This window comes from Streptomyces sp. NPDC051740 (assembly GCF_044453165.1).
In the GTDB taxonomy this organism is placed as follows: domain Bacteria; phylum Actinomycetota; class Actinomycetes; order Streptomycetales; family Streptomycetaceae; genus Streptomyces; species Streptomyces atrovirens.
Map to the genome: position 1 here is coordinate 56,525 of NZ_JBITCL010000009.1, position 113,148 is coordinate 169,672.

Annotated in this window: 99 protein-coding genes and 2 pseudogenes (2 of these 101 only partly in view); 42 read left to right on the forward strand and 59 right to left on the reverse strand. The window is 72.0% G+C overall.

All coding sequences use genetic code 11. The features are described from left to right. On the forward strand, nt 1-1,106 hold the 3' portion of the coding sequence (locus ACIA6T_RS17120; protein WP_399447288.1) for a D-arabinono-1,4-lactone oxidase. It extends 214 nt beyond the left edge of the window; 1,106 of the gene's 1,320 nt are visible here — the last part of the coding sequence; its start codon lies off the left edge, out of view; its stop codon occupies nt 1,104-1,106. Between the two features lie 314 nt (nt 1,107-1,420). After that, the gene (gene sepH / locus ACIA6T_RS17125; RefSeq protein ID WP_399447289.1) at nt 1,421-2,470 is read left to right on the forward strand and encodes a septation protein SepH; all 1,050 of its coding nucleotides are present in this window, start codon (nt 1,421-1,423) and stop codon (nt 2,468-2,470) included. Between the two features lie 217 nt (nt 2,471-2,687). Here sepH and ACIA6T_RS17130 read toward each other — a convergent pair whose 3' ends face one another. After that, complete coding sequence (locus ACIA6T_RS17130; protein WP_399447290.1) at nt 2,688-3,539, reverse strand: sulfurtransferase; 852 nt, start codon at nt 3,537-3,539, stop codon at nt 2,688-2,690. Between the two features lie 182 nt (nt 3,540-3,721). Between ACIA6T_RS17130 and ACIA6T_RS17135 the strand changes: the two genes are divergently transcribed. Both ACIA6T_RS17135 and ACIA6T_RS17140 read left to right on the forward strand, forming a co-directional pair. Then, on the forward strand, nt 3,722-4,525 hold the full coding sequence (locus ACIA6T_RS17135) for a VOC family protein (protein WP_399447291.1): 804 nt from the start codon (nt 3,722-3,724) through the stop codon (nt 4,523-4,525). A gap of 294 nt (nt 4,526-4,819) precedes the next feature. Continuing rightward, a complete protein-coding gene (locus ACIA6T_RS17140) occupies nt 4,820-5,926 on the forward strand; it encodes a helix-turn-helix domain-containing protein (RefSeq protein WP_399447292.1) in 1,107 nt (368 codons plus the stop codon). 38 nt (nt 5,927-5,964) lie between these two features. Here ACIA6T_RS17140 and ACIA6T_RS17145 read toward each other — a convergent pair whose 3' ends face one another. Further along, nucleotides 5,965-7,098, reverse strand: coding sequence for an FAD-dependent oxidoreductase (locus ACIA6T_RS17145; RefSeq protein ID WP_399447293.1), 1,134 nt, complete (start codon nt 7,096-7,098; stop codon nt 5,965-5,967). 149 nt (nt 7,099-7,247) lie between these two features. Here ACIA6T_RS17145 and ACIA6T_RS17150 point away from each other — a divergent pair, with 149 nt between their 5' ends. Further along, the gene (locus ACIA6T_RS17150) at nt 7,248-7,874 is read left to right on the forward strand and encodes a TetR/AcrR family transcriptional regulator (protein WP_399447294.1); all 627 of its coding nucleotides are present in this window, start codon (nt 7,248-7,250) and stop codon (nt 7,872-7,874) included. A 217-nt stretch (nt 7,875-8,091) separates the two neighbouring features. Here the strand turns inward: ACIA6T_RS17150 and ACIA6T_RS17155 are convergent, their stop codons facing one another. Continuing rightward, nucleotides 8,092-10,239, reverse strand: a complete 2,148-nt coding sequence (locus tag ACIA6T_RS17155) for a tetratricopeptide repeat protein (RefSeq protein WP_399447477.1) — start codon at nt 10,237-10,239, stop codon at nt 8,092-8,094. A 473-nt stretch (nt 10,240-10,712) separates the two neighbouring features. On the opposite strand from ACIA6T_RS17155, the gene ACIA6T_RS17160 reads away from it, so the two are divergent. Together ACIA6T_RS17160 and ACIA6T_RS17165 are read left to right on the forward strand one after the other, a co-directional pair. After that, nucleotides 10,713-10,982, forward strand: coding sequence for a hypothetical protein (locus ACIA6T_RS17160; RefSeq protein WP_030826280.1), 270 nt, complete (start codon nt 10,713-10,715; stop codon nt 10,980-10,982). Further along, on the forward strand, nt 10,975-11,586 hold the full coding sequence (locus ACIA6T_RS17165; RefSeq protein WP_399447295.1) for a DUF6879 family protein: 612 nt from the start codon (nt 10,975-10,977) through the stop codon (nt 11,584-11,586). Before ACIA6T_RS17160 ends, ACIA6T_RS17165 begins: the two co-directional genes overlap by 8 nt. Nucleotides 11,587-11,605: 19 nt before the next feature. On the opposite strand, the gene ACIA6T_RS17170 is transcribed toward ACIA6T_RS17165, so the two are convergent. The 4 genes from ACIA6T_RS17170 to ACIA6T_RS17185 form a co-directional block, all read right to left on the reverse strand. After that, entirely contained in the window at nt 11,606-15,028 is a 3,423-nt protein-coding gene (locus tag ACIA6T_RS17170; RefSeq protein ID WP_399447296.1) for an ATP-binding domain-containing protein, read from the reverse strand. Between the two features lie 132 nt (nt 15,029-15,160). Continuing rightward, nucleotides 15,161-15,613, reverse strand: a complete 453-nt coding sequence (locus tag ACIA6T_RS17175) for a hypothetical protein (RefSeq protein ID WP_399447297.1) — start codon at nt 15,611-15,613, stop codon at nt 15,161-15,163. Continuing rightward, entirely contained in the window at nt 15,613-18,060 is a 2,448-nt protein-coding gene (locus ACIA6T_RS17180) for an AAA family ATPase (RefSeq protein WP_399447298.1), read from the reverse strand. The genes ACIA6T_RS17175 and ACIA6T_RS17180 overlap by 1 nt, the downstream gene beginning before the upstream one ends. A gap of 220 nt (nt 18,061-18,280) precedes the next feature. After that, a complete protein-coding gene (locus ACIA6T_RS17185) occupies nt 18,281-18,790 on the reverse strand; it encodes an ATP-binding protein (protein WP_399447478.1) in 510 nt (169 codons plus the stop codon). 246 nt (nt 18,791-19,036) lie between these two features. Between ACIA6T_RS17185 and ACIA6T_RS17190 the strand changes: the two genes are divergently transcribed. Together ACIA6T_RS17190 and ACIA6T_RS17195 are read left to right on the forward strand one after the other, a co-directional pair. After that, a complete protein-coding gene (locus tag ACIA6T_RS17190) occupies nt 19,037-19,993 on the forward strand; it encodes a helix-turn-helix domain-containing protein (protein ID WP_399447299.1) in 957 nt (318 codons plus the stop codon). Next, nucleotides 19,990-20,205, forward strand: coding sequence for a DUF397 domain-containing protein (locus ACIA6T_RS17195; protein WP_399447300.1), 216 nt, complete (start codon nt 19,990-19,992; stop codon nt 20,203-20,205). Before ACIA6T_RS17190 ends, ACIA6T_RS17195 begins: the two co-directional genes overlap by 4 nt. A gap of 62 nt (nt 20,206-20,267) precedes the next feature. Here ACIA6T_RS17195 and ACIA6T_RS17200 read toward each other — a convergent pair whose 3' ends face one another. The 5 genes from ACIA6T_RS17200 to ACIA6T_RS17220 all read right to left on the reverse strand — a co-directional run bounded on the left by ACIA6T_RS17200 (nt 20,268) and on the right by ACIA6T_RS17220 (nt 29,446). Next, entirely contained in the window at nt 20,268-21,107 is an 840-nt protein-coding gene (locus ACIA6T_RS17200; RefSeq protein ID WP_399447301.1) for a hypothetical protein, read from the reverse strand. 108 nt (nt 21,108-21,215) lie between these two features. Then, a complete protein-coding gene (locus ACIA6T_RS17205) occupies nt 21,216-24,491 on the reverse strand; it encodes a type I restriction endonuclease subunit R (protein WP_399447302.1) in 3,276 nt (1,091 codons plus the stop codon). Further along, complete coding sequence (locus tag ACIA6T_RS17210) at nt 24,488-25,672, reverse strand: restriction endonuclease subunit S (protein WP_399447303.1); 1,185 nt, start codon at nt 25,670-25,672, stop codon at nt 24,488-24,490. Before ACIA6T_RS17210 ends, ACIA6T_RS17205 begins: the two co-directional genes overlap by 4 nt. Then, nucleotides 25,665-27,287 (reverse strand): type I restriction-modification system subunit M, encoded by a 1,623-nt coding sequence (locus tag ACIA6T_RS17215; protein WP_399447304.1) that lies wholly within the window; start codon nt 27,285-27,287, stop codon nt 25,665-25,667. The genes ACIA6T_RS17210 and ACIA6T_RS17215 overlap by 8 nt, the downstream gene beginning before the upstream one ends. A 17-nt stretch (nt 27,288-27,304) precedes the next feature. Next, nucleotides 27,305-29,446: a hypothetical protein gene (locus tag ACIA6T_RS17220; protein ID WP_399447305.1), complete on the reverse strand. Its 2,142-nt coding sequence runs from the start codon at nt 29,444-29,446 to the stop codon at nt 27,305-27,307. 224 nt (nt 29,447-29,670) lie between these two features. Here ACIA6T_RS17220 and ACIA6T_RS17225 point away from each other — a divergent pair, with 224 nt between their 5' ends. Beyond that, nucleotides 29,671-30,303, forward strand: coding sequence for a hypothetical protein (locus tag ACIA6T_RS17225; RefSeq protein WP_399447306.1), 633 nt, complete (start codon nt 29,671-29,673; stop codon nt 30,301-30,303). Nucleotides 30,304-30,424: 121 nt separating this feature from the next. Here ACIA6T_RS17225 and ACIA6T_RS17230 read toward each other — a convergent pair whose 3' ends face one another. Next, complete coding sequence (locus ACIA6T_RS17230) at nt 30,425-32,140, reverse strand: glycoside hydrolase family 6 protein (RefSeq protein ID WP_399447307.1); 1,716 nt, start codon at nt 32,138-32,140, stop codon at nt 30,425-30,427. Between the two features lie 495 nt (nt 32,141-32,635). On the opposite strand from ACIA6T_RS17230, the gene ACIA6T_RS17235 reads away from it, so the two are divergent. Continuing rightward, nucleotides 32,636-35,551, forward strand: a complete 2,916-nt coding sequence (locus ACIA6T_RS17235; protein WP_399447308.1) for a glycoside hydrolase family 48 protein — start codon at nt 32,636-32,638, stop codon at nt 35,549-35,551. 143 nt (nt 35,552-35,694) lie between these two features. After that, nucleotides 35,695-38,358, forward strand: coding sequence for a cellulose binding domain-containing protein (locus ACIA6T_RS17240; RefSeq protein ID WP_399447309.1), 2,664 nt, complete (start codon nt 35,695-35,697; stop codon nt 38,356-38,358). A 70-nt stretch (nt 38,359-38,428) separates the two neighbouring features. Here the strand turns inward: ACIA6T_RS17240 and ACIA6T_RS17245 are convergent, their stop codons facing one another. Genes ACIA6T_RS17245 through ACIA6T_RS17255 form a run of 3 tightly spaced genes read right to left on the reverse strand, consistent with a single transcriptional unit; the run spans nt 38,429 to nt 41,423 of the window. Further along, nucleotides 38,429-40,300 (reverse strand): rhamnogalacturonan lyase, encoded by a 1,872-nt coding sequence (locus ACIA6T_RS17245; RefSeq protein ID WP_399447310.1) that lies wholly within the window; start codon nt 40,298-40,300, stop codon nt 38,429-38,431. Between the two features lie 38 nt (nt 40,301-40,338). Beyond that, nucleotides 40,339-41,112 carry a class I SAM-dependent methyltransferase gene (locus tag ACIA6T_RS17250; RefSeq protein WP_399447311.1) on the reverse strand — a complete coding sequence of 258 codons (774 nt, stop codon included), beginning with the start codon at nt 41,110-41,112 and terminating at the stop codon, nt 40,339-40,341. A 5-nt stretch (nt 41,113-41,117) separates the two neighbouring features. Further along, nucleotides 41,118-41,423 carry a 4a-hydroxytetrahydrobiopterin dehydratase gene (locus ACIA6T_RS17255; RefSeq protein ID WP_399447312.1) on the reverse strand — a complete coding sequence of 102 codons (306 nt, stop codon included), beginning with the start codon at nt 41,421-41,423 and terminating at the stop codon, nt 41,118-41,120. 150 nt (nt 41,424-41,573) lie between these two features. Between ACIA6T_RS17255 and ACIA6T_RS17260 the strand changes: the two genes are divergently transcribed. Further along, a complete protein-coding gene (locus tag ACIA6T_RS17260) occupies nt 41,574-42,395 on the forward strand; it encodes a helix-turn-helix domain-containing protein (protein WP_399447313.1) in 822 nt (273 codons plus the stop codon). Here the strand turns inward: ACIA6T_RS17260 and ACIA6T_RS17265 are convergent. Continuing rightward, nucleotides 42,377-42,802, reverse strand: a complete 426-nt coding sequence (locus ACIA6T_RS17265; RefSeq protein WP_399447314.1) for a hypothetical protein — start codon at nt 42,800-42,802, stop codon at nt 42,377-42,379. The genes ACIA6T_RS17260 and ACIA6T_RS17265 overlap by 19 nt on opposite strands. A 230-nt stretch (nt 42,803-43,032) precedes the next feature. Here ACIA6T_RS17265 and ACIA6T_RS17270 point away from each other — a divergent pair, with 230 nt between their 5' ends. Continuing rightward, nucleotides 43,033-43,896, forward strand: coding sequence for a helix-turn-helix domain-containing protein (locus ACIA6T_RS17270; RefSeq protein WP_399447315.1), 864 nt, complete (start codon nt 43,033-43,035; stop codon nt 43,894-43,896). Nucleotides 43,897-43,952: 56 nt separating this feature from the next. Continuing rightward, the gene (locus tag ACIA6T_RS17275) at nt 43,953-44,768 is read left to right on the forward strand and encodes an SAM-dependent methyltransferase (protein ID WP_399447316.1); all 816 of its coding nucleotides are present in this window, start codon (nt 43,953-43,955) and stop codon (nt 44,766-44,768) included. A gap of 12 nt (nt 44,769-44,780) precedes the next feature. On the opposite strand, the gene dnaK is transcribed toward ACIA6T_RS17275, so the two are convergent. The 6 genes and pseudogenes from dnaK to ACIA6T_RS17305 form a co-directional block, all read right to left on the reverse strand. Next, the gene (gene dnaK, locus ACIA6T_RS17280; protein WP_399447317.1) at nt 44,781-46,655 is read right to left on the reverse strand and encodes a molecular chaperone DnaK; all 1,875 of its coding nucleotides are present in this window, start codon (nt 46,653-46,655) and stop codon (nt 44,781-44,783) included. A gap of 93 nt (nt 46,656-46,748) precedes the next feature. Further along, complete coding sequence (locus ACIA6T_RS17285; RefSeq protein ID WP_399447318.1) at nt 46,749-47,480, reverse strand: glycerophosphodiester phosphodiesterase family protein; 732 nt, start codon at nt 47,478-47,480, stop codon at nt 46,749-46,751. 81 nt (nt 47,481-47,561) lie between these two features. Next, nucleotides 47,562-47,990: an OsmC family protein gene (locus ACIA6T_RS17290; protein WP_399447319.1), complete on the reverse strand. Its 429-nt coding sequence runs from the start codon at nt 47,988-47,990 to the stop codon at nt 47,562-47,564. A 98-nt stretch (nt 47,991-48,088) separates the two neighbouring features. Next, nucleotides 48,089-48,676 (reverse strand): annotated as a pseudogene (locus tag ACIA6T_RS17295) (hypothetical protein); the annotation flags it as partial. Nucleotides 48,677-48,766: 90 nt separating this feature from the next. After that, a complete protein-coding gene (locus ACIA6T_RS17300) occupies nt 48,767-50,851 on the reverse strand; it encodes a phage holin family protein (protein WP_399447320.1) in 2,085 nt (694 codons plus the stop codon). Nucleotides 50,852-50,942: 91 nt separating this feature from the next. Next, nucleotides 50,943-51,344: a hypothetical protein gene (locus ACIA6T_RS17305; RefSeq protein WP_399447321.1), complete on the reverse strand. Its 402-nt coding sequence runs from the start codon at nt 51,342-51,344 to the stop codon at nt 50,943-50,945. Nucleotides 51,345-51,428: 84 nt separating this feature from the next. Between ACIA6T_RS17305 and ACIA6T_RS17310 the strand changes: the two genes are divergently transcribed. Continuing rightward, on the forward strand, nt 51,429-52,202 hold the full coding sequence (locus ACIA6T_RS17310) for an MBL fold metallo-hydrolase (protein ID WP_399447322.1): 774 nt from the start codon (nt 51,429-51,431) through the stop codon (nt 52,200-52,202). Between the two features lie 47 nt (nt 52,203-52,249). After that, nucleotides 52,250-52,873: a DedA family protein gene (locus ACIA6T_RS17315; RefSeq protein ID WP_399447479.1), complete on the forward strand. Its 624-nt coding sequence runs from the start codon at nt 52,250-52,252 to the stop codon at nt 52,871-52,873. Nucleotides 52,874-52,952: 79 nt separating this feature from the next. On the opposite strand, the gene ACIA6T_RS17320 is transcribed toward ACIA6T_RS17315, so the two are convergent. From ACIA6T_RS17320 to ACIA6T_RS17335, 4 genes are all read right to left on the reverse strand, one after another. Continuing rightward, entirely contained in the window at nt 52,953-54,200 is a 1,248-nt protein-coding gene (locus ACIA6T_RS17320; protein WP_399447323.1) for an aminotransferase class I/II-fold pyridoxal phosphate-dependent enzyme, read from the reverse strand. 250 nt (nt 54,201-54,450) lie between these two features. Beyond that, nucleotides 54,451-55,248, reverse strand: coding sequence for a hypothetical protein (locus tag ACIA6T_RS17325; protein ID WP_399447324.1), 798 nt, complete (start codon nt 55,246-55,248; stop codon nt 54,451-54,453). A gap of 141 nt (nt 55,249-55,389) precedes the next feature. Further along, nucleotides 55,390-56,184 carry an RNA polymerase sigma factor SigF gene (locus ACIA6T_RS17330; protein ID WP_399447325.1) on the reverse strand — a complete coding sequence of 265 codons (795 nt, stop codon included), beginning with the start codon at nt 56,182-56,184 and terminating at the stop codon, nt 55,390-55,392. A gap of 297 nt (nt 56,185-56,481) precedes the next feature. Next, on the reverse strand, nt 56,482-56,622 hold the full coding sequence (locus ACIA6T_RS17335) for a hypothetical protein (protein WP_399447326.1): 141 nt from the start codon (nt 56,620-56,622) through the stop codon (nt 56,482-56,484). Between the two features lie 160 nt (nt 56,623-56,782). Here ACIA6T_RS17335 and ACIA6T_RS17340 point away from each other — a divergent pair, with 160 nt between their 5' ends. The 3 genes from ACIA6T_RS17340 (at nt 56,783) to ACIA6T_RS17350 (ending at nt 58,249) form a co-directional block, all read left to right on the forward strand. Then, the gene (locus ACIA6T_RS17340) at nt 56,783-57,175 is read left to right on the forward strand and encodes a DUF2795 domain-containing protein (RefSeq protein WP_399447327.1); all 393 of its coding nucleotides are present in this window, start codon (nt 56,783-56,785) and stop codon (nt 57,173-57,175) included. 72 nt (nt 57,176-57,247) lie between these two features. Beyond that, nucleotides 57,248-57,673, forward strand: a complete 426-nt coding sequence (locus ACIA6T_RS17345; RefSeq protein ID WP_399447328.1) for a CBS domain-containing protein — start codon at nt 57,248-57,250, stop codon at nt 57,671-57,673. Nucleotides 57,674-57,703: 30 nt separating this feature from the next. Continuing rightward, the gene (locus tag ACIA6T_RS17350; protein WP_399447329.1) at nt 57,704-58,249 is read left to right on the forward strand and encodes a type 1 glutamine amidotransferase domain-containing protein; all 546 of its coding nucleotides are present in this window, start codon (nt 57,704-57,706) and stop codon (nt 58,247-58,249) included. Between the two features lie 63 nt (nt 58,250-58,312). Here the strand turns inward: ACIA6T_RS17350 and ACIA6T_RS17355 are convergent, their stop codons facing one another. After that, entirely contained in the window at nt 58,313-58,600 is a 288-nt protein-coding gene (locus ACIA6T_RS17355) for a DUF6158 family protein (RefSeq protein WP_344558225.1), read from the reverse strand. Between the two features lie 62 nt (nt 58,601-58,662). Here ACIA6T_RS17355 and ACIA6T_RS17360 point away from each other — a divergent pair, with 62 nt between their 5' ends. Then, nucleotides 58,663-59,775: a Vms1/Ankzf1 family peptidyl-tRNA hydrolase gene (locus ACIA6T_RS17360; protein ID WP_399447330.1), complete on the forward strand. Its 1,113-nt coding sequence runs from the start codon at nt 58,663-58,665 to the stop codon at nt 59,773-59,775. A 163-nt stretch (nt 59,776-59,938) separates the two neighbouring features. Here ACIA6T_RS17360 and ACIA6T_RS17365 read toward each other — a convergent pair whose 3' ends face one another. Further along, a complete protein-coding gene (locus ACIA6T_RS17365) occupies nt 59,939-61,558 on the reverse strand; it encodes an ABC-F family ATP-binding cassette domain-containing protein (RefSeq protein ID WP_399447331.1) in 1,620 nt (539 codons plus the stop codon). Between the two features lie 146 nt (nt 61,559-61,704). Between ACIA6T_RS17365 and ACIA6T_RS17370 the strand changes: the two genes are divergently transcribed. Both ACIA6T_RS17370 and ACIA6T_RS17375 read left to right on the forward strand, forming a co-directional pair. After that, nucleotides 61,705-62,526, forward strand: a complete 822-nt coding sequence (locus ACIA6T_RS17370) for a methyltransferase domain-containing protein (protein ID WP_399447332.1) — start codon at nt 61,705-61,707, stop codon at nt 62,524-62,526. A 42-nt stretch (nt 62,527-62,568) separates the two neighbouring features. Continuing rightward, entirely contained in the window at nt 62,569-62,739 is a 171-nt protein-coding gene (locus tag ACIA6T_RS17375) for a hydrophobic protein (protein ID WP_073931265.1), read from the forward strand. Nucleotides 62,740-62,851: 112 nt separating this feature from the next. Here the strand turns inward: ACIA6T_RS17375 and ACIA6T_RS17380 are convergent, their stop codons facing one another. From ACIA6T_RS17380 to ACIA6T_RS17440, 13 genes are all read right to left on the reverse strand, one after another. Continuing rightward, nucleotides 62,852-63,145 (reverse strand): gas vesicle protein K, encoded by a 294-nt coding sequence (locus tag ACIA6T_RS17380; protein ID WP_085573748.1) that lies wholly within the window; start codon nt 63,143-63,145, stop codon nt 62,852-62,854. Nucleotides 63,146-63,183: 38 nt separating this feature from the next. After that, nucleotides 63,184-63,372 (reverse strand): gas vesicle protein, encoded by a 189-nt coding sequence (locus tag ACIA6T_RS17385; RefSeq protein ID WP_085573742.1) that lies wholly within the window; start codon nt 63,370-63,372, stop codon nt 63,184-63,186. Beyond that, nucleotides 63,369-64,148 carry a GvpL/GvpF family gas vesicle protein gene (locus tag ACIA6T_RS17390; RefSeq protein WP_399447333.1) on the reverse strand — a complete coding sequence of 260 codons (780 nt, stop codon included), beginning with the start codon at nt 64,146-64,148 and terminating at the stop codon, nt 63,369-63,371. Before ACIA6T_RS17390 ends, ACIA6T_RS17385 begins: the two co-directional genes overlap by 4 nt. Next, complete coding sequence (locus ACIA6T_RS17395) at nt 64,145-64,486, reverse strand: gas vesicle protein (protein ID WP_217135918.1); 342 nt, start codon at nt 64,484-64,486, stop codon at nt 64,145-64,147. The genes ACIA6T_RS17390 and ACIA6T_RS17395 overlap by 4 nt, the downstream gene beginning before the upstream one ends. Then, the gene (locus ACIA6T_RS17400) at nt 64,483-65,619 is read right to left on the reverse strand and encodes an SRPBCC family protein (RefSeq protein ID WP_399447334.1); all 1,137 of its coding nucleotides are present in this window, start codon (nt 65,617-65,619) and stop codon (nt 64,483-64,485) included. Before ACIA6T_RS17400 ends, ACIA6T_RS17395 begins: the two co-directional genes overlap by 4 nt. Continuing rightward, the gene (locus tag ACIA6T_RS17405; RefSeq protein WP_399447335.1) at nt 65,616-66,308 is read right to left on the reverse strand and encodes a DNA primase; all 693 of its coding nucleotides are present in this window, start codon (nt 66,306-66,308) and stop codon (nt 65,616-65,618) included. Before ACIA6T_RS17405 ends, ACIA6T_RS17400 begins: the two co-directional genes overlap by 4 nt. Further along, the gene (locus tag ACIA6T_RS17410) at nt 66,305-66,565 is read right to left on the reverse strand and encodes a gas vesicle protein GvpG (RefSeq protein ID WP_385044798.1); all 261 of its coding nucleotides are present in this window, start codon (nt 66,563-66,565) and stop codon (nt 66,305-66,307) included. Before ACIA6T_RS17410 ends, ACIA6T_RS17405 begins: the two co-directional genes overlap by 4 nt. Before the next feature lie 4 nt (nt 66,566-66,569). Further along, nucleotides 66,570-67,343 carry a GvpL/GvpF family gas vesicle protein gene (locus ACIA6T_RS17415; protein WP_399447336.1) on the reverse strand — a complete coding sequence of 258 codons (774 nt, stop codon included), beginning with the start codon at nt 67,341-67,343 and terminating at the stop codon, nt 66,570-66,572. Next, nucleotides 67,340-67,774, reverse strand: coding sequence for a gas vesicle structural protein GvpA (locus ACIA6T_RS17420; RefSeq protein ID WP_399447337.1), 435 nt, complete (start codon nt 67,772-67,774; stop codon nt 67,340-67,342). Before ACIA6T_RS17420 ends, ACIA6T_RS17415 begins: the two co-directional genes overlap by 4 nt. A gap of 46 nt (nt 67,775-67,820) precedes the next feature. Further along, nucleotides 67,821-68,192 (reverse strand): gas vesicle protein, encoded by a 372-nt coding sequence (locus ACIA6T_RS17425; RefSeq protein WP_385197305.1) that lies wholly within the window; start codon nt 68,190-68,192, stop codon nt 67,821-67,823. 108 nt (nt 68,193-68,300) lie between these two features. Continuing rightward, nucleotides 68,301-69,227: a non-homologous end-joining DNA ligase gene (gene ligD / locus ACIA6T_RS17430; RefSeq protein ID WP_399447338.1), complete on the reverse strand. Its 927-nt coding sequence runs from the start codon at nt 69,225-69,227 to the stop codon at nt 68,301-68,303. Beyond that, a complete protein-coding gene (locus ACIA6T_RS17435; RefSeq protein ID WP_399447339.1) occupies nt 69,224-71,071 on the reverse strand; it encodes a transketolase in 1,848 nt (615 codons plus the stop codon). Before ACIA6T_RS17435 ends, ligD begins: the two co-directional genes overlap by 4 nt. Beyond that, nucleotides 71,068-72,822, reverse strand: a complete 1,755-nt coding sequence (locus tag ACIA6T_RS17440; protein ID WP_399447340.1) for an FAD-dependent oxidoreductase — start codon at nt 72,820-72,822, stop codon at nt 71,068-71,070. The genes ACIA6T_RS17435 and ACIA6T_RS17440 overlap by 4 nt, the downstream gene beginning before the upstream one ends. A 143-nt stretch (nt 72,823-72,965) precedes the next feature. Here ACIA6T_RS17440 and ACIA6T_RS17445 point away from each other — a divergent pair, with 143 nt between their 5' ends. Together ACIA6T_RS17445 and ACIA6T_RS17450 are read left to right on the forward strand one after the other, a co-directional pair. Next, the gene (locus tag ACIA6T_RS17445) at nt 72,966-73,928 is read left to right on the forward strand and encodes an LLM class F420-dependent oxidoreductase (protein ID WP_399447341.1); all 963 of its coding nucleotides are present in this window, start codon (nt 72,966-72,968) and stop codon (nt 73,926-73,928) included. A 21-nt stretch (nt 73,929-73,949) separates the two neighbouring features. Next, the gene (locus ACIA6T_RS17450; RefSeq protein ID WP_399447342.1) at nt 73,950-74,339 is read left to right on the forward strand and encodes a hypothetical protein; all 390 of its coding nucleotides are present in this window, start codon (nt 73,950-73,952) and stop codon (nt 74,337-74,339) included. Nucleotides 74,340-74,351: 12 nt separating this feature from the next. Here ACIA6T_RS17450 and ACIA6T_RS17455 read toward each other — a convergent pair. Together ACIA6T_RS17455 and ACIA6T_RS17460 are read right to left on the reverse strand one after the other, a co-directional pair. After that, nucleotides 74,352-74,850: pseudogene (locus ACIA6T_RS17455) on the reverse strand (SDR family NAD(P)-dependent oxidoreductase); the annotation flags it as partial. A gap of 29 nt (nt 74,851-74,879) precedes the next feature. Continuing rightward, complete coding sequence (locus tag ACIA6T_RS17460) at nt 74,880-75,314, reverse strand: phage holin family protein (protein WP_399447343.1); 435 nt, start codon at nt 75,312-75,314, stop codon at nt 74,880-74,882. Nucleotides 75,315-75,422: 108 nt separating this feature from the next. On the opposite strand from ACIA6T_RS17460, the gene ACIA6T_RS17465 reads away from it, so the two are divergent. After that, nucleotides 75,423-75,770 (forward strand): VOC family protein, encoded by a 348-nt coding sequence (locus ACIA6T_RS17465; RefSeq protein WP_399447344.1) that lies wholly within the window; start codon nt 75,423-75,425, stop codon nt 75,768-75,770. Between the two features lie 238 nt (nt 75,771-76,008). Here the strand turns inward: ACIA6T_RS17465 and ACIA6T_RS17470 are convergent, their stop codons facing one another. The 9 genes from ACIA6T_RS17470 to ACIA6T_RS17510 all read right to left on the reverse strand — a co-directional run bounded on the left by ACIA6T_RS17470 (nt 76,009) and on the right by ACIA6T_RS17510 (nt 88,244). Continuing rightward, nucleotides 76,009-76,563, reverse strand: coding sequence for a GNAT family N-acetyltransferase (locus tag ACIA6T_RS17470; RefSeq protein WP_399447345.1), 555 nt, complete (start codon nt 76,561-76,563; stop codon nt 76,009-76,011). Between the two features lie 40 nt (nt 76,564-76,603). Next, entirely contained in the window at nt 76,604-77,536 is a 933-nt protein-coding gene (locus ACIA6T_RS17475; RefSeq protein WP_399447346.1) for an LD-carboxypeptidase, read from the reverse strand. Continuing rightward, the gene (locus ACIA6T_RS17480) at nt 77,533-79,497 is read right to left on the reverse strand and encodes a prolyl oligopeptidase family serine peptidase (protein WP_399447347.1); all 1,965 of its coding nucleotides are present in this window, start codon (nt 79,495-79,497) and stop codon (nt 77,533-77,535) included. The genes ACIA6T_RS17475 and ACIA6T_RS17480 overlap by 4 nt, the downstream gene beginning before the upstream one ends. Before the next feature lie 4 nt (nt 79,498-79,501). Continuing rightward, nucleotides 79,502-80,806: a M20/M25/M40 family metallo-hydrolase gene (locus tag ACIA6T_RS17485; RefSeq protein WP_399447348.1), complete on the reverse strand. Its 1,305-nt coding sequence runs from the start codon at nt 80,804-80,806 to the stop codon at nt 79,502-79,504. Further along, on the reverse strand, nt 80,799-81,632 hold the full coding sequence (locus tag ACIA6T_RS17490; protein ID WP_399447349.1) for a M55 family metallopeptidase: 834 nt from the start codon (nt 81,630-81,632) through the stop codon (nt 80,799-80,801). Before ACIA6T_RS17490 ends, ACIA6T_RS17485 begins: the two co-directional genes overlap by 8 nt. A gap of 97 nt (nt 81,633-81,729) precedes the next feature. Continuing rightward, the gene (locus tag ACIA6T_RS17495; RefSeq protein ID WP_399447350.1) at nt 81,730-82,458 is read right to left on the reverse strand and encodes a methyltransferase domain-containing protein; all 729 of its coding nucleotides are present in this window, start codon (nt 82,456-82,458) and stop codon (nt 81,730-81,732) included. Nucleotides 82,459-82,599: 141 nt separating this feature from the next. Then, on the reverse strand, nt 82,600-85,071 hold the full coding sequence (locus ACIA6T_RS17500; protein ID WP_399447351.1) for a SpoIIE family protein phosphatase: 2,472 nt from the start codon (nt 85,069-85,071) through the stop codon (nt 82,600-82,602). Between the two features lie 144 nt (nt 85,072-85,215). Further along, nucleotides 85,216-87,645 carry an MFS transporter gene (locus ACIA6T_RS17505; protein WP_399447352.1) on the reverse strand — a complete coding sequence of 810 codons (2,430 nt, stop codon included), beginning with the start codon at nt 87,643-87,645 and terminating at the stop codon, nt 85,216-85,218. A 155-nt stretch (nt 87,646-87,800) separates the two neighbouring features. Continuing rightward, complete coding sequence (locus ACIA6T_RS17510) at nt 87,801-88,244, reverse strand: SRPBCC family protein (RefSeq protein ID WP_399447353.1); 444 nt, start codon at nt 88,242-88,244, stop codon at nt 87,801-87,803. 171 nt (nt 88,245-88,415) lie between these two features. Here ACIA6T_RS17510 and ACIA6T_RS17515 point away from each other — a divergent pair, with 171 nt between their 5' ends. From ACIA6T_RS17515 to ACIA6T_RS17525, 3 genes are all read left to right on the forward strand, one after another. Then, a complete protein-coding gene (locus ACIA6T_RS17515; protein WP_399447354.1) occupies nt 88,416-89,453 on the forward strand; it encodes an Rv2578c family radical SAM protein in 1,038 nt (345 codons plus the stop codon). A gap of 139 nt (nt 89,454-89,592) precedes the next feature. After that, the gene (locus ACIA6T_RS17520; RefSeq protein WP_399447355.1) at nt 89,593-91,173 is read left to right on the forward strand and encodes an alpha/beta hydrolase; all 1,581 of its coding nucleotides are present in this window, start codon (nt 89,593-89,595) and stop codon (nt 91,171-91,173) included. Nucleotides 91,174-91,252: 79 nt separating this feature from the next. Next, on the forward strand, nt 91,253-91,756 hold the full coding sequence (locus ACIA6T_RS17525) for a GNAT family N-acetyltransferase (protein WP_399447480.1): 504 nt from the start codon (nt 91,253-91,255) through the stop codon (nt 91,754-91,756). Between the two features lie 6 nt (nt 91,757-91,762). Here ACIA6T_RS17525 and ACIA6T_RS17530 read toward each other — a convergent pair whose 3' ends face one another. Then, complete coding sequence (locus ACIA6T_RS17530; protein WP_399447356.1) at nt 91,763-92,338, reverse strand: adenylosuccinate lyase; 576 nt, start codon at nt 92,336-92,338, stop codon at nt 91,763-91,765. A gap of 353 nt (nt 92,339-92,691) precedes the next feature. Between ACIA6T_RS17530 and ACIA6T_RS17535 the strand changes: the two genes are divergently transcribed. The 9 genes from ACIA6T_RS17535 (at nt 92,692) to pssA (ending at nt 103,606) form a co-directional block, all read left to right on the forward strand. Next, nucleotides 92,692-94,497 carry a 3-hydroxyacyl-CoA dehydrogenase family protein gene (locus ACIA6T_RS17535; RefSeq protein WP_399447357.1) on the forward strand — a complete coding sequence of 602 codons (1,806 nt, stop codon included), beginning with the start codon at nt 92,692-92,694 and terminating at the stop codon, nt 94,495-94,497. A 163-nt stretch (nt 94,498-94,660) separates the two neighbouring features. Beyond that, nucleotides 94,661-95,473 (forward strand): TetR family transcriptional regulator, encoded by an 813-nt coding sequence (locus tag ACIA6T_RS17540; RefSeq protein ID WP_399447358.1) that lies wholly within the window; start codon nt 94,661-94,663, stop codon nt 95,471-95,473. Between the two features lie 401 nt (nt 95,474-95,874). After that, nucleotides 95,875-97,218: a crotonyl-CoA carboxylase/reductase gene (gene ccrA / locus ACIA6T_RS17545; RefSeq protein ID WP_399447359.1), complete on the forward strand. Its 1,344-nt coding sequence runs from the start codon at nt 95,875-95,877 to the stop codon at nt 97,216-97,218. A 10-nt stretch (nt 97,219-97,228) separates the two neighbouring features. Further along, nucleotides 97,229-99,256, forward strand: coding sequence for a protein meaA (locus ACIA6T_RS17550; protein ID WP_399447360.1), 2,028 nt, complete (start codon nt 97,229-97,231; stop codon nt 99,254-99,256). Next, nucleotides 99,253-100,215: an HpcH/HpaI aldolase/citrate lyase family protein gene (locus tag ACIA6T_RS17555; protein WP_399447361.1), complete on the forward strand. Its 963-nt coding sequence runs from the start codon at nt 99,253-99,255 to the stop codon at nt 100,213-100,215. Before ACIA6T_RS17550 ends, ACIA6T_RS17555 begins: the two co-directional genes overlap by 4 nt. Before the next feature lie 5 nt (nt 100,216-100,220). Then, nucleotides 100,221-100,733 (forward strand): MaoC family dehydratase, encoded by a 513-nt coding sequence (locus tag ACIA6T_RS17560; protein ID WP_399447362.1) that lies wholly within the window; start codon nt 100,221-100,223, stop codon nt 100,731-100,733. Beyond that, a complete protein-coding gene (locus ACIA6T_RS17565; protein WP_399447363.1) occupies nt 100,733-101,938 on the forward strand; it encodes an acyl-CoA dehydrogenase family protein in 1,206 nt (401 codons plus the stop codon). The genes ACIA6T_RS17560 and ACIA6T_RS17565 overlap by 1 nt, the downstream gene beginning before the upstream one ends. Before the next feature lie 170 nt (nt 101,939-102,108). Then, nucleotides 102,109-102,765: a phosphatidylserine decarboxylase gene (locus tag ACIA6T_RS17570; protein WP_073931230.1), complete on the forward strand. Its 657-nt coding sequence runs from the start codon at nt 102,109-102,111 to the stop codon at nt 102,763-102,765. A 22-nt stretch (nt 102,766-102,787) separates the two neighbouring features. Continuing rightward, complete coding sequence (pssA, locus tag ACIA6T_RS17575) at nt 102,788-103,606, forward strand: CDP-diacylglycerol--serine O-phosphatidyltransferase (protein WP_399447481.1); 819 nt, start codon at nt 102,788-102,790, stop codon at nt 103,604-103,606. A gap of 206 nt (nt 103,607-103,812) precedes the next feature. On the opposite strand, the gene ACIA6T_RS17580 is transcribed toward pssA, so the two are convergent. Further along, a complete protein-coding gene (locus ACIA6T_RS17580; RefSeq protein WP_399447482.1) occupies nt 103,813-104,931 on the reverse strand; it encodes a glycerate kinase in 1,119 nt (372 codons plus the stop codon). 206 nt (nt 104,932-105,137) lie between these two features. On the opposite strand from ACIA6T_RS17580, the gene ACIA6T_RS17585 reads away from it, so the two are divergent. The 3 genes from ACIA6T_RS17585 (at nt 105,138) to ACIA6T_RS17595 (ending at nt 108,045) form a co-directional block, all read left to right on the forward strand. Beyond that, complete coding sequence (locus tag ACIA6T_RS17585; protein WP_399447483.1) at nt 105,138-106,208, forward strand: ADP-ribosylglycohydrolase family protein; 1,071 nt, start codon at nt 105,138-105,140, stop codon at nt 106,206-106,208. Nucleotides 106,209-106,754: 546 nt separating this feature from the next. Then, nucleotides 106,755-107,258, forward strand: coding sequence for an NUDIX domain-containing protein (locus tag ACIA6T_RS17590; RefSeq protein WP_399447364.1), 504 nt, complete (start codon nt 106,755-106,757; stop codon nt 107,256-107,258). Nucleotides 107,259-107,319: 61 nt separating this feature from the next. Then, nucleotides 107,320-108,045 (forward strand): SIR2 family NAD-dependent protein deacylase, encoded by a 726-nt coding sequence (locus tag ACIA6T_RS17595; RefSeq protein ID WP_399447365.1) that lies wholly within the window; start codon nt 107,320-107,322, stop codon nt 108,043-108,045. Here the strand turns inward: ACIA6T_RS17595 and ACIA6T_RS17600 are convergent. From ACIA6T_RS17600 to ACIA6T_RS17610, 3 genes are read right to left on the reverse strand one after another with little or no spacing between them, the layout of a single operon-like run. Then, complete coding sequence (locus tag ACIA6T_RS17600; RefSeq protein WP_399447366.1) at nt 108,042-108,524, reverse strand: methylated-DNA--[protein]-cysteine S-methyltransferase; 483 nt, start codon at nt 108,522-108,524, stop codon at nt 108,042-108,044. The two genes, ACIA6T_RS17595 and ACIA6T_RS17600, sit on opposite strands and share 4 nt — an antisense overlap. A 22-nt stretch (nt 108,525-108,546) precedes the next feature. Continuing rightward, nucleotides 108,547-110,061: an AlkA N-terminal domain-containing protein gene (locus ACIA6T_RS17605; protein ID WP_399447367.1), complete on the reverse strand. Its 1,515-nt coding sequence runs from the start codon at nt 110,059-110,061 to the stop codon at nt 108,547-108,549. 56 nt (nt 110,062-110,117) lie between these two features. Continuing rightward, nucleotides 110,118-112,037, reverse strand: a complete 1,920-nt coding sequence (locus ACIA6T_RS17610) for a heavy metal translocating P-type ATPase (protein WP_399447368.1) — start codon at nt 112,035-112,037, stop codon at nt 110,118-110,120. 67 nt (nt 112,038-112,104) lie between these two features. Between ACIA6T_RS17610 and ACIA6T_RS17615 the strand changes: the two genes are divergently transcribed. Beyond that, nucleotides 112,105-112,467 carry an ArsR/SmtB family transcription factor gene (locus ACIA6T_RS17615; protein WP_385044899.1) on the forward strand — a complete coding sequence of 121 codons (363 nt, stop codon included), beginning with the start codon at nt 112,105-112,107 and terminating at the stop codon, nt 112,465-112,467. On the opposite strand, the gene ACIA6T_RS17620 is transcribed toward ACIA6T_RS17615, so the two are convergent. After that, on the reverse strand, nt 112,448-113,148 hold the 3' portion of the coding sequence (locus tag ACIA6T_RS17620; RefSeq protein WP_399447369.1) for a DUF72 domain-containing protein. The gene runs 154 nt beyond the window's last position; only the last 701 of its 855 coding nucleotides appear in the window; the start codon falls outside the window, past its right edge — the gene reads right to left on this strand; its stop codon occupies nt 112,448-112,450. The genes ACIA6T_RS17615 and ACIA6T_RS17620 overlap by 20 nt on opposite strands.

A 113,148-nucleotide genomic window follows, 5' to 3' on the forward strand; every position in this document is an offset into this window, starting at 1 on the left:
AGCTGCTGACGGGCATACGCCACATCGACCGCGCGGCCGGTACGGTCACCGTGGAGGCCGGCACCCCGCTCAAACGGCTGAACACGGCCCTCGCGCGGGAGGGTCTGTCGCTGACCAACATGGGCGACATCATGGAGCAGACGGTCTCCGGGGCCACCAGTACGGGCACCCACGGCACGGGCCGCGACTCCGCCTCCATCGCCGCCCAGATCCGGGGCCTGGAACTGGTCACCGCCGACGGTTCGGTGCTCACCTGCTCCGCGAAGGAGAACCCGGACGTCTTCGCCGCCGCCCGGATCGGGCTCGGCGCCCTCGGCATCGTCACCGCGATCACCTTCGCCGTGGAACCGGTCTTCCTGCTCACGGCCCGCGAGGAGCCGATGCCCTTCGACCGGGTCTGCGCCGAGTTCGACCAGCTGCACGCCGAGAACGAGCACTTCGAGTTCTACTGGTTCCCGCACACCGGCAACACCAACGCCAAGCGCAACAACCGCAGCGCGGGCCCGGAGCGGCCGGTGCCGCGGCTCAAGGGCTGGTTCGAGGACGAGTTCCTCTCCAACGGGGTCTTCCAGGCGGCCAACTGGGTCGGCCGCGCGGCGCCCGCGAGCATTCCGGCCATCGCGCGGATCTCCAGCAGGGCGCTCTCCGCGCGGACGTACACCGACATCCCGTACAAGGTGTTCACCTCGCCGCGCCGGGTGCGCTTCGTGGAGATGGAGTACGCCGTCCCGCGCGCGGCCCTGGTGGAGACGCTGCGGGAACTGAAGGCGATGGTCGACCGCTCTCCGCTGCGGGTCAGCTTCCCCGTCGAGGTGCGCACCGCGCCGGCCGACGACATCACGCTGTCCACCGCGTCCGGCAGGGACAGCGCCTACATCGCCGTCCACATGTTCAAAGGCATTCCCTATCAGGGGTATTTCACCGCGGCCGAACGCGTCTTCACCGCCCATGAGGGGCGGCCCCACTGGGGGAAGATCCACACGCGCGACGCCGATTACCTCTCACGGGTGTATCCGCGCTTCGAGGAGTTCACGGCGCTACGGGACCGGCTCGACCCGGAACGCCGCTTCCGGAACGACCACTTGCGGAGGGTCCTGGGGTCGTAGAGGATGCGTTGCGCGGCGCGCCAATCCACGCAGGTGGCCCAAATGGAGTACTCTTGCGAGCCTTGGGCCCGGTCTCCCGTCAGGGTGCCCGGAACCGCGAAGGACCGCCGGGAGGGGGCTAGTTGCGCAGGGTGACGCAGTTGGTCACTTATCGTTGCGAATAGGTAACCGTGCCATAACGGCGATCCGGGGCCCGCGCCCGACACGCCGGGCAAAGAGGCAAGGTTGTGGCAGGCTGCACCCGGGCAGGCCACACTCGACTAGCGGAAGCAGCGACGCACGTGACGTCGGCAGGCACCACCCGGGAGGTCCCCATGCCGGAACTGCGTGTCGTGGCCGTCTCGAATGACGGCACACGGCTGGTGCTGAAGGCTGCGGACAGCACGGAGTACACGCTTCCGATCGATGAGCGGCTCCGGGCCGCCGTGCGCGGCGACCGTCCCCGCCTCGGCCAGATCGAGATCGAGGTGGAGAGCCATCTCCGCCCCCGCGACATTCAGGCGCGTATAAGAGCCGGCGCGACCGCGGAAGAGGTCGCGCAGATGGCCGGCATCCCCGTGGACCGCGTACGCCGCTTCGAGGGCCCCGTCCTCGCCGAGCGCGCGTTCATGGCCGAGCGCGCCCGCAAGACCCCTGTCCGCCGCCCCGGCGAGAACTCCGGTCCCCCGCTGGGCGAGGCGGTGCAGGAGCGGCTGCTGCTGCGCGGCGCCGAGAAGGACACCGTCCAGTGGGACTCCTGGCGCCGCGACGACGGCACCTGGGAGGTGCTGCTGGTCTACCGGGTCGCGGGCGAGCCGCACTCGGCGAGCTGGACGTACGACCCACCCCGGCGGCTCGTCCAGGCCGTCGACGACGAGGCGCGCTCGCTGATCGGCGAGTCCGACGACCTCGCCGCGCCCGAGCCCAGCTTCCCCTTCGTGCCGCGCATCGCCCGGCTGCCGCGGGACCGCCCGCTCGACCGTCCCGGCGACCGCGAGCGCCCGAGTCTGCCCGCGCAGGCGTCCGAGCCCGAGGAGGAGTCCCTGACGGCCACGGCATCGGGCGAACGGGACTCGCTGACCAGCCTGCTGGAGGCGGTCCCGAGCTTCCGGGGCGACCTGGTGGTGCCGGAGCGCGCGCCCGAGACCGTTCCCGAGGAGTCGGACCCCGAGCCCGAGGCGGAGGAGCCGCCGGCCCCCGCGGCCTCGGCCGGGGCCGCGTACGCGGATGTCCTCATGCCGCGTTCCGTCAGCAGTCACCGGGACCGGCTCATCGGCTCGACCGACCGTCAGGCCGAGGCGGACGGCGTCCGTCCGGGCCGCCGCGCGGCGGTGCCGAGCTGGGACGAGATCGTGTTCGGGACGCGGCGGAAGAAACAGGAGTAACTCGTTCGGGCGGTCCGTGTCAGCGACCGATTGACGCCATGAGGGCGCTCACCACATGGACACCGCCGGCTGATCCGGCGGCAAGGCGCCGAGGGGAGCGGATCTCCCGGCAGAACGGCCCGCCGACGGCGTGTCGCCGGGAGATCCGCTCCCCTCACGGCCCGAGGCCCGAGGACCCGCGTCCGGAATCCGGACTCCGGTCTCCTGCTCTACTGCTCTACTGCGGATCCGGGCCCACCGCGACCGGCCGCTCCGGGTCGGAGGACCACTCCGACCAGGAACCGACGTACAGCGCCGCCGGGACGCCCGCGACCGCCAGCGCCAGCACCTCGTGCGCGCCGGAGACACCCGAGCCGCAGTACACGCCGACCGGTGCCCCCTGGGAGACGCCCAGTTCCTTGAAGCGGGCGCCCAGTTCTCCGGCGGGCAGGAAACGGCCGTCGGCGCCGACGTTCTCCGTCGTGGGCGCCGAGACCGCGCCGGGAATGTGCCCGCCCACCCGGTCGATCGGCTCCACCTCACCGCGGTACCGCTCCCCCGCGCGGGCGTCCAGCAGCACCCCCGAACGCGCCAGCGCCGCCGCGCCGTCGGCGTCGAGCAGCCCGTCCGCCCCCGGCACCGGTACGAAGTCGCCCTCGGCCGGCTGCGGCACCGACGTCTCCAACGGGCCCTCCCAGGACGGCAACCCGCCGTCGAGGACTCGCACGTCCGGGTGACCCGTCCAGCGCAACAGCCACCACGCGCGGGCGGCGCCCCAGCCCAGGCCCCCGTCGTACACGACCACCGGCGTCCCGGACGACACGCCCGCCCGCCGCATCGCGGCGCCGAACACCGCGAGGTCCGGCAGCGGATGGCGGCCGTGCCCGCCCGGAGCGGAAGCCAGCTCCTGGTCCAGGTCGACGAAGACGGCTCCGGGAAGATGACCGGCCCCGTACGCGGCCCGTCCGTCGAACGGCGGCTCACCGGCCGCCGTGGCCAGGCTGAGCTGCCAGCGGACGTCGAGCAGTACCGGCGGGTTGGCGCCCGCGAGCGCGCCCGCGAGGTCGGACGCGGAGATGATGGCGTTCATGGCCCCCATCCTCGCGCACGGGGTGGCCGAGCCGCCCGCGTCCGGCTACTCTGCTCGGCCGGACAGGACCGGTCACGAGGCGTACCGGATCGGGCACATACTGTGTCGACCGCGGCACGGGAACGATCCGTCGGGACGCGAGAGGACAACGGCCGGTATACGCGGCCGAGAAGAGAGTGACGATGACCGACGCACGGGGGAACGCCCGCCCGAACGGCGGGGCGCCCGCTCGGCACGCACCCGGCACACCCTGCTGGGTGAGCCTGATGGTGCACGGCCTGGATGCGACCGAGGAGTTCTACGGGGCGCTGTTCGGCTGGGAGTTCCACCCCGGCCCCCAGCAGCTCGGCCCGTATGTGCGTGCCCTGCTCGACGGCCGTGAGGTGGCCGGCATGGGGGTGCTGCCGCCGGACCGTGAGCTGCCGGTCGCCTGGACGCCGTACTTCGCCTCGGACGACGTGGATCTGACGGCGGACGTGGTGCGGTCGCGCGGCGGCACCATCGGGGTGGGCCCGCTGGACGCCGCCGACGCCGGCCGGCTGGCGATCGGCTCCGACCCCGGCGGTGCCGTCTTCGGCGTCTGGCAGGCGGCCACGAGTCCGGGCACCGCCGTCTCCGGCGTGCCCGGCACCCCCGCCTGGAACGAGCTGACGACCTTCGAGTCGGCCCGTACCGCCAAGTTCTACGAGACCGTGTTCGGTTACGACGAGGAGCCGGCGGTCTCCGCCGGCCCCGACCACGTCACCCTGCGCCTGAACGGCCGCCCGGTGGCCGGCGTCCACGGCGTGGGCAGGGCCCTCCCCCGGGACCGGGGCCCGCACTGGACGACGTACTTCACCGTCGCCGGCACCGACGACGCGGTGGGGCAGGTCCTCCGCCTGGGCGGCCGGCTCCTCGTCCCGCCCCACGAGGGCCCCCACGGCCGCGTCGCCACGGTGACGGATCCGGAGGGGGCACGGTTCGCGGTGGTGGAGGACCCGCGCTGACGCGCGGCCGCTTGACGGCGTGCGGCGTCTTCGGACGCCCGGGGCGGCCCGGCCGGACCGCCGACCGGAGCGGTGGGGACGGCGCCGCGTTCCGGTCCACCCCCGTGGGCCCGGAACGCGGCGGCATCACCGGAGTCCGGGCGGGCGGGTCCTGTCCGGCAAGGACGTGCGGTGTCCGGGACGGAACGAGACCGTCCGGCCTGGTCAACGGCTTGCCCTGACCGTGCGCCCGGGCTGTCCGATAACCGCCGGACACCGGTTGCCCGTTGTGGCGGGTGTGATGAGAATGACCGCATGGTGGTCTCGGGGGGCGTGAACCCCGCAGAGGCGCGGACGGTGCGCGAGTACGTCGCCCTGCTGCGGAAACTCAAGGAACACAGCGGGCTGACCTTCCGTCAACTGGAGCGGCGGGCCGCCGAACGCGACGAGGTGCTGGCCCGCAGCACCCTGGCGGACACCCTGCGGCGGGACGCGCTGCCGCGCGCGGAGGTGGTCGCGGCGCTGGTCCGGGCGTGTGGTGCCGGGGAGGACGTACCGGAGTGGCTCGCGGCCAGGAAACGGCTCGCGGCCGGGGAGGCCCCTGCGGCCGGCGGTACGGATCAGGAGCCGGAGCCCCCGGACGGGCCGGCGGATCAGGAGCCGGAGCCCCCGGACGGACCGGCGGATCAGGAGCCGGAGCCCCCGGACGGACCGGCGGATCAGGAGCCGGGGCCCCCGGACGGGCCGGCGGATCAGGAGCCGGGGCCCCCGGACGGACCGGCGGATCAGGAGCCGGGGCCCTCGGGCGGATCACCGGAACCGTCGGGTCCCCGCCGCGGCAGGACCGCCACGACCGCCACGCTGGCCTCACTCGGCACGGTCGTCCTGCTCGCCGTCGGCGCGGTGGTGCTGCTGCCGCAGGACGACGGGGCCGAGAACACGAAGTCGGCCGCCACCCCTACGACTTCGGGCTACTCACGCATCCGCCCGGCGCGCGCACCCGAGTTGTGCCTGACCGACGGGGACGTCCGCGTGGACGGCGAGTCCAAACTCCTCGCGGTGCAGCGGCCTTGCGCGGAGGCCGTTCCGCCGCGCGTGTACCTCCAGCGGGCGGACGAGGGCCGTTACCAGATCCAGTTCCGCCACCCGGAGCACGGCACCGGCTGCCTCACCGTCCTGGGCGACGGGGTGTTCAAGGGCACGCTCGAACCCTGGGAGGACTGCCGGGCGGGCGGGAACTCCCAGTGGTTCCGCGCCGAACGGGCCGACGGCAGCGACCGGTGGCGGTTGCGGTCGGCGCAGGACGACGCGCTGTGCGTCGGCGTCCGCGGGGACGCGGAGGAGGCGGGCGCGGCGTTCGTGGCGGAGCACTGCGCGGAGCGCGGTGGTGACGATCAGGTGTTCCTGATCGGGCGGGAGTGACGGGGCCCGGCCGCCCCCTCGGCCCGCCACGGGGTGTGTCAGTGGTGGTCGGCGGTGGCGAAGTCGGGCAGTTCGGTGGAGAGCAGTTCGGTGGCGGCACCGTCGAGGAGCCGGGCCGTCTCCGTGGAGCGGGGAAGCATGGTCGCCTCGTAGGCGCGGACGGCTTCGCCGACGGTGTCGTGGCGGACGAGGGCGAGGGCGAGTTCGCAGGCGTCCAGCATGGCGAGGTTGACGCCGACGCCGAGCGGGGGCATCAGGTGGGCGGCGTCGCCGAGCAGGGTCACCGTGGGGTTGTGCTCCCAGGTGTGCGGGACGGGAAGGGCGTGGATCGGGCGGTCGACGTAGGGGCCGTCGTTGTCGGTGATCAGCCGGCGCAGGCGGGGTGACCAGTCGCGGTAGCGCTCCAGGAGGTGGGCGCGGATGCCGTCGGTGTCCTGGAGGGAGAGGCCGCCGGCGGTGATCCAGTCGGCCGGGACGCGCTGGATGAGGTGGACGCGGATGTGGTCGCCGCTGTTGCGCTGGGCGAACAGGCCGCGGTCACCGTCGGCCGCGGCGGCGCCGCCCTGGCCGACGAGTTCGGCGATGTCGGGGTGCCGGGTCGTGACGTCGTGGAACCAGGCCTCCAGGAAACTCACGCCGCTGTACCGGGGAGTGGCCGGGGAGACGGCCCGGCGGACCTTGGACCAGGCGCCGTCGGCGCCGATGACGAGGTCCGCCTCGACGATGGTGCCGTCGGTGAAGTGCAGTTGCCGGGGGCCTTCGGCGGGGCCGCCGACGGAGCGCAGGGTGTGGTTCCAGCACACGGTGCCGGGCCGGAGCGAGCCGAGCAGCAGGTCGCGCAGTCGGCCGCGGTCGATTTCCGGCTTGAACCGCTCGTCCGGCTCGGGGACGTGGTGGAAGAGGACCGTGCCGGCCGGGTCCAGCTGGCGCATCTCCTGCCCCTCGGGGCGGGCCAGCCGGAAGAACTCCTCCAGGAGACCGGCTTCGCGCAGGGCGATCTGGCCGTTGTCGGCGTGCAGGTCGAGGGTGCCGCCCTGGTCCCGGGCGTCGGGGCCGGCGTCACGGTCGTGGACGGTGACGGCGATGCCGTGCCGCTGGAGGATGCGGGCGCAGGTCAGACCGCCGGGGCCGGCGCCGATGACGGCGATACGGGGTGCGGGAGGGGTGTTCACGGAGTACTCCGTTCGTTCGGTGCGGTCCCGAGAGGGAAGAGAGCGGCCGGACAGTGCCTCGCAGCCGCCGCTCCAGAAAAACACACCGACTCAATAAGTGCAACGACTCAACTTTTGAAGCGAGTCAACCGGAGAGGTAGGGTGCCGGTATGCCCAGAACGACGACCGACACCGCGACAGGCCCCTCCCCCGCACCCGTGGGGCGCCGCGAGCGCAAGAAGGCCGCCACCCGCCGGGCCATCGCCGACGCCGCGCTGCGCCTGTTCCTGGAGCGCGGCTACGACGAGGTCGGCATCCGCGAGATCGCGGACGCCGCCGACGTGTCCACCACCACCCTGTTCAAGCACTTCCCGGTCAAGGAGGCCCTCGTCTTCGACGAGGACGCCGACCAGGAGACCCACCTGCTCGCGGCCGTCCGCGAGCGCCCCGAGGGCCGGTCGATCCCCGCCGCCCTGCGCGAACACGCCCTGACCGCCCGGCTGGTCTCCGCCGACGGCGACGCCCGCTTCACCGCCTTCGCCGACCTGGTGACCGGCACCCCCGCACTGCGTGACTATGCCCAGAAGATGTGGCTGCGCCACACCACCGCGCTCGCCCGGGTCATCGCCGAGGAGAGCGGCCTCCCCGCGGACGACCCCGCCTGCACCGCCCTGGCCCACTTCGCCCTCGAAGCCCCTCGCGCGGCCTACCCCCACGACACCCCCCGCGAGGTCGTCGACCGGGCCTTCGACCTCCTGGAACGGGGCTGGGGAGCGCTTGCCCGGAGCGAGGCGTGAGCGGGCGCGACGGCCCGCGTTCCGGGCGGCCCGGACGGGTCATGTCCTCATCGCGGACGCGGACGCCGCCGGAACGAAAGCGTGGACAGGGGCGGCCGTACGCACACGGTCCGCGCGAGCAGGCGCTACGCGCCGTGACGGCATCCCACGTGGGGTGTTGACCGGAGGAGGCGGTGGTGACACCGCTGAGCCAGGGCGTCACCGGGCTCCTTGACATTCACCCGCGCCTCTCCGGCGGGCGCCACTGCCCCGAGGTGAAGTCGTCGAGGAGTCGTCGGCCGGCGACGGTGAACGGGTGATCGGCTCCCAGGCCGCGTTCCCGCCGGGTCACGACATCCGTCATGATCTCGACGGCGGCCTCCACATGGCCCCGCGCGGCCCGGGTCCGGGACAGGAGCTGCTGCGCCGAGAGCGCGATCGGATGGTCAGGTCCGAAGCGCCGCCGGTATGCCTCGGTGACGAGCCGGATCTCCTGGTCGGCCTCGTCGAAGCGGCCCAACAGGTACAGCGCCCAGGCGTGGTTGTGATGGGCGCCCAGGGTCACCGTGTGGTCGGGGCCGAGGAACCGTACGCATTCCGCGGGCAGGGAGAGCAGGGCGCCGTCTTCTTCGGCGACGGTCTCGGACGCGGACAGCAGGACCAGCAGACTGGAGCGGGAGCGCAATGTCAGCGGATGGGCGGGGCCCAGCGCTCTTCGCCTGCCGACGACCGTGGAGCGGAGGAGCGAAATGGCCTCATCGCGTTCTCCGAGGTTTCCGAGCACGAGCTGAAGGCCGTGGCGACTGTCCAAGGTGTCGGGGTCGTCGGCCCCGAACAGCCGCTCCTGCGCCGCGTGGACGCGTTGGAGCAGTGCTTCGGACTCGGTGTACTCGCCCAGCCGGAAGAGCGCCCGTCCGGCCCTGGAGCCGGCGGCCAGGACGAGCCGGTGCTCCGCACCGAGCCGCCGCTCGCCGAGGTCCGCGGCGGCTCGGGCGGTCTCCCAGGCGGACAGGTAGTCCCCCGTACGATGGAGGGCGGCGGACAGTCTGGTCACCACGGCCAGTGCGTCGGCCGATGTCGACGGATCGCCGGCACGCCGCAGCAGGGCCAGCCCGTGCGGTACCAGCAGTCGGAGCAGCGGATCGTACGGACCGGCGTCGGGCACAGCGGGCACGGCCGCGTCGAGCAGTCGGACCGCTGTGGTGTGGAGAACCGGCACCGTGTCCGCCGGGGTCGCCGCGACGACGCTGTCGAGCAGCACCGCGTGGCTCCGTACGCACCGCTCACCGACGTCGACCAGTTCGGTCAGCGACTGGTCGAGCAGTGCCCTCAGGGCCGTTTCACAGCGGGCCCGCGGAAGGGCACCGCTGATCTCGGCACGGTTGAGCAGGGACAGCGGCAGCGGCTCGGGGGCGAATCTCGACAGGAGCCTCAGCAGCGCGGTCGCTTCGGACAGGCCGCGGCTCTCGAACGCGTCGAGCGTCAGTTGCCACGTCAGGCCCACCAGGTGCCGGGGGTCCGTCTCCGACAGGACATCAGCCCCCTGGTCGATGAGCTCGACTCCTTCTCCTTCCTCCAGGCGGCGCCCGTAGGTCTCCATCGTCCAGGGATCGAGCACTTGCTGGGAGAGAAAGCCGCCTGCCAGCGTGAGGGCGAGCGGTAACCGGCCGAGCCGGTCCGCGATCCGGGCCGCCTCCTGCTGTGTACCACTGTGCGGGGCGAGATCCCGCAGCACTTGCGCGGCGTCCTCACGCGGCAGTACACCGATGTGCTGCAACTCCGCCCCCGGCCACCAGCGGGCGGCCGGCCGGCGCGTGGTCACCACGACCGTGCCCCGTGGACTGGTGCGCAGCCAGCTGCCGTCCCGGAGGATCTCAGGATGGTCTGCGTTGTCGAGCACCAGCAACCAGGGCTCGGCGGAGCGGTCGAGATACTGCCAGACCAGATCGGCGGCGGGACGCAGTCCGTTGCGGGCCGCCAGCAACTCGGCGTCGCCGGCCCCCCGGTCGGCGGCCACGGCGAGCATGCCCGCACGCAGGCTCGCGCGGTCGGAGGCGCTGACCCACAGTCCCACCCTGCCGTGTTCACCAGTGGCCAGCTGGAAGAACGTGTAGGCGACCGCGGTCTTGCCGCAGCCGCCCATGCCGTACAGCACATAGACCTCGCCACCGTGCTCTTCCCGTACGCTCGCCCGCAGCCGGTCCAGCGCCTCGGTGCGGTCGCGCAGGACGACCGGGGGCCGGCCGACCGCCGGGCGGCGAACCGAGTCGGGGCCCTGGGGCTCGGCCGCCTCGTCGCCGCGTTCGCCGTAGTGGTGGTGCTCGCTGATGTGCTGGTCGCCCGACGACTGGTAGACCCGGCCACGGTCCCCGGCGTGGCCGTCCATCCCAGCCGTCACCGCTGTGCGTGGTGCTGGTCTCGTCCGGCCTGACGGATGCGGGCGTGGCCGGACGCACCGGCGTGCCGGGCGGCCGCCCGTGCGGCAGTGATGCCCTCGGCGCGGTGCGGCTGCGTTCGGCGCCACGATCGGGTGACGCTCTCCCGGGTGCGTTTCCAGGCGTCGGTCGTCATCAATGTGGCCAGTGTGACTTCCGCGCTCTGCGCGAGTAATGCCGCCTGCGGGTCCACAGTTCCCCCTGCCCGATACACTCGAATTTTCAGATTATACGCCACATGGCACACATCTGCCTTGATTCGACAAGGCACCTTTCAGGATCGTTCATCCTCGCACCCCCGTACCGGACGGGACAACAAGAGCACAGTCGCGACTTTCTCAGCGTGTCCACTTTTCGCGCGGTCAAGCCGTTATGTTCACTGCTAAAGTAGCGGGAATCCGATCCATCCGAGGGGGCGATGGCCATGAGCAGGCCATGGGAAGCGGATCCCGCCACGACATTCAAGCGGCGCCTGGGGAAATCGCCGCAGGAACTGGGGCACACGACCGACAACCCCGACTGCCCCGACATCTGGGAGCTCGAGAACGGCGACATCGCCGTCATAGGCCGTGACCTCACGGAACCGCTCGGCGGGAAACTGCCTGCCGGGGTCTCCGTCGGAGCGGACGAACGGATCGTGGTCGTCCCCAGGAACATGTTGATCGCAGCGAAACCGGACATCCCGAATGTTTGACTCCTTCCCGCACGGAACTTCGGAACGCATGGACCGCCCCGCATACCATGCGGACTTCCGTCGCGTCTACGAGAGCGGAATTCGCCACCTGAACAAGCTCGAACGGGGGCAGAATTTCAAGGAACGCGGGTTCACCAGCTGGGAGGCCTTCGCCGCCGGGGAATGGGACCGCGCCTTATCCCTCATCGAGGAGAAACGCGACGTCTACGCCCGGCAGTTCCGCACCGCCGCACGGCTGGGAATTCTTGAGCGCCGCCTTCGCGTCGTGGAGTTCCCGGTGACCCCGTACGTGCAATGGGAGCTCTTCGTCCTGCGCCTGCGCGTGGAACTGGGCGACCACATCAGGGTGCTCGACGCCCGCGACATCACGGACATCGAGCAGAGCCGTCCGGTTCCCGAAGTGGTGATCCTCGGGGACGCCGCCCTGTACGAGGTGCTCTACGACGAGGACGGGAACGCGGCGGGAGCGAACCGCTTCACCGACCGGGCGCTGATCCGGGAGACGTCGGCCGACTTCGACGCGCTGTACGAGCGGGGGGACGACTTCCACGCCTTCTTCGACAGGGAGATCACCCCGCTCGCCCCGCCCGTGGTGGTCCACTGAGGGCCGGCCGACACCCTCCTCAGCCCGTCCCCAGGGCCGTACCGGCTTCGCCGCCCTCCCAGCCGTCAGTGGTGCGCCAGATGACCTCGACCGTGAAGACGTCACGGATGGAGCCGGCGGACCACGGCTCGGCAGGCGGTTCGGAGAGGACGAGGTAGAGACGGTCGGCCTTGCTCGGCAGGGCGTGGTCGACTTCCAGAAGCCGGGCCGCCCCCGCGCGGAGGTCGGAGTGGGACGTCCGGCCGGCGCCGAGGACCTCGTAGAGGTTCAGACCCGTGTCGGTGACGCAGCTGACGTCGACGACCGCGGAGTTCTCGGGCTGTCGGTCCGCGCGCAGGAGCGCCGCCATCAGTTCGAACCGCACGGCTTCGTGCGTCTTGCAGGTGCGGTCGGTGGCGACAGCCGCTTCCAGGTGCTGGAGCAGGGCCGTGGCCGGATCGGCTGTCCGCGAGGTGGTGGTGGTCATGGTGCCGGACTCCTTCGGCGCGTTCTGCCGGGGCTGCTCGGGGGGTTCGGGGGTGTCGGTGGGGCTCTGCGGCTCGGGCTCGTGCCGGGGGTCCGCTTCCTCGGCGGCGGCGAGCCGCTGCCGCAGGGTCTCCCGCGCTGTGGCGAGCGCCTCCGACCAGCCGCTCTTCGCCAGCTCCGACCGGAACGCCTCGGGCGTGAAGGTGCCCGACTTCAGCGCGTGGTTGGTGCTCACGCAGAGGTTCAGCAACCGGTTCAGCCCCGGCTTGTCGGGACGACCGAGGACACGCCACACGTCCAGCCAGTCGGGCTGGTTGAGTTTGACGCAGCGGTTGGCCATGCCCTTGAGCTCCGAGAGGCGGGAGCGGACGTCGTCCGGGACCCCACCCGCCGTCAGTTCGTCAACGACCGCCACCGCGTCGAGGTAGCGCTCCAGCATGGTGGGCGAGACGGCGCGGCGGCCGGAATCGTCCGTCGTGACGAACGTGGCGTTCGCGGAGTGGCGCAGGACCCACGTGTCCAACTCCGTTCCAACGGCGGGCGGCGCGGCGCCGTCCCGTACGGCCAGGAAGAGCGGGCGGTCCACGGTGACGTCGACGGGTTCGACCCGGTACATGCCGCCTCTGAGGGAGACCACCCGCACACGCAGGTCGGTTCCGACGTGCGGGATGTCCTCCCCTGCCGTCTCCGTGCCGGGGCGGGGCCCGCTCTCGGCCGGCCGGTGGTCGTCGGTACCCGTCAGCGCCGATGGAAGAGGAGCGGAGTGCAGGATCGTCAGGCTCTGGGTGCTACGGGTCAGGGCGATGTAGAGCAGGCGCAGACCGGCCGGTTCCCGGCCGGCGACGGCGGACGGTTCGACGACGAGGACATGGTCGAACTCCATCCCCTTGGCCTGCGACGCAGGGAGTACGGAGACTGCTTGGCGTTCCTCGGCGGTGATGCCGTCCGCCTCGGCCAGCCGGTGGTCGATCTCGGCGGCCCAGACGGAGTCGTCGGGGACGATGACCGCCACGGAGCGCAGGCTGCGACCGTCGGTGGTGCCGATCAGGCGGCGTACGTGCGTCGTCGTCTCGGTGACGAGCGCGTCCGGCTCGGTTTCCACCACGCGGACGGCGTCGTCCCCGGCGTCGCGCACGGCTCGGGGGTAGGGCAGCGCGGGCGCGATCACACGAGCGAGCGGGGCGGCGAAATCCATGATCTCGGCCGGCACGCGGTAGCTGGTGTTCAACTCGGCCAGCGTGCAGTCCCCGTGGTCGGACAGCAGCGTGCCGAGGCGGTCCCAGTCGGCGTAGGTGTGGGGGCCGGTGGCCTGGGCCAGGTCGCCGAGCACGGTCATGGAACCGTTGACCGCGAGACGGCGGCGCAGCGAACGAGCCTGCATGGGCGTGAGGTCCTGGGCCTCGTCGACGATGACGTGCCCGTAGTGGCGCGGGGTCTCACCGGTGATGAGGTGGCGGAGTTCCTCGAGGCAGACCCGGTCGTCCAGCGTCCACGGTTCCTCGTCGGCCCTTGCCGTGCGGGGGCGGTGCAGGGCCTCCTGCTCGGCCTCGTCGAGGATGCCCTCGGCGCAGGCCCGGAGCAGTGGGGGTGAGTCGTAGAGGGTGCGGAGGGCCTCCGCCGGGCCCGGGGACGGCCAGACGCGTTCGACGAGGCGCTCGACCTGCCGGTTGCGCTCCAGGTCACGGCGGATCGTGGGGTCTCCGCTGCGGCGCGGGGCGACCGCGACGAGTTCACGCAGCAGAAGGTCGACGAGCAGGCCGCGGAACCGGTCACGGCGTTCGCGGTAGGAGCCGCCGCCCGGCTGCACCGCGTCCAGGGCGGCGAGGATCTCCGGGCGGGCCACACGCAGGGTCGTACTGCCCACGGTGACGACGAACGCGGGTTCGTCCCCCTCGTAGGAGGGCGCTGTGACGAGGTCGTCCAGGGCCGCCGGGCGGTACTCGCCCTCGACGCGCCGCCGCAGTACGGCGGCCATGCGCTCGTCGGACTTCACCAGCCGGGTACGGGCGCTGTCGGTGCCCCGGATGTCACCGTCCCACAGGCGTGAGAGCTGCACGGCGTTGACGTCGCGGGTGCCGAGGGTGGGCAGGACCTGGCCGACGTAGTCGAGGAAGCGCTGGTGGGGGCCGATGACCAGGATGTCCCGCGCCTTGAAGTGGTCGTTGTTCACCAGCCACGTCACACGGTGCAGGCCGACCGCGGACTTTCCGGTTCCCGGGCCGCCCTGGACGACCAGGATCTCGGAGGGTGTCCCGGTGACGAGGGCCATCTGGTCGCGCCGGATGGTCTCGACGATGTCCCGCATGCGTCCGCTGCGCGAGCGCTGCAGGTCGCGCAGGAGGAAGTCGTCGGGCTGCTGGGGCTTGCGGCGCTGGATGCGGGCGATGTCGCCGGGGGTGAGGACCGGGCGTCCCGGGGTGTCCTGTCCGGCTTTCTCGCCCTGGGCCGCCGGCCGTCGAGGGGGCGACGGCTGCCCGGCCGTCTCCGGCGCGGTGCGCGGCCGGGGCACGGCGCTGCCCGGAGCGGGCCTGGAAGGGACGGCCGGCGCGATGTCGTCGGTGTAGTCGTCGACGGTCCGCTGGGAGCAGATGAGGCGTCGTCGCAGCACCACCTCCCCCGGGGATTCCGGCGACGCGTCGAACCACTTCTTCGCGAGGTCGCTGGTCCAGTTCATCACCACCTGGTTGTGGTCGTCGTCCCAGACGCCTCGCCGTCCGACGTACCGGGTCTCGGTCCCCTCGGCCGGGTCACTGGCGTCCACCCGGCCGATGACCAGGTTCTCTCCGCCCAGCCCTCCGTAGGCCTCGGCCTGTTCGTCGGCCTTCTGCCGGTTGGCGATGCCGTCCTTCCCGGTGGCCGACGCCTTGGCGACGGACTCGCCGTTCATCCGGGCCAGCCGGGCCTCGTAGCAGTCGTAGGCGAAGTCCACCTTCGTCTGCTCGAAGGCGATGACTTCCGCGTGCGCGGGCACGCTCATGGTTCCCTCCCTCACGGTCCCTGGACCGCGTCGGGCGCATCGCGCCCGATCCCCTTCACAGGACTATCACGTCGTACGAGGTGTCAGCAGGTCAGGCCTGGTGGTCACCGTTCCCGTGGTATGCGCGTCCGCTCAGCACGCCGGCGCCTCTTCGGGGAGCGGGATCCCGCCGTCCTTCTGCCGCGGGAACTCCACGGGCGCTCCGGACACGGCGAGTTCCATGACGAGGGATCCGACGGCTGCCCGCCAGGTGCGTACCTGGGCGTGGGTCGGGCCGAGTTCGTCGTGGTGGTACTTGCAGGCCCCGCTGAGGCGGTTCCAGAGGGCATGGGCGCGGCAGGCCCGGGCGGGGCCGGCGTAGTGGTGCAGGCAGAGCAGTTTCGCGCGCATGCTGCGGAGTCCGCCGAGTCCGGTCTCCTCGGCCGCGAGGGCCGCGTCGACGGCTGCTTCCAGGGCGATGCGGAGGGCGTAGGCCGCGCCTCGGGCACGACCCGCCGGGGTCAGCGGGCCGGCGCCGTCCGGGCTTTCGGCGAGGAGGTCGTTGGCGGTCGCGAGGAGTGCGGCGATGGTGGGGGCAGCGGGCATCAGGCGTTCACCTCCGGGGTGCGGATCCTGTCGGCGAGGTCCTCGACCTTCCTGACGAAGGCGATCGGGTCCTGCGGGAGGAATCCGCCGGGGTGAGCACCCTGCTGGCACTGGTGGATCAGGACCGTGCTCTCACGGCCGTACAAGGAGCGGAGCGTGTCCTTGACGTCCTCGTCGGGGTGGACGAGGCCGTCGTCGAAGAGGGCGAACGACGCGAGCGGGAGGAGCCGTTCGGTCGTGTCGATGGCGGACTGGAGGTGTTCGGCGGGGAGGCCGGTGCGGTTGCGGCGGAGCCAGGCCGCCTCGACGAGCGCCGTCGCCAGGGCCTCGCGGCACAGGGACGGCAGGACGTGGCGCAGGGCCGTCTCGGAGCAGTTCTCGGTGTGGGCGAGGGCCATGGCGTTGTCGACGGCCTCCTTGACCGGGTCGGTGTCGCAGGTGACGTGCACCTTGGACTTCTCCCGGCGCTCCACCTTCAGCACGGTCACCGGCAGGCCCTGGCTGCGGAAGGCGTGCGGGAGCCGGGTGTCGTGGGTGAAGACGACGACCTGCCGGTCGCGGCCGAGTTCGTCGAGCACCTGGGCCAGGCCGTCGACCTTCGCCGGGTCCATGGACTGCACGGGGTCGTCGATGACGACGAAGCCGAAGGGGCTGTCGGCGGTGGCGGTGCGGGGCAGGAACAGGGAGAGGGCGAGGGAGTGCAGTTCGCCCTGGCTCATGACGCCGAGGGCGGAAGCCGCCTCGGTGTCGTCGACGGTGACGTCCATGAGCAGCTTGCGGACGGCCGCCCTCTCGCTGCCGTGCAGGCCCACGCGGGTCAGGTCGACGCTGCTCTGCCGGCGGAGCTTCTCCCAGATCCGCTGCGTGTGACCGGCGAAGGTGTCGACGCGCAGGTCGCGGATCTCGGTCGTGAGCTTCTTGATCCAGTTGAGGGCGGCGCTGGTCTCCGTACGGCGGGGCCCTGCGGCCTCGGCTTCCCGGGAGAGGTTCGTCCACTCGGCGAGCAGGCCGACGACGGCGTGCCAGCGCTCGTCCATGGCCGCCAGTTCCTCGCGCGCCGCACCGGCCACGATCGCGCACGCGTCCGTCAGCGTCACCGCCGCCTTCAGCGCGCGCTCGGCGAGTTCGGCGGGGTCGGTGATCCGCCGGCAGTCACCCCAGGCCCTCCACGGCTCGGCGAGCGCGGCCGGGATCTCCCGGGGCGGGGCGACCAGGTCGTGCAGGGCGCGCGTCGCGGTCCGCAGGCGGGCCTCGGCCTCGCGTACGGCCTCGGCCTCACGGAGGAGGGCGGCGATCTGGGCCTCGGCGCGCGCGGCCCACTCCCGGTCCAGGACCTGTTCCGTGCCGCAGACCGGGCAGGCCGTGTCGTCGGCGTGGCGGTCGCTGTGGCGGAGCGCCGCCCGGAGCAGTTCGGCCCTGCTGTGGGCGTCGGCGGCCGCGGTGCCCTTCAGGTCGTCGACGTCGGCTACGGCACTCCGCAGCGCGTCGACGGCGGCGCCGACCCGGTCCAGGTCGGGGCTCTCGGTCTCGGCGGCGGCCTCCAGCCGTGCCTCCCGCAGCCGGCCCTCGTCGGCCGTGGGCGCGCCGGCGATCAGCGCGTCGAGCACGGCGTGGTCGGGCCCGCCCTTCTCCTCCATCGCCATGAGGGCCCTGAGCGCCCGGTCGTCGTGTCCGACCTCCTCCAGGGCCGCGTGCAGGAGCGGCTTCTTCTCCTTCTCGGCGTTCACGACGGCGTCGAGTTCCTTCTTCGCGGCCGTCAGCCGTCGCGCGGCGGCGTTGAGGGCGTCGAGGCCGAGGATCGCGGCGATGTTGTCGTACATCTCGGACGGCTTGCCGTTGATCAGGTTGTCCAGGTCGGCGTAGGACAGGAAGGGGCGGTGGGCGCGGGTGGCCTGCTCCCAGCCGGCCTGCTCCAGCGGCACGGTGCCGTGGCCCGGCCGTCTGAGCACGGCCTCGGAGTCGGTGAAGGCGTCGCCGGTCCAGGTGCGGGTGAGGGTGCTCGGCGACGGGTCGCCCTCGACGGTCAGCCTGGCCTCGACGACGGTCCGTTCGCCCTGGTGCAGGTTGCGCCAGCGGACGGCGTGGCTCGGGTGCCGGCCGGCGCAGTGGGCGTTGGCGCCGGTGAACAGGGTCTCGATCGCCTCGGCGATGCTCGACTTGCCGGAGCCGTTGCGGCCGACGACGAGGGTGACGCCGGGCTTGGGCTTCAGCTTGAGCAGTGCCTTCGAGCCGACGCCGCGGAAGCCGGTGACCTCGATGTTCCCCAGGTAGACGGGGCCTGCGGAGGGCCGGGGGCCGCCTTCGGCGTCCTCGGAGTCCCCGAGCGCCTCGCGGACGAGGGCCTTCGCCGGGGCGGACAGCTTGCGGTCACCGGCCAGGCGGGCCTCGACGAGGTCGGGCAGGGGCAGTGCACTGTCGGGGATCTGATCCGTCGTCGCGTCGTCCATGGGGTGTCTCCCGTGATTCCCGTACTGACGTGGAAGGGGCGAGCACCGACAGGCGCCGGGGCGGCGGAGCCGTTGGGGGCACCTGTCGACGGACGGAACCGTAGGCGTGGAAGGGAGCGGTGTGATGTCTCCTTCCTGATAACAGTGGTTATCAGGTCAGTTGACGATAGCGAAGTGATCATTCGAGGCGGGGGGAGTGCAGGTTCACCCGCCTCGATGATCAGTTGGTTCGCTCCCTCGCCTCACCGGTCCGTCTGTCCAATTCGGCGTCCAGCGCGGCCTGCTCGCGCACACCGGGGTCGTAGCCGTTCCACTCCCGCAGAGCGGCGCGTACCTGCTCGTACTCCGCCCAGACGGTCTTGCCCGGGCCGTCCGGGCGCGGGTGCCAGCCCCAGCGGGTCGCGAGCTGCGACACGAGGAGCAGTCCGCGGCCGCTCTCCTCGACGCCGGCGGCGCTCTCCGGGAGGGCGGGGCGGCGGGGGTGGCGTTCGGTGCGGGTGTCGGTGACCTCGACGCGTACGGCGCGGCCGTCGGGGGTTGTGTGGAGGCGGAGGTGGAAGTCCCGGCCGGGGACGTGGCCGTGGCTCACGGCGTTCGCGGCGAGTTCGGCGACGATCAGCACGATCGCGTCGTGCGGGTCGGTGCCGTACGGGATGCCCCACGCGTCCAGGCGGACGGCCACGAGGCGGCGGGCGAGACGGGCGCCGCGCGGTGTGGAGGTGAAGCGCATCTCGAAGGCGGGGCCCGGTGGCGAGGACGTCTTCAAGGGGGTGCAGGGGGTGGCGGGTTGGGTGATGTCGGTGGGATTGATGGGTTTCGTCGTCACGCCCCTCACGGTCCCGCCGGTCGCGTAGCGTGACCAGTGGTGACGCAGCGACAGGGGGCGGCTGTACCCGTGTTGTACGCGCGTGTCGGAGCTGCGCGCCGTGACGGCGTCCCTTGCGGGGGCGTTGAGCGAGAGAAGGCGGTGGTGGACATGGCGGAGCGCACGGGTGCGGAGGCCGGGGCCGAGGTGGTTCCCGGGGAGCGTGAGCACGGCGAGGGCGACGGCGGCGGTGCGGGTGCGGCGCCAGTCGTGAGTCTCGGGGACGGGTGGGAGAGTGACGGCGGGGCCGGGCGGCGGCCGGAGGACGAGGCCGGGCGGGGTGTCGTGGTCGCGTTCGGGCAGACCATGAAGACGCTGCGGGTGCGGGAGGGGCTGGAGCGCGAGGAGTTCGGCCGGCGGCTCGGGTACTCGGCGTCCACCATCGCGTCGTTCGAGCAGGGGCGGAGGATTCCGACGCCCCGGACGATCGAGCGGGCGGATGAGGTGCTGGGGGCGGGCGGGTTGCTGTGCCTGTGGAAGGAGCAGGTGGAGCGGGCTCAGTATCCGGGGTTCTTCCAGGGGATGGCGGTGCTGGAGAAGGAGGCCGTTGAGCTGGTCTCGTACGACACCCTCGTGGTCAAGGGCCTGCTTCAGACTGAGGAGTACATGAGAGCGCTGCTGGGAATGCGGCGACCGGTCCTGGACCCGGAGACCATCGAGCAGCGAGTGGCGGCACGACTGGTTCGGCAAGAGATCTTCGACCGCTGGCCTGCGCCGTTGCTGAGCTTCGTGATGGACGAGTCGGTGTTGCGGCGTCCGTACGGGGGAAGAGACGTGCTGCGCGGGCAGTTGGAGCACCTGCTCCTGATGGGCCAGAAACCGAACGTCGTCATCCAGATCATGCCCCTCTCCTGCGAGGAAAGTGCTGGCGTCGATGGGCCGTTCACGATCGTCACACGCAAGGACGGCAAAAAGTTCGTGTACGCCGAGGCCCAGGGAACCAGCGCTCTGCAGACGGACCCGGAACAGACGACCCTCACCGCCGCCCGCTATGGGATCATCCGATCACAGGCTCTCACTGCGCGAGAGTCACTGAAGTTCATCGAAGGGGTGCTGGGATCGCTATGAACAACGCTGAGTCCTCGACCGCCGCGTCCGGCCTCGCCTGGTTCAAGAGCAGTTACAGCGGAGCCGAGGGCGGCGATTGCGTAGAGGTCGCGGCTGCTGCGGCAGTTGTGCACGTCCGGGACTCGAAGGCTGAGGCCGGCCCCGTACTCACCGTCTCCCGTGAGGCATGGGCAAGCCTCATCGGGTTGGCCTTGTCGGAACGGCACGTCTGAGGCTGGGCCGCAGCTGACGCATCCGGGCTCACGATGGCCCGGATGCGCCAGCTGAGGGTTCCCTACTTGGAGGCAGCGTCGTCCCCATCGGACCGTTCGACGTAGTCCGTGGCGGAGGGCTCGCGCTCCAGCACGACCTCGAAGTCGTCGACCCGCGGGGCGGGTTTCGACATGTCCAGCCCGGCGAGGTGGTTCTTCAGCTTCTTCGCCATGGGGCGGAAGGTCGCGAACGTGAGACCGCCGGAAACGACGGCGCCGACGACGGGGACCGCCTTGGAGACGGCCCTTGCGAAGGTCTGCTTCGTCATCTCCTTACCGAGGTGACCCGCGACCTTCTTCACGAGGGGGTAGATGAAGCCCTTCGTGAGCGCCTTCTGGGGAAGCTTCTTGGCGACCTGCTTCGACATCGCCTCCGCGACCTTCCCGACAGCGGTGTTCGCCGAATGGGCACCGAACATCACGCCGACGAAGAGTGTGAGCACTCCCTCGGTCGCGTCGTCCATGTCGTCGCCGTCTCCGGAGAACAGGTCGGGCCAGCTGTAGAGGTAGGCGAGCTTCTGCGCGGTGCGCAGCATGTGGCCCAGGTACTGCGCCAGGTCGGCGGGGACCGTGACGGGAAGGAAGACCAGGCCGGGCAGTCCGGCAGCCGCGGAAGCTGCGCTGACCTTGGCGGTCTCGTACTTGATGGAGTCGTTGGCAGCCTTCTCCAGAATGTCGAGGGGGATACCCGCCGCTGCCGGGGTCTCTTTGATCGCTTCTTTGATCTGCTCTTCGGAGCAATGGCGGGACAACGCCTTCCGAAGGTACGCCTCCCTGTCGATACGCACACCCGGAAGTTTCGCCGCAGCGATCAGCACTGAGGAGAAGTACGACCCCGGGTCTTCGATCTCTTTACCCGCCATGAAATGAACCTGTCCTTCCGGGAGGGACTACCTCCCTGCATGTCTTCAAAGTTCCGGTGAGTCGGTGAGCAGCCCTCGCTCAGGCGCGAGGGGTTGTGGGCGGAGAGCTCAGCCGCCGGCCTCTCCGCTGGTGGACCACTCGTTGGCGAAGTGCTCCATCTGGCGGAGGACCAGGTCGATGGCCTCCTTCTGCTGGTCCGGCGGGTACTTGTTGCGGGCCAGGAGGCGCTTGATGGTGCTGCGCAGGCGGGCGCGGACGGACTCGCGGGCGATCCAGTCGGGCTTGAGCTGGCGGCGGACCTCGGCGACCAGTTCGCGGGCGATGCCCGCCAGGACCTCGTCGCCCATCAGGGAGCGGGCCGTGCCGTGGTCGGCGACGGCGTCGTAGAAGGCGAGTTCGCGCCAGTCCAGGGGCGGAGCGAACTTCTCCCCCCGGTTCGCGTCGGCCATGACGTCCTTGGCCATCTCGACGAGCTTGGCGATGAGTTCGGCGCTGGTGTACTGCTGGCGCATGTAGCGCACCATCAGGTCCTGGAGACGCTCGGAGAACGTGGTCTGCCGGACGATGTTGTGCCGGGTGACCTCGCGCATCTTCCGCTCGACGAGGCGCCGCAGCGCCTCGGCCGCCAGGTGCGGGGTGTCGCTCTGCTGGAGCTGGGCGACGAGCGCGTCGGTGAGGTGGGTGAGGTCGGCGGTCTCCAGTCCGGCCTCGGCGAACAGGTCCGTCACTCCGCCCGTCTCCACGACGGACGACGTGAGCTGGGAGAGGTACAGCTCGACGTCGCGGGCCACCGGGAGACCGCGTGCCTCGCGCTCCATGGCGTCCAGCTTGGCCATGTAGGCGCGGACCTCGACGAAGAACTGGATGTGCCGCTTCCAGGCCGGCGTGTCCGCGAACCGCTCCCCCACCTCCTTCGAGCTGCCCGCCAGCGCCCAGAAGCGCTCCAGCCGGTAGGCGTGGTCGCGGAAGCGGCGGCCCAAGGTCTGGCGCGGGTCGTCGAGCTGGTCGGGGTCATTGCCCTTTGTGCGGGGGTCGCGCAGGTGGTTGGCGGTCTTCAGAGCCGCGTCGACGAAGGCACGGGGGCCGGGGCGGTCTAGCAGGGTTTCCCACTCGAAGCCGCGCAGGATGCCGGTGAGGATGTCGTACTCGTTGCGCAGCTCGTCCAGCGCGCGTTCGACGTCCTGGCCGAGGGTGCGGTCGCGCTGGTCGGCTTCGGTGTACTCGGCGATGGCCCGCTGGAGGTTCTCCGTCAGCGGGGCGTAGCCGACGAGGAGGCCGTCCTCCTTGCCGCGGAAGCGACGGTTGACGCGGGCCAGGGCCTGCATCAGGTTGGCGCCCTTGAGCGGTCGGTCCAGGTACATGGTGTGGATCGGCGGGGCGTCGAAGCCGGTCAGCAGCATGTTGTTGACGATGAGCAGTTCCAGCTCGTCGTCGGGGTCCTTGGCACGGTTGATGACGGCCTTGCGGCGGCTGTCGGTCAGGGCGTGGGCGAGCAGCGCGTCCGAGTCCTTGCGGGAGTTCGAGGAGAAGACGATCTTCATCGTGCCCTTCTCGAACTCGTCGCTGTGCCACTCGGGGCGCAGTTCGCGCAGTGCGTCGTAGACGCGGACGCAGATCTCGCGGGTCGCGCACACCACCATCGCCTTGCCGGGCGCCCCGCCCGACTCGGAGGCACCGACGAACGGCTTCATCCGCTCCCGGCGGGCCTCCCAGTGCTCCACCAGGTCGGCCGCGAGGTCGCGTATGCGGGCCGGCGCGCCGTACATGGCGTTCATCGTCGCCACGGCCTGTTCGACGCGGCGGCGCTCGGTGTCGTCGAGGCCGTCGGTGATCCGGTCGGCCTCCTCGTCGATGGTGGTCGGGTCGACGTCACGGTCCAGGACGAGCTGGATCACGCGGCTCTCGTGGTAGACCTTCACGGTCGCGCCGTCGTCGGCGGCCCGCTTGAGGTCGTAGACGTCGATGTAGTCGCCGAACACCTCGCGGGTGTTGCGGTCGGCCTCCGAGATCGGCGTGCCGGTGAAGGCGAGCAGCGTGGCGTGCGGGAGCGCGTCGCGCAGGTGACGGGCGAGACCGTTGAGGTCGTCGTAGTGGCTGCGGTGCGCCTCGTCGACGATCACGACGATGTTCCGGCGGTCGGAGAGCATCGGGTGGTCGGTGCCCGACTCCCGTTCCTCCTTGGTCTTGCCGAACTTCTGGAGCGTGGTGAAGAGGATCCCTCCCGTCCTCTTCGCCGCGAGCTCCTCTCGCAGTTCGGCACGGGTGACGACCTGCTTGGGCGTCTCCGGGAGGATCTCGCTCTCCTGGAACGTCGAGTAGAGCTGGTCGTCGAGGTCGGTGCGGTCGGTGACGACCACGACGGTGGGGTTCAGCAGGGCCGGGTCCCGCATCACCATGGTCGTGGTGAGGACCATCTCCTCCGACTTGCCGGACCCTTGGGTGTGCCAGACGACGCCGGCCTTGCCGTCGCTCGCCGATGCGGTGCGGACGGCGTCGGCGGCGCGGGTGACCGCGTGGTATTGGTGCGGCTTCGCGATCCGCTTCATCCGCTTCGACGGGATGAAGTTGATGAAGGAGTGGATCAGTTCGAGGAAGCGGGACTGGGTGAACAGGCCGTGCAGCGCCAGGTTCTGCCCCGACTCCGAGAAACCGTCGGCGGTCAGCGGGTCGACGCGGGCACCGAACTCGTCCGTGTTCCACGGGGCGAAGTGCTCGTACGGCGTGAACGGCGTGCCGTACTTCGCGGTGATGCCGTCGGAGAGCAGGACGACCGCGTTGTAGCGGAAGGCGGTCGGGAACTCCTGGACGTACCGTGCCACCTGGGCGTGGGCGGTCTGGAGCGTCGCGTCCTCGTCGCCGGCGCGCTTCAGCTCGATGGCGGCGAGGGGCAGGCCGTTGACGTACAGGATGACGTCGAAGCGGCGGTTCCTGTCGCCGTCGATCACCGTGACCTGGTTCAGGGCGCGGTAGGTGTTCGCGTCCGGGTCGTCCAGGTCGAGGAGGCGGATGGTGGGGTTGTGCTCGGCGCCGTGGGAGTCGGTGTAGGTGACCGAGCGTATGCCGGTGGTGAGGTGGCGGTGGGCGGCCCGGTTCTCCTCGTAGGTGTCCTGGGAGCCGGGGGTGGCGGCGGTCGCCACAGCATCGTGGACGGCGTCCGGGGGCAGGTCCGGGTTCAGACGCTCGATGGCCTCCTGGAGGTCCGGGTAGAGGATCAGGTCGTCCCAGGACTTCCGGTGGTCGGAGCCGGGCGCGAACGCGTTACCGGAGGCCGGTTGCCAGGCCAACTCAGCTAGCTCGTCGAGAGCGAGGATCTCCCAGTCGGCCTCGGTGGGGCGACGGTGGGTTCTGTCGTCGGGCTCGTTTCCGTCGTGGGGCGTCGTCATGTGGCGTCCTCGACAATCTTCTCGGCGTCCTTGACGCGGAGGCGGCCGGACATGAGTTGGGGGATGAGGGTGTCCCGGAGGGCCGTGAGAGCGCGGTTCTCGTCCTGCCGAAATCGCACGGTCTCCCACAGCGGATCGACCAAGGCCTCGAGACGGTGGAGAGCCGCTTCGGAGGGGATTCGCAACCGAAGCTGCTGAAGATTGCGCATGTTGAGCTTGGGCTGTACCGCACCGGTCACGAGAGAGGTCACGTTCGGAATCCGCAACGTGACAGCGAGCAACTCCGTGGAAATCCGCGTGCCGGTGAGGACGTGAGCATGATTGTTGACCCAGAAATCACCCCAGACGTACTGCACTACGGGGCGACCGTCGTCCGTCGCCACGGTGCCGTCCTCCCCGACCAGAACGTGCGGACCGCTGAACAGGAAGTCCTTGACATGGTCAACTACCCCGGCGGCCCCGTAGTAGGGATAGGGACCCGGAATTTCGGATCTTTCACGTGACGAAAGAGGAACCCTCTTCTTGTTATGGAAGAGAGCGACGTCCGACAGAGGCACTTCGGTAGCCTCCAGTGAGGTCGCACCTTCGAGGTGCGCCAGCATCAGGCCCTGCGCCGTATCCACGATGCGCTCGTTGACGGCAATCTTGTCATCCAGCGCCCCGAGCAGAGCGACCACACCGCGCTGCTCGTCAAGTGGCGGGTGGGGGACCTTGAAGGACTTGACGGTTGCTACCGGCTGAACCAGACCGGGCACCCCAACAGTGGATACATGCTGCAAGATCTCCCGTTGCCCGGATGGGGAAGTAAGCCAGTAGTAGTAAAATTCAGGAACAGCCTTACTGGGATTCAGTCGCGCTTTCACCTGGCTCGTCGAAAGTACATACCGATCATATCGCGGGGATCGTGGGATCATCGAGACTTGACCAATAGTTCCGCGATGAGTGATAACCAGGTCACCCGGAGCCAGGTTTGCCCCAGGAAGGCTGTCGGCCTTCGCTTGTGTAATAAACACGAAGTCGTCATCGTGAAATCGACCCGCCCCAAGGTTCACCCCGCGCACCAGCGGGACACCGTTGGCAACGTAGTCATTCTTGGTATAGGCCGACCCATACGGCTTTGAAATGGAACTTTTCTCGTCAGCGGAAATTTCCTCAAGCCGAACCGTGCCCCACTCAGACATAAAGCCTCCCCAACTGCTCCCGCACCGTCTTCTCCAGCTCCGCCGACTTGTTGAACAGCTCGTACAGCTCCTCCGTCAGCTTGCTGATCCGCTCGGCAACAACCTCGGCGTCCTCTTCCTCCGCCTCAATGGCCCCCACGTACCGCCCCGGCGTCAGCACGTACCCGTGCTCCCGCACCTTCTCCAGGTCCGCCGAGTAGCAGAAGCCCGGAACGTCCTCGTACGTCAGCCCAGTCTCACGCGCCGACGCTGTACCCCGCCAAGCGTGATACGCGTCGGCGATCCTCTTGAGGTCGGCCTCCGCGAACACACGCTCCGTGCGGTCGGCCATCTCGCCCATCCCCCGGGCGTCGATGAAGAGGATCTCGCCCCGCCGATCGTCCAACCGCCTTGCGCCCTGCGGCGACTTGTCCTTAGACAGGAACCACAGGCACGCCGGGATCTGCGTCGTCCGGAAAAGTTGCGAAGGCAGCGCGACCATGCAGGCCACCAGGTCGGCCTCGATCAGGGCCTGCCTGATCTCGCCCTCGCCGCTGGACTGAGAGCTCATCGAGCCGTTGGCCAACACGATGCCAGCTGTGCCCCTCTCCCCCAGCTTGGAGATCATGTGCTGGAGCCACGCATAGTTGGCGTTGTTCTTCGGCGGAACCCCGTACTTCCACCTCGGGTCGGTCTCGTCCCTCGCCCAGTCCTTGATGTTGAAGGGCGGGTTGGCCATCACGAAGTCGGCCTTGAGGTCCGCGTGCTTGTCGTCGGCGAAGGTGTCGCCCCAACGGGAGGCGAGGTTGCCGTCGATGCCGTGGATGGCCAGGTTCATCTTTGCAAGGCGCCAGGTGCGCTCGTTCAGTTCCTGGCCGTAGACGGAGATGTCGGCCTTGTGGCCACGCCCCCGGTGCGCCTCGACGAACTTTGCGGCCTGCACGAACATGCCGCCCGAGCCGCACGCCGGGTCGTACACCCGCCCTTCGTACGGCTCCAGGATCTCGACGATGAGCCGGACGACGGAGCTCGGCGTGTAGAACTCACCGCCCCGCTTGCCCTCGGCCCGCGCGAAGTTGCCGAGGAAGTACTCGTACACCTCACCCAGCAGGTCCTGGGCCGGCCTGTCTCCGCTGCCACCGAAGCGCGCGTCGCTGATCAGGTCGACGAGTTCACCCAGCCGCTTCTGGTCGACGCGGTCCTGGTTGAAGATCTTGGGGAGGACGCCGGTGAGGGCGGCGTTCTCCCGCATGATCGCGTCCATCGCCTCGTCCAGGAGCTTGCCGACGCCCTGTGCCTTGGCATGGGTGGCGATCCAGGACCAGCGGGCCGTCTCCGGGACCCAGAAGACATGGGCGCCGGTGTACTCGTCGCGGTCCTCCAGGAAGTCGCCGATCTGGTCCTCGGAGATGCCGTCCTCGGCAAGTTCCTTGGCGAGCTCGGTGCGGCGCTCCTCGAAGGCGTCCGAGACGTACTTCAGGAAGATCAGACCGAGCACGAACTCCTTGTACTGCGCGGCGTCGATGGAGCCGCGCAGCTTGTCGGCCGCCTTCCAGAGGATGTCCTGGATCTCCTTGGCGGTGGAGGCGCTGAACAGCTCCGCCTGGTCGGCGGGCTTGCCTTTGCTTGCAACCATCGAGTGGGCCGTCTCCTTCAGTGGGTGTCGGTGTGCGGAAGTGGCTGGATGGTGAGCGTGCCGTCGGTCATGCCGGCCGCCATCACGCGGGTCAGGTCGTCGAGCACGGCCGTCTGTTCGCGCAGTAACGCCGCCCGGCTCTCGATCTCGGCGAGGACGGCCTCGTACAGGTCGGCCTCGGCGCTGCTCAGGTCGGGGACGACCAGGTCCTCGATGCTGCGGGACGCGCGCACGGCGCCGCTGGTGCGGGCGTGCTCCCCCGCCGCCGCGCGCAGCAGCGCGGCCAGCGCCCGGGGTCGTACCGGCGGGTCCGCGTCAGGGTGGACGCGCAGGATGCGGGCCGGGGCCGCGACCAGCGAGAGGCCCTCCACGTCGACGTACACGCCGAAGTGCGGGTGGGCGGTGACCACAAGATCCCCGGGCTCGGTGAACTGGGCGTGCTCGTAGGCCGTGAGGAGGATGCCCCGGTCGATGCGGCGGTCGCCGATGCGGGCGGTGCCGAGGATCTCCTCGGGGGTGAGGACCGTGTAGTGGCCCTCGGGGGTGAGGTGTTCGGGGGCGAAGCGGTGGCCGGGGCGGCGGCGCAGGCGGCGGGCGCGCAGGAGGCGGCCGACGGTCGTACGGCGGACCGGCTGGTTCTCGGGGCGCAGTTCCGCCTGGGCGTGCAGCCGGAGCTCGCCGGCCCGCGCACGTTCGTGGAGCTCACCCAGGCGACGCTCCAGGTCCGCGATGACCGCCGGGCGTTCCACCACCGTCCGCAGGTGCCGGGAGGCGGGCGTGCGGTGCTGCGGGGTGAACGCGGCACCGGGGCTGCCGTCCAGGTCGGTGCCGTGGACGATGGCGGCGTGGCGCGGTTCGTGGCGCCGGTCGGAGGTCCATCCCGAGGCACGCCAGATGGCGATGTCCTCGGCGAGTGCGTCGAGGACGGGCTCGGTCAGCGGCCGGGCGGAGTAGTCCGCGAGGAGAACGAGACCCGTGCGCTGTTCCTCGGGGACGCGGGCGAGGATCCAGACCGCCGTGCGGTAGCCGGGGCGGTAGGCGTAGGCGCCGTCGGGGAGGCTGATCGCCGCCTTGAGTAAACCGGGCTTGAGGAAGGAACGGCGCAGGCGGTCGGCGTCGCCGTGCCGGGCGAGGGGGCCGGTGAGGACGTCGGCGGGGCCGAGGACGACGGCGGTGGCTCCGGTGTCGAGGTAGTCGGTGAGGGCGGCGATCTGGTCCAGGACCGCCTTCGCGTCGCGGGTCTCGGCGGCCTCGTAGGGCAGGGCGCAGACGAGGAGGTGCGGGTAGCCCCACTCGTCGGCGGTCAGTTCCTCGCCCTCGACGACGTCGAGCCGGAACTCGTACACCCCGCGCACCAGCATCCGCCGGCGGATCAGGCGCACGCGGGCCGGGTCGGGGTCGGCGGCGAGGTAGACGTGGCCGGAGTCCTCGGCGGCACGGTCGTGGAGGGCTGCCGGGAGGTCACCGGAGCAGGCGTGCGGGACGGCGATCACCGCGCCCTCGTCGAGGGTGTCGACCCCGGAGAGGGAGGCGAGGGCGCGGACCACGGCGGGGGTGGGCCCGTCGGCGGCCGGGTCGTGGGAGCCGAGGCGGGGGCGGGCCTGGAGGATCCAGTCGAAGGCCTCGGCGGGGTTGTAGGCGGCGTCGATCAGTTCGTCGGCGAGGTGGGCGAGGGCCGGGCCGGTGCGGTCGGGGTCGGGCAGGGACCGCAGCTCGGAGAGGAGGAAGCGGTCGTCGGGGTCGAGGTCGGCGGCCCGCTCCAGGAGCGTGTGCCAGGGGCGGCCGTCGGCGACGGGGGCGTCGAGCTGCTGGTGCAGGCAGACCAGGGAGGTCAGCGCGCCGAGCAGGACGGACGCGGACAGGGCCGGGGTGCGCCAGGCGGCCAGGGTGTGCAGGGCGAGCTCGGCGCGGAGCCGGCGGGCGTCGGTGTTGCCGCGGCCGGTGGAGGCGAGCCAGTCGACGACGGCGCGGGCGTCGAAGAGCGGACGTCCGTCCTCGTGGGTCACGGGCGCGGGGAAGTCGGGGTGGCGGCGGGCCCAGGTGGTGGGGACCGGGCGCTTGACCTGGGCGAGGGCGGCGATCTCGGCGTAGGTGATCCGCCAGGCCGGGGTTTCGGGCAGGATGGCGGAGGGCGTCCGCGCGGTCGTGTGCGTCGTCATCGGACGTGTCCCCCCTCTCCCCCGGGTCACCGAGGCCGGCTTCCCCGCCTCGCGGTCCACCCCTCTTCGGTGGGGCGGACGTCAGCAATCTACAGCGAGGCCGGAACCCAGAGGAAAACCCACCTGATAATACGGGTTATCAGTGATCTCCTCACCGCATCACCGGAACGGCGGGCACCTTGTGACCACCAAGCGCCACGACGCCGAACCGGAGGACCACCGCGATGAGCCACCCGCCCTCGACCCCGCCCAGCACCCCGGGGCCCGCCGGTTCCGGGAACGCGCCGAGCTGGGGCGCCGTACCGCCGATGCCGGTCCCGCCGGCCGGTGCCGGGCTGCCTCCGACGGGCGTACCGACGGGGCCGAAGCCGTCGCGCCGCAAGGCCTGGCTCACCCACGGCGCGACCGCACTCGTCGCCCTCGTGATCGGCGCGGGCATCGGCGGCGACGGGGAGTCCGGCGGCAAGGACGACTCCGCCGCTCCCGCCCCGGCCGTCACCGTCACCGAGACCGCGGCCGCGCCCGCCGAGGCCGGTGAACCGGAGCCGGCCGTCACGGTCACCGAGGAGGTCACCGTCACGCCGAAGCCGGCCAAGAAGCCCGGAGCGGCCACCACGGTCGAGGGCGACGGCCAGTACCTCGTCGGCGAGGACATGCAGGCCGGCACCTACAAGACCGCCGGGCCCGACAAGGGCGGCGTCATCGAGAACTGCTACTGGGCGCGCACCAAGAACGCCTCCGGGGAGTTCGACGCGATCATCGCCAACGCGAACCTCCAGGGCCAGGGCCGGGTGACGGTCAACAAGGGCGAGTACTTCGAGACCAACGGCTGCCAGGAGTGGACCAAGGTCGGCTGACCGGCCGCCGCACACGCCGCCGCGCTCGTGGGGGGACGCGGCGGACCCGGGGGGGGGGGGGGGGGGGGGGGGGGGGGGGGCGCGGGCCCCCCCCCCCCCCCCCCCCCGGTGGTTCAGCCCGTCACGACAGCGGCGGGTACGCGTTCTTCATCAGCTCCTGGAACTGGGCGGAGAACCAGTGCCCGGAGATCGGGGCGTTGTCCAGCGCTCCCGACATGTTGTTGTCGTTGCGCGGGTTGCCGGTGTACGTCGGGTCGCACATCCGGTCGAAGCCCTTGCCCTCGTCGTTGTCGATGACCTCGCTGGCCCCGTCGGACTCACCCGGGGGCTTCATCCACACGTAGGCGTCGATCCCGGCCTCCGGGGAGGCCTGCGGCCGCTCACCGAGGCCGGCTCCCGACTGGTTGCACCAGTTGCCCGTGTTGAACCGGCGGTCGTAGCGGCCGCCGTCGACGTAGGTGTCCACGCTGGTCGTGGCGCCGGGTCCGGTGGGCCGGTTCGCGCCGCCCCAGCCGTTGCGCGAGGTGTCGATCAGCATGCCGATGCCCGAGTCGAAGCCGATCGAGACCAACTGGTCGCGCAGTGCCTGGGCGTACGACAGCTCGTCGACGTAGCGGTTCCAGCTGACCCACTTCGACTCGCGCACCGACTTGCCGGCCACGTTGTCGCCGATGGAGAAGTGGTCCTCCTTCAGCGCGCTGTAGTTGGCCGTGTTGGCGATGAAGCCGTGCACGTCGGCGACGGTCGCCCCCTCGGCGGTCGCGGCCTGCTTGAACATGTCGGCGGAGGCGCCGAAGTTGTCGTCCCAGCCCAGCCAGCCGTGGTGACCGGCGTCCACGTAGTTGTAGACGTTGGGCACGTCGCCGAGCTTGTTCAGGGCGTAGCCGACGCCCTTCACGTAGTTGCCGTTGGCCTTCATCACGTCGCAGTTGGGCGTGGCGGTGGGCCGCGGGGAGACGTTGGTGACCAGGTTCGGCAGGGAGTCGATCTCGACCGTGGTGACGATCCGCAGGTCGGCGTACTTCGAGTCGGCGAGGATGTCCTTGATCGGGTCGATGTACTGCGTCTTGTACTTGTCGATCTCCGTCGGGCCGAGCTCGCCGTTGGAGGCGAGGGCGGCGCAGTCACGGCCGGGCAGGTTGTAGATGACCAGCTGGATGACGAGCTCGCCGGAACCCTTCTGCCGCAGGGCCTCGTCGAGGTGGTCGCGCAGGCCCATGCCGCCGTTGACGCCGTTGATGGCGGCGGTGCGGTCCAGCCAGACACCGGTGGGCTGGTTCGCGATGCGGCTGCCGCCGGGCTCGGCGGCGGCCTTCTCGGACCACTCGGGGTTCACGTACACCTTGGCGCCGTCGTAGGGGTTGTTCACCCGGTTGCCGGGCGGGTCCGGCGGCGGGTCGGTGGGGCCGCCGCCGGAGTCGACGTTGCAGGTCACGCCGTCGAGGGTGAAGGTGGCGGGGACGGCGTTGCTGCCGCTGTAGGTGCCCTGGAAGCCGAAGGAGGTCGAACCCCCGGTGGCGAGGGTGCCGTTGTAGGACTCGTTGGCGGCGGTGACGTTCGCGCCGGACTGGCTCACCTTGGCGTTCCAGCCGCTGGTGACCTTCTGGTTTCCGGCGTAGGACCACTTCAGCGACCACGACGACTTGGCGGCGCTGTTGTTGGTGATCGTCACGGACGCGGTGAAGCCGGAGCCCCAGTCGTTCTGCACCTTGTAGTCCACGGTGCAGGGGACGGCGGCTGCCGCGCCGGCGGCGCCGGGGACTGCGGCGATCGCCGTCCCGGTGGCGCCGGCGACCAGCGCCATGGCGGCGAGAAGCGCGGTTCTGGTGCGACTCATCGTGCGGGTTTCCTATCCGTAGGGGGCTGTCCTTCTTGGGCGCGCGCAGACGATCGCGCGGCCTGGTGCCTCACGGGTGGGGATGCCGTCCGGACCTGATGGGGGGCAGGCCCGCGGTGCCGGCCGGGAGTCTCCGGGCGGCAGGGACGGCACATGGATCCCACGGGAACGAGCGACCCCGCGTCAGGTGCTCCACACGTGCACGGGGGTGGCTAAAAGTACTGAACGCGGGGGGTGGCGCATCGAGCGACTCCTTGCAGCTCGGACGCGTCGTGACGGACGCGTCGACTGATGGAACCGCTCCCACTGGTGCACATGAAGCTAGCGCCAAGTGACGGTAAAGAACAGAGGGTCAACCGACTTTCACGCAAGTTCAACCGTCGAATGTTTTCGATTCGCCACAAGGCTTGACCGCCCCCCACCCCATCCTCACTATGGGAGCGCTCCCACTGGTTCAAGGCTTGACATGTCCGAGTCGCAGGAGGAACCAGCACCATGCATCCCCCACCCAGGAGACGCAGAGGCTTACGGCGGTTGCTGACGGCCGTCGCCGCTGCTCTCGCGCTTCCGCTGACGATGCTCTCGACCGGCTCGGCTCCCGCTCAGGCGGCGGCCGTCCAGTGCAGCGTCGACTACAAGACGAACGACTGGGGTTCCGGATTCACCGTGGATCTGACCCTCACCAACCGCGGTTCGGACGCCATCGACGGCTGGACCCTGACGTACGACTACGCGGGCAACCAGAAACTCTCGAACGGTTGGAACGGCAGCTGGTCGCAGTCCGGCAAGACCGTCACCGTGAAGGACGCCGGGTACAACGCCAAGATCGCCGCCGGCGCCGCCGTCACGACCGGCGGCCAGTTCACCTACAGCGGCAGCAACGCCGCTCCCACGTCGTTCGCCATCAACGGCACCCCCTGCGTCGGGGCACACCAGCCGCCGATCACCGTGCTGACCAGCCCGGAGGCCGGCGCCGTCTACACGCAGGGCGAGACGATCCCGCTCGCCGCCACCGCGGCGGCGGCCGACCAGGCCACCATCACCAAGGTGGAGTTCTACGACGACACCGAGCTGCTGGGCTCCGACACCAGCGCGCCCTTCGCGCTCTCCGTCGGTGGTTTGACCGTGGGCAGTCATTCGCTGGTGGCGAAGGCGTACGACAGCATGGGCGCCTCCGCCGACTCGACCCCGGTCGGCATCACGGTCGCCTCGGGTCCCGCCGTGGTGGCCACGCCGTCCCAGCTCGGCGTCCAGCAGGGCGAGTCGGGCTCGTACGAGGTGAAGCTGTCCAAGCAGCCGGCCTCGAACGTGACCGTCACGACGAGCCGGGCGAGCGGCAACTCGGGACTGTCGGTCTCCGCCGGCGGGTCGCTCACCTTCACGCCGTCGAACTGGAACACCGCGCAGGAGGTGACGATCGCCGCCGACTCCTCGGGCAGTGGCTCGGCGGTCTTCGAGTCCTCGGCACCGGGCCACGCCAAGGCGGCGGTCACGGTGACGCAGCTGGGCGCCCAGAAGACGTACGACGCGCGCTTCCTGGAGCTGTACGGGAAGATCACCGACCCGGCGAACGGCTACTTCTCGCCGGAGGGCATCCCGTACCACTCGGTCGAGACGCTGATCGTCGAGGCGCCTGACCACGGTCACGAGACCACCTCGGAGGCGTACAGCTACCTGCTGTGGCTCCAGGCGACGTACGGCAGGGTGACCGGTGACTGGTCCAAGTTCAACGAGGCCTGGGAGATCATGGAGAAGTACATGATCCCGACCCACGCCGACCAGTCGACCAGCTCCTTCTACAACGCCTCGAAGCCGGCGACGTACGCACCCGAGCACGACACCCCCAACGAGTACCCGTCACAGCTCGACTCCAACGTCTCGGTCGGTCCCGACCCGATCGCGTCCGAGCTGAAATCCGCCTACGGCACGGACGACGTCTACGGCATGCACTGGCTCCAGGACGTCGACAACGTGTACGGCTACGGCAACTCGCCCGGCAAGTGCGAGGCGGGCCCGTCGGACACCGGACCGTCGTACATCAACACCTTCCAGCGCGGCCCGCAGGAGTCGGTCTGGGAGACCGTCCCGCAGCCCACCTGCGACGCCTTCAAGTACGGCGGCAAGAACGGCTACCTGGACCTGTTCACCAAGGACGCGTCCTACGCCAAGCAGTGGAAGTTCACCAACGCCCCGGACGCCGACGCGCGTGCCGTGCAGGCCGCGTACTGGGCGGACCTGTGGGCGAAGGACCAGGGCAAGGGCTCCCAGGTCTCCGCGACGGTCGCCAAGGCCGCGAAGATGGGTGACTACCTGCGCTACGCCATGTACGACAAGTACTTCAAGAAGATCGGCAACTGCACCAGCCCGTCCTGCCCGGCCGGCACCGGCAAGGACGCCTCGCACTACCTGCTCTCCTGGTACTACGCCTGGGGCGGCGCCACCGACTCCTCCGCGGGCTGGGCCTGGCGCATCGGCTCCAGCCACGCGCACGGCGGCTACCAGAACCCGTTCGCCGCGTACGCGCTGAGCGAGTACGCGCCGATGAAGCCGAAGTCGGCGACGGGCGCGGACGACTGGGGCAAGTCGATGCAGCGGCAGCTGGAGTTCTACCGCTGGCTGCAGTCCGACGAAGGAGCCATCGCGGGCGGCGCGACCAACAGCTGGGCAGGCCGGTACGCCACCCCGCCGTCCGGCACACCGACCTTCTACGGCATGCACTACGACGAGAAGCCGGTCTACCACGACCCGCCGTCGAACCAGTGGTTCGGCTTCCAGGCGTGGTCGATGGAGCGGGTGGCCGAGCTGTACCAGCAGACCGGCAACGCGCTCGCCAAGTCCGTACTCGACAAGTGGGTGGACTGGGCGCTGTCCGAGACCACGGTCAACCCCGACGGCTCCTTCCGGATCCCCGCCACGCTGCAGTGGTCGGGCAAGCCCGACACCTGGAACGCGTCGTCGCCCGGCGCCAACAGCGGGCTGCGCGTCAGTGTCACCGACTACTCCAACGACGTGGGTGTGGCCGGAGCCTACGCCAGGACGCTGACGTACTACGCCGACCGCTCGGGCGACGCGGAGGCCGCGTCCACGGCCAAGGCGCTGCTGGACGGCATGTGGGAGAACAACCAGGACGCGCTCGGCATCGCCGTCCCGGAGACCCGCGCCGACTACAACCGCTTCGACGACCCGGTCCACGTCCCGAACGGCTGGACCGGCACCATGCCCAACGGCGACACGATCGACTCGTCGTCGACGTTCGAGTCGATCCGCTCCTTCTACCAGGACGACCCGGCGTGGTCGAAGATCGAGTCCTACCTGGCGGGCGGCGCCGCGCCCACCTTCACGTACCACCGGTTCTGGGCCCAGGCCGACATCGCCCTGGCCATGGGCTCGTACGCGGAGCTTCTCGAATAGCCCCCGCCGACGCTCCGCGTACCGGTCCCGGCACCTGACGCCGGGGCCACAAACGGCCGGGCGGTCCCACGCGCACACGGTGGGGCCGCCCGGCCCTCGCACGCTCTCCCCACTCCACCTCCCCCCAAGAGGAAGGAACCCCCGTGCGAAGAACCCGTGTCCTCACGACCGTGCTCGCGCTGGCGGCCGGTCTGCTCGCGGGCGGCCCGCCCGCCCTGGCCGCCGGCGCCCCCGATCCGGCCACCACGCTCGCCGCCGACACCTACACCTGGAAGAACGCGCGCATCGACGGCGGCGGCTTCGTGCCCGGCATCGTCTTCAACCGCAGTGAGAAGGACCTGGCCTACGCCCGTACCGACATCGGCGGCGCCTACCGCTGGCAGGAGTCCACGAAGACCTGGACCCCGCTGCTCGACTCGGTCGGCTGGGACGACTGGGGGCACACCGGCGTGGTGAGCCTCGCCTCCGACTCCGCCGACCCCGACCGGGTGTACGCGGCGGTCGGCACGTACACCAACGACTGGGACCCGACGAACGGCGCCGTGCTGCGCTCCACCGACCGGGGCGCGAGCTGGAAGAAGGCCGATCTGCCGTTCAAGCTGGGCGGGAACATGCCGGGGCGGGGCATGGGGGAACGGCTGGCGGTCGACCCCCATGACAACGACGTGCTGTACCTGGGCGCGCCCAGCGGCCACGGGCTCTGGCGGTCGACCGACGCGGGCGCCACCTGGTCGGAGGTGACGGCGTTCCCCAACCCGGGGAACTACGCGCAGGATCCGAGTGACACCTCCGGGTACGCGTCCGACAACCAGGGCATCACCTGGGTCACCTTCGACGAGTCGACGGGCAGCGCGGGGTCGGCGACGAAGACGGTCTACGTCGGGGTCGCCGACAAGGAGAACGCGGTCTACCGGTCGACGGACGCGGGCGCGACCTGGCAGCGGATCGCCGGGCAGCCCACCGGACACCTGGCGCACAAGGGTGTCCTGGACGCCGAGAACGGCTATCTGTACCTCGCGTACAGCGACACGGGCGGCCCGTACGACGGCGGCAAGGGCCGGCTGTACCGGTACGCGACGGCGACCGGCACCTGGACGGACATCAGCCCGGTGGCGGAGGCCGACACCTACTACGGCTTCAGCGGCCTGACCGTGGACCGGCAGAACCCGGGCACGGTGATGGCGACGGCGTACAGCTCCTGGTGGCCGGACACGCAGATCTTCCGCTCGACGGACAGCGGCGGCACCTGGACGCAGGCGTGGAGCTACACGTCGTACCCCGACCGCGAGAACCGCTACACGATGGACGTCTCGTCCTCCCCCTGGCTGACCTGGGGCGCGAACCCGTCGCCGCCGGAACAGACGCCGAAGCTGGGCTGGATGACGGAGGCGCTGGAGATCGACCCGTTCGACTCCGACCGGATGATGTACGGGACGGGTGCGACGGTCTACGGCACCCAGAACCTGACGAACTGGGACGACGACACGTCGTTCACCATCACCCCGATGGTGCGGGGCCTGGAGGAGACGGCCGTCAACGACCTGATCTCTCCCCCGTCGGGCGCCCCGCTGATCAGCGCGCTCGGTGACATCGGCGGCTTCCGGCACACGGACCTGACCAAGGTGCCGTCGATGATGTTCACCCAGCCGAACTTCACCTCGACGACCAGTCTCGACTTCGCCGAGTCCGACCCGAACACGGTGGTACGGGCCGGCAACCTGGACTCCGGGCCGCACATCGCGTTCTCGACCGACAACGGCGCCAACTGGTTCGCGGGAACGGACCCTTCGGGCGTGAGCGGAGGCGGGACGGTCGCGGCGGCGGCCGACGGCAGCCGGTTCGTGTGGAGCCCGCAGGGCGCGGGCGTGCATCACGCGACCGGGTTCGGCACGTCCTGGTCGGCGTCGAGCGGCATCCCGGCGGGGGCGGTCGTGGAATCCGACCGGGTGGACCCGAAGACGTTCTACGGGTTCAAGTCCGGGAAGTTCTACGTCAGTACGGACGGCGGCGCGACGTTCACTGCCTCGTCCGCGACGGGGCTTCCGGCCGGTGACAGCGTGCGCTTCAAGGCACTCCCGGGTGTGAAGGGCGACGTGTGGCTGGCCGGCGGGGCGAGCGACGGGGCGTACGGCCTGTGGCACTCCACGGACTCGGGCGCGACCTTCACCAAGCTGTCGAACGTCGACGAGGCCGACACCGTCGGCTTCGGCAAGGCGGCGCCGGGCGCCTCGTACCAGACCCTCTTCACCAGCGCGGAGATCGGCGGTGTACGCGGCGTCTTCCGCTCCACGGACCGGGGCGCGACCTGGACCCGGGTCAACGACGACGCCCACCAGTGGGGCTGGACGGGCGCGGCCATCACCGGTGACCCGCGGGTCTACGGCCGGGTCTACGTGGCGACCAACGGCCGAGGTGTCGTCTACGGCGACACCTCGGACACCGGCGGCGGCACGGACCCGGAAGAGCCCGAGGAGCCCGATCCGTCGGGCGCCTGCGCGGTGACCTACAGGATCACCAACCAGTGGACCGACGGCTTCCAGGCCGACGTCCAGCTCACCAACACGGGCTCGGCCACCTGGAACGGCTGGTCCCTGAACTGGTCCTTCGCCAACGGCCAGAAGATCTCCCAGCTCTGGAACGGGTCACCCACCCAGTCCGGTCCGTCGGTGACGGTACGCAACACCGACTGGAACGGCACGGTGGCGGCGGGCTCGTCGGTCGCCTTCGGCTTCACGGCGACCCGGTCCGCGACGAACACGGCACCGACCGTCTTCGAACTGGGCGGACAGGCCTGCGCGGTTCGCTGAACACGTGGAAAGCCCCCGGCCCGCCCGTACACCGGTACGGGCGGGCCGGGGTCGTGCTCAGGAGGTCCGCTCAGGGGGTGAAGACCGAGGGCCTGGGCGGGGTGGGCATGCCGGCGCCGATGAAGAAGCCGGTGTGCGGGGGCTGGTTGTAGGCGGTGTTCTGCCAGGCCAGGGACGTGCGGTACAGGGTGTCGTGGAGGAGGGTGGTGACGCGGCGGTCCGTGTCGTGGGGGGTGGAGTAGATGCGCAGGTTCTTGTTGTCGCTGGTGCGCCAGACGACCTCCTCGCGCCAGTCGCCCAGGATGTCACCGGACAGGACCGGGGTGGCCTTGGTGCCGTTGTTCGAGGAGACGCCCGAGCCGGTCAGCAGGCGGGTGTCGGAGGACGTGCCGTACTTGTCGATGTGGGTGCCGTCGAGGAGTTCGCGGACCGGGTCGCCGTCCCACCAGGAGAGGAAGTTGGTGGAGGAGGGCTTGCGGCCCTTGGTGCCGCCGCCCTCGTCACGGATGCTGCCGTCGGAGGAGGACCACATCTCCGGGCCGGAGTTGCCCGAGTAGATGTCCCCCGCGACTCCGCGTCCGTTGTCGCAGCAGGCGGAGAGCTTCCAGCGGACCGCGCCGTTCGAGGGGTTGATGTACAGCGCGGCGGGCTGGCTCGTGGACTCGGAGACCTTGTAGTACTCCAGGCCGGACGTCGACGGGTCGAGGTCACCGAGGTGCTGGGCGTCGCCGTGGCCGGTCCTGGTGGTCCACAGGCCGTTGCCGTTGTCGTCGACGGCCATCGCGCCGTAGACGATCTCGTCCCGGCCGTCGTTGTCGACGTCGCCGACGGAGAGGGCGTGGGAGCCCTGACCGTCGTACCCCTTGCCGCTGTTGCTGGAGGAGTTGGTGTCGAAGGTCCAGCGGCGGGTGAACTGGCCGCCCCGCCAGTCCCAGGCCGCGATCACCGTGCGCGTGTAGTAGCCGCGGGCCATGATCAGGGAGGGGCGGGCGCCGTCCAGGTACGCGGTGCCGGCGAGGAAGCGGTCGACGCGGTTGCCGTAGGAGTCGCCCCAGGAGGAGACCGTGCCGCGGGCCGGGACGTAGTCGACGGTGCCCATCGCCTTGCCGGTCTGCCCGTTGAACATCGTCAGGTACTCGGGGCCGGACAGGATGTACCCGCTGGAGTTGCGGTAATCGGCCGAGGAGCTGCCGATGACCGCTCCGGTGCCGTCCTTCGTGCCGTCGGCGGTCTTCATGGCGACCTCGGCCTTGCCGTCGCCGTCGTAGTCGTACACCTGGAACTGCGTGTAGTGGGCGCCGGAACGGATGTTGCGGCCCAGGTCGACGCGCCACAGCCGGGTGCCGTCCAGCTTGATCCCGTCGACGACGGTGTTGCCGGTGTAGCCGGACTGGGAGTTGTCCTTGGCGTTGGTGGGCTGCCACTTGAGCACGATGTCGAGGGCGCCGTCACCGTCGAGGTCGCCGACGGAGGCGTCGTTGGCCTCGTAGGTGTACGAGACGCCGTCGGGGGTGGTGCCGCCGGACGGAGCGCTGATCGGTACGTCCTTGTAGCCGGCGCGGAACTGGATCGCGTGGACCGAGTCGCCCTGCTCGGTGCCGTTCACCACCGCGCGGACGGTGTAGTCGGCGTGCGAGGGCGCGCCGGAGTGGAAGTAGGTGGTGGATCCGGTGATCGGGCTGGAGTTGACCTTGGTGCCGGCCCGGTAGACGTTGAACGCGACGTCGTCCGGGTCGGTGCCGAGCCAGCGCCAGCTGACCAGGTTGCCGCTGCCGGTGTACACGCTGACGACGCCGCGGTCCAGCTTCTCGACCTGCCGTGCGGTGGCGGCCTCGGCGGGCGCCTCCGACAGCGCGGTCAGACCGGCGCCGGTCAGCGCCGCCACGGCGAGTGCCGCGGGCAGGACGAGACGGCGTCTGCGGTGCCTGTGGGGGTGGGTCACGGGACGGACCTCCTGGGAGGACGGATGGGTTCCGCCCCTCAGTCGCCGCCGGAGCGCCCCAGGTTGCCGTCCTTCCGCTTCCGGTACGCCCGGAGAGTGAACACGGGGTCGGGGCGGGGCCGGTCCTGGTCGGGGAGCTCGGCCAGCCGGGCGGCGAACTCCTCGGCGACCGGTTCGCCCGGCGGCAGGGTGACGAACCAGCCGCGTCGCAGGTCGTCGATGGTGCGGCGGGGGCTGCGGCCCTGCCCGTGCCCCCGGAAGCGGGCCTCCCCCGCGGGCAGCAGACCGTGGGCCGCGGCGCAGGCGTCGACGGCGTCGGGGGCATCGGGGACCGGGCTGCGCGGGCGGGCGGCGAGGACCGCGTCGATGTCGCTGCCGACGTTGTGCGAGGCACCCTTGTGGACGGTGGTGACGTACACCCCGCCGGGCCGCAGCACGCGGGCGCACTCGGCGACGACCGCCCGTACGTCCTCGGGCCCCGGCATCAGGTGCAGCAGCCACACACTGGCCACGGCGTCGAACCGGGCGTCCCCGAAGGGCAGCCGGCGGCTGTCGGCGCGGACCACCGCGCCCGGCAGACGGGCGACGGCCATCCGGGTCATCGACGGGGAGAGATCGGCACCCGTCACCCGCAGCCCGGCGCGGGCGGCGGCCAGCCGCCGGGTCACGATGCCGGTGCCGCACGCCACGTCCAGCAGCTCCCGCGCCGGCTCCGGTACGAGGCTCAGCACGGCCTCCGCGGCGGCCGCCGCGCGGGGTTCCCCGCCGCGCAGGACGTCGTACCGTTCCGCTTCCTCGTCGTAGTCCAGCACGCGCCTCAGTGTGCACCGTGGCCGGGGGCCAGGTCCTCCACCCTGCGGGCGAGCTCGAAATCCTTCTCGGTGACGGCGCCACCCGCACTGTGGGTGTGCACGGACAGGGCCACGGTGTCGTAGCCGAGGGTGAGGTCGGAGTGGTGGTCGAGCTCCTCCTGCACCTGGGCGATGTGGACGACCATCGCCGTGGCCGCGAAGTGCGAGCCGAGCCGGTAGGAGCGGGTGAGCCGGTCGCCGTCGAGCGACCAGCCCGGCAGTCCGGCCAGCCGGTCCTCGGTCTCCTCCTGCGACAGCGGTTCGACGGGCATGGGCTGCGCTCCTTCGCCGGTTCGGATCCCGTGATCCCGTGATCCCGTGATCTCGTGCAGGACTCCCAGGCTGCCACAGAAGACCCCCCGGGGCCCTGGCCGGAAGCGGGCGGCTCCCCGGTACGGCCGTTTCTCGATTACCGTCCTGGCATGACCACTGTCACGTCCGGTACCGCTTCCCGCACCGGGGGCGTGGGCCCGCTGCTGCGCGCCTGGCGGGAGCAGCGGCGGGTCAGCCAGCTGGAGCTGGCCCTGCGCGCCGATTCCTCCGCCCGGCACATCAGCTTCATCGAGACCGGCCGCTCCCGGCCCAGCGAGGAGATGGTGCTGCGGCTGGCCGAGCACCTGGACGTGCCGATGCGGGAGCGCAACGCGCTGCTGCTGGCGGCCGGTTACGCGCCGCACTACCCGGAGACCCCGCTGGACGATCCCGCGCTGGAGGTGGTGCGCGACGGCATCGAGCGGCTGATCAGCGGGTTCGAGCCGTATCCGGCGCTGGTGGTGGACGCGATGTACGACGTCGTGGCGGCCAACCGGGGGGTCATGGCGCTGTTCGACGGCGTCCCCCAGGCGCTGCTGACGCCGCCGCTGAACGCGGTGCGGCTCACCCTGCACCCGCAGGGGCTGGCGCCACGGATCCGGAATCTGCGGGAGTGGCGCGGGCACCTGCTGGAGCAGATGCGGCGGCACATCGCCCTGCACCGCTCGGAGCGGCTGCGGGCGCTGTACGACGAGGTGGCGGCGTTCCCCGTACCGGAGGACCCCGCCGGCCGGCCGGCGGAACCGGCCGAGCCGGTGGCGTACTTCGCGCTGCCGATGGTGATCGAGCACGAGGGGCGGACGCTGTCGTTCGTGTCGTCGATCTCCACGTTCAACACGCCCATGGACGTGACCGTCGCCGAGCTGGCCGTGGAGACCCTGCTCCCGGCGGACCCGGCGACGGCCAAGTACCTTCAGACGTGGCTGAGCTGACGCTCTCTCAGCGCCATGTGCTGGAGCAGGGCGAAGCCCGCCACGGTGAGCGCCTGGAGGACCGTCCACACCGCGCCCGCCGCGGTCGGGGTGAGCCACAGCGCGAGGGCGGCGAGACTCACCGCCGTCCAGGCGAGGTTGGCCTCGACGACGATCCGCACGCCGGGGGCGGGCGGGTGCGGGCGGGCGGCCAGCAGGCCCACGCCGGCCGCGTACACGGCGAGGAACGCGCCGAGCCCCAGCAGCAGACCGGAACCGGCCCCGAGGAACCGGCCGAGCGGCCCGGAGAGGGCGAGGTAGGCGACGGCGTTGGCACCGGTCACCACGGCGTCGAGGGCCAGGAAACGGCGCAGCATCCGCTGCGGCTCCACGGTCCGGGCGAGCACGGCGAGCTGGGTCGCGGACATGACGCATCATCCTCCGTCGGGGTCGGTTGCCGGGTCCCGGGCCGGAGTGCGCCGGCCCGGAACCCGTTGCGTCCACGATCCCGTGCGGGCGGGGCCGGGTCGATTACCTCTCAGGTCATGCGGCGAGGCCCTGAGGACCAGTGGAACAGGGCGGTCACCTGCGACTCGTGAGAGTGTCGGAAGAACATGACAGACTGAGCGCATGCCCGGGCGCGTTGGGGAGGCGTGGCGTGAGTGAGCGGCGGGCCGCACCCACCGTGGGCCAGGTGGTTCTGGGAAGGCGGCTGCAGGAACTGAGGGAGGCGGCGGGCCTCTCACGGGAGGAGGCCGCCCGCATCCTGCGGGTGGCGCCCGCGACCGTACGGCGGATGGAGACCGCCGAGGTCGCGCTGAAGATCCCGTACGTCCAGCTGCTGCTGAGCGCCTACGGGGTGCCCGAGGGCGAGTCCGCCGCGTTCGTCGAGCTCGCCGAGGAGGCGAACCGGCCGGGCTGGTGGCAGCGGTACGGCGACGTGCTGCCCGAGTGGTTCAGCATGTACGTGAGCCTGGAGGGCGCCGCCCGTATCATCCGCTCCTACGAGCCGCACTTCGTGCCGGGGCTGCTGCAGACCGAGGGGTACGCGCGTGCCGTGCTGGAGGCCGGGACGATCGGGAACATCGGGCCCGAAGTGGTCGAGCGGCACGTGGCGCTGCGCCTGGAGCGCCAGCGGCTGCTGGAGCGCCCCGATCCGCCGCACCTGTGGGTGCTGATGGAGGAGACGGTGCTGCGGCGTCCGGTGAGCGTCGACGGCCGGGTGATGCGCGACCAGCTCGACAAGCTCCTGGAGTGGTCCGCGCGGGACCGGATCACGTTGCAGATCGCCGAGTTCGCGGACGGTCCGCACCCGGGGACGTACGCGCCGTTCTCGCTGTTCCGGTTCGCCGAGCCGGAGCTGCCGGACATGGTGTTCACCGAGTATCTGACCGGTGCCCTGTACCTGGACTCCCGCAAGGAGGTGTCGGCGCATCTGGAGGTCCTGGACCACATGACGGCGCGGGCGGCCTCGACACAGCGCACCGAGAAACTGCTGCGGGAGTGCCGCGAGCACTACTGAGCCGCGCGCCCGAGCAGGCCTTCGCACCTTTTCGACCCACGAGGAGAAGACCGCCCATGACCGGATCCGACACCGCGCCCGTCCGCATCGACACCAGCCGGCCGCATCCGGCCCGGGTCTACGACTGGTGGCTCGGCGGCAAGGACAACTACCCGGTCGACGAGGAGCTGGCGCGGAGGATCCTCGCGGCGGACGGCACGGTGTTACGCGGGGCGCGGGCCAACCGCCGGTTCATGCACCGGGCCGTGCGCACCGTCGCCGAGGCGGGGACACGCCAGTTCCTGGACATCGGCACGGGCATCCCCACGGAGCCCAATCTGCACCAGGTGGCGCAGGGCGTCGCCGCGGAGTCCCGCGTGGTGTACGCGGACAACGACCCGATCGTGCTGCGGCACGCCGAGGCGCTGCTGCACGGCACCGCCGAGGGCAGCACGCGGTACGTGCACGCCGATGTGCGGGACGCGGACACGCTGCTGCGCCGGGCCGCCGAGTCGCTGGACCTCGGCCGGCCCGTGGCGCTGTCGCTGGTCGCACTGACCCACTACCTGGACGACGATCCGGACGGCGACGACGTGTACGGCCTGCTGGAGCGGTACACGGCCGCGCTCGCGCCGGGCAGCTACCTGATCCTCTCCCAGGTCACGCCCGATCTGAGCCCCGAGGCCGTCGGGCAGGCCGCCGAGCACTTCCGGCGCGGCGGTACGCCCTTCCACCCGCGCTCGCTGGCCGCGTTCTCCCGCTTCTTCACCGGGCTCGAGCTGCTGGGCCCGGGGGTGATCCCGGTGCACGGGTGGCGTCCGGAGGCGGAGGACGTGGCGGCGCAGGCGGAGGGCATCGTGCCGGTGTACGCGGGGGTCGCCCGCAAGCCCTGACCCGTACGGCGGTCAGGCCGCGCCGTTCTCCCGCCGGCCGGTGTCCTTGTCGTCGTCGACGATCTCCGCGTCGACGACGCCGTCGTCGTCCTGCGGCGAGGTGTGCTGCTCGGTGCCCTCCGAGGGGGTCTGCTGGGCCTGCGCGTACATCGCCTGGCCCATCTTCTGGCTGACGGAGGCGAGTTTCTCGACGGCGGCGCGCAGTCCGGCGGTGTCGGAGGACTGCTGCTCCAGCAGCCGCTTCACCTCCGTGACGGCCGACTCGACCTCGGACCTGGTCTCGCCGGGCACCTTGTCGCTGTTGTCCCGCAGGAACCGTTCGGTCTGGTAGACGAGTTGTTCGGCCTGGTTGCGGGTCTCGGCGGCCTCGCGGCGGTTGTGGTCCTCCTCGGCGTACTGCTCGGCCTCGCGCATCATGCGGTCGATGTCGTCCTTGGGGAGGGCCGATCCGCCGGTGACGGTCATCTTCTGTTCGCGTCCGGTGGCGAGGTCCTTGGCGGAGACGTGCATGATCCCGTTGGCGTCGATGTCGAAGGCCACCTCGATCTGCGGGACGCCGCGCGGGGCCGGGGGCAGACCGGTGAGGTCGAAGACGCCGAGCTTCTTGTTGTAGGCGGCGATCTCGCGTTCGCCCTGGTAGACCTGGATGCCGACCGAGGGCTGGTTGTCGGTGGCGGTGGTGAAGATCTCCGAACGCCGGGTGGGGATCGTGGTGTTGCGTTCGATCAGCCTGGTCATGATGCCGCCCTTGGTCTCGATGCCCAGGGACAGCGGGGTGACGTCGAGGAGGAGCACGTCCTTGACGTCGCCGCGCAGGACACCCGCCTGGAGGGCGGCGCCGAGGGCCACGACCTCGTCGGGGTTGACGCCCTTGTGCGGCTCCTTGCCGGTGAGTTCGCGGACCAGGTCGGTGACGGCGGGCATCCGGGTGGAGCCGCCGACCAGGATGACGTGGTCGATCGCGGAGAGCTGCACGCCGGCGTCCTTGACGGCCTGGTGGAAGGGCTTCTTGCAGCGCTCCAGGAGGTCCTCGGTGAGTTCCTGGAACTGGGCGCGGGTGAGCTTCTCGTCGAGGTGCAGGGGGCCTTCGGCGGAGGCGGTGATGTAGGGCAGGTTGACGGTGGTCTCCGACGCGGAGGACAGTTCGATCTTCGCCTTCTCGGCGGCCTCCCGCAGCCGCTGCACCGCCATCTTGTCCTGCGCCAGGTCGACGCCGTACTGCCCCTTGAAGCGTTTGGCGAGGTACTCCACGACGCGCTGGTCCCAGTCGTCGCCGCCGAGGTGGGTGTCGCCGTTGGTGGCCTTGACCTCGATGACGCCCTCGCCCATGTCGAGCAGCGAGACGTCGAAGGTGCCGCCGCCCAGGTCGAAGACGAGGACGGTCTGGTCGTTCTCCTTGTCCAGGCCGTACGCGAGGGCCGCCGCCGTGGGCTCGTTGATGATCCTGAGCACCTTCAGGCCGGCGATCTCCCCGGCCTCCTTGGTGGCCTGCCGCTGGGTGTCGTCGAAGTACGCCGGTACGGTGATGACCGCGTCGGTGACGTCCTCGCCGAGGTAGGACTCGGCGTCCCGGCGCAGCTTCTGCAGCACCCGGGCGGACAGTTCCTGCGCCGTGTAGCGGGTGCCGTCGACGGAGCCCTGCTCGGGGAACCGCCAGTGCGCGTCGCCCATGTACCGCTTGACCGAGCGGGCGGTGCGTTCGACGTTCGTCACGGCCTGCCGTTTGGCGACCTCGCCGACCAGCACCTCGCCGTTCTTGGCGAAGGCCACCACCGAGGGGGTGGTCCGGGCGCCCTCCGCGTTGGCGATGACGGTGGGCTCACCGCCCTCCAGCACGGCCACCACCGAGTTCGTGGTTCCCAGGTCGATTCCGACCGCACGTCCCATCGCTGTCCCCTTCCGCCAGGGCACCTCTCCGGACTTCCAGCACAAAACTTGAGCGGCCCGTTGTCAATAGTTTGAGCGGATGGTTGTCAACGGTCAACGGGAGGAGTGATCCCGCAGGGCCACGGCACGGCGGGGCCGGTCGGTGATCAGCACGTCCACGCGCGGATCACCGAGGAAGCCGCGCAGCGCCGTGTCCTCGTTGACCGTCCACACCATGGTGAACAGTCTGTTGCGCGCCGCCTCGCGCAGCACGCCGGCGCGGGCCAGGCGCCAGTGCACGGCGACGCCGTGGGCGCCGCAGGCGCGGACGCGGCGCATGGGCAGCAGCTCGCCGATCCGGGTCCGCACCAGCCGGCCGCGGGCGATGTCCTTGCCGTCCCGGCCGAGGGACAGCACGGTGCGCACCCGCGGGCGGGCGGCGGTGAGGGCGGCGACGGAGCGGTCCTCGAGGGTGGTGGCGACGAGTCCGTCCTCGCCGAGCAGGGCGACCGCGCGGTCGATCAGCTCCCGTTCGTGGCCGGTCTCCTTGAGGTCCAGATGGGCGACGAGTTTCCCGGCGACCAGCGCCATCACCTCGTCCACGACGGGCACGGGGTGTCCGGCGCGGTCGTTCAGCTCGGCGTGGGTGAGCGTGGACAGCGGCGGGCCGGTGCCGCGTACGCGGGGGTCGTGGTGGACGACGAAGACCCCGTCCGCCGTGCGCCGTACGTCGAACTCGGCGTACTCCGCGCCGGACGCGAGCGCGTCCTCGTACGCCTCGAGGGTCGCCGGGGCGGCGCGCTCGGAGCCTCCCCGGTGGGCGGAGACGGCGGGACGTGGCGTCATGGTGGTGCGGCTCCGGGAGGGGACGTGCCGCAGGCCGCCCCGGAAGGGAGCGGCCTGCGGTGGTGCGGCGCGGCGAGCGGGTCAGGCGAGCTTCGCCGTCAGGGTGATGTTCGTGCCCTTCAGCGCCTGGCTGACGGGGCAGTTCACCTTGGCGTCCTCGGCGGCGGCGACGAACCCGGCCTCGTCCAGGCCGGGGACGGTGCCCTCGACGGTGAGGTGGATGCCGGTGATGCCCTCACCGGGCACGAAGGTGACGTCGGCGGAGGTCGTCAGCTTGGTCGGCGGGGTGCCGGCCTTGTCGAGACCGTTGGACAGGGCCATCGAGAAGCAGCTGGAGTGCGCGGCGGCGATCAGCTCCTCGGGACTGGTCTTCCCGTTCGCCTCCTCGGCCCGCGACGCCCAGGTGACCGGCTGCTCGGCGATGCTGCCGGAGGAGTCGAAGGCGACGACCCCGCTGCCCTTGAACAGGTTGCCTTCCCAAACGGTGTGTGCGGAGCGCGTGGCTGCCATGACGCATCCTTTCGAAAATGTCCGGCCGTGTGTCCGGCGGTGCTCGGTCCGGGCGCCCGGATCACCGGGTGCCCGCCCCCATCCGATCACATCACGGCTCAACTCACCCGGAAGACGGGCCCCCTCGCGGTGAACGGCGGTCGCGCGCCCCGCGGGATGAGGTAGGCGTGCTCGCGCCGGACCCGCGGCACGTCGCACCAGCCGTCGGTGATGACGAGGACCGGCGCGGTGGGCGGGAAGTCGTCGGCGCGCTGGAGGAGGTCGATGCCGGGCTGCGGGACGGTGCCGCCCCGGCCGCGCGCCCGCGCCCTCCCCCAGAGCCCGAAGGGTCTGGGAGGTGCCCCCATGGCGATCCCGGTGACCGGTACGTACCCCGCGTCGTGCGGTGCCGCGTCGCAGAACACCACGCGGGCGGCCGGTACGTCGCGGGCCCCGGCGCAGGAGGCGATGGCGCCGAGCGCCTTGCCGAGCAGGACCCGGTTCATGGAGCCGGAGGTGTCCAGGACGACGCCGAAGGTGCGGCGGGCGATCTCCTCGGGCGGGAAACGGCGTCCCGCGCGGGGGATGTCGGGGGTGGACGCCTGGCGCCGGGAGGGACGCGCGTACGGCCGGAGCGGTTCGGGGCGGGGCACGAACTCGTCGAACCAGCGGGCGAGCCGGGCGTCCCAGGGCACCGGCGGATGGCTGGTCGGCCCCGCCGGGCGCGGGCGAGGGTCTCGACGACCCGGTGGCCCGGCGGTGGAACCCGTCGGGAGACCCGTGCCGGGCCGGCTCGCTCAGGCCGCGCGCTCCTGGTCCGGGACCGCGGGCGATTCCGCCTCGTCCGACTCGGTCAGCCAGCGGCGCAGCACCCGGTGGATCTGCTCGGCGCCGGTGAGGTCCGCTCCGTCGTGGACCGGTGCGGACAGGGTGAGCGGGGACAGCAGGAACGGGCGGGACTGGGCGCCGCCGAGGCCGCCGTGGGAGCCGATCTGCTCCTCGAAGGCGAGGACCTCTCCGTCGGCGGGGTCGTGGAAGGAGTTGACCATGATGTCGGCGGTGTGCGGGAAGGTGTGGGTGCGGCGCACGACGTCGGCGGCGCCGGGGCCGAACGCGGCCAGCGGGCCGGGGTCGTCGTCCAGCTCGTCCAGCGGTATCTCCGCGCCGTACGCGCCGAGGACGACCCCGCCGTGGCGTTCGCTGCGGACGAGGAGGAAGCCGATGCCGGGGTGGTTGGCGAGGGTCGCAAGCAGCGCGGGGTGGCGGGCGTCGATCTCCTCCTTGGTCATCCGGTGCGGCACGTCCGGGAAGGAGACCAGGCCCAGGTTGCCGGAGGCGAGCACGACGGGTTCGGAGCCACGCGAGGGGCGGTAGTGCTCGGTGCCCTCCTCGACGGGGCGGCGCAGCGCCGCCCGGACGGCCGCGCGGGCCTCGGCGCCGCTGTGGGTGCGCCGGGCGCGACGCGGCACGGGCAGTCCGCAGCCGGCCCGCACCAGGTCGCCGAGGGGGAGGCCGTAGCGGGAGCGGAAGGTCTCGCCGGGGCTCTGCCCGTGGTCGGAGAGGACGACGATCCGGTAGGGGCGGGGGGCGTGCTCGGCGACGTTCTCGATCAGGGCGAGGGCGCGGTCGAGGCGCTGGAGGACCTTGTCGGTGTCCCGGCTGGTGGGCCCGGAGTGGTGGGCGACCTCGTCGTAGGCGACCAGGTCGGCGTAGACGGCGGTGCGGCCGGCCAGCAGGTCGCCCGTCACGGCGGCGACGACGACGTCCCGTTCGACGACGGTCGCGAAGGCCCGTACGAACGGGTAGAGCCCGCCGCGCGAGACGCGCGGGCGCTGCTCCCGGAACCGGGCCCGGGTGGACTGGCCGATCTCCCGGCCCACCTCGGCGACGAAGGACAGCGCGGTGCGCACGGCGTTGGCGGGGTCGGAGAAGTAGGCGAAGTAGCCCGCGCGGGAGCGGGCCGCCGGGCCGCGGCGGCGGGTGGCGATGGAGAGCACCAGGGCCTGTTCGTCGGCGCCGCCGCTGAAGAGGTTGCCGCGGCTGGCGCCGTCGGTGGCGAGCAGTCCCGCGTGGCCGGAGTACTCGATGGCGCGGGCCTGGAGTTCGGCGGCGCTGGTGGGCCGGTTGCAGACCATGACCTCGCGGCGGGCCTTCTCGTACCAGCGGAAGGCGGGCACGTCGTGGTTGCTGCCGTGCAGGATGCCGAGCTGGCTGGCGCCGGTCTGGCTGGACCAGTCGGTGCGCCAGGGCGTGAGGCGGTGGGAGGGGCGGTCGCCGCCGGTGCCGGTGCCGAGCCAGCGGGCGACGGTGGGCATGAGTCCCTTGTCGACGGCGGCCAGCAGCACGTCGTGGCCGACTCCGTCGAGTTGCAGGAACACGGTGCCGGGGGTGGCCGGGCAGGGCGGGGCGGAGCCCCGTCTGCGGTCGGCGAGGCGGTAGAGGCGGCGGCGGTAGGCGTCGTCGTCGCGTACGGCCAGGGCGGCGCCCGTGGCGGAGGCGACGGCGGACATCACGGCGGCGACCACGACCGCCGTCTCCGGTGCGGCGGCGCCGCGCTCGACCGGTGTGACGTGCAGCGCCAGCCACAGCAGGGCGCCGTTGAGGAAGAACACCAGCAGGCCCAGGACGAGCGCCGGCACGAGCAGCAGCAGACGCACCAGCAGCGGCCAGACCAGGGCGGACATCAGACCGAAGGCGCCGGCGCCGAAGGCGGCGGTGACCGCGATGTCGGTGGCGCTGTCACCGTCGGCCGAGCGCAGCCGGAAGTCGGGCAGGATGCCCGCGAGCAGCAGCATGGTGAGCGTGGAGACCGCCCACACCGCGACACTCCGCCCGATCTGACTGGCGACCCGTCGCCACCGCCCGCCACCCACGCCCCGCACACCTCACGTCCCGGCCGACCTGGCCCGTCTCCACCCTGTCACAACGGCCGGACGGGACGTTTCGTCCCCGGTCGTACGGACCGTCCGCGGCTCAGCGGCCGTCGTACCCGGCCGTCGGCAGCGACAGCCGCCGGTGCACGCGGGCCTTCATCTCCGCGTCGTACGGCGGTTCCGCGCGGCCGACCGTCTCCACGCGCACCCCGCGCCGCGCGCACTCCTGCCTGAACTCCTCCACGGAGGACAGCGCGCGTTCCAGTACCCGCGGACTGGGCGCCACGAACAGATCGGCCCCGGGCCGCACTCCGTCCCACAGCGCGCCGTGATCGGGCCGCAGTCCCCGTACGAGGAGTTCCCGGACCACCACGTAGCCGTGCTCGGCGGCCCAGCGGGCGCACATGGCGTGCTGACCGCGGGAGTCCACCAGGAAGGGATCGGCGTCCAGCTCCTCCAGCGGTGTCAGACTCGCGATCGCCGTCACCCGCACCGGCCCCATGGTGTCCCCCTCACCTCAGGTTTTCGCCGCCGACCCTACTCCTGCGCGTAGGCTTCGGGGAGTCGCGCGAAGGGGGCGGAAGAGGTGCCGGTGGAGGTCACCTGGTGGGGTCACGCCACCTGCACGGTCGAGGACTCGCACACCCGTGTGCTCACCGACCCCCTGTTCGCCCGCCGGCTCGCGCATCTGCGGCGCCGGCGCGGTGCGGTGCCGCCGGCCGAGGCCCGGCAGGCGGACGTGGCCCTGGTCTCCCATCTGCACGCCGACCATCTGCACATACCGTCGCTGGCCCGGCTCGCCCCGGGTACGCGCCTGCTCGTGCCCCGGGGCGCGCCACGCGCGGTGCCGGGGCTGCGCCGGCTCACGCATCTGTGCGTGAGCGAGGTGGCGCCCGGCGATGTGGCGAGGGTCGGCGGCCTGGTCGTACGGGCCGTGCCCGCGCGGCACGACGGGCGGCGACTGCCGGTCGGGCCGCACCGCTCCCCCGCCCTCGGCTATGTCCTGGAGGGCGAGGCGCGGACGTACTTCGCCGGGGACACCGGTCTGTTCGACGAGATGGCCAAGGAGGTCGGGCCGGTCGACGTGGCGCTGCTCCCGGTGGGCGGCTGGGGTCCGTACCTGGGCGAGCACCATCTGGACGCGGGGCGCGCGGCCGAGGCGCTGGCCCGGCTGGGGGCGTCCAGCGCGGTGCCGGTGCACTACGGCACGTACTGGCCGATCGGGATGGACGCCGTGCGCCCGCACGAGTTCCACGCGCCGGGGCACGAGTTCGAGCGGCAGGCGGCCCGGCACGCGCCCGGCGCGTCGGTGCACCGGCTGGAGCACGGGGAGCGCGTGCGCCTGGAAGTCGCGCGGTGATCCTTCCCGCCGCCCTGGGCCGGGCGGCCGGCGCGTCCCTGTCGTCGGTGGCCGCGTCGGCCTCCGTACCGGCCGTGGCACCCGGGTTCACCCAGCAGGCCGTCGGCTACCCCTCGCTGTTCCTGCTGGTGCTGATCGGCGCGCTGGTGCCGGTGGTGCCGACGGGCGCGCTGGTCAGTTCGGCGGCCGTGGTCGCCTTCCACCGGGCGGCGCCGTTCTCGATGGCGCTGGTGTTCGTGACGGCGTCCCTGGCGGCGTTCCTCGGGGACATCGCGCTGTACTGGCTGGGGCGGCGCGGGATGAAGTCGAAGAACGGCTCCCGCTGGCTGGAGGCGATCCGGGAGCGCGCCCCGGAGGACCGGCTGGCGCAGGCGCAGCGGAAGCTCGCCGGCCACGGGGTGGCGGTGCTGGTGCTGTCCCGGCTGATCCCGGCCGGGCGGCTGCCGGTGATGCTGGCCTGTCTGGTCGCGAAGTGGCCGATGCGGCGCTTCGTGCGGGGCAATCTGCCGGCCTGTCTGGCCTGGGCGGCGACGTACCAGCTGATCGGGGTGCTCGGCGGTTCGCTGTTCGACCAGCCGTGGCAGGGCGTGCTGGCGGCGGTCGTGCTGACGGTGCTGATCAGTGTGGCCCCGGGTCTGTGGCGGCGGATGCGGGGGACGGCGGCGGGGTGAGCCGGTCCCGGTGACGTCAGGATCCGGTGACATCAGGATCCGGGGGTGGCCGTCCTCACGGTCGTTCCGGGGTGCGGCGTCATCGGGGGGACTCCCGTCGCCGGGCGCCGTCGCGGAGTTCGTCGAAGACCGTTGTCAGCCGGGTCAACGCGCTTCGCACCTGCGGCAGTTCCAGGGGCGCGGGTGAACCCAGGCCTTCCGCGCGCAGTTCGGCGGTGTCACCCAGCAGGGGGGCGGTGGACAGCCGTACGCGCGGTGCTTCGAGGTCGTCGCCGAAGCGGTGGCCGCCCGGTGCGGGCATGCCGAGCCGGGTGGTGAGGAAGTCCTCCAGTTCCTGGGCGTCACCGACGCCGTGCGCGTGGAGCGCGGGGGCCAGGGGGGTGAGGTCGACGTACAGGTGCCGGCCGCAGCGGGGTGGCCGGGCGAGGGCGCCCGCGGCGACGACGGCGTGGTGCGCGGCGGCGGCCACGCGCGCGTGCAGGCGTACGGTGTCGGCGACGCGCGCGGTGACCGGTTCGGGTTCGGACAGCGCGTACACCGCCGCGGCGGCGACGGGGGAGGCGACGCGCGCGTCGAGCGCGGTGAGCACGTCGAGCACGCGCGCGTGGAGCGCGTTCCCGTCCTCGCCGGCCGGGAAGCGGGCCACCGCCGCCGGCCAGCCCGGCGGGAGCAGGGCGCCGGCCAGGTCGGTGACGACGGTGACCCGGTCGGGCAGCATCTCGGCGGGGCTGAGCAGCACGGTGTCGTGCGGGTCGTGCAGGGTGTCGCGCCAGGTCTCGTCGCTGACCAGGTGCAGCCCCTCGCCGGCGGCGGCCTCCAGGGTCTCGTGCAGCAGCTCGGGCGGGGTGACGCCGGCGGTGGGGTCGTCGGCGACGGAGAGCACCAGCAGGCGCGGGTCGCCGCCCTCGGCCCGCAGCCGCCGCACGGTCTCCAGCAGGGCGTACGGGTCGGGGACGCCGCCGCTCTCGGCGGGGGCCGGCACATGGAAGGCGGGGCGGCCGAGCAGGCGGGCGTAGGGAGCCCACCAGGCGGCGCAGGGCCGGGGCACCAGGACGTCGCCGCCGAGGGCGGCGGTCAGCGCCACCAGCAGGGCGGGGGCGCCGGGGGCGACGGCCACCCGGTCGGGGGCGGCGGGCAGTCCGCGTCGGTCGCCGTGGCCGCAGGCCGCGTCCAGCAGGGCGGGCCCGCCGCCGACCGGTTCGGCGCCGGCGCGGGAGGCCGCGGCGGCGAGTACGGCGGACAGCTCGGGCAGGACGGGCAGCCCGTCCTCGGGGAGCGCCGGCCCGAACCGGACGGGGCCGTGGCCTTCCGGGTCCGTCCGCCGCATCCCTACCTCCGCGCGGTTCCCCGGCGCCGTGCCCGGCGCCGGCTCGTGTTCCAGGGCCTGTCGTCACATCCCCGCCGTCCGCCCGGAGGGCGGGCCCGGCGGCGTCCGGTGCGCGTATGGAGAGAGCGCGTGCCGGGCGTCGCCGGGCGGGCGGGGACTTGACGACGGGCCCAAGCCAGTCAGTACCCAGCGTGCCGCGTGCCATGGGTGCCGGGTGGATCGCGCCGTTCACACGAGGGGGCGGCCGGTGTCAGCCGTCCGCGCGGGTGGTGCGGGCGCGGTACACGCGGTGCGCGGCGGCGCCGAACGCGCCCGCGATCAGCAGCCCGCCCGCGGCCAGCGCGGGCACGGAGTCGGTGAAGGCACCGCCCGCGCCGGCGTGGACGCCCTGGTGCGCGGGGGCGGTGGGGCAGGGGGTGCCTTCCGACCCGGTGGGCTTGGGCTCGGGGGGCTTGGACGCGGTGGGCCTGGGCCTCAGGGCCTCCGGGTCGGCGGGTCCGCTCTCCTGGGGAGCGGGAATCTCCGCCCCGAAACCGGGTCCGGCGTCGGCATCGGTGCCGAACTCGGCATCGAGCCCGGCATCGAACTCGGCGTCCGGTCCGGCATCGGCCTCGGCGTCGGCATCGGTGCCGAACTCGGCGTCCGGTCCGGCGTCGAGCTCGGCTTCGGATTCGTCCAGCACCGTGCTCCTCGGTACGACCGCCTCGGACCCGGCAGATCCGCTCTCCTGCGGAGCGGGAATCTCCGCCCCGAAACCGGATCCGGCATCGGCATCGGTGCCGAACTCGGCGTCCGGTCCGGCGTCGAACTCCGCTTCGGGCTCGTCCGGCGCCGTGCTCCTCGGTACGACCGCCTCGGGCCCGGCGGGTCCGAGGGCGGCGTCCGGTTCCCACGCGTGCCCCTCCGGCCGCGGGCAGGGCGAGGGGGAGGTGGTGCCCCAGGAGGCCCGGTCGTCCAGAACGGTGCCCGCCGACGCGGCCGGTGCGAGCGCCGCGAGGGCGGCACCGGCGGCGGCGGCGAGGGACAGGGCACGGGCGGTGCGGCGCATGGTGCGGGCTCCTTCGAGCGACGGCGGGGGCACGGCGTCCGGTCACGCCCCACAGCCATCACAGCCCCATCTCCGCCGTACCGCTCGCCGCCGGACACCATTGGCGGGACCGGGCGCACCCGAGCGGGTGAAGGACCCGCGCTACTCCTCCCCGTCCCCCATGACCTGTTCCCGTACCCGGCCGCAGCAGCGGCTGATCAGGCGGGAGACGTGCATCTGCGAGATGCCCAGCTCCTCGGCGATGCTGCTCTGCGTCATGTCGCCGAAGAACCTCATGTAGAGGATGGCCCGCTCCCGCTCGGGCAGCGCGGCCAGCCGTTCCTTGACGGCCTCGCGGTCGACCACGGTGTCCAGCGCCGGGTCGGGCGCGCCGAGTGCGTCGCCGAGCGAGTAGCCGTCGTCGCTGCCGGGCAGCTCGGCGTCGAGGGACAGCGCGGAGAAGCTCTCCAGCGCCTCCTGTCCGGTACGGACGTCCTCCTCGCTCAGATCGGCGTGCTCGGCGATCTCGGCCACGGTCGGCCGGCGGCCGGAGGTGGTCTGGGACAGGTCCTGGGAGGCGTGCCGGACGCGGTTGCGCAGGTCCTGGACCCGACGCGGTACGTGCAGGGTCCACATGTGGTCGCGGAAGTGCCGTTTGATCTCGCCGGTGACGGTCGGCACGGCGTAGCTCTCGAACGCGTTGCCGAGCTCGGGATCGTACCGGTCGACGGCCTTGACCAGGCCGAGCGCGGCGACCTGGCGCAGGTCGTCGAAGCTCTCGCCGCGGCTGCGGAAGCGTCCGGCGAGGCGGTCGGCCATGGGCAGCCACGCCTCGACGATCTCGTCACGGAGCGCGTCCCGCTCCGGCCCCGGGGGCAGTGCGGCGAGCCTGTGGAAGGCGGCCGCGGTGTCGGGGGCGTCGTCGTGCGGGTGTTTCGCGGTCGCTCGGGTCGGCATGGTGCGTCGCAGCTCCCTCGGGGGCCGGGTCCTGTCGTCACGTTCCCGCCGCCCGCACGAAGGGCGGGTCCGGCGGCCTGCGATCGCAGGGCGCCGGAGTGCCCTCGACGGGCTCCTCGTGGCGGAATGGGTGCCGGACGCCGCCGGGCGGACGGGAATGCGACGACAAGACCTGGGGGACGGACGGTCACCGTGGCGAGCGCGCCGGTCGGGGAACAGGTGCGCCCGGAGCGGCGCGACACCGCCTCCACGGGCGTGCCTCCTGTCCGAAGCACTGGGGGTGCGCCTGCCCCCGCTTCACCGTCCCAAACCCCCCAACCGGGTTTCGGGCGGATCGGCCTCGGGCGGTGCGGGCGGGAGCACGAAATCCTCGTAGCGGCCCAGCATCAGGATCACGCCGAGCATGAGTGGCGGGATGAGCACGGCGAGCACCGCCATGGCCTGTCCTTTCCGGGAGGCACGTGGGGGGCGTCGGGATGCGGGTCTCCCGCCCTCCGGCGGCCAAACCCCGGCCCGCGACGATCCGGCACCCGAACTCCCGTGTCGCCCTCCGCTCCCCGGGTACGCGGTGCGCACCCCGAAGGATCTGGAGGGAGACATGCAGCGAGGCAGCGACCGGCTCAACGTCCACCGCGACGACGAGATGAAGCACGAACTGCAGGGTCTGCTGCGGTCCGGGCACCCCACCCGCACCGAGGAGTGGCACGACCCGGAGCCGTTCGCCGACGACGACCCCGAGGTCGCGCGCGGCCCGGTGACACCGGGCCGCGGCCCGACGTCACTGGAGTCGGTGCGGCTGGAACTGGCCAGGATCCTGGGCCGCGGGGCGTTCCCCGCGGGCCCGCGCGAGCTGATGCGCGCCCTGGACCGGCGGTACGCGCCCGACGTCCTCATCGAGGCGTTGGAGCGGCTGCCGCGCCAGGCCCGCTACAACAGCGTCCAGGAGCTGGCCGAGGCGCTGACCCGGTCCCGGGAGACGGAGACCGCGTAACCGGCCCGTCCGGGGCACCGCGGCCGGTCCGCGGTGCCCCGGCGGCCGGGACCGACAGGGAGGGCCTCGGTCATGGCCGAGTTCGTCAAGGACGTGATGGCTCCGGGCGTGGTCGCCGTACGCCCGGACGCCTCGATCGTCGAGGCGGCGCGGCTGATGCGCACCCAGAACATCGGCGACGTGGTGGTGGCGGACGGGCAGCGGGTCGTCGGCGTGCTCACCGACCGCGACATCACGGTCCGCGCGGTCGCCCGGGGCGCGGATCCGCTCGGGACGAGCGCGGGGTCGGTGTGCACGCCGGACCCGTTGACGCTCGCCCCGGACGATCCGGTGTCCTCGGCCGTCGCCCTGATGCGGGAGCACGCGATACGCCGGATCCCGGTGGTCGAGGGCGGACTGCCGGTCGGGCTGGTGAGTCTCGGCGATCTGGCCGAGGCGCGGGAGCCCGGCTCGGCGCCGGCCGACATCAGCCGCGCGGAACCGGACGGGAAGAACTGAACGAGCGGAACGAAGGGACGTAGTGCCATCATGCGAATCGCATTCCTGACCGCGCCCGAGGGCGTCGAGCAGGTGGAGCTGACCGAGCCGTGGCAGGCGGCCGTGGACGCCGGTCACGAAGCCGTGCTCGTGTCGACGGGCCCCGGGAAGATCCAGGCGTTCAACCATCTCGACAAGGCGGACACCTTCCCCGTGCAGGAGGTCGTCGGCGAGACGTCGGCGGACTCCTTCGGCGGGCTGGTGCTGCCGGGCGGGGTGGCCAACCCGGACTTCCTGCGCATGGACGACAAGGCCGTCGCGTTCGTGCGGGACTTCTTCGAACAGGGCCGGCCGGTCGCCGCGATCTGTCACGCCCCCTGGACCCTCGTCGAGGCCGACGTCGTCCGGGGCCGGGTGCTGACCAGCTGGCCCAGCCTGCGGACGGACCTCCGCAACGCCGGCGCCACCTGGGTCGACGAGCAGGTGAAGGTCTGCGACCACGGACCGAACAAACTGGTCACCAGCCGCAAGCCGGACGATCTGAAGGCCTTCTGCCAGACGTACCTCGAGGTGTTCGGGGCCGAGCAGACCTCGTAAGGGGCCGAGGAGGCCCCGTAAGCGGTCCGAGGAGGCCCCCCGTAAGCGGTCCGAGGCCCGGGATCAGGTGCCCGGAGTCGTGGGTGTCGTGGTGTCCGCGGCGCCCCGCTCCCGGGCACCTTCGCGTGTGCGGCCCGCGGCCACCGGGCGGCGCGGGTTGCGGCGCAGGTACTCGCCCTCCAGCTGCGCCATCCGCTCGTTGTGGACGCGCAGCGCGTCGTTGGAGCCGTACAGCAGTGTGTCGTGGCGCGTGCGGTGGATGGTCTCCAGCTCCTTCATGAGCTGCTGGTCGTCCAGGCGGTCAGGCTCGACTCCGGTCATCGTGGTGCCCCGCTCGTCGTGTGTGTCCATGCGGTCCGGGTACCCGCCCGACCGGTACAGGCACTACCCCGAACGGCAACCGGGAGGGAGCCATGGAACTCGCTTTCCTGCATCCACTCTACGAACGTCCCGGCCCCTGGGCCTCCGTCTACGTCGACACCTCCCGGCACACGGAGCACACCCCTCAGGAACGGCAGCTGACGGCCCAGGCGATGGCCCGGGAGCTGGCCGGCCAGGGCGCGGACGAGGCGACCTGCCGGGCGGTGCGCCGCGCGCTGGAGGATCTGCGGCACTCCACCGAACCGCACGGCCGCGCGCTGTTCGCCCGGGACGGCGAGGTGGTGCTCGACCCGCCGCTGGCCCGGTCCCCACAGCGCGACTGGGCCCAGTGGGCGCCGCTGCCCCGGGTCGCGCCGCTGCTGGAGCTGGCCGGCGAGGACCCCGTGTGCATCGTCGCGTACGTCGACCGCAGGGGCGCGGACTTCGAACTGCGCAGCGCGCTCGGCCGGGACGACGCCGGCGGTGTCACCGGGCGGCAGTGGCCGCTGCACCGGACCGGTTCCGTCGACTGGTCGGAGCGCCACTTCCAGCTGCGGGTGGAGAACACCTGGGAGCACAACGCCGCGGAGATCGCCGACGCGCTCGCCGTCTGCCACGAGGAGACGGGCGCCGATCTGCTGATCCTGGTCGGTGACGACCGTGAGCAGCGTTCCGTGCGCGAACGGCTGCCGCAGCGGCTGCACGACCTGGTGGTCGAGGCGTCGCGCGGGGCCGGCAGCAGGCTGCTCGACGAGGACGTGGAGCGGATCCGCGCGGAGCACGTCCACGACCGGGCCGCGGCGGAACTGGAGCGGTTCCTCGCCGCCCGCAGTCCCGACGACGAGGGACGCGCGAGTGCCGTGGAGGGTGTGCCGGCGCTGGTCGAGGCCGCGCGCGAGCACCGGATCGACGAGCTGCTGATCCGGCCGGACTCCGCCGACGCGCACCGTGAGGTGTGGATCGGTGAGGATCCGGACCAGCTGGCGGTGCGGCGTACGGAGCTGAAGGTGCTCGGTGAGCAGAACTCCTGGTCGGCGCGGGCGGACGACGCGCTGATCCGGTCGGCGGTCGCGACGGACGCGCCCGCGCTGTCGGTGGCCGCGGCGCCGGGGGTGGGTGACGACGCGCCGGTCGGCGGGCTGGGGGCGTTGCTGCGCTGGAAGTGATCCGGGGGTGCGCGAGTTCTTTCTTCGCCCCCGCCGCCCCTTCCCTTCCCTTCCCTTCCCTTCCCTGGGGGCTCCGCCCCAGACCCCCTTCGCGCCCGCGCGGCGGAGCCGCATGTCGGTACAGCCCCGCGCCCCTCACAGTGCGGCCCCGTGCCCCTTCGGGTCAGCGCGCCCGCTCCACCCGGCGTTCGTCCCACACCGGTTCGGGGGTCTCCCGGACCCTGCCGTCGCTGCCGAAGACCAGGAAGCGGTCGAAGGAGCGGGCGAACCAGCGGTCGTGGGTGACGGCGAGGACCGTTCCCTCGAAGCCCTCCAGGCCCTCCTGGAGGGCTTCGGCCGATTCCAGGTCGAGGTTGTCGGTCGGCTCGTCGAGGAGCAGGGCCGTGACGCCCTGGAGTTCCAGCAGCAGGATCTGGAAGCGGGCCTGCTGACCGCCGGAGAGCCGGTCGAAGGTCTGCTCGGCCTGCTGGGTCAGTTCGTACCGGCGCAGCCGTGACATGGCGGCGCCCCGGTCCTGGGAGTGTTCGCTCCACAGGATGTCCAGCAGGGTGCGGCCCAGCAGTTCGGGGTGGGCGTGGGTCTGCGCGAAGTGTCCGGGCAGCACGCGCGCGCCGAGTCTCCAGTTCCCGGTGTGGGCCACGCCGTCGCCGGCGAGCAGGCGCAGGAAGTGCGACTTGCCGGAGCCGTTGGAGCCGAGCACGGCGACCCGTTCGCCGTAGAAGACCTCCAGGTCGAAGGGTTTCATCAGGCCGGTGAGTTCGAGCCCCTCGCAGGTGACGGCGCGCACACCGGTACGGCCGCCCTTCAGACGCATCCTGATGTCCTGCTCGCGCGGGGGCTCCGGCGGGGGTCCGGCCTCCTCGAACTTGCGCAGCCTGGTCTGGGCGGCGCGGTAGCGGGACGCCATGTCGGGGCTGTTCTCGGCGGCCTGGCGCAGCGTCAGGACCAGCTTCTTCAACTGGGCGTGCTTCTCGTCCCAGCGGCGGCGCAGTTCCTCGAAGCGGGCGAAGCGTTCCCGGCGGGCCTGGTGGAAGGTGGCGAAGCCGCCGCCGTGCACCCACGCGTCGGCGCCCGCGGGGCCCGGTTCCAGGGAGACGATCTTCCGGGCGGCGCGGGCGAGGAGTTCGCGGTCGTGGGAGACGAAGAGGACGGTCTTGCGGGTCTCGGCGAGCCGTTCCTCCAGCCAGCGCTTGCCGGGTACGTCGAGGTAGTTGTCCGGCTCGTCGAGCAGCAGCACCTCGTCGGTGCCGCGCAGCAGCGCCTCGAGGACCAGTCGCTTCTGTTCGCCCCCGGAGAGGGTGCGGACCTCGCGCCACTGCGCCTTCTCGTACGACACGCCCAGCGCGGCCGTGGTGCAGATGTCCCACAGCGTCTCGGCCTCGTACCCGCGCGCCTCGGCCCAGTCGGCGAGGGCCTGCGCGTACGCCAGCTGGGCGGCCTCGTCGTCGACCGTCATGATCGCGTGTTCGGCGGCGTCGACGGCGCGGGCGGCCTCGCGGATCCTGGGCTGCGCCACGGACACCAGCAGGTCCCGTACGGTCGTGGCGTCCCGTACGGAGCCGACGAACTGGCGCATGACGCCGAGGCCGCCGGTGACGGTGACGGAGCCGCCGTGCGGCTTCAGCTCGCCGTCGAGGAGGCGCAGCAGGGTGGTCTTGCCCGCGCCGTTGGGTCCGACGAGGGCCACCACGGCCCCCTCCCCCACCCGGAAGGAGACATCGCCCAGCAGCGCCCTCCCGTCGGGGAGGTAGTACTCGAGGTGCGCGGCTTCCAGATGACCCATGGTGGGGATTGTGCGGGGTCGTCGGCGCAGGTGGCAAACGGGTTTCGACCGGAATGGCGTCCACGATGTGAAACGCGGGTCTCATCATGCGGTTGGCGGGCGTAGCGTGAGGGACCTCCTACGAGAGTGGAAGGGGTGGGTTCGTCATGCCGGAAGCGCGGGAGACCGCCGTCTACACGCATGGCCACCACGAGTCGGTGCTGCGGTCGCACACCTGGCGGACCGCCGAGAACTCGGCGGCGTATCTCCTCGGGGTGCTCAAGCCCCATACGCGGATCCTGGACATCGGGTGCGGGCCCGGCACCATCACCGCGGATCTGGCGGGGCTCGTTCCCGACGGGCACGTCACCGGTCTCGACCGGGAGCCGGGGGTCCTGGAGCAGGCCCGGGCGGTGGCCGGCGAACGGGGGCTGACGAACACGGGCTTCACGGTGGGGGACGTGCACGCGCTGGACTTCCCGGACGACACGTTCTGTGTGGTCCACGCCCATCAGGTGCTCCAGCACGTGGGTGACCCGGTGGGGGCGCTGCGCGAGATGCGGCGGGTGACCAGGCCGGGCGGGTTCGTCGCCGTCCGGGACTCGGACTACGCGGCGATGACCTGGTATCCCCTGTCGGCGGGCATGGACGACTGGCTGGACCTCTACCGACGGGTGGCCCGGGCCAACGGGGGCGAGCCGGACGCCGGGCGGCGGCTGAAGTCCTGGGCGCTCGCCGCGGGTTTCACGGACGTCACCGCGACCTCCGGCACCTGGACCTTCTCGACTCCCGGGGAGCGGGCCTGGTGGAGCGGACTGTGGGCGGACCGCACCGTGGCGTCGGCCTATGCCGAGCGGGCGGTCGACGGCGGCCACGCCACCCGGCAGCAGTTGCGGGAAGTGGCCGGGGCGTGGCGGGAATGGGGCGAACGGGACGACGGCTGGTTCAGCGTGCTGCACGGTGAAATCCTCTGCCGCAAGGAAGCCTGAACCGCGTTTTCCGGGACATCAGGATGCCAGGAGGTTGACATTATGGTTCCCATTCTTCTGGTCCTGCTGCTGGCGCTGATCCTTTTCGGCGCCGGATTCGCGGTAAAGGTTCTCTGGTGGATCGCCCTGGCGGTTCTGATCGTATGGCTCCTGGGATTCTTCATGCGCAGTACGTCGGCGGGCGGGGGCAGGGGCCGCTGGTACCGGTGGTGAGATGACGGGAAATCCCCGGGACCCCTCGGTCCCGGGGATCTTTCGTGCCGGAACCCGGTCCCGGGGATCTTTCGTGCCGGAACCCGGTCCCGGGGATTTCCCGTGCCGGGGCTCAGTCCCGGGGAAGCAGCGGTCCGAGCGGTCCGAGGTCCAGATTCAGGTCCTCGGGCCGCAGTCCGTAGCGGTTCCGCAGTTCCGCCATGCGGTCCTCGAGCAGCATGAGGGTGAGTCCGACCCGCTCCTCCTGCTCCTCGGTCAGGTCCCCCTCGTCGAACCGGCGCACCGCCTGCCGCTCCATGAGCTGGCGCAGCAGTTCCACGACGGTGAGCACCAGCTTGATCAGGTCGCGTTCGACCGTGTCCGGCTCCAGGTCCAGGCTCCTGTGCCGGCTGCCGTGCGGCTCGATGCGCGCCTCGACGTGCCGGTCGTGGTCGGGGGCGGCCGTCACGGCGACTCCTCGAAGGGGGACGGGACCCGCGCGTTCACCGAGCTGATGAGCGCGTTGAGGTCGATACGGACCAGGTCGACGTCCGCGATGCGCAGCGTGATGTCCCCCTTGATGACGACCCCGCCGGCCAGGAGCCGGTCGAGCAGGTCCACCAGGGCTATCTCGCGGCGTTCGACGACGGTCACGGACCCTCCTTCTCGGCGGTCTCCTCACCGGCGAACGAATAGGCCGCCCAGGGGCCGGTGAGTTCGACACGTATTCCGGGCACGCCGTCCTTGGTCCGGTCCACCTTTTCCACGAATTCCTCGGAATTCACACGGGGGACGAGGTAGGCGGCATTGAGTACATTGCGCCCGGAGGCGCCGGAGAGCGTGGGATTCTGCGGTGCGTGCAGCCGGGAGTCCTCGGCGGCCCCGGAAAGGGTCTCGTGCAGCCGGGTCGCGAACGTCTCGGCGTGCTGCCACAGATCGTCCTGCGATTTCGTCCGCTCCCGGCGCTGCCGCAGATAGTCCCGGCCGGACACCGGTTTCGGCGCGGGCGCGGCGGGAGCATCCGGTGTCCGGTCCGACTCGACGTAGACCTTGACGCCCCACTCGACCCGGCCCTCCAGCCGGTCCAGGGTGCGCAGGAAGCTCTCCTCGCGCGCCTCCATCATGGTCCGTACGCCGCTGTCGTCGCGGAACACGGTGCCCAGCCGCAGCGGCAGCGGGGTCGTGACGGTGGTGAGCGCGTCGATCACGCCCTGGTGGGCGCGGGCGACCGCGGTCAGCCAGTCGAGGTCCTCCAGATGCGCGCGCAGTGGTTCCTCCGCGAAGTCCGCCTCGGGCACGTGGCTGACGACGGCCACCAGGCCGTGGTGGGACAGGAGCCGGGGCGGATCGCCTCCGACTCCGGTCAGCTGCGCCTGGAGCGGCGTGCCGTAGGGGCGGCAGACCGCGTAGACGTACCGCAGTCCGGTCACGGGCTCTCCTCCTGTGCGCGGCGGGGCTCCAGCCCCAGTTCCTCCAGCCGGGCCAGCCGTTCGCGCAGCTCCGCGTTCTCCCTGGCCAGTTCGTCGCGCCGGGCGCGCGAGGAGAGCGCCGGGTCGGACTCCCACCAGTCGATCCCCATCTCCTTCGCCTTGTCGACGGAGGCGACGACGAGGCGCAGCTTGATGGTGAGGAGTTCGATGTCCAGCAGGTTGATGCGGATGTCACCCGCGATCACGACACCCTTGTCGAGCACCCTTTCCAGGATGTCGGCGAGATTGGCGCCGCTGCCCTGGCCGTACGGCTCGGGAAGCCGGCTGGGGGTCGTCATCGGCGGCTCCGGCTCTCGGGCTGCTCGTCCTCGTCCTCAGCCTCGTCCTCGTACGTGTACTCGTCCTCCGGGTACTCGTCCTCCTCGGACTCCTCGGCCGCCTCCGGTTCCTCTTCCTCTTCTTCCTCGTCCTCGGCCTCCGGCTCGTACTCCTCCTCGGCCTCCGGCTCGTACTCCTCCTCGGACTCGTCCTCGTACTCGCCCTCGGGTTCCTCTTCACGGTCGTCGGCGGAGGTCTCGTCCTCCTCCTCGGCGAGGGCGTCCTCGTGGCTGCGGACGACCTCGCCGTCGCGGATCTCGCCCCGCCAGCTGTCCTCGGCCTCGCCCTTGAGGGTGATGAAGCGGGCGAAGTTCTTCAGGTCGAGCCGGGCGCGACGGCCCTGGGCGCGCCAGATGTTGCCCGTCTTCTCGAAGAAGCCCGAAGGGTAGTACTCGATGACCAGCAGGACGCGGGTGAGGTTGTCGGCGAGGCGGTGGAAGGAGACGACGCCCCTCGTCGTGCCCTTGGCGCCCTCCGAGGACCAGGCGATCCGGTCGTCGGGGACCTGCTCGGTGGTCTTCGCCTTCCAGCTGCGGTTGGACCACCAGATCTTCGCCTGCCAGTCCGACGTGGTGTCGTCGGCCTTGTTGGCGCTCTTGACGCCCTTGGCGAAGGTGCTGAAGTCCTGGTACTGGGTCCACTGGTCGTACGCCGTGCGCAGCGGGACGCCGACATCGATGTACTCCATGATGACGGTGGGCTTCTGGCCGGCGGACTTCTTGCGCTTGCCCTTGCCGCCGCCTAGGCCCTTGAGCTTGCCCATCACGTTGTCCTTGGCCCGTGAGGCGCCGAGTTCGATGGCGCTGCGCAGGGGGCTCTTGCCCTCCGCGAGCTTGCGGCCGCCGTCGAGGGCGAGCTTGGCGAAGCCCGGACTGTTGCCCTCGGCGATGTCGTTGAGCTTGTTCGTGGTCTCGCCGAGCTTGTGGCCGAGGCCGGTCAGCAGCCGGGTGGCCTGGGCCGCGAGGTAGTCCTGCAGTTCGGCCTTGAGCCGGTCGGCGGCCTCGCTGTGGGCCACGTCGGCGAGCGGGTTCTTCGCCGCCCCGTTCGCGCTGTCACGCGCGGCGGAGCCGGCCCGTCCGAGGGTCTCGGTCATCGCTCACCGCCTCCCTTCGCCGTGCGGGAGCGGGCGCCGCGGCCCGCGGCCGCGGTCTTCTTGGCGGCCGTCTTCTTCGCCGGAGCCGTCTTCTTCGCCGCCGCCTTCTTCGCGGGGGCGGTCTTCTTCGCCGGGGCCTTCCTGGCCGGCCGCTCGGAGGCCGGCTCGTCCGGCGGTTCCCGGTCCTCCGCCTGCGCGTCCTCGCGTTCCTCGTCCTCGTGTTCCTCGTCCTCGTGTTCCTCGTCCTCGTGTTCCGCGTCCTCGTGTTCCGCGTCCTCGCGTTCCTCGTCCTCGTGTTCCGCGTCCTCGCGTTCCTCGTCCTCGCGTTCCTCGTCCTCGGCGTGTTCCGCGTCGGCGTCGTCCCGCGGGCCGGCGCCCGTCAGCCGGTCCCGCATGTCGGCGGTACGGCCGTGCAGCCGGTCGGCGAGGGAGTCGAGCTGCCGCTCGACCAGCGCGCCGGAGGCCGCCTTGCCGACGCCCCGCAGATCACCGCGCAGCTGGTCGCCGATCTCCTTGAACTGCGGGTTGTCCCGCAGTTGCTGGGACATCAGGTCGGCGACCATGCGCGGGCTGAGGTTCAGCTTCTTGCCCGCCACCAAGCCGCCGACGGCGAGTGCCATCTTCAGCTTCTTGGTCCGTCCGAGGAGATATCCGGCCCCGATCGCGAGGCCCAGTCCCGTTCGATTCACTGTCCTGCCGTCCCATCCCCCGCGCCCGTACGCGTCGCGGTCTCCAGCCGGTCGAGGAGTTCGTCCTCCTGACGGTCGAACTCCTCCTCGCTGATCTCTCCGGCTTCCAGCTGTTCCTCCAGCCGGGCCAGTTCGGCACGTATCGTGGCGGGGTCGTAGTAGATGCGCTCCGCTTCCCTGAGCACCTGCCGGATGGCCCAGCCGCTGCCGCGCACCGGGGCGAACGGCAGCAGCAGGACCTCCGAGATCAGACCCATGTCGTCACCCCGCTCCGGCGTCCGCCCCGCCGGCCACGGTGCCCGCCGGCTCGGCCGGGCCGGGCTCGACGAAGCTGTACGGCGGCAACGGGCCGTTCAGACGCACTTCGAGGTGGGGCAGGTCCTTGCGGGCCTGTTCCACCGCTTCCAGGAACTCCGCCGCCGTGTCCCGCTTCACCAGGTACGACACATTGGCGAGCCAGCCCGTGGACTCGGGGCCGACGCTCACCGCGTCGGCGACCGGTTCCAGGACGCGCTCCAGCGCGATGGCGTCCTCGGCCTCCTTGGCCTTGACGGCGGCGGCGACCATCTCGCCGAGCTGGATCTTCTGCTCGTAACTTCCGCCACCGGACTGTCTGTTGGCCTCCGCGAGGGCACGGATCTCCGGGTTGCCGGCCATCACGTGGTGCAGGACGGCGTCCTCCACGTGGTTGGCCTTGACGTTGTACTCGACCCGGCCGTCCAGGGCCCGCAGCCGCTCCGCGTAGTGCTCGGCGCGCTCGGCGAGGACGCCGGTGACGGCGTCGTCGTCCGGGGCGACGCTGCCGAAGCGCATGGGCAGCACACAGCCGACCGCGCCGGCCTCGCTGAGCACGTTCTGGTGCGCGAGCAGTTCCCTGCGCTTGGGGCGCAGGCCCTCGGGGGCGTCACTGACCAGGGCCGCCAGTTCGCCCTCGCGCAGGACACGCACCGGCAGTTGCGGGTCGCCGACGCCGTCCACGCCCTCGGGGAGGCCGGGGTGCGAGGTCGCCGTGATGCCGTAGACGTACGTGCTCACTCCTGCTCCTCCTTCCGGCGGGCCGAGGTGCTCCTGCGGGCCCGCGGACGCGACTCGGTCTCGCGCTCGGACCCGTCCTCACGCGCCTGCTTGAAGGCGTCGGATATGGTCTCGGCGGCGCCGGACAGGGCCCCCTTGGACTTGCCGCGGGCGCCGGACTCGGTGACCTCCCCGACGATCTCCGGCAGGCCCGGGCTCTTGCGGGGCCCGGCCTCCAGGTCGAGGCGGTTGCACGCCTCGGCGAAGCGGAGATAGGTGTCGACGCTGGCGACGACGACGCGTACGTCGATCTTGAGGATCTCGATGCCGACCAGGGACACGCGCACGAAGGCGTCGATGACGAGCCCCCTGTCCAGGACGAGCTCAAGCACGTCGTAGAGGCCGCTGCTGCCGCCTCCACCGCCGGTCTGCTGTGCCGGTACGACTGTCATTCCGACTGTCCCTCCTTGTCTGTGGGTGTGGGTCCGGTCGGGCGGCCTACCGGCCGCCGGGCCTGTGCGAGTCGGACCGCCCGCGCTCGTAGCGGCGGACGCGGCGGTACCCGGTGAGCTCGCCGTCGGGGTCCAGCTCGACCTGGTAACTCGCCATCAGGCTCATCGTGTCGGGCACCCGCTCGAGTTCGAGGACCTCGACCTCCAGCGCCCAGCCCTCCTCCGTCTGCTCGAAGGACGACACGGACTCGGCTTCCATCCCGGTGAGCTCCGCTAGCTGGCCGCGCGCCCGGCGCAGCAGCTCCATCGGACTCGGCCGTTTGGTGCTTCTGTTGTTCTTCGTTGACTTGTGGGATTCCTGTGAGTCCTGGGTTTCCTGTGAACCCTGTGGCTCTTCGGTGTTCTTCGTGTTCGACATGGCCACCTCCCCCTCCGTGTGGCCGCAAGCGTGTTCGCCAAACCTCCGTGCGCTCGGCCGTTCCCCGCGGCCGGGCATCGTGCCCGGTCGGAGGGGTGCCGGCGCCGCTCAGTCCCGCAGTGCGGCCAGCCGGCGGCGGGCCGGCCCGAGGGAACGGCCCCGGCTCGGCAGGCCGGCCCACGGGTCGGTGCGGGCCTGCTCGACGGCGTCGGCGACGGTCCAGCGGCGGGCGTGCAGGTCCGGGTCGTCGAGCTGGTCCCAGGAAACGGGCACGGCGACGGGGGCGCCGGGCAGGGCGCGGACCGTGTAGGGCGCGACGGCGGTCTGTGCGTAGGCGTTGCGCTGCACGTCGAGGTAGAGCCGGTCGCCGCGGTCCTTCTTGCGGGCGGCGGTGGTGAGCCGGTCGGGGTGGGCGGCGGCGAGGGTGTCGGCGGCCTCGCGGGCGAAGGCGCGTACGTCGTCGAAGTCCTGGGCCGCGCTCAGCGGCACGACGACGTGCAGGCCCCGGGAGCCGGTGGTCATCAGGGCGGACGGCAGATCCAGCTCGTCCAGCAGCTCCCTCAGCAGCCGCGCGGCCTCCCGCACCGTCTCGAAGTCGTCACCGGAGGGGTCCAGGTCGAACACCAGCCGGTCCGGGCGGTCGATCCGGGCGGTGCGGGACAGCCAGCGGTGCAGGGTGATGCTCGCCTGGTCGACGAGGTGGAGGAGGGTGGCGGTGTCGTCGCACACGGTGTGCGTGACGGTGCCGCCCTCCTTGGCGACCTCGGCGCGGGTGATCCAGTCCGGGTAGCCGTCCGGGGTGTTCTTCTGCATGAACGTGGGGCCGTCGATGCCGTCCGGGCGCCGGTCCAGCATCAGCGGGCGGCCCCGCAGGTGCGGCAGCATGAACGGGGCGACGGCCCGGTGGTAGTCGACGAGGTCGCCCTTGGTGTACTCCTTCGCGTCCCCGCCGCCGGGGAAGAGCACCTTCCCCGGCCGGTGGATCTCCAGCGAGCGACGGCCGGCCCGTACGGTGCGCGCACCGTCGTCGCTCACGACACGATCGCCTCCCCCACCAGCAGCCGGCCGGCCGCCGCGATCGACTCGGCGTCGATGCCTGCGGCGTGCAGCTGCTCCTCGGGGGAGGCCGAGCCCGGCATGTCGCGCACGCCCAGCCGCACCAGGCGCGGCATGGGACGCCCGTCGGCGAAGGCCTCCGCGACCGCGTCCCCGAGGCCGCCCTCCGGGTGGTGGTCCTCCACCGTCATCAGGCAGCCGGTCTCCTCGGCGGCCGTGCGCAGGGTCTCACGGTCGACCGGCTTCACCGAGTACAGGTCGATCACCCGTACGGCGATGCCCTCCCCCTCCAGGGCCTTGGCGGCGGCCAGCGCCTCGGGCACGGTGACGCCCGCCGCGACGAGGGTGAGCCGGTCGCGGCCGGAGGAGCGCAGCACCTTGCTGCCGCCGACGGGGAACTCCTCGTCGGGGCCGTAGATCACCTCGCTCGCTCCTCGCGAGGTGCGCAGATAGCGGATGCCGTCCAGGCCGGCCATCGCGGCGACCAGCCGCGCGGTCTGGTTGGCGTCGCACGGGTACAGCACGGTCGAGCCGTGCACCGCCCGCATCATCGCCAGGTCCTCCAGGCCCATCTGGCTGGGGCCGTCCTGACCGATGGCGACGCCCGCGTGGGAGCCGACGAGGTTGATCCCGGAACCGCTGACCGACGCCATGCGGATGAAGTCGTGGGCGCGGGTGAGGAAGGCCGCGAAGGTCGCGGCGTACGGAGTCCAGCCGCGCGCGGCCATGCCGACCGCCGCGGCGACCATCTGCTGCTCGGCGATGTAGCACTCGAAGTAGCGCTCGGGGTGTTCCTTGGCGAAGGCCTCCGCGCGGGTGGAGTCGCCGACCTCCCCGTCGAGGGCGACGACGTCGCCGCGCGCGGTGCCGAGGGCGGTCAGCGCCTCACCGAAGGCGTTACGGGTGGCCACCTCCTCGCCCTTGTCCCAGCGGGGCAGGTCGGGCCGGCCGGTGTGTCCGGCGGGCGGTGCCCCGTCGGCGGACGGGGCCTCCACCCGGATGCGCAGGTCGCGGGGGCCGCCGAGCTCGGCGATGGCCTCCTCGGCCTCGGGCAGCGGTTTGCCGTGCAGGCCCTCGCGGTCCTGGACCGCCTCGACGCCCTTGCCCTTGAGGGTGCGGGCGAGGACCGCGGTGGGCTGGCCCTTGGTGGACAGGGCCTCCCCGTAGGCGCGGTCGACGGCGTCCACGTCGTGGCCGTCCACTTCGACGGTGTGCCAGCCGAAGGCCTGGAAGCGGCGGGCGTAGGCGTCCAGGTCGTGACCGTGCCGGGTGGGACCGCGCTGCCCGAGCCGGTTGACGTCCACGATCAGCGTGAGGTTGTCCAGGTGCTCGTACGCGGCGTGCTCGGCGGCCTCCCAGACCGAACCCTCGGCCAGTTCGCTGTCGCCGCACAGCACCCACACCCGGTAGTCGGCGTGGTCCAACCGCTTCCCGGCCAGCGCGATGCCGACGCCGACGGGGAGCCCCTGGCCGAGCGAGCCGGTGGCCGTCTCGGTCCAGGGCAGCCGCCGGGGGGTGGGGTGCCCTTCGAGGCGGCTGCCGTTCTCGCGGAAGGTGAGCAGTTCCTCGTCGTCGATGGCGCCGGTCGCCTTGTAGGTGGCGTACATCAGGGGCGAGGCGTGGCCCTTGGAGAGGACGAAGCGGTCGTTGCCCGGGTGGTCGGGACGCTCGAAGTCGTAGCGGAGGTGGCGGGCGAACAGCACGGCCATCAGGTCCGCCGCGGACATCGACGACGTGGGGTGCCCGGAGCCCGCGGCAGCCGCGGCGCGGACACTGTCCACCCTCAACTGCTGCCCCAGCTCGACGAGTTCACCGGTGTTCATGAGTCTCCTTCGGTGGTGCGGTCGGTGCGCTTGACGGGTCCGGGCGCGACATCGGGACCGGGCGGCGGCTGATCGGGGGGCGGGGTGACGGCGGGCCGGCTCTTGACGGGTTCACCGCCGGGCTGCTTCTTGGCCGGCTCACCGCCGGGCTGCTTCTTCGCGGGCTCACCGCCGGGCTGGTTCTTCGCCGGCTCACCCCCGGGCTGGTTCTTCGCCGGCTCACCCCCGGGCTGCTTCTTCGCGGGCTCACCCCCGGGCTGCTTCTTCGCCGGCTCACCACCGGACCGACCCGCGGCGGGCTCGCCACCCGGCCGGTTCTTCGCCGATGCGCCACCCGGCCGGTCCTCGGCGGACCCTCCGCCGGCCCGGTCCCCCGCCGGCTCCGAGCCACGCCGGGCAGCCGCCGGCTGCTGTGTCCCGCCCCCGGACGACGACCCCCGCCCCGGCTCGCCCGGCACCCGCGCCAGTTCCGGCGACGCCGTGTCCAGCGGCACCGACCAGGACCGTACGAGCCCCAACTGGACGGCCTGGCGCGGCAGTACGGCGTCGAGGAGCCAGTCGGCGGCGACGCGCACCCGGTTGCCCGGCATCGCCGCGAGGTGGTAGCCGCGGGTGACCGCCCCCGCCGCCACCCCGGACAGGTTCACGCCGAGCGGGTTGGCGGCGGCCTTGACGCCGCCCAGGTCCACCACGAACCCCATGTCCTTGTGCCGGTAGGCGCGCCGCTCACCGTCACCGAACGACGCGGCGACGTTGTGCGCGCACACCTTGCCCTGCCGCCAGGCGTGCTGCGCGGTCATCGGGGTGTACGAGCCGGGCTTCTCCAGATCGGGCACCGCTGCGGCGTCCCCGCAGGCGAACACCTCGGGCCGGCCCGGCACCTGCAGGTGCGGGTCGACGAGCAGCCGGCCGCGTTCCATGGGCAGTCCGAGGGACTCGACGAGCGGGTCGGGGCGTACGCCCACGCACCACACCAGGGTGTGGGTGTCGACGAACTCCCCGTCGGTCAGCAGCACTCCGTCGTGCGTGGCCTCCTTCACTGAGGTGCCCATCCGTACGTCCACGCACCGTTCCCGCAGCACGGTGTCGGCGGTGCGGGAGAGGCGTTCGTCCAGCTCGGGCAGGACCCGGTCGGCGATGTCGAGGAGCAGCCAGCGTGGCCGCATCCCGGTCCGCATCGGGTGCCTGGCGACCTGCGCGTCGGTGAACAGCTGCCCGTGCGCGGCGACTTCGGTGCCGGTGTAGCCGGCGCCGACCACGACGAACGTACAGCGGGCGGCGCACCGCCCGGGGTCGTCGGTGGCGGCGGCGAGCTCCACCTGCCGGGTCACGTGGTCGCGCAGGTACAGCGCCTCGGGCAGGCCGCGGAAGCCGTGGGCGTGTTCGGCGACACCGGGGATCGGCAGCAGCTTGTTGACGCTGCCGGCCGCGAGGACCAGCCGGTCGTAGTCGAGGGTGCCGACCTCGCCCTCGGGGCCGGTGTAGTGGACCTGCCGCGCGTCGAGGTCGATGCGGTCGGACTCCCCCAGCACCAGCTTCACGTGCGGCAATGTGCCGGAGAGGGAGACGGTGACCCGGCGGGGTTCCAGGATGCCTGCGGCGACCTGGGGCAGCAGGGGCAGGTACAGGAAGTAGTCGGTGGGGTTGAGCAGGACGATCTCGGCGCGGCCACGGGCCAGCCGGGAGAGCGTCCGGGCCGTGCGGTACCCGGCGAAGCCGGCACCGACGATCACAATGCGGGGTCGACTCACGGTTCGCCTCCGGCGCTGTCGCGGACGTCGGGAGACTTCCGCGTCCCCCTGGTGGGGGCGGCCAAACGTCCGCCGGTTTCCGCCGGGCCCCCCGGGTACCCGGTCCGGGACCCGAACCGCCCACGTCGCGGAGGCAACCCCCCATGCCCGAGTACGGTTATTTCCTCTCGTGCGAGCAGTACGGTCCCGCCGAGCTGATCGAACAGGCCCGGATGGCCGAGCAGGCCGGGTTCCAGGCCCTGTGGATCTCGGACCACTACCACCCGTGGAACGACGAACAGGGGCAGAGTCCGTTCGTGTGGTCGGTGATCGGCGCGCTGTCCGAGGCGGTGTCGCTGCCGGTGGGGACGGCGGTGACCTGCCCGACCGTGCGGACGCACCCGGCGGTGGTGGCGCAGGCGGCGGCCACGGCCGCGGTGATGTCGCCGGGGGAGTTCCGGCTGGGCGTGGGCACGGGCGAGGCCCTGAACGAGCACATCCTCGGAGACCACTGGCCGCCCGCGCACGTACGGCTCGAGATGCTGGAGGAGTCGATCCAGGTGATGCGCCGGCTGTTCTCCGGCGAGGAGGTCAACCACCACGGCACGCACTACACGGTGGAGAACGCCCGCCTGTACACCGTGCCGGACGAGCCCGTCCCGATCGACATCTCGGGCTTCGGTCCGGCGGCGACCAAGCTCGCCGCCCGGGTCGGCGACGGCTACATCACGATGATGCCGGACGCCTCGATGGTGGAGCAGTACCGCAAGGGCGGGGGCGGCGGCAAGCCGGTCAGCGGCGGCACCAAGGTCTGCTACGGCACCGACCGCGACGAGTGCGTGCGTACCGTGCACCGGCTGTGGGCGAACGAGCAGCTGCCCGGTGAACTGGGCCAGGTGCTGCCCTCACCCAAGCACTTCGAGCAGGCGCAGACCCTGGTCACCGAGGACATGGTGCGGGAGAACCGGGTGTGCGGCGACGACGTGGACGAGCACGTCGCCGAGCTCCGGCAGTTCGCCGACGCGGGTTTCGACCGGATCTACGTGAACCAGATCGGCCCCGACCTGCGCGGTTTCTTCGACTTCTACCGCACCAAGGTGCTGCCGCAGCTCCAGCAGGCCGGCTGACCACGGGAGGACGGACCGACGATGGGACTGCACCGACCCGGCGTCTCCGTCTCCACCGTGCCGGCCGACGCCCCGGAGGCCGACTCCACGCCGGCCTGGGAGTCCACGACGGTGGTGATCGTCGAGGTGTCGGCGGGCAACGCGACCGGCACCGGGTGGACGTGCGGTCCGCCTGCGGTCGGCGACTTCCTGGGCGGGCATCTCGCGCCGCTCGTGGAGGGCATGAGCGCGCTGGACGTCCCGGCCGTGCACGAGGCGATGTGCCGCTCGGTGCGCAACGCCGGCCGGCCGGGCATCGCGGCCTGCGCGATCTCGGCGCTGGACATCGCGCTGTGGGACCTCAAGGCCCGGCTGCTGGAGCTTCCGCTGGTACGGCTGCTGGGTGCGTGCCGGGAGCGGGTGCCGGTGTAAGGGCGCGGGAGGTGCCCCCAAACCCCTGGATCGCGTGCTTGGCGCCGCAGTACGCGAACTGCGGCGGGATGCCCCGGTGGGCGAGGGCCGAGCCGACCCGCACGATCGTGCCGCGGTCGCGCGGCGGCATGTGCCGCAGGGCGGCCCGGGTGCCGAACGCATGACCCAGGTACGTCACTTCGGTGACCCGGCGGAACTCATCGGCTTCGACGTCCTTGAACCGGGCGAACACGCCCGTGAAGGCGCAGTCGACCCAGACGTCGATGGTGCCGAAGGCGTCGGCGACCCGCTGTGCGGCGTCGTCCACGGCCTGGGCGTCGGAGACGTCGACGGGGACGACGAGCGCCGTGCCGCCGGCCTCCCGTACGTCGTCGGCCGCGGCGGCGAGTCCCTCACGGCCGCGGGCCAGCGGGGCGACCCGGTCGCCCTACGCGGCGAAGGCGCGGGCCGTCGCCCGGCCCACGCCGCCGCTCGCCCCGGTCACCACGACGGTCCTGGGGTCCCGTGACAGGAGCTGTGCCACCGGCTTCCTCCGGCCGGTCAGTCCCGGTGGCGGGGTGCGTCGGGGTCGGAGTCCGGCCGCGGCGGTACGACGCCGGCGGTGGGCGGTGCGGACGGCACCGGCGGGACGGGTGCCGACCGGCCGCCGGGGGCGGGGGCCTGCGCGGGCACGGTCCCGGACGCCTTGGGCCGGGCCGCGCCGCGCAGGACGTGGGCGAGCGCGCCCAGGATCACGGCCGTGATCAGCGCGGCGGCCCAGCCCGGCAGGACCAGGGCGAGGGCGAGGCCCACGGCCAGCGCGACGGCCGCGCCCGCGTACAGGGCGGCGGCGCCGGATCCGGCGTACAGGGCGGCCCTGCGGCGCTGTCCCCGCGCCTGTTCGCGCAGTTCGTCGCGCACGGTCTCACGGGCCACCTGTGCCAGCTCGTCGACCAGGTGCTTGTCCAGATGCTCCAAGTGCTCCAAGCGCTGCATGGCCGCCGGGTACCCGCGCCCGGGGCCGCGTAACGCCCGCGGGCACGAGGTGTGGAGATCGTCCGCGCCGGGACCCCGGCCACGGCCGCCCCAACTAGGCTCGTCCCCATGGAGATTCTGGGTGCCACACTGCGTGTCTGCGTCGACGACATCGAGACCGCCATCCCCTTCTACGAGCGGCTGGCGGGCGGCAGGGCCCTCCGGTTCGAGCGGGCCGGCGTCCAGGTCGCCGCGGTCGGCTGTTTCCTGCTGATGAGTGGTCCCGCGGCCGAACTGGACGTGCTGCGCAGGGTCGCCGCGACCATCGCGGTCAAGGACGTCGAGGAGACCGGCCGGGTGCTCGCGGAGCTGGGCGCCGACATCCTCGCGGGCCCGCTCCCCACCCCCGTGGGCCGCAACCTCATCGCCCGGCACCCGGACGGGGCGGTCTACGAGTACGCGGACCGCCACGCCTGACACACCCGGTCCCGGCGCGGACCTCCACGCGCTGCCCCTCGGCGGGCGGCAGCCCCACCTCGACCAGCCGGAACCGCCCACGGGCCCGGGTCGCGGGGGCCGGCCGCCACGCTCCCGGCGGAGGCTGTTCGGAGGCCTCCGCACGGCGTTCGGCGGCCCGCTCGGGGTGGCGGTCCGCCTGGTCGGCGCCAGCGAGGCAGGGACAGCCGGTGGTCGCGGCCCACGGGGAGTGCGGGCGTCAACGGCCCGCTGTCATCTCGCTGGTGATCGCCCAGCGTTGGTGGTCGCGCCAGGCGCCGTCGATGAAGAGCATCTTCGGCGAGAAGCCCTCCAGGCGGAAACCGCAGGCGCGGGCGAGGGCGATGGAGGCGGCGTTGCCGGGCTGTACGTTGATCTCCAGGCGGTGCAGCCGCATCGGGCCGAAGGCGTACCGCACCACGAGGTCCAGGCCCTCGCTCATCAGCCCGCGCCCTGCCGCGTGCGCGAAGGCGCCGTAGCCCAGCGCACCGCACAGGAAGCCGCCCTCGACGATGTTGTTGATGTTGATGAACCCGGCGAGGGCGCCGTCCGTCTCCTTCTCGCAGACCAGGAACCCCGCCTTGGTGCGGTCCGCGATCAGCCGTCCCGCGTACGCGGCGTACGCGCCCTGGCTGTCCGGCGGGAACAGCCAGGGGTGGTGGAGGTCCTTGCTCTCCCGGGCGCGGGCGGTGAACTCGGCGCCGTCCGCGTGAGTGAAGTGACGGAGCCCCACGCGGCGGCCTTCGGCGAGGTAGCGGGAAACGGTGTGCGGCACCCTGTCACCCTACGACGGGCCCGCGCGCGACGCGGGCCGGTCAGCTCAGCGCCGGTTCGTCCAGGGTCAGGGTGCCCGCGCCGGCGTCGAGTTCGGCCGTGACACCGAAGGGGACGGTGAGCGCGTCGGCGCAGTGCCCGAACCCGAACTGCTCGGCCACCGGCACACCGAGGCCGCCGAGCCGGTCGGCGAGCAGCGCCCGCACCCCGTCGTACGGCCCGCACCGGTCCCAGGATCCGAGCAGCAGCCCGGACACCCCGTCGAGCCAGCCGGACCGCAGGAGCTGGGTGAGGCAGCGGTCGAGCCGGTAGGTCTCCTCCCCCACGTCCTCCAGGCAGAGCAGTCCGCCGCGCGCGGAGGGTCTGGCGTGCGGGGTGCCGAGGTCGGCGGCGAGCAGGGAGAGACAGCCGCCGAGGGTGATCCCGCGCGCCCGGCCGGGGACGAGCGCGGTGCCGTCGGAATGGACGGTGCGGACCGTATCGGGGGCGAGGAGGGTCGCCTTGAGGTGGTCCTGCGCCCGCACGCTCTTCACGAAGTCGATGCCCGCGGCCATCGGCCCGTGCAGGGTGACGAGGCCGAGCCGGACGGCGAACGCCTCGTGCAGCGCGGTGATGTCGCTGAACCCGACGAACACCTTCGGCCCGGCGGCCCGCATCGCCTCCCAGTCGAGCAGGTCGACCATGCGCTGTACGCCGTAGCCGCCGCGGGCGCAGATCACCGCGTCGACGGCCGGGTCGCACCAGGCGGACTGCAGATCGGCGGCCCGGTCGGCGTCGCCACCCGCGAGGTAGCCGAACTCGCCGTGCCGGTCCAGGACATGGGGGCCCACCACGGGGTCGAGGTCCCAGCCGCGCAGCACGTCGAGTCCTGCCTGGAGCCGTTCCTCGGGCACCGGACCGCTGGGTGCGACCACGGCCACCCGGGCACCGGGGGCGAGCCGGGCCGGCCGCCGCAGTGCTCGGACCCGGCTCACGTGTCCAGCTCCAGGGCCGGCACGCCGGGCGGCTTCATCCCGAACACCTGGGCGTACAGGGACAGTTCGGCCTCCAGGGCGCGCACCATGGTCTCCGCCCGCCGGAAGCCGTGCCCCTCGCCCTCGAAGGTGAGGTAGGCGTGCGGCACGCCCCGGCCGGCCAGCCGGGCCAGGAAGCGCTCGCACTGCGCGGGCGGACAGATCACGTCGTCCAGTCCCTGGAGCATCAGGAACGGCACGGTGAGCCGGTCGGCGTGCGCGGCGGGCGAACGTTCCGCGTACCGCTCGGGCACCTCGGCGCGCGGGCCGATCAGGCTCTCCAGGTACTGGGACTCGAAGTCGTGGGTCTCCCCCGTGCCCCAGCCGGTGAGGTCGAGCACCGGATAGATGATGGTGCCGCAGGCGTAGACGTCGGTCGTGGTGAGCGAGGCGGCGGTGGTCCAGCCGCCGGCGCTGCCGCCGCGGACGGCGAGCCGGTCGCGGTCGGCGGTGCCCTCGTCCGCGAGGGCCAGCGCGACGGCGGCGCAGTCCTCGACGTCGACCACACCCCACTGTTCGCGCAGCCGGTCGCGGTACTCCCGCCCGTATCCGGTGGAGCCGCCGTAGTTGACCTCGGCCACGCCGATGCCGCGCGAGGTGAAGTAGGCGATCTCCAGGTCCAGCACGAGCGGCGCCCGGCCGGTGGGACCGCCGTGCGCCCAGATCACGTACGGGGGACGCTCGTCCGCGGGGCCGGCGCACCCGGGGTGGTGCGGGGGGTACAGCTGGGCGTGGATCTCCCGGCCGTCCGGTCCGGTGAACGTGCGGACCCGCGGCTCGGGGTAGTACGCCGGGTCCACCGCGTCCTCGTGGCGGGCGCCGATCACCCGGGCGTGGCCCGTCCGGGTGTCCAGCTCCACCACCTCGTGGGCGCTGCGCGGTCCGGCCCCGACGGCGACGACCCGCTCGCCGTGCGCCGCGAGGGTGGGCGTGAACTCGCTCCACGGGCCGGCGGCGTCGACGACCTCGCAGGTCTCGGGGTCGAGGATGCCGAGCGCGGGCGCGCCCCGGCCGTGCAGGACGGCGATCAGGCCGCTGTCCAGGGGGGCGAACCAGCGCAGGCCCAGCTTCCACAGCGGTCCGCCGAACTCCTCCTCGCGCGGGCAGACCGGCTCCCCGTCCCGGTAGAGGTTCCACCAGCCGGTGCGGTCGCTCGCGTACAGCAGCCGGCCGTCGGGGGTCCAGTCGGCCTGGGCGACGGACTCCTCGGGTCCGCCGGCCACCGTACGGGCGTCGCGCAGGGTGCCGTCGGCGGCGACGTCGGCGACGAGCAGTTCGGTGCCGTCCCACGGCATGCGCGGGTGGTCCCAGCCGAGCCAGGCGGCGCGCCGCCCGTCCGGTGAGAGGCGCGGCCCGGTGACGAAGCGGTGCCGGCCGTCGCTCAGTTCCCGCACGGCGCCGCGGTCACCGGCGGCGGAGCCGTCCAGCGGTACGGCGGCCAGGACCCGGCGTACGTCGCCGGGGCCGTCGCCGGTGAACTCCTCCAGGACACACCACACCTCGCCGCGCTCCGGCAGCAGCACCGGATCGGCCCAGCGCAGCCCCTGCCCGACCGCGGACACGGGGGTGAGCGGACGGGGCTCGGCGTCCGGCTCGTACCGGTGGAGGCGCTGGTCGGCGAAGTTCACGAACACCACGTGCGGGACACCGTCGCGCACGGTTCCGGCCCAGGGCCGGCCGCCGTACTCGATGACCCGGCTCCGCACGTTCCACGGCGCGGGCAGGACCGGCTCCTCGGTACCGTCGGCGTGCCGCCGCACCAGGGTGCGCCGGCCGGCCTCGGTGGGCCGGGGCTCGGTCCACCACACCTCGTCGCCGACGAAGCCCACGGACTCGGGGCTGCCGTCGTGGGCCGCGGCCGTGGCCGCGTCGATGGGCGAGGGCCACTCGCCGTACGCCAGGTTCCGCACTGTCTCCCCCACTCGCTCAGGCCGTCCGCAGGAACCGGTCGAGGACCCGGACACCGAACCGGAGCGCCTCGACCGGGACGCGCTCGTCGACGCCGTGGAAGAGTGCCTGGTAGTCGAAGCCCTCCGGCAGCTTCAGCGGCGCGAATCCGTAGCCGGTGATGCCCAGCCGGGAGAACTGCTTGGCGTCCGTGCCGCCGGACATGCAGTACGGCACCACGTGCCCCTCGGGCGCGAACTCCTCGACGGCGGCCCGCATCCGGGCGAACGTCGGGGAGTCCACCGGCGCCTGGAGCGCCACCTCGTGGTGCTCGAACTCCCAGTCGATGTCCGGTCCGGTGAGCCGGTCCATGGTCGCGCGGAACTCGTCCTCGGCACCCGACAGATACCGTCCGTCGACGTGCGCCACGGCCTCCCCGGGGATCACGTTGACCTTGTAACCGGCGTCCAGCATCGTCGGGTTGGCGCTGTTGCGGACGGTGGCCTCGACGAGCTTCCCGGCCGTGCCGAGCTTGTCCAGCAGCGTGTCCACGTCGGACAGGTCGGTCTGGATGCCGTACACGGCGGCGAGTTCGGTGAGCGCGGCCCGCACGGTCGGGGTGAGCCGCAGCGGCCACTGGTGCTCGCCGATGCGGGTGACGGCGGCGGCGAGGCGGGTCACCGCGTTCTCCCGGTTGACCTTGGAGCCGTGCCCGGCCCGGCCGCGCGCGGTGAGCCTCATCCAGGCCGTGCCGCGCTCGCCGGCCGCGATCGGGTAGATCTGCCGCCCGCCGCCGTCGTGGAAGGTGAACGCGCCCGACTCACCGACGCCCTCGGTGCAGCCCTCGAAGAGGTGGGCGTGCCGGTCGGCGAGGAAGCCGGAGCCGTCCTCGGCGCTGGCCTCCTCGTCCGCGGTGAACGCGATGACGATGTCCCGCCGGGGCCGTACGCCCTCGCGCGCCCAGGCCCGCACCACGGCGAGGATCATCGCGTCCATGTTCTTCATGTCGACGGCGCCGCGTCCCCAGACGACGCCGTCGCGGACCTCTCCGGAGAACGGGTGCACGCTCCAGTCGGCGGCCTCGGCCGGGACGACGTCCAGATGCCCGTGGACGAGCAGCGCGTCGGCCGACGGGTCGGTGCCCTCCAGACGGGCGACGACGTTGGCGCGGCCCGGGACGCGTTCCAGGAGCACCGGTTCGAGTCCCGCCTCCGCGAGCCGCGCGGCGGCGTACTCGGCGGCGGGCCGCTCCCGGCAGTCGCCCCCGCCCCTGTTGGTCGTGTCGATCCTGATCAGGTCGGACGTGAACGTCACGACCTCGTCCATGGCCCGCTCGTCAGCCATACTGCTCCTCCACCGCGGCCGAGGCGATCGTGGTGACCGCCTTGAAGGTGCGGATCCCGTCGTACATGGTCCCGCTGGTGTACGCCACCTTCCGCTCGCCGGTGCGGGTCACGCCCGGCACGACGGTGACGGCCGTCGCCAGGTGCTCGGCGTCGAACTCCACCGCGACGGTGAACGGCCCGCCGTCGACGGGCTCCCGGCGCACCGCCAGCGTGGCCGCCTCCTTGGCCGCCGCGCGGATGTCGGCGGCCGTCCGGGCGGGGGTGCGGCACACGGCCGCGTACCGGGACACATGGTCCTTGACGGCGACCTTCAGCGCCTCGGGCGCGTAGCCGAGCGCGTCCTCGCAGGCGACGTCGTCACCGGTCACCAGGATCACCGGCACCCCGTACTCGGCGGCCACGTGCGCGTTGAGCAGGCCCTCGCCGGCCCGTACGTCGTCGACCCAGACCCCGGTGATGGAGTTGGCGAGGAAGGTGTGCGCGAGGACGCCCTCCATGCCTGCGCCGGCGTGGTAGCCGATGAACGCGATGCCGTCCACGTCGCCGTGCTGCACGCCCTCGACCATGGAGAGGGACTTGTGCCGCCCGGTGAGCATCTCGGCCCGCTCGTCCAGCCGTTCGAGGAGCAGGTTGCGCATGGTCCAGTGGGCCTCGTTGATCAGCACCTCGTCGGCGCCGCCGTCGAAGAACCCCTGCACGGCGGCGTTGACGTCCGAGGTGAACATGGACCGGCACCGCTCCCACTGGGGAGTCCCCGGCAGCACGTCGGCCGGCCAGGTGACGCCGGTGGCGCCCTCCATGTCGGCGCTGATGAGGATCTTCATGCGGCACACGCTACGTGGTTCCGCCGAATCCCGGCCAGCCTGTGGATAACTCTCACCGGTCCAGACCAGTGAAGGACTCGTCGCTCCTCACCAGGCCCTACCTCACGGCGCGTCCCGTCACGAACCAGAGGGACGGCAGTGCGATACGGGTGCCGTCGGGGCCGTGCTCCGTGGTGGTCAGCGGCAGGGTGCCGTTCGCCAGTACGGTCAGTCCGGCCGCGGTCAGGAACTCGGGCACGGCCGCGTCGTCGACCTCACCGGGGGCTATGCCGTGCCGCAGGACGGGCGCGAGTTTGGGCGGCGGTCCCGCGGGGCCGGCCGCGAGGCCCCGCAGGACGGCTCCGGCGGCCTCGGAGGGCTCGACGAGGAAGGCACGGCCGCGGTCGCCGACCACCGTGGCGACGGCGTCCGCCAGCGCCTGCCGGTCGTCGGGCTCGCACTGGTGCAGCACCCCGCGCATGTACACGTTGGCGTCGCCGAGTTCGGCGTGCAGTGCCTGCGTCCCGGCCTTGTCGACGGCGTCCAGCCGCCGGTACGCCGCCTGCCCGGCCGGGTCGGCGGCGCGGGCGCGGTCCAGGGCGGCGGCGGAGAGGTCGGCGCCGAGGACGTGCGGGAAGCGGTCGGCGAGGAAGCGGGTCTGGGTGCCGTTGCCGCACCCGAGGTCCACCAGGGGCAGCCAGGGGTCGGTCAGATGCGGTTCGAACAGGGCGAGATGGCGGGCCACCGTCAGGGCGGGCTCCGCGTCCCAGAACACGGCCCCCTCCTCGTCGGGTGCCTCACGCCAGAAGCCCTCCCAGGCCTCCCGGTACCGACTCGTCACGCTCATGACCGACTCCCCAGGGTGCGACGCCGGCCCGCCCCGTGTGACGGGCCAGTACGGTGTATCGCGCCCCGGGCGCGCGGACAAGCGTACGGCGCGTTCCTTCACGGCTCGTTCGCCCCGGAGCGCGCCGTGTACCACCGGCGCTCAGCGTCGTCGCGGCAGTGTCAGTTCGAACCACACGCTCTTGCCGGTCGTCGTCCGGCTGGTGCCCCACTGGCGGGCGAGGGTGCTGACCACGCGCAGTCCCCGCCCGAACTCGTCCGCCGGCCGCGCGTCGAGCAGCGTCGGCAGTTCGTGGTCGTCGTCCTCCACCTCGCACAGCAGTGTGTCGCCGCGCACCAGCCGCAGGGCGACGGGTCGGGCGTGGGAGTGCAGTACGGCGTTGGTGACGAGTTCGCTCACCATCAGCTCGGTACTGTCGACGAGCTTCGGCAGTCCCCAGTCGTGGAGCTGCTCGCGGACCACCGCGCGGGCCCGGCCGACCTCGGACGGCTCGGGGACGAGCCGCCATTCGGCGACGTCGTCGGGTTCGATGCCGCCGAGGCGGGCCATCAGCAGGGCCACGTCGTCCTTGCGGCCGCCCTGGGTGTTGAGCGTTCGGATGATGGTGTCGCAGGCGTCGTCCATGGAGGCGGCCGGGTGGGCGGCGGACTCGCACAGCGTGGCGAGCCCGACACCGATGTCCTCGCCGCGCACCTCGACCAGTCCGTCGGTGCACATCACCAGCCGGTCACCCGGCTCCACGGGCACGCGCACCGTCTCGAAGGGCACCCCGCCGACGCCGATGGGCGCCCCGGTGGGCAGGTCGAGCAGTTCGCTGCGCCCGTCGGCGGCGCGGACCAGCACGGGCGGGATGTGCCCGGCGTTGGCGAGGCGCAGTTCGCTCGCGATGGGGTCGTAGACGGCGTACAGGCAGGTCGCGAGGTAGGTGTCGCCGAGCCGCTGGGCGAGGTCGTCGAGGTTGCGCAGGAGTTGCGCGGGCGGCAGGTCCAGTGCGGCCATGGTCTGCACGGCGGTGCGCAGCTGGCCCATCATCGCGGCCGAGTTCAGCCCGTGCCCCATGACGTCGCCGACGACGAACGCGGTACGGGCGCCGGGCAGTTTCACCGCGTCGAACCAGTCGCCGCCGATCCGCCCGAGCAGGGTGCCCGGCAGATAGCGGGTGGCGATGTCACAGCCCGCCATGCGCGGCGGGATGTGCGGCAGCATGCTGTCCTGGAGCGTCTCGGCGACGTTCTCCTGGTACGTGTACATGCGCGCGTTGTCGAGCACGAGGCCCGCGCGGGCGGCGAGTTCGGCACCGGTGACCCGGTCCATGTCGTTGAAGACCTGCCGTTCCGGATGGCGCAGCAGGATCATGAAGCCGAGGACGGCGTGGCGTGCCTTCAGCGGGACGACCAGCATGGAGCGGCCGGTGATCAGCGGCCGGATGTCGCGCTTCTCGAACTGCGAGGCGATGGCGTGGCCCATCTCCTCGCTGACGCGCGGCACGAGGACGGGTTCGCCGGTGGTCATGCACTGGAAGAACGGGGTGTGCGCCGGAAAGGGCATGGCCTCGCCGACGGGTACGACGTCGTCCCAGCGGCCGGGTTCGTCGGTGTGCTCCAGGGCGACCCGGTGCCACAGGGTGGTGGTGTCCGGCACGCCCTCGTCGAATCCCTCGCCGGCGACGACCTGTTCGCGCAGATAGGTGCCGGCGACGTCGGTGAAGCGGGGCACGACGGCCTTGCTGACCTCGACGATGGTGCGGGAGAGGTCGAGGGAGGTGCCGATCCGGGAGCTGACCTCGTTGAGGAACTCCAGGCGCTCGCGGACGGCGGCGTACTCGAGGTCCTCGCCCTCGTCGCGCAGTTCCTCGGGCACCGGCTCGCCGGCCGCCAGCGCCCGCGCGGCCCGTTCGCGGCGCTCCCGGCGTTCGATGCGCCGGGGCACGCCCCAGTCGGGGGTGACGGGCACCCGGTCGTTCTGGCTGAACTCCAGGACGGGATAACCCAGTTCGAGGACCTGGGCGACGATACGGGCGCTGTCGCCGACGCTCATGCTGGGGAGGATCTCGGGGAGCCGGCGGGCGAGGTCCTCGGAGCCGGGGAAGTCGGTGTGCAGGGCGAAGCCGGGCGCGATGCGTTCGAACGTCCCGGCCCCGTCCGTGCGCAGCAGTCCGTCCGCGTCGGCGGCCAGCACCAGCAGCCGCTCGCGTCCCGGCCCCACCAGCGGGTAGGCCCACCACAGCACGTCGACCCGCCCGGCGTCGGCCGCGGCCAGCCGGGCCCGGCCCGCCGCCGGGTAGGACAGGCCCCCGCCGAGCGAGGCACCGAGGCCGGGCCCCGGACCGTCGTAGGCGGCGTACGCCCCGTAGGGCTCCTCTTCGCCGGGTCCCCCGGGCTCCTCGGGCAGGGCCCCGGTCACCGGCAGCAGGTCGGCCGCCGGGCGGCCGAGCGCGTCCTCCTTGGGGAGGGAGAACAGGCGCCGCGCGCCCGTGCTCCAGTGGGAGACGAGTCCGTCGCGGTCGACCACGACCACGGCCAGCGGGATACGGCCGGCGCCGCCCCGTTCGGCCGCCGCGCCGTCCCCCGCGCGGCGTTCCGGAGGTGCGTCCCGCTCGGTGCCACGGTCCATGGCCCAGGCCCTCTCTCCCCCGGCTGTGCAAGATCTGTACCGCCGTCACCACCGTACGGCCACGGTCGGCCGCGATGTGTGTCAACGCGGGAATTGCCCGCCGGTGCTCGCACCGGCGTACGTTCCCGCGCGTGACCGACCGTCTCAGTCCTCGTGGCCGAGCTGGAGGTCGCGTTCCGTGCGGCCGCCGCCGGCCATCTGGAGCACGGTCGCGACCGGTGGGTAACCGGCGGCGATGACGGTGTACTCGCCGGACGACAGGTCGACGAAGCGGAAGATGCCGTCGGGTCCGGTGGTGAGGGTGTCGACGACGTTGCCCGCCGCGTCCAGCAGGGTCACGCGGGCCTCCTCCACGGGCCGTCCGCCGCCGGCCCGCACGGTGCCGCGCAGCACCGCGCCGCCGGCCAGCTCGACGTCCTGGCGGGTCTCGCGGGCGGCCTGGACGGTGACGGGGAGGGCGGCCGGACGGAAGGCGGGCGCGCTCGCGGCGAGGGTGTACTCCCCGGCCACCAGCTCGCTGATGACGTAGCCGCCCTCCCGGCCGCTGCGGGTACTGGCGACCACCTCCCCGTGGACGTTGGTGAGGGTGACGGCGGCGTCCCGCACCGGTGTGCCGTCGGCGGTGACGACACTGCCGGCGAGACGGCCCGCGCCGCCGAGGACGACATCGAGCTCGACGGGCCGCTCGCCGACGGTCACGGAGACCGCCTGCGGCTGGTGACCGCCGGCGGCGGCGATCAGGACGTACGATCCCGGTCCTGGCGTGGCCAGCGCGTACCGTCCGTCCTCGCCGCTGGCGCCCCGTCCGGTCTGCTGTCCGGTGACGTCGATGAGGGTGAGCGCGGCGCGCGGTACGACGGTCCCGTCGGGGTGCTGCACGGTCCCGCAGACGGGGATGCCGCCGGTGTGCGGGGAGCGGAGCGGGGTGGGGGTCCCCCCGCTCGGGGAGTGGGGGCGCGCGTGCGGTACCTGTGCCGTGAAGTGGGCCGGGTCGGCGGTGGGGACGTGGTGGGACACCAGTGGTTTCTCCTTGAGGAAGAAGGCGATGAGCAGGCCGAGGACGAGCACCGGCACCAGGTAGAGGAAGATGCGCGGCATGGCGTCGGCGTAGGCCTGCACGTAGGCGTCGCGCAGCTCGGGCGGCAGCGCGTGGACGAGTTCGGGGGTGATCGACCCGGCGTCGAGCGGCCCGCCGTCCGCGTGCGCGGGGAGGCGCTCGTCGAGCGCGTCGGCGAGCCGGCCGGCGAGGAGGGTGCCGAAGACGGCGGCACCGACGCTGCCGCCGATCTGCCGGAAGAAGTTGTTGGCGCTGGTGGCGGTACCGAGGTCGGCGGGGCGCACGGAGTTCTGCACGGCGAGGATCAGCACCGGCATCACCATGCCGATGCCGGCGCCGAGGACGGCCATCCAGATGCTGTAGTGCAGCCGGGGCGTGCCGGTCTCCAGACGGGACAGCAGCCACATGCCGACGACGGAGAGGGCGGCGCCGACGACGGGGTGGAGCCGGTAGCGGCCGGAGCGGCTGATGAGCTGCCCGGAGATGACCGAGGCGCCGACGATGCCGCCCGTCATGGGCAGCATCAGCAGTCCGGACTCGGTGGCGGAGGCCCCCTCGACCATCTGGAGATACGTCGGCAGGTAACTGGCGGCGCCGAACAGGGCGACGCCGATCACCAGCCCCACCAGACCTGTGACGTTGAAGACGGAGTCCCGGAACAGCCGCAGCGGGATGAGGGGTTCGGCGGCGAAGCGCTCGACGACGAGGAAGAGGACGGCGGTGGCGGCGGCGCCCGCGCCGAGTCCGAGCACGACCCGGGAGTCCCAGGCGTACTCGGTGCCGCCCCAGCTGGTCAGCAGCACCAGGCAGGTGGAGGCGGCGGCCAGCAGGAGGGTGCCGAGGACGTCGAAGCGGCCCCGTGCGGCCGGCTTGGGGAGTCTGAGCGCCAGGGCGACGACGGCCATGGTGACGATGCCGAAGGGGACGTTGACGTAGAAGCACCAGCGCCAGGAGAGGTGGTCGGTGAAGTAGCCGCCGAGCAGCGGCCCGGCGACGGACGCGAGGCCGAAGGCGGCGCCGATCAGTCCCATGAAGCGTCCGCGCCGGCGCGCGGGCACGATGTCCGCGATGATCGCCTGGACGCCGATCATCAGGCCGCCCGCGCCGACGCCCTGCACCGCGCGGTAGGCGATCAGCTCGTCCATGGTGGACGCGCGGCCCGCCAGCGCGGAGCCGACGACGAACACGAGGATCGCGAACTGGAAGACGCCCTTGCGGCCGAGCAGGTCGCCGAGCTTTCCGTAGACCGGCAGTCCGACGGTGGCGGTGAGCAGATAGGCGGTGATCGTCCAGGACATCCGGTCCAGGCCGTGCAGCTCGCCGACGATCCTCGGGAGCGCGGTGGCGACGATCATCTGTTCCAGGGCGGCGAGCAGCAGCGCCAGCATCAGCGCGAGGAAGACCAGCCGGACCCGGCGTGGGCTCAGGCCCTGTTCGACGACCGGTGCCGGGGGCGGTGGGCCCCCGGCCGGTGGCGCCGTGACCGGCTCGTCCTGCGTCAGAGTGATCCCGCCCACGTGCCGCTCCCCTCGTCGCACCGCCGGACAATTCCCGCGTAAAAGCGACAACTACGAGCAAGCGCGGTGAGTTACGGGATCGAGAAGGGTCGTAACGAGATCACTCGAAACGGTGAGGAGGCAACTCCGCACCGTTTACGAGGGTTTGCCGACCCTTACTTCTCGACCTCCGCGGCCAGCCTGGCCAGCAGGGCGTCGTGGATGCGGGCGAGGCCCTTGGGCGCGAAGGTCCTCTCGAAGAAGCCGCCGATGCCGCCGGCGCCGTCCCAGACGGTGGTCACCACGACGCGGGAGCGGCCCTCACCGGCCGGGGTGACCCGCCAGGTGGTGACCATGGAGGAGTTGCGGTCCTTCTCGACCAGTTCGCCGTCGGTCGGCTCGGTGACCTCCAGGAGGCAGTCGCGCACGCGCTTGCTGGTGGCCTGCAGCTTCCAGTGCACGAGGGTGCCCTCGCCGTCGCCGCCCTCGCGCACCTCGTACTCGCTGTACTGCTCGGGCAGCACCTTCCCGCGGGTGCCGCTGTAGTCGGCGAGGGCGTCGAACACCGTCTCCGCGTCCGCCGCGACGATCCGCTCCGTAGTGGCCTCGACCTGCGCCATCGCTTACCTCCAGGACATGGGTTCTCGGGGTCGGGACAAGCCAACCACCCCCGTGCCCGGCCGCCCAAATCGGGGGTCCGGATGTGATCGGGAGGGTGACCGAAGATGTCGCTCGCACGATCAAGGGAACACCTGTTCTATTCTGTGCCGCAGCGACACCGAGGAGGCGTCATGCGCTGGGAGAACCTCTCACCGGGCTCCGAACACAGCCGGGCCGACACCGCCCTGTTCGGCGCGGAGACGGTCACGACCCGCACCTTCGACACGCCCGAGTTCGCCGGGATCACCTTCCACGAGATCCGGGCCCGCTCCATCGTCAACCGGGTGCCGGGGGCCTCCCGCATGCCGTTCGAGTGGACGGTGAACCCGTACCGGGGCTGCACGCACGCGTGCGTCTACTGCTTCGCGAGGAAGACCCACGGCTATCTGGACCTCGACACCGGCCTCGGCTTCGACAGCCAGATCGTGGTCAAGACGAACGCGCCCGAGCTGCTGCGCCACCGGCTGGCCTCCCCCGGCTGGCAGGGCGAGCACATAGCGATGGGCACGAACGTCGACTGCTACCAGCGCGCGGAGGGCCGCTACCGGCTGATGCCGGGCATCCTCGCCGCCCTGCGCGACCACGCCAACCCGTTCTCGATCCTCACCAAGGGCACGCTGATCCTGCGGGACCTGCCGCTGCTGAAGCAGGCCGCCGAGGTGACCGACGTGGGCGTCTCGGTCTCGGTCGGTTTCACCGACGAGGGGCTGTGGCGGACGGTCGAGCCGGGCGCTCCGGCACCGGAGCGGCGCCTCGACGTGGTCCGGACGTTCACCGGGCACGGCATCGGCTGCGGGGTCCTGATGGCGCCGGTGATCCCGTTCCTCGGCGACCGTCCGGACCAACTGCGGGCGGCCGTGCGGGCCGTCGCGGCCTCGGGTGCCACCTCCGTCACCCCGCTGGTGCTGCATCTTCGGCCGGGCGCCCGCGAGTGGTTCACGGCCTGGCTCGGGCGGCACCATCCGCACCTGGTGGCCCGCTACGAGCGGCTGTACGCGGACGGCGCCTACGCCCCGAAGTGGTACCAGCGCCGCATCACCCGGCAGGTGCACGAGCTGGCCCGGGAGTACGGCATCGGCCCCGCCCGCGCGGAGACGCCCCGCCGGATCCGCGCCGCCGGGCCCGCCGGGTCCCCGGCGGCCGAGCCGACCCAACTGACGCTCCTTTAAGAGCGTTCGAGCGCTTCCGGCGATCCGATCGGGTCAAGAATCAACAGAACACGTTCGGATGTGGCCCCATATCGGGACGATGCCGCGTGAACCGTGAGCCCCGCGGTCCGCAGCACCTCCGTCCTGGGAGGACCCCATCATGAGAAGAAGCGCAGCCGTGCTGTGCGGTGCCGCCGTCGTCCTGGCCGGAAGCCTCACGGCCGCGCCCGCCGAGGCCGGCACCCCGCGCGCCGCGGAGACCTTCCACGCCGCGAAACCCGCGTGGAGGAAGTGCGGCACCGACGACTACCCGACGCTGCAGTGCGCGTCCGTCGAGGTGCCGCTCGACCACACCGAGCCCGCCGGGCGGAGGATCACGCTCGCGCTGTCCCGCGTCCCGCACACCGCGGAGCGGTACCAGGGCCCCCTGCTGGTGAACCCGGGCGGCCCCGGCGGCAGCGGTCTGACGCTCGCCGGGTTCGTCGCGGCGGCGCTGCCGAAGGAGGTGGCCGCCCAGTACGACGTCATCGGCTTCGACCCGCGCGGGGTGGGCGCGAGCGAGCCGGCGCTGGACTGCGCGCCGGGCCACTTCGGCCCGGTGCGCCCGGACCCGGTGCCCACCTCGCCCGAGGCCGAGCGGGCCAACCTCGCGCGCGTGCGGTCCTTCGCCGCGGCCTGCGGACGCGAGTACGCGGATCTGCTGCCGTACATCGACACGAACAGCACGGTGCGCGACATGGACGTGATCCGGCGGGCGCTGGGCGCGGAGAAGCTCAACTACTTCGGCTACTCCTACGGCACCTACCTGGGCGCCGTCTACGGCAAGCTGTTCCCGGAGCGGGTGCGGCGCCTGGTCCTGGACTCGGTCGTCGACCCCACCGAGGTCTGGTACGACGCCAATCTGAACCAGGACCACGCGTTCAACGACCGCCACCGCGCCTTCCTGGCCTGGGTCGCCGAGTACGACCCGGCGTACGGGCTGGGCACCGACCCGGAGAAGGTCGAGGCCGCCTGGTACGCGATGCGCGCGGCCCTGAAGAAGGACCCGGCCGACGGGAAGGTGGGCGCCGCCGAACTGGAGGACACCTACCTCCCGGGCGGCTACTACAACGGCTACTGGCCCTATCTCGCGGAGGCGTTCTCGGCGTACGTGAACGAGCGGGACGCCGAGCCGCTGGTCGAGGCGTACGAGAACTTCGGCGCGGGCGACGCCGCCGGGGACAACGGCTACAGCGTCTACACCGCGGTGCAGTGCCGGGACGCCGCCTGGCCGCGTGACTGGCGGCAGTGGCGCAAGGACAACTGGGAGGTGTACGAGCGGGCGCCCTTCATGGCCTGGAACAACGCCTGGTACAACGCGCCGTGCGCGTTCTGGCCGGCCGGGTCCCTGCGGCCGGAGCGCATCCGCAACGGCGAGCTGCCGCCCGCGCTGCTGTTCCAGGCGACGCACGACGCGGCGACCCCGTACCAGGGCGGTGTCACCGTCCACCGGCTGCTGGCCCGTTCCAGCCTGGTGGTCGAGTCGGGCGGCGGCAACCACGGCGTCACGCTGAGCGGGAACGCCTGTCTGGACCGGCATCTGGCGGCCTATCTGACCGACGGGACCGTGCCGCGCGGGGGCGGCGGCGAGGCCGACGCGGTGTGCGCGGCGCTGCCCGATCCCGAGCCGCTGACGTCGAAGGCGGCACCGACGTCGGCGCGCGGTTCGACCCTGCACGGCCTGCTCGGCTTCCGGAGCTGAGCGCCCGACCCGCCGTCGGGAACGGACTGTCGTACCCGTGGTCCATGATGGGCGCATGAGCGGATTCCTGCTGCGGCCGATGACCGCGGACGACTGCGACGGCGTGGCGGGGATCCGTGTACGGGGCTGGCGGCACGCCTACCGGGGGCTCGTCCCGCAGCCGTATCTCGACGGCCTCGACATCGCGGCGGACGCCGAGCGGCACCGCGCCCGTCTGCGGCACGGCGACGGCGGTGTGGTGAACCTCGTCGCCGAGGCCGACGGCGGTGAGCTCGCCGGGTGGGCCGCGTTCGGCCCGTACCGGGACGGCGACGTGCGCACCGGGGACGCCGAGTTGTACGCGCTGTACCTGCCGCCCGAGCGCATCGGCCGGGGCGTGGGGCGGACGCTGCTCACCGAGGCGGTCCGCCGCTGCGCCGCCGCCGGTCACGGGCGCATGTACCTGTGGGTCCTCAAGGGCAACACCCGCGCCCGCCGTTTCTACGAGCGGGCGGGGTTCGGCGCGGACGGGGCGGAGGAGCCCTTCGAGGTGGACGGCGTGGTGGTGCCCGAGGTGCGGTACGCGCGGAAACTCACCGACTGACACCCCCTAGCGCGGCCGGGGGATCCGGGCCAGGGCGTGGACCGCCGCCTCGGCCAGCGCCGGGTGGGCGAGGGCTTCGTTCAGTACGGGTTCGGCGCGCGGGTCGCCGAGTTCGCCCAGCCCCTCCACACAGGCCAGCGCGACCCGGCGGTACGGGTCATGGGGGCGCAGCCGCCGCCGCAACGTGGTGATCAGGGCGGGGACCGCCTCGGGGGCGCGCAGTGCGGTGAGCAGGCGGACCGGGTGCAGGGCGTAGGCGACACGGAGTTCGTTGGTGGCGAGGGCGGCGGCGGCGCGGGCGGTGCGCGGGTCGCCGAGGCGGGCGAGGGCGTGGGCGGCGGAGGCGCAGCGCGGCGGGTCGCGGTGGTTGAGGAGGAGCACGAGCGCCTCGAAGGCCCTGCGGTCCCCCGCCACCCCCAGCCGGAACGCGGCCAGTTCGCGGGCCCAGAGCGGTTGTCCGGGTTCGGTGAGGACGCCGGCCAGGGTGTCGGGGGCGTCCGTGGCCAGGAGACGGTCGTACGCCGTCGATCCGCCCGACTCCGCCCGTAAGCGCTCCGTGAGCGATCGCAACTCTTCGTCCATGGTTCAGAGGTTAGGGGGTGTGCGGGGCCGCTCGGGACGTACATCACAAAGCCGGGGGCTGGCGCGCTCGTTACCCGCGAGTTAAGCTCAGAAGAGCGGGTTACCCACTCGCTACCCTCCTCACGGCGGTCTGGTGACGCGGCCGCCGCGAGTCGCAGTCGGTTCGGTACCCCGTGTACCGCAGTACGGCTCGGCCCCGGGACAGGGCCGGTCGGATCGGCCGTCGTTCACCGACGGCGCCGGGCGTGTGCGCTCGCAGCCCGGTCCACACCCGCATCCCGCACGCACCCGGTGCGCCCTTCGGCGCACCCGGGCGTGTTTCCCGTCGTCACCCTCATTCCTGGAGTCCCGCGATGGCCACTCCCCTCTCCGACACCCCTCTGTCCCCGCTCCGGACCGTCGCCGTGGTCGGCCTCGGCACGATGGGCACCGGCATCGCCGAGGTCCTGGCCGGTGCCGGCCGCGACGTCATCGGCATCGACATCAGCGAGGCACAGGCGGCGAAGTGCGTCGCCGCCCTGGACGCCTCGACCGCCCGCGCCGTGGAGCGCGGCCGGCTGACCGAGGAGCAGCGCGCGGACCTCCTCGCCCGCGTCACCACCTCCACCGACCTCGCGGCGGCGGCCGGCGCCGATCTGGTGATCGAGGTGGCGCCGGAGTCGTACGGGATCAAGCAGCAGATCCTCCGTGAACTCGACGGGATCGTGCGGCCGGAGACCATTCTGGCGACCGGCACCAACGCCCTGTCCGTCACGCGTCTCGCCGCCGACTCGGCCCGTCCCGAGCGGGTGCTGGGCATGCACTTCTTCAACCCGGCGCCGGCGATGAGGCTGGTCGAGGTCGTGTCCAGTGTGCTGACCGCGCCCGCGGCCGTCACCGCGGTCACCGATCTCGCGCTGGACCTGGGCAAGGAGCCCGTGGCCGTCGGTGACCGGCCCGGATTCGTCGCCGACGGGCTGCTGTTCGGCTACCTCAACCAGGCCGCCGCGATGTACGAGGCGAACTACGCCTCCCGCGAGGACATCGACGCCGCGATGCGGCTGGGCTGCGGACTGCCCATGGGCCCGCTGGCGCTGCTCGACCTGATCGGCGTCGACACGGCGCGCACGGTCCTGGAGGCCATGTACGCCGAGTCCCGTGACCGGCTGCACGCGCCGGCCCCGATCCTCAGGCAGCTCAGCGAGGCGGGCCTGACGGGCCGCAAGGCGGGGCGCGGTTTCTACACGTACGAGGCGCCCGGCGGCAGAACCGTCGTGCGCGACGCCCTCACCCCGCTCGGAGACGTCTTCGCGACCCCCGGCCGTACGGTGCGTTCGGTGGGTGTCGCGGGCTCGGGCACCATGGCCTCCGGTATCGCCGAGGTCTTCGCCAAGGCCGGCTACGAGGTGGTCCTGGCCGCCCGCAGCGAGGAGAAGGCACAGGGTGCGAAAGCCCGGATCGGGAAGTCCCTGGCGCGCTCCGTCGACAAGGGGCGGATGACCGCCGAGGCCGCCGCCCAGACCCTGGGGCGGGTGCGTCCGACGGGCACCTACGACGACTTCGCCGACGTCGATCTCGCGGTCGAGGCGGTCGCCGAGGACCTGGAGGTCAAGCGGCAGCTCTTCGCGACGCTGGACAAGGTCTGCAAGCCGGGCGCGGTCCTCGCCACCACCACGTCCTCCCTCCCGGTCGTGGCCTGCGCCCGCGCCACCTCGCGCCCGCAGGACGTGATCGGCATGCACTTCTTCAACCCCGCGCCGGCGATGAAGCTGGTCGAGGTGGTGCGTACGGTGCTGACCGCCGACGACGTGCACGCCACCGTGCGCGAGGTGTGCGGCACGATCCGCAAGCACGCCGTGGACTGCGGTGACCGGGCCGGGTTCATCGTGAACGCGCTGCTGTTCCCGTACCTCAACAACGCGATCAAGATGGTGCAGGAGCACTACGCGTCCCTCGACGAGATCGACGCCGCGATGAAGCTGGGCGGCGGCTACCCGATGGGCCCGTTCGAGCTGCTGGACGTCGTCGGGCTCGATGTCTCGCTCGCCATCGAGAAGGTGCTGCACCGCGAGTTCCGCGATCCGGGTCTCGCGCCGGCGCCGCTGCTGGAGCACCTGGTGGCCGCGGGCTGCCTCGGCCGCAAGACCGGCCGTGGCTTCCGCGAATATGCCAAGCGCTGAGCCGCGCCCCGGCGACCGGTTCGAGGGCGGCGCGGAGTGGGGCGGACTGCTCGGCCCCGACCGGTTCCCGCCGCCGGCCCACAGTGCCCCTCCCCCGCCCGCCGAGGGCGGGGGAGACCCCGGTCATGCGCACCGAGCTGCGCACATGCAGTACGTTCAGGGCATGTCCCAGCCCGCCAAGTCCGTACGTACGCCCGCCACGACCGAGCCGCCGGAAAGCGCCGCAGGCTCTCGCGCCGCCGCGCAGCGGCTCAAAATGCGCCGGGAACTGGCGGCCGCCGCGATGGAGCTGTTCGCGACCAAGGGGTACGAGGCCACCACCGTCGACGAGATCGCGGCCGCCGCCGGGGTCGCCCGCCGCACCTTCTTCCGCCACTTCCGTTCCAAGGAGGAGGCGATCTTCCCCGACCACGACGACACCCTGGTCCGCGCCGAGGCGGTGCTCAACGCCGCCCCCGCGCACGAGCATCCGCTCGACACGGTGTGCCGTGGCATCAAGGAGGTCATGAAGATGTACGCGGCGCGGCCGGAGATCTCGGTCGCCCGCTACAAGCTGACGCGCGAGGTGCCCACCCTGCGCGAGGCGGAGATCGCGTCGGTGGCCCGCTACGAGCGCCTCTTCACCCGCTATCTGCTCGGCCACTTCGACGAGCACGCGCACGACGACGACGCCAACGACGACCCGCTGCTGGCGGAGGTCGCCGCGTCCGCCGTGGTCACCGCGCACAACCACGTGCTGCGGCGCTGGCTGCGGGCCGACGGCCAGGGTGATGTCGAGGCCCAGCTGGACCACGCCTTCGCGATCGTCCGCAAGACCTTCGGCAGCGGGATCATGGCGGGCCGGCGCACCGCGCCGCCGAAGCCGCCCGCGTCCTCGGCGTCCACGCACGGCGAGGTCCTGGTGACGGTCGCGCATGTGGACGCCCCGCTGGACGAGGTGATGCGGACCATCGAGCAGGCGCTCAAGGAGCGCTGAACAGACGCCGGGGAGTGCTGGACAGCCCCTCACCGCTGTGATGACGGCCACCCCACCGGGTGGCCGTTTTGCCATGTCAGGGCCCCTTTTCGTATGCGTTCCGGAGCCGATTCGATCGATCATCGCTCATCTGATGCGTAAAGATTTCACCTGAGCCCAGGTTCTGACACTCAGTGCCTTGCGGGCTGACACAGCGTGCCATACGTTGAAGGAGTCCGGGCGAGTCCCGGCGGGCCCACCGCCCGCACGTCCGGACGCCTGCGTCACAGGCAACCTCCCGCGCACACCAAGCGCTGCCGAAGCACCACCGCCGAACCGACGGCAACCCCCGACCCTCAGCAGCACACCGACGTAACCCTCAGCGCCCCTCCCTCAGGGCGCTCATCGCCGGAGGCAACACCGTGACCGTGAAGGACATCCTGGCCGCGATCCAGTCGCCCGACTCCACGTCGGAGGACTTCGCCGCCCTGCCGCTCCCCGAGTCGTACCGCGCGATCACCGTGCACAAGGACGAGACGGAGATGTTCGCGGGCCTCGAGACCCGTGACAAGGACCCCCGCAAGTCGCTCCACCTCGACGAGGTGCCGCTGCCCGAACTGGGCCCGGGCGAGGCCCTGGTGGCCGTCATGGCCTCCTCGGTCAACTACAACTCGGTGTGGACCTCGATCTTCGAGCCGCTGTCGACGTTCGGCTTCCTGGAGCGCTACGGCCGGCTCAGCGAGCTCACCAAGCGCCACGACCTGCCGTACCACATCATCGGCTCCGACCTCGCGGGCGTCGTGCTGCGCACCGGCCCCGGCGTCAACGCCTGGCGGCCCGGTGACGAGGTCGTCGCCCACTGTCTCTCCGTCGAGCTGGAGTCGTCCGACGGCCACAACGACACGATGCTCGACCCCGAGCAGCGCATCTGGGGCTTCGAGACCAACTTCGGCGGCCTCGCCGAGATCGCGCTGGTGAAGTCGAACCAGCTGATGCCGAAGCCGGACCACCTCAGCTGGGAGGAGGCCGCCGCTCCGGGCCTGGTCAACTCCACCGCGTACCGGCAGCTGGTGTCCCGCAACGGCGCCGGCATGAAGCAGGGTGACAACGTCCTCATCTGGGGCGCGAGCGGCGGACTCGGCTCGTACGCCACCCAGTTCGCCCTCGCCGGCGGCGCCAACCCGGTCTGCGTCGTCTCCAGCGAGCAGAAGGCGGACATCTGCCGGTCGATGGGCGCCGAGGCGATCATCGACCGCAGCGCCGAGGGCTACAGGTTCTGGAAGGACGAGCGCACCCAGGACCCGAAGGAGTGGAAGCGCTTCGGCAAGCGCATCCGCGAGTTCACCGGCGGCGAGGACATCGACATCGTCTTCGAGCACCCCGGCCGCGAGACCTTCGGCGCGAGCGTCTACGTCACCCGCAAGGGCGGCACCATCACCACCTGCGCCTCGACCTCGGGCTACATGCACGAGTACGACAACCGCTACCTGTGGATGTCGCTGAAGCGCATCATCGGCTCGCACTTCGCCAACTACCGCGAGGCCTGGGAGGCCAACCGGCTGATCGCGAAGGGCAGGATCCACCCGACCCTGTCGAAGGTGTACTCCCTGGAGGACACCGGCCAGGCCGCCCACGACGTGCACCGCAACGCGCACCAGGGCAAGGTCGGCGTGCTGTGCATGGCGCCCGAGGAGGGGCTGGGCGTGCGCGACCACGAGAAGCGCGCCAAGCACATCGACGCCATCAACCGCTTCCGGAACATCTGAGGGCCGGACGATGACAGAGCGTCAGAAGGACCGTCCGTGGCTCATGCGCACGTACGCCGGTCACTCCACCGCCGAGGCGTCCAACGAGCTGTACCGGCGCAACCTCGCCAAGGGCCAGACCGGTCTGTCGGTCGCCTTCGACCTGCCGACGCAGACCGGCTACGACTCCGACCACATCCTCGCCCGCGGCGAGGTCGGCCGGGTCGGCGTGCCGGTCGCGCACCTCGGTGACATGCGCCGGCTGTTCCAGGACATCCCCCTGGAGCGGATGAACACCTCGATGACGATCAACGCCACCGCCATGTGGCTGCTGGCGCTCTACCAGGTCGTCGCCGAGGAGCAGGGCGCGGACATCACCCGGCTCCAGGGGACCACCCAGAACGACATCGTGAAGGAGTACCTGTCCCGGGGGACGCACGTCTTCCCGCCGGGCCCGTCGCTCCGCCTCACGACGGACATGATCGCGTACACGGTCTCCCACCTCCCGAAGTGGAACCCGATCAACATCTGCAGCTACCACCTGCAGGAGGCCGGAGCCACACCGGTGCAGGAGATCGCGTACGCGATGTCCACCGCGATCGCCGTGCTCGACGCCGTGCGCGACAGCGGCCAGGTGCCGCAGGAGCGCATGGGCGACGTGGTCGGCCGTATCTCCTTCTTCGTGAACGCGGGCGTGCGCTTCGTCGAGGAGATGTGCAAGATGCGCGCGTTCGGCCGCATCTGGGACCAGGTCACCCGTGAGCGGTACGGCATCGAGAACCCCAAGCACCGCCGCTTCCGCTACGGCGTCCAGGTCAACTCGCTCGGACTGACCGAGGCGCAGCCGGAGAACAACGTCCAGCGGATCGTCCTCGAGATGCTGGCCGTCACCCTCTCCAAGGACGCACGCGCGCGTGCCGTGCAGCTGCCGGCCTGGAACGAGGCCCTCGGCCTGCCCCGCCCCTGGGACCAGCAGTGGTCGCTGCGCATCCAGCAGGTGCTGGCGTACGAGAGCGATCTGCTGGAGTACGACGACATCTTCGAGGGCTCGAAGGTGATCGAGGCGAAGGTGGAGGAGCTGGTCGCGGACTCGCTCGCGGAGATGGGGCGGATCGAGGAGATGGGCGGCGCGATGGCCGCCGTCGAGTCCGGTTACCTCAAGTCGCAGCTGGTCTCCTCGCACGCCGAGCGGCGGGCCCGGATCGAGTCCGGCGCGGAGAAGATCATCGGTGTCAACGCCTTCGAGGGCACCGAGCCCAACCCGCTGACCGCCGACCTGGACACCGCGATCCAGACGGTCGACCCGGCGGTGGAGGCCCGCGTGATCGCCTCGCTGCGGAACTGGCGCGACACGCGGTACCAGCCCCCGTTCAACCACCCGCGCCCCTGCAAGGCGCTGGAGAAGCTGAAGGAGGCCGCGCGCGGCACCGGCAACCTCATGGAGGCCACCCTGGAGTGCGCCCGCGCCGGCGTCACGACCGGGGAGTGGGCCGGGGCGCTGCGCGAGGTGTTCGGGGAGTTCCGGGCGCCGACCGGTGTCTCGTCCGCCCCGGTGGCGGTCGCCGCCGAGGAGGGCTCGGCCCTGTCGGAGGTGCGCCGCAAGGTGGACCTGACGGCCGAGGACCTCGGCGCCGGCAAACTGCGCTTCCTGGTCGGCAAGCCGGGCCTGGACGGGCACTCCAACGGCGCCGAGCAGATCGCCGTACGGGCCCGTGACGCCGGGTTCGAGGTGGTCTACCAGGGCATCCGGCTCACCCCGGAGCAGATCGTGGACGCCGCCCTCGCCGAGGACGTGCACGCGGTCGGCCTGTCCATCCTCTCCGGCTCGCACGCCCAGCTGGTGCCGGACGTGCTCGAACGGCTCCGTGTGGCCGGCGCCACGGATATACCGGTGATCGCCGGTGGCATCATCCCGAACGGTGACGCCGAACAGCTGCGGGCCGCCGGAGTGGCCGCGGTCTTCACCCCGAAGGACTTCGACATCACCGGGATCATCGGCCGCATCGTCGACGAGATCCGCAAAGCGAACAAGCTCGACCCCCTGGAGGTCCCCGCATGACCACAGTCAACCGCCTTCGCCCCCGGCGTTCCTGCCTGGCGGTACCGGGCTCGAACCCGCGCTTTCTGGAGAAGGCCCAGGGCCTCCCCGCCGACCAGGTCTTCCTCGACCTGGAGGACGCCTGCGCGCCGCTCGCCAAGCCCGAGGCGCGGCACACCATCGTGAAGTTCCTCAACGAGGGCGACTGGACCGGCAAGACCCGCGTCGTGCGCGTCAACGACTGGACGACGGAGTGGACGTACCGGGACGTCGTGACGGTCGTCGAGGGCGCCGGCCCGAACCTCGACTGCATCATGCTGCCGAAGGTCCAGGACGCCCAGCAGGTGGTGGCCCTCGACCTGCTCCTCACCCAGATCGAGAAGACGATGGGCTTCGAGGTCGGCCGGATCGGCATCGAGGCGCAGATCGAGAACGCCCGCGGCCTGAACAACGTCAACGAGATCGCGCAGGCCTCCCCGCGCGTGGAGACCATCATCTTCGGCCCGGCCGACTTCATGGCGTCCATCAACATGAAGTCGCTGGTCGTGGGCGAGCAGCCGCCCGGCTACCCGGCGGACGCCTACCACTACATCCTGATGAAGATCCTGATGGCCGCCCGCGCCAACGACCTCCAGGCGATCGACGGCCCCTACCTGCAGATCCGCAACGTGGACGGCTACCGCGAGGTCGCGCGGCGCGCCGCGGCGCTCGGCTTCGACGGCAAGTGGGTGCTGCACCCGGGCCAGGTCGAGGCGTCCAACGAGATCTTCTCGCCCTCGCAGGAGGACTACGACCACGCCGAGCTGATCCTGGACGCGTACGACTACTACACGTCCGAGGCCGGCGGCAGGAAGGGCTCCGCGATGCTCGGCGACGAGATGATCGACGAGGCCAGCCGCAAGATGGCGCTGGTCGTCTCGGGCAAGGGACGCGCCGCCGGCATGCGGCGCACCAGCAAGTTCGAGATCCCGGAGGGCTGAGCGCCATGCAGTTCGGACGCACCTACGAGGAGTTCGAGGTCGGGGCGGTGTACAAGCACTGGCCGGGCAAGACGGTCACCGAGTACGACGACCACCTGTTCTGTCTCCTCACCATGAACCACCACCCGCTCCACATGGACGCGAACTACGCCGAGAGGACGACGGACTTCGGCAAGAACGTGGTGGTCGGGAACTACGTCTACTCCCTGCTGCTCGGCATGTCGGTGCCCGACGTCTCCGGCAAGGCGATCGCCAACCTGGAGATCGAGTCGCTGAAGCACGTGGCGCCGACCTTCCACGGCGACACGATCTACGGCCAGACGACGGTGCTCGACAAGTGGCCGTCGAAGTCGAGGAACGACCGCGGCATCGTCCACGTCGAGACCAAGGGCTACAAGCAGGACGGAACCCTGGTCTGCGTGTTCCGCCGCAAGGTGATGGTGCCGACCGGGACGTACATCAAGGAGCGCGGCGGCGAGCAGCCCGGCCGCCCCGAGCTCAAGGAGCAGGAGAAGTAATGGCGCGCCTCGCCCAGACCGCCGGTCTGACCGACGTCCAGCAGGAGATCCTGACCACCGTCCGCGACTTCGTGGACAAGGAGATCATCCCGGTCGCCACCGAGCTGGAGCACCGCGACGAGTACCCGCAAGCGATCGTCGACGGCCTGAAGGAACTCGGCCTGTTCGGTCTGATGATCCCCGAGGAGTACGGGGGTCTGGGCGAGTCGCTCCTCACCTACGCGCTGTGCGTGGAGGAGATCGCCCGCGGCTGGATGTCGGTGTCCGGCATCATCAACACGCACTTCATCGTGGCGTACATGCTCAAGCAGCACGGTACGCAGGAGCAGAAGGACCACTTCCTGCCGAGGATGGCGGCCGGCGACGTCCGCGGCGCGTTCTCGATGTCGGAGCCGGGGCTCGGCTCGGACGTGTCGGCGATCACGTCGAAGGCGGTGAAGGACGGTGACTCGTACGTCCTGAACGGCCAGAAGATGTGGCTGACGAACGGCGGGACGTCGTCACTGGTGGCCGTTCTGGTGCGGAGTGACGAGGGTCACCCCGAGGGCACGGCGCCGCACAGGTCGATGACGACCTTCCTGGTGGAGAAGGAACCGGGCTTCGGGGAGGCGCGCCCCGGCCTGACCATCCCCGGCAAGATCGACAAGATGGGCTACAAGGGCGTCGACACGACCGAGCTCATCATGGACGACCTGCGGATTCCCGCCGACCGGGTGCTCGGCGGGGTCACCGGCCGAGGTTTTTACCAAATGATGGACGGTGTCGAGGTCGGCCGCGTCAATGTGGCGGCGCGTGGCTGCGGTGTCGCTCAGCGTGCCTTCGAGCTCGGTGTCCGGTACGCCCAGCAGCGCCACACTTTCGGCAAGCCGATCGCCCAGCACCAGGCCATCCAGTTCAAGCTGGCGGAGATGGCTACCAAGGTGGAGGCCGCGCATGCCATGATGGTGAACGCGGCACGCAAAAAGGACTCCGGGGAGCGAAACGACCTCGAAGCAGGGATGGCGAAGTACCTCGCCTCCGAATACTGCAAGGAGGTCGTGGAGGACGCCTTCCGGATCCACGGCGGCTACGGCTTCTCCAAGGAGTACGAGATCGAGCGCCTCTACCGGGAGGCGCCGATGCTGCTGATCGGTGAAGGCACCGCCGAGATCCAGAAAATGATCATCGGTCGCCGACTGCTCGAAGAGTATCGATTCCAGGGCTAGATGTCCGGATACGGGGTGTTTTCTTGGAGAAGTGGATCACACCCCGTATGCACTCTTCGGCCGCCGACTCGGCTGACTGCCTTACCCAGTTACGGCCCGGAGCCGCTACGATCGCCGGAAAGCCGCCGTCCCCCGCAAGTGCGCGGCATCATCCGCTACGAAGGTCATCCATGCCCCACAGCCAAACCTCTGCACACCGCGACAGCCTCGCCGGCGTACGCCTCGCGCGCGGAGCATCGCCGTGGCTTCTGCCGACCGTCGCCACCGCGGCCGTCAGTCTGCTCCGCTCCCGCCGCTCGGGTGCCGCCAAGGCCGTCGCCGTCCCCGCCACCGCCCTGGCGGCGGGGATGCTGTGGTTCTTCCGCGACCCCGAGCGCGAGATCGCCCAGGGCAGGGTCATCTCGCCCGCCGACGGCGTGGTGCAGAGCATCATGCCGTGGAAGGACGGCCGCACCCGCGTCGCGATCTTCATGAGCCCGCTCAACGTCCACGTGAACCGCGCCCCGCTGTCCGGCACGGTGACGTCGGTCGAGCACATCCCCGGTGGCTTCGTTCCCGCCTTCAACAAGGAGAGCGAGAACAACGAGCGCGTCGTGTGGCACTTCGACACCGAGCTCGGCGACATCGAGATGATCCAGATCGCCGGCGCGGTGGCCCGCCGTATCGTCCCCTACGTGCCGCAGGGCACCAAGGTCGAGCAGGGTGAGCGCATCGGTCTGATCCGGTTCGGCTCGCGGGTCGACATCTACCTGCCCGAGGGCGTGGAGGTGGCCGTCGAGGTCGGTCAGAAGACCGTGGCTGGGGTGACTCGCATTGACCGTGGTTGATCCCGAGACACAGACCGGCTGGGTGCCGGAGGCCGACGAGGCGGACGACGAGGAGGAGATGCCCCTCTCGCTCCGCCTGTCGATAGCGGACACCCTCACCCTGGGCAACGCCACCTGTGGCTTCATGGCGGTGTACTTCACCACCACCGGCATCCTGATCCCGGACCTCACCGGCAGCCAGGAGCCCGGCATGGCCCGCCACAGCGCGGCCACGGCCGTCATCCTGATGCTGTGCGCGGCGGTCTTCGACCTGTTCGACGGCCTGGTCGCGCGCAAGCTGCGCTCCTCGCCGATGGGCGCGGAGCTGGACAACCTGTCCGACCTGATCAGCTTCGGGCTGGCGCCGGCGTACTTCGTCCTGGTCTACGGCATGGTCGCGGACGACGCGCACCAGAGAGTGGCCGCGGTCGGGGCGATCGTGGTGCTGCTGGCGGTGGTGCTGAGGCTGGCGCGGTTCTCCTGCGTCACGGTGAAGGACGGCACCTTCCAGGGCATGCCGTCGCCGTTCGGCGCGCTGACGGTCGTCTCGATCGTGCTCCTTGAGCTGCCGTTCGTGGCGACGCTGCTGGCGATCATCGGTACGGCGTGGCTGATGGTGAGCCGGGTGGAGTACCCGAAGCCGCGGGGCCGCCTCGCGGTGGCCATGCTGTCGTGGATCGTGCTGTCGATGGGGCTGCTGGCGGGGTGGGCGTTCGACGCGCCGAGCGGGCAGCTGCTGCTGCAGACGGGCTGTGCGTTGCAGCTGGTGATGGGGGCGGTGATTCCGCTGTTCGCCACGGCTCGCCGGGTGAACAACTTCCGCGACAACCGTCGCGAGGCGCGGGCGGCGCAGCTGCCGTAACGCCACCGCTCTTCGAGGGCCCCGGACCCGGGCAGGGTCCGGGGCCCGTTTGTTTCGCCCCCGCCGCCCCTTCCCGTCCCGAACCCGGGGCTCCGCCCCGCGGACCCCGTTCCTCGAACGCCGGAGGGACTGGAAGTCAGCCCCTCCGGCGTTCGAGGACGAGGCCCGTTCGAGGACGGGGCGGCGGGGGTGAAAAAGTCCCGGTCTCAGCTCAGGAAGTCCCGTGCGATGCGTTCCGCCGTGCGTTCCAGGATCGGCCCCGCGTCGGCGATGCACGCCGCCACGTCCGGCTCGAGATCCGTCAGCGCGTACGCCCGCCGGATCCCGGCCCGGCCCAGCACCTCCGGCGGCAGCGCCAGCCGCCCGCACACCGCGACGACCTCCTTGTCCGCCGCACGCGCCGCCGCGGCGACCCCCACCGGGGCCTTCCCGTGCAGCGTCTGCTCGTCCAGCGACCCCTCCCCCGTGACCACCAGATCCGCCCGCTCCAGCGCCGGCGCGAACCCGAGCACGTCCAGCATGACCTCGATGCCCGGCCGGAAGGCGGCGCCCAGCAGCAGCGCGCCGTAACCGATGCCGCCGGCCGCGCCCGCGCCGGGGGACGCGGCGTACTCCGCGGCCTTCGGCCCCACCGCCCCCTCCAGCACCTTCGCGAAGTGCGCGAGCGCCGCGTCCAGCGTCTCCACGTCCTCCGGCGAGGCCCCCTTCTGCGGGCCGTACACCGCCGGCGCCCCCTTGGGCCCGGTCAGCGGATTGTCGACGTCACTCGCGAGCACGAACTCCACCGACGCCAGCCGCGGGTCCAGCCCGGACAGATCGGCGGACGCCAGCTCGGCCAGCCCCCCGCCGCCTGGCGCCACCGGCTCACCGTCCGCCGTCACGAACCGCGCGCCCAGCGCCGACAGCATGCCCGCACCGCCGTCGGTGGTGGCACTGCCGCCCACCCCGAACACGATGCTCCGCGCCCCCGCGTCCAGCGCGGCCCGCAGCAGCTCGCCGGAGCCGTACGTCGACGCCGTGAGCGGCGCGAGGACGCCGGCCGGCAGCCGCTGCAGCCCGCTCGCCTCCGCCATCTCCACGACGGCCGTGTCACCGCGCAGCGCGTACGCCGCGGTCACCTCGTCCCCGAGGGGACCGGCGACCCGTACCTCCCGCCGCTCGAACCCGGCCGCGACCGCCGCGGCCACGGTGCCGTCGCCGCCGTCGGCCACCGGCAGCGCCTCGACCACCAGGTCCGGTACGACCCTGCGCAGCCCGGCCGTCACCCGCTCGGCGACCTCGACGGCCGTCAGCGACCCCTTGAACTTGTCCGCGGCGACGAGCACCCGCTGTGCCGACCGTGTCGTACGAGTGCCGCTCCCTGCAGCGTCCGCCACTTGCATTCCCCTCGTTCTCCGGGCCTCGCACGCGTGTCAAGGCCGAGTCGCGCCGCTGTGACCTTAACCGGCGGGCACAGTGGCCGCCATGCCCTGCCCAGCCCGTGGAACGGCCCGGAATCGGGTAGACCGGTCCCATGACCGCCACGACCGCCATGACCGCTGTGGGCCCGGAGCCGGGACTCGCCGACCGCATCCTCGGAGGCTGGCTGGGCCGGATCGCGGGCAACATGCTCGGCAAACCGGTGGAGCAGGGCGAGGTGTGGACCCGCGAACGCATCGACCGCTACCTCCGCCGGGCGGACGCCCTCCCCCTCACCGACTACCTCCCCGGGCCGCTGAGCGAGAGCGAGGGCCTCGACCTGCGCCCCGAGTGGCGGTCCTGCGTCCGCGGCCGCATCCACGGCAGCTGCCGCGACGACGACATCGACTACGCGATCCTCGGCCTCGACCTGCTGGAGACCCACGGCTTCGCCTTCACCACCGAGCAGGTCGGCGACCTGTGGCTGCTGCGGCTGCCGTACCTGCAGACCTTCACGGCGGAACGGGCCGCCTACCGCAACCTCGCGAACGGCCTCAAACCCCCGCTCACGGCCACCTACGACAACCCCTACCAGGAGTGGATCGGCGCCCTCATCCGCGCCGACGTCCACGGCTGGACCTCCCCCGGCGCCCCGCGCCGCGCCGCCGCCCTGGCCCGCAGGGACGCGGTGCTCTCCCACACCGGCAACGGCGTGTACGGCGCGATGTGGGCGGCGGCGCTGATCTCGGCGGCGTTCACGGCGCCCACCGTGCGGCACGCGGTGGACGAGGCGCTGACGGTGATCCCGGCGAGCAGCCGCCTCGCCCGTACCGTGCGCCGGGTGGCCTCCCTGCACGAGGCCGGGCTGACCTGGGAGGACACGCTCACCACGCTCACGGAGGAGACGGCGGGCCTCGGCTGGATCCACACGGTCCCGAACGCGGCCGTCCTCACCGCCGGCCTGCTGTACGGCGACGGCGGCTTCACCCGGACCATCGCCCTGACCGTGCGCGGCGGTCTGGACACCGACTCCAACGGCGCGACGGCGGGCTCGGTGGCGGGCGTCCTGTGCGGCGCCTCGGCCGTCCCCGCCCAGTGGAAGGACCCGCTCCAGGATACGGTCCGCAGCGCCGTCTTCGGCTTCGACGGGGTCCGGATCAGCGAACTGGCGGAACGCACACTGCGGCTGGCCCAGGTCGGGTAGCCGTACTCAGGCGCGCCGCCGTCCGTCTGTTCCAGCATGGTGGGCATGGTGCGGTGGGTCGTGGACGTGGGGTTGGCGGTCCTGTTGTCGGGGCTCGAGGTGGCCGCGCTGGTCGCCTTCTGGTTCGTCGAGGGCCTGAAGAAGTGGGCTGTCCAGGGAGGGCCCGTTCGCGGTGCGACGCGCCGGGTGGTCCTGGTACTGAGCTTGGGGCCGGCTTCCCTGGCGGCGATCGGCCACGGCCTCTGCCAGACCGGCCTGCGGGTGGCCTGCGCGTCCCAGGCGGTGCTGGCCGCCCTTCTCGCCTCGCTGCTGCTCCTGGGCGCGGGAAGCGAGTGCGTCGAACGGATCGGCCGGCACCGGTCGCGGCGCCGTCTTCGCCGGGAACGCCGTCGTCTGCGCGAGTCCCTGCGCGGAGGCGGTCGAGATGTGCCCCGGCGTACGCGCCTTCGGTGCCGGTCACGGGACCGGCGTGTGCCGCCGTGCGCCCCCGGGGGGCCCGGCTCCGTGCCCGCGGCGGTGCCCGGCGCCGCGGTTACCCTTCCGGGCATGACCACCACTCAGCCCGTCCAGGACTACGCCGCCTACATCGCCTCCCTCCCCCGTGTCCTCGCCGGTGCCGCCGCCCTCCTCCGGGACGAGGAGGGGCGGGTGCTGCTCGTCGAGCCGAACTACCGGGAGGGGTGGGCGCTGCCCGGCGGGACGATCGAGTCGGACGACGGGGAGAGCCCGCGCGAGGCGGCGCGGCGGGAGACGGCCGAGGAGATCGGGCTGGACCGGGAGCTGGGACGGCTGCTGGCGGTGGACTGGGTGCGGGGGCCGGGGCGGCCGCCGGTGGTGGCGTACCTGTACGACGGCGGTGTGCTCGGCGCGGACGACCTCGCGGCGATCCGGCTGCAGGATTCGGAGCTGCTGTCCTGGCGGCTGGTGCCGCGCGGGGAACTGGCCGAGTACCTCCACGGTTCCCTGGGGCGCCGGGTGTCGGCCGCGCTGGACGTCCTCGCCGACGGTTCGGGCACCGCGGAGCTGGAGGACGGGTACCGGGTGCGCTGAGCCCGCGCCCGGCGTTTTATCCGCTCGCCGGACCGGCGTCCCGCGGCCTACCCTCGGCCGCATGAGCAAGCCCCTCGTCGCCCTTCTCAGTGGTGCCGGTGTCAGTACGGACTCCGGTATCCCGGACTACCGCGGACCGAACGGACTGTGGCGCCGCGATCCCGAGGCCGAGAAGCTGGTGACGTACGAGTACTACATGGGCGACCCGGAGATCCGCCGCCGTTCCTGGCTGATGCGGCGGGAGAACTTCGCGCTCGCCGTCGAGCCGAACGCCGCGCACCGCGCCGTGGTCGGGCTGGAGCGCTCCGGGGTGCCGGTGCGGGTGATCACCCAGAACGTGGACGGGCTGCACCAGCTCGCCGGCATGCCGGACCGCAAGGTGCTCGAACTCCACGGCACCGTACGGAGCGTGGTGTGCACCAGGTGCCATGCGCGGGGTTCGATGGAGGACGCCCTGGCACGGGTCGAGGCCGGTGAGGACGATCCGCCGTGTCTGGAGTGCGCCGGCGTCCTCAAGCCGGCGACGGTGATGTTCGGTGAGCATCTCGATCCCGTGGTGCTGGGTGAGGCGGCGGCGATCAGCAAGGCGTGCACCGTCTTCGTCGCCGTGGGCACCAGTCTCCAGGTCCACCCCGCCGCCGGGCTCGCGGAGGTGGCCGCCGGCCACGGGGCCCGCCTGATCATCGTCAACGCGGAGCCGACCCCGTACGACGATCTCGCCGACGAGGTGATCCGCGAGCCGATCGGCACCTCGCTGCCCGGACTGCTGCACCGGATCGCCGCCTAGAACAGGGCGGTTCCGCGTTCGAAGTCCAGCAGGCGCTGCTTCCGCTCCAGGCCGCCGCCGTATCCGGTGAGGCCGCCGCCCGCGCCGATGACGCGGTGGCAGGGGACGATGATGCCGACCGGGTTGCGGCCGTTGGCGAGGCCGACCGCGCGGGATGCCTTCGAGTTGCCGAGGGTGTCGGCGAGTTGGCCGTAGGTGCGGGTCTCGCCGTACGGGATGCGGGTCAGCCGGTCCCAGACGCGGCGCTGGAACGGGGTGCCGTGCAGGCGCAGTTCCAGGGTGAACTCCTTCAACTCTCCCGTGAAGTAGGCCGAGAGCTGCTCCCGCGCCTCGGCGAAGGGGGTGTCGTCGGGAATGCCGAAGGTCTCCTCGGGTGGGCGGTGGCGCTGGCCGGTCATGTAGAGGCCGCACAGGACGCCGTCGTCGGCGACGAGCGTCAGCGGGCCGTAGGGGCTGTCGGTCACGGTGTGCTGCTTCATCGGCTGGGAGTCCCTGTTTTCTCTACACCGGCAGGAAGTTGATGGGGTGGCTGTCCGTCGCCCACAGGTACTGGACCGCGTACGCCCGCCAGGGCCGCCAGGCCGCCGCGCGGGCGGTGAGGGCGGCCGGGGTGGAGGGCAGGCCCAGTTCGCGGGCGGCGCGGCGGATGCCGAGGTCGGTGGGGAGGAAGGCGTCGGGGTCGCCGAGCGCCCGCATGGCGATGACGTCGGCCGTCCAGGGGCCGAAGCCGGGGAGGGCGAGGAGTTTGGCGCGGGTTTCGGGCCAGTCGCTCTCGGCGCCCAGGTGGAGGTCGCCGTCGGCGAGCCGGCGTACGAGGGTGGTGAACGTGGTGCGGCGGGTGCGGGGCATGGCGAGGGTCTCGGGGTCGAGTTCGGCCAGTGCCTCGGGGGACGGGAAGAGGTGGGTGAGGCCGCCCTCGGGGTCGTCCACGGGGGTGCCGTGCGCGGTGACCAGACGGGCCGCGTGGGTGCGGGCGGCGGCCGTGGAGACCTGCTGGCCGAGGACGGCCCGGACGGCGAACTCGGCCGCGTCGACCGTGCGCGGCACACGGCGGCCGGGTGCCTTGTCGACGAGGGGCGCGAGGACCGGGTCCGCGCGCAGCTGCCCGTCGACGGCGACCGGGTCGGCGTCCAGGTCGAGCAGGCGGCGGCAGCGGCTGATGGCGACGGTGAGGTCGCGGGGGTCGGTGAGGGTGAGGCGGCAGGCGATGTGGTCGGGGCGCGGGGTGAGCGCCACGACGCCGTGTCCGTACGGCAGGCGCAGCGTGCGCCGGTAGGCGCCGATGGGGGTACCTCCCACGCCCTCAAGGCTGTGGGGGAGCCACTCCTCCACGCCGGGTACGGCGGTGGCGGCGAGGTGGCCGAAGAGGTTGTCGGGGTTGAGCGGGGCCCGGAACGGCAGGCGCAACGACAGCACTCCGGGGGTGGCGCGGGAGGTGTCCTTCGGTGCCCGGGTGCGCAGTTCGCCCGGGGCGAGTGCGTAGACCTCGCGGACGGTGTCGTTGAAGGTGCGGACGGAGGAGAAGCCGGCCGCGAAGGCGATCTCCGCCATCGGCAGTGCCGTGGTCTCGATGAGCAGCCGTGCGGTCTGGGCGCGCTGGGCGCGGGCGAGCGCGAGGGGGCCCGCGCCCAGTTCGGCGAGGAGCTGGCGTTCGACCTGCCGGGTGCTGTAGCCGAGCCGGGCGGCGAGACCGGGGACGCCTTCGCGGTCCACGACGCCGTCGGCGATCAGGCGCATGGCGCGGGCCACCGCGTCGGCCCGCTGGTTCCACTCCGGTGAGCCGGGGCTGGTGTCGGGCCGGCAGCGTTTGCAGGCCCGGAACCCGGCCTGCTGGCAGGCCGCCGCGCTCGGGTGGAAGACCATGTTCTCCGCCTTGGGCGGGACCACCGGGCAGCTGGGCCGGCAGTAGATGCCGGTGGTGAGGACGGCGGTGAAGAACCAGCCGTCGAACCGCGCGTCCTTCGACCGTACGGCGCGCACGCAGCGCTCGGTGTCGGTGTGCATCCCCTTCTGCATGTCTCAAGGATCGGGCACGTCCGGCGCCCCGGTCTGGCGGGAATCCGACATCGACGTCATGTGTCCTGGGGCTGCCCGGATCGCCATGCCGACTCGCGGAGCAGCCGCAGCCCGTTCAGGCCGACCAGCACGGTGGAGCCCTCGTGGCCGGCGACGCCGAGCGGGAGCGGGAGGTGGCCGATGAGGTCCCACAGGACGAGGCCGGTGATGGCCGTGCCCGCGATGACGAGGTTCTGCGCCACCAGCCGGCGGGCGGTGCGGGAGAGCCGTACGACCGCGGGTACGGCGGCGAGTTCGTCGCGTACGACGACCGCGTCCGCCGTCTCCAGGGCGAGGTCGGAGCCCGCGCGGCCCATGGCGATGCCGGCGTGGGCGGCGGCGAGGGCGGGGGCGTCGTTGACGCCGTCGCCGACGAACAGCACCTTGCGGCCGGCCCTCTGGAGGTCCCGTACGGCGTTGACCTTGTCCTCGGGGAGGAGGCCGGCGCGGATGTCCGTGAGGCCGGTCGCGCCGGCGACACGGGCGGCGGCGTGGGGGTTGTCGCCGGTGAGGAGGGTGGGGGCGGCGCCGGTGAGGGCCGTGAGGGCGGAGGTGGCGGCCGGGGCGTCGGGGCGGAGGCGGTCGGTGAGGACGAGGGTGCCGACGGGGGTGCCGTCGCGGGTGACGCGGACGACGGTCCCGCCGTGGGCCGCCTCCGCCGGGTCGGCGCGTCCGACGGTCACCACGGTCCCGTCCACGGTGGCGGTGACGCCGTGGCCGGGTGCGGCGGTGAAGTCCGTGGCGGGGGCGAGGGGCAGGCCGCGGGTGTGGGCGGCGGTGACCACGGCGCGGGCCAGCGGGTGCTCGCTGGGGTGCTCGGCGGAGGCGGCCAGGGTGAGGAGGGCGTCCTCGTCGAGGCCGGAGCCGGGCAGCGGGCGTACGGCGGTGACCTCGGGGGTGCCTTCGGTGAGGGTGCCGGTCTTGTCGAGGGCGGCGGTGTCGATCTCGCCGAGGCGTTCCATGGCGACCGCCGACTTGACGAGGACGCCGTGGCGGCCGGCGTTGGCGATGGCGGAGAGCAGGGGCGGCATGGTGGCGAGGACGACCGCGCACGGCGAGGCGACGATCATGAAGGTCATCGCCCTCAGCAGGGCGTCGGTGAGGTTCTCGCCGAAGGCGAGCGGGATGCCGAACACCGCGAGGGTGGCGACGACCACGCCGACGGCGTACCGCTGTTCGATCTTCTCGATGAAGAGCTGGGTCGGCGCCTTGGTACGGGAGGCCTCCTCGACCAGGGTCACGATGCGGGCGACGACCGAGTCGGCGGGGTCACGGCCGACCCGGACGCGCAGGGCGCCGGTGCCGTTGAGGGTGCCGGCGAAGACGTCGTCGCCGGGGCTTTTGACGACCGGCAGGGACTCGCCGGTGATGGTGGCCTGGTCGGCCTCGCTGACGCCGTCCAGGACGGTGCCGTCGGCGCCGATGCGCTCCCCGGGGCGGACCAGGACGATGTCACCGACGGCGAGTTCGTCGGTGGGCACGGTCTCCTCGCCGCGCCCGGTCACGCGGGTCGCCGTCGTGGGCGCGAGGTCGAGCAGGCCGCGTACGGAGTCGGCGGTGCGGGCGGTGGCCAGGGCCTCCAGGGCACCGGAGGTGGCGAAGATGACGATGAGCAGGGCGCCGTCGAGGACCTGTCCGATCGCGGCGGCGCCCAGTGCGGCGACGATCATCAGCAGGTCGACGTCGAGGGTCTTGTCACGCAGTGCGCGCAGCCCTTCGAGGGCCGGTTCCCAGCCGCCGCACACATAGGCGACGGCGTACAGGGCCCCGCCGGCCCAGTCCGGCGCACCGCCGAGGTCGGCGGCGAGCCCGGCCAGGAAGGCGACGAGTGCGGCGAGCGCCCACCGGGCTTCCGGGAGGGCGAGGACACGGGTACGGCGGCGCGGCGCCGGGGTACCGACGGACGGCCGGGGCGCGGGGGCGAGAGTCACGGACACCCGGCCACCATACAGGAACACATGAAGACTCGTTCATGCGTTCATATGCGATGAGTAGGATGTCCGCATGGGTCATGGAGCCGCCGTTTCCGCGCAGGACGACGCCGCGCGGGTGCGCCTGGACGCGGACAACGTCGCGAAGGTCGCCACCACGCTCCAGGCCCTGTCCACGCCCTCCCGGCTGCTGATCCTCGCCCGGCTGCGCGAGGGCCCGCTCCCGGCCACGGAGCTGGCGGCGGAGGTGGGCATGGAGCAGTCGGCCTGCTCGCACCAGTTGCGGCTGCTGCGCAATCTGGGCCTGGTGGTCGGTGAGCGCCGGGGGCGTTCCGTGGTGTACGCGCTGCACGACGACCATGTCGCCGGGCTGCTCGACCAGGCCGTCTACCACGTGGAGCACCTGCGGCTGGGGATCAGCGACGCGGCGGGGTGAGCAGCCCCCGCATGGTCTCGGCGGCGCGTACGGCGGCGTCCGCGCAGCAGTTGTTGAACAGCACGTGCAGTTCGTCCGTCCGCTCCGCCGCGCGCCGCAGCCGGGGGACCCAGGCGGCGAGTTCGCTCACGTCGTAGTCGTGGCGGAAGCGGTCCTCCTTGCCGCCCCTCCCCCAGGCCCTGCTGCGGCCGTGGAACCGTACGACGGCGAGGGCGGGGCGGCTCACGGGGGCGACGGGCGGCAGGGAGCCGGCGAGCCCCTGGGCCATGTCCACGCCGACGGCCGTCGCGCCCAGCCCGGACAGCAGCGCGAGGGTGTCCTCGACGCGGTCCGCCTTCCACCACCCCGGATGCCGGAACTCGACGGCGAGCGGCCAGCCGGCCGTGCGCTCCGCGCACTCCTCCAGTGTCCGCTCGGCCCGGGTTCCTGGCGCGAACCGGGGCGGGAACTGGAACAGTACGGCGCCCAGCCGCCCGGCCTCGCGCAGCGGCCCGACCGCCTCCGCGAACCTCCCCCACACCTCGTCCAGCAGGGCACCGTCCACCGGCCGGTCCCGCAGGTCGGCGGGGAGCGCCTGCGGCCGGGTGGGGTGGCCGGTGAGCAGCGAGAACGCCTTGACGTCGAAGCGGAAGCCGTCCGGTGTGCGCTCCACCCACAGCTCACTGTTGCGGCGGCTGGGCA

Coding starts and splice junctions, on each gene's coding strand:
- ACIA6T_RS17185 (WP_399447478.1), bottom strand. CDS start 18,790: ATGCGCTTCACCTCCACACCGCGCGGCGCCCGTCTCGCCCGCCGCCTC.
- ACIA6T_RS17445 (WP_399447341.1), top strand. CDS start 72,966: ATGCCCGAGTACGGTTATTTCCTCTCGTGCGAGCAGTACGGTCCCGCC.
- ACIA6T_RS17260 (WP_399447313.1), top strand. CDS start 41,574: ATGACCACTGTCACGTCCGGTACCGCTTCCCGCACCGGGGGCGTGGGC.
- ACIA6T_RS17180 (WP_399447298.1), bottom strand. CDS start 18,060: ATGGACGACGCGACGACGGATCAGATCCCCGACAGTGCACTGCCCCTG.
- ACIA6T_RS17210 (WP_399447303.1), bottom strand. CDS start 25,672: ATGTCTGAGTGGGGCACGGTTCGGCTTGAGGAAATTTCCGCTGACGAG.
- ACIA6T_RS17285 (WP_399447318.1), bottom strand. CDS start 47,480: ATGACGCCACGTCCCGCCGTCTCCGCCCACCGGGGAGGCTCCGAGCGC.
- ACIA6T_RS17420 (WP_399447337.1), bottom strand. CDS start 67,774: ATGACAGTCGTACCGGCACAGCAGACCGGCGGTGGAGGCGGCAGCAGC.
- ACIA6T_RS17520 (WP_399447355.1), top strand. CDS start 89,593: ATGAGAAGAAGCGCAGCCGTGCTGTGCGGTGCCGCCGTCGTCCTGGCC.
- ACIA6T_RS17485 (WP_399447348.1), bottom strand. CDS start 80,806: ATGGCTGACGAGCGGGCCATGGACGAGGTCGTGACGTTCACGTCCGAC.
- ACIA6T_RS17275 (WP_399447316.1), top strand. CDS start 43,953: ATGACCGGATCCGACACCGCGCCCGTCCGCATCGACACCAGCCGGCCG.
- ACIA6T_RS17220 (WP_399447305.1), bottom strand. CDS start 29,446: ATGACGACGCACACGACCGCGCGGACGCCCTCCGCCATCCTGCCCGAA.
- ACIA6T_RS17450 (WP_399447342.1), top strand. CDS start 73,950: ATGGGACTGCACCGACCCGGCGTCTCCGTCTCCACCGTGCCGGCCGAC.
- ACIA6T_RS17600 (WP_399447366.1), bottom strand. CDS start 108,524: ATGAAGCAGCACACCGTGACCGACAGCCCCTACGGCCCGCTGACGCTC.
- ACIA6T_RS17235 (WP_399447308.1), top strand. CDS start 32,636: ATGCATCCCCCACCCAGGAGACGCAGAGGCTTACGGCGGTTGCTGACG.
- ACIA6T_RS17190 (WP_399447299.1), top strand. CDS start 19,037: ATGGCGGAGCGCACGGGTGCGGAGGCCGGGGCCGAGGTGGTTCCCGGG.
- ACIA6T_RS17435 (WP_399447339.1), bottom strand. CDS start 71,071: ATGAACACCGGTGAACTCGTCGAGCTGGGGCAGCAGTTGAGGGTGGAC.
- ACIA6T_RS17360 (WP_399447330.1), top strand. CDS start 58,663: ATGGAACTCGCTTTCCTGCATCCACTCTACGAACGTCCCGGCCCCTGG.
- ACIA6T_RS17555 (WP_399447361.1), top strand. CDS start 99,253: ATGACCACAGTCAACCGCCTTCGCCCCCGGCGTTCCTGCCTGGCGGTA.
- ACIA6T_RS17305 (WP_399447321.1), bottom strand. CDS start 51,344: ATGGGGCCGGTGCGGGTGACGGCGATCGCGAGTCTGACACCGCTGGAG.
- ACIA6T_RS17585 (WP_399447483.1), top strand. CDS start 105,138: ATGACCGCTGTGGGCCCGGAGCCGGGACTCGCCGACCGCATCCTCGGA.
- ACIA6T_RS17410 (WP_385044798.1), bottom strand. CDS start 66,565: ATGGGTCTGATCTCGGAGGTCCTGCTGCTGCCGTTCGCCCCGGTGCGC.
- ACIA6T_RS17365 (WP_399447331.1), bottom strand. CDS start 61,558: ATGGGTCATCTGGAAGCCGCGCACCTCGAGTACTACCTCCCCGACGGG.
- ACIA6T_RS17570 (WP_073931230.1), top strand. CDS start 102,109: ATGCCCCACAGCCAAACCTCTGCACACCGCGACAGCCTCGCCGGCGTA.
- ACIA6T_RS17590 (WP_399447364.1), top strand. CDS start 106,755: ATGACCACCACTCAGCCCGTCCAGGACTACGCCGCCTACATCGCCTCC.
- ACIA6T_RS17425 (WP_385197305.1), bottom strand. CDS start 68,192: ATGTCGAACACGAAGAACACCGAAGAGCCACAGGGTTCACAGGAAACC.
- ACIA6T_RS17165 (WP_399447295.1), top strand. CDS start 10,975: ATGTTTGACTCCTTCCCGCACGGAACTTCGGAACGCATGGACCGCCCC.
- ACIA6T_RS17375 (WP_073931265.1), top strand. CDS start 62,569: ATGGTTCCCATTCTTCTGGTCCTGCTGCTGGCGCTGATCCTTTTCGGC.
- ACIA6T_RS17150 (WP_399447294.1), top strand. CDS start 7,248: ATGCCCAGAACGACGACCGACACCGCGACAGGCCCCTCCCCCGCACCC.
- ACIA6T_RS17265 (WP_399447314.1), bottom strand. CDS start 42,802: ATGTCCGCGACCCAGCTCGCCGTGCTCGCCCGGACCGTGGAGCCGCAG.
- ACIA6T_RS17225 (WP_399447306.1), top strand. CDS start 29,671: ATGAGCCACCCGCCCTCGACCCCGCCCAGCACCCCGGGGCCCGCCGGT.
- ACIA6T_RS17320 (WP_399447323.1), bottom strand. CDS start 54,200: ATGCGGCGGACGGACCCGGAAGGCCACGGCCCCGTCCGGTTCGGGCCG.
- ACIA6T_RS17530 (WP_399447356.1), bottom strand. CDS start 92,338: ATGGACGAAGAGTTGCGATCGCTCACGGAGCGCTTACGGGCGGAGTCG.
- ACIA6T_RS17370 (WP_399447332.1), top strand. CDS start 61,705: ATGCCGGAAGCGCGGGAGACCGCCGTCTACACGCATGGCCACCACGAG.
- ACIA6T_RS17170 (WP_399447296.1), bottom strand. CDS start 15,028: ATGAGCGTGCCCGCGCACGCGGAAGTCATCGCCTTCGAGCAGACGAAG.
- ACIA6T_RS17395 (WP_217135918.1), bottom strand. CDS start 64,486: ATGACGACCCCCAGCCGGCTTCCCGAGCCGTACGGCCAGGGCAGCGGC.
- ACIA6T_RS17160 (WP_030826280.1), top strand. CDS start 10,713: ATGAGCAGGCCATGGGAAGCGGATCCCGCCACGACATTCAAGCGGCGC.
- ACIA6T_RS17560 (WP_399447362.1), top strand. CDS start 100,221: ATGCAGTTCGGACGCACCTACGAGGAGTTCGAGGTCGGGGCGGTGTAC.
- ACIA6T_RS17155 (WP_399447477.1), bottom strand. CDS start 10,239: ATGGACGGCCACGCCGGGGACCGTGGCCGGGTCTACCAGTCGTCGGGC.
- ACIA6T_RS17490 (WP_399447349.1), bottom strand. CDS start 81,632: ATGAAGATCCTCATCAGCGCCGACATGGAGGGCGCCACCGGCGTCACC.
- ACIA6T_RS17510 (WP_399447353.1), bottom strand. CDS start 88,244: ATGGCGCAGGTCGAGGCCACTACGGAGCGGATCGTCGCGGCGGACGCG.
- ACIA6T_RS17330 (WP_399447325.1), bottom strand. CDS start 56,184: ATGCCGACCCGAGCGACCGCGAAACACCCGCACGACGACGCCCCCGAC.
- ACIA6T_RS17540 (WP_399447358.1), top strand. CDS start 94,661: ATGTCCCAGCCCGCCAAGTCCGTACGTACGCCCGCCACGACCGAGCCG.
- ACIA6T_RS17515 (WP_399447354.1), top strand. CDS start 88,416: ATGCGCTGGGAGAACCTCTCACCGGGCTCCGAACACAGCCGGGCCGAC.
- ACIA6T_RS17465 (WP_399447344.1), top strand. CDS start 75,423: ATGGAGATTCTGGGTGCCACACTGCGTGTCTGCGTCGACGACATCGAG.
- ACIA6T_RS17325 (WP_399447324.1), bottom strand. CDS start 55,248: ATGCGCCGCACCGCCCGTGCCCTGTCCCTCGCCGCCGCCGCCGGTGCC.
- ACIA6T_RS17500 (WP_399447351.1), bottom strand. CDS start 85,071: ATGGACCGTGGCACCGAGCGGGACGCACCTCCGGAACGCCGCGCGGGG.
- ACIA6T_RS17195 (WP_399447300.1), top strand. CDS start 19,990: ATGAACAACGCTGAGTCCTCGACCGCCGCGTCCGGCCTCGCCTGGTTC.
- ACIA6T_RS17200 (WP_399447301.1), bottom strand. CDS start 21,107: ATGGCGGGTAAAGAGATCGAAGACCCGGGGTCGTACTTCTCCTCAGTG.
- ACIA6T_RS17340 (WP_399447327.1), top strand. CDS start 56,783: ATGCAGCGAGGCAGCGACCGGCTCAACGTCCACCGCGACGACGAGATG.
- ACIA6T_RS17565 (WP_399447363.1), top strand. CDS start 100,733: ATGGCGCGCCTCGCCCAGACCGCCGGTCTGACCGACGTCCAGCAGGAG.
- ACIA6T_RS17215 (WP_399447304.1), bottom strand. CDS start 27,287: ATGGTTGCAAGCAAAGGCAAGCCCGCCGACCAGGCGGAGCTGTTCAGC.
- ACIA6T_RS17205 (WP_399447302.1), bottom strand. CDS start 24,491: ATGACGACGCCCCACGACGGAAACGAGCCCGACGACAGAACCCACCGT.
- ACIA6T_RS17175 (WP_399447297.1), bottom strand. CDS start 15,613: ATGCCCGCTGCCCCCACCATCGCCGCACTCCTCGCGACCGCCAACGAC.
- ACIA6T_RS17255 (WP_399447312.1), bottom strand. CDS start 41,423: ATGCCCGTCGAACCGCTGTCGCAGGAGGAGACCGAGGACCGGCTGGCC.
- ACIA6T_RS17595 (WP_399447365.1), top strand. CDS start 107,320: ATGAGCAAGCCCCTCGTCGCCCTTCTCAGTGGTGCCGGTGTCAGTACG.
- ACIA6T_RS17460 (WP_399447343.1), bottom strand. CDS start 75,314: ATGCAGCGCTTGGAGCACTTGGAGCATCTGGACAAGCACCTGGTCGAC.
- ACIA6T_RS17230 (WP_399447307.1), bottom strand. CDS start 32,140: ATGAGTCGCACCAGAACCGCGCTTCTCGCCGCCATGGCGCTGGTCGCC.
- ACIA6T_RS17140 (WP_399447292.1), top strand. CDS start 4,820: ATGGTGGTCTCGGGGGGCGTGAACCCCGCAGAGGCGCGGACGGTGCGC.
- ACIA6T_RS17615 (WP_385044899.1), top strand. CDS start 112,105: ATGGGTCATGGAGCCGCCGTTTCCGCGCAGGACGACGCCGCGCGGGTG.
- ACIA6T_RS17135 (WP_399447291.1), top strand. CDS start 3,722: ATGACCGACGCACGGGGGAACGCCCGCCCGAACGGCGGGGCGCCCGCT.
- ACIA6T_RS17605 (WP_399447367.1), bottom strand. CDS start 110,061: ATGCAGAAGGGGATGCACACCGACACCGAGCGCTGCGTGCGCGCCGTA.
- ACIA6T_RS17535 (WP_399447357.1), top strand. CDS start 92,692: ATGGCCACTCCCCTCTCCGACACCCCTCTGTCCCCGCTCCGGACCGTC.
- ACIA6T_RS17550 (WP_399447360.1), top strand. CDS start 97,229: ATGACAGAGCGTCAGAAGGACCGTCCGTGGCTCATGCGCACGTACGCC.
- ACIA6T_RS17525 (WP_399447480.1), top strand. CDS start 91,253: ATGACCGCGGACGACTGCGACGGCGTGGCGGGGATCCGTGTACGGGGC.
- ACIA6T_RS17290 (WP_399447319.1), bottom strand. CDS start 47,990: ATGGCAGCCACGCGCTCCGCACACACCGTTTGGGAAGGCAACCTGTTC.
- ACIA6T_RS17350 (WP_399447329.1), top strand. CDS start 57,704: ATGCGAATCGCATTCCTGACCGCGCCCGAGGGCGTCGAGCAGGTGGAG.
- ACIA6T_RS17130 (WP_399447290.1), bottom strand. CDS start 3,539: ATGAACGCCATCATCTCCGCGTCCGACCTCGCGGGCGCGCTCGCGGGC.
- sepH (WP_399447289.1), top strand. CDS start 1,421: ATGCCGGAACTGCGTGTCGTGGCCGTCTCGAATGACGGCACACGGCTG.
- ACIA6T_RS17495 (WP_399447350.1), bottom strand. CDS start 82,458: ATGAGCGTGACGAGTCGGTACCGGGAGGCCTGGGAGGGCTTCTGGCGT.
- ACIA6T_RS17400 (WP_399447334.1), bottom strand. CDS start 65,619: ATGACCGAGACCCTCGGACGGGCCGGCTCCGCCGCGCGTGACAGCGCG.
- ACIA6T_RS17355 (WP_344558225.1), bottom strand. CDS start 58,600: ATGGACACACACGACGAGCGGGGCACCACGATGACCGGAGTCGAGCCT.
- dnaK (WP_399447317.1), bottom strand. CDS start 46,655: ATGGGACGTGCGGTCGGAATCGACCTGGGAACCACGAACTCGGTGGTG.
- ACIA6T_RS17335 (WP_399447326.1), bottom strand. CDS start 56,622: ATGGCGGTGCTCGCCGTGCTCATCCCGCCACTCATGCTCGGCGTGATC.
- ACIA6T_RS17345 (WP_399447328.1), top strand. CDS start 57,248: ATGGCCGAGTTCGTCAAGGACGTGATGGCTCCGGGCGTGGTCGCCGTA.